105 protein-coding genes and 1 pseudogene (1 of these 106 only partly in view) are annotated in these 115,343 nt (G+C 66.5%); 62 read left to right on the top strand and 44 right to left on the bottom strand.

The genetic code is table 11. The annotated features are described in order from the left end of the window. Both AAFP30_RS11225 and AAFP30_RS11220 read left to right on the top strand, forming a co-directional pair. Window positions 1-293, top strand: partial view of a hypothetical protein gene (locus AAFP30_RS11225; RefSeq protein WP_419229979.1) — the end only. The gene continues 451 nt to the left of window position 1, outside the view; 293 of the gene's 744 nt are visible here — the last part of the coding sequence; its start codon lies beyond the left edge, outside the window; its stop codon occupies window positions 291-293. 1 nt (window position 294) lies between these two features. Beyond that, window positions 295-1,146 carry a hypothetical protein gene (locus AAFP30_RS11220; RefSeq protein ID WP_419229978.1) on the top strand — a complete coding sequence of 284 codons (852 nt, stop codon included), beginning with the start codon at window positions 295-297 and terminating at the stop codon, window positions 1,144-1,146. Window positions 1,147-1,155: 9 nt separating this feature from the next. Here the strand turns inward: AAFP30_RS11220 and AAFP30_RS11215 are convergent, their stop codons facing one another. After that, window positions 1,156-2,034: a LysR family transcriptional regulator gene (locus tag AAFP30_RS11215; RefSeq protein ID WP_419229977.1), complete on the bottom strand. Its 879-nt coding sequence runs from the start codon at window positions 2,032-2,034 to the stop codon at window positions 1,156-1,158. Window positions 2,035-2,131: 97 nt separating this feature from the next. Between AAFP30_RS11215 and AAFP30_RS11210 the strand changes: the two genes are divergently transcribed. From AAFP30_RS11210 to AAFP30_RS11195, 4 genes are all read left to right on the top strand, one after another. Beyond that, window positions 2,132-2,500, top strand: a complete 369-nt coding sequence (locus AAFP30_RS11210) for a YybH family protein (protein WP_419229976.1) — start codon at window positions 2,132-2,134, stop codon at window positions 2,498-2,500. A gap of 93 nt (window positions 2,501-2,593) precedes the next feature. Continuing rightward, window positions 2,594-3,061: a MarR family winged helix-turn-helix transcriptional regulator gene (locus AAFP30_RS11205; RefSeq protein WP_419229975.1), complete on the top strand. Its 468-nt coding sequence runs from the start codon at window positions 2,594-2,596 to the stop codon at window positions 3,059-3,061. Window positions 3,062-3,078: 17 nt separating this feature from the next. Beyond that, on the top strand, window positions 3,079-3,564 hold the full coding sequence (locus AAFP30_RS11200) for a hypothetical protein (protein WP_419229974.1): 486 nt from the start codon (window positions 3,079-3,081) through the stop codon (window positions 3,562-3,564). Between the two features lie 65 nt (window positions 3,565-3,629). Next, window positions 3,630-4,967, top strand: coding sequence for a ClC family H(+)/Cl(-) exchange transporter (locus AAFP30_RS11195; RefSeq protein ID WP_419229973.1), 1,338 nt, complete (start codon window positions 3,630-3,632; stop codon window positions 4,965-4,967). Window positions 4,968-4,983: 16 nt separating this feature from the next. Here the strand turns inward: AAFP30_RS11195 and AAFP30_RS11190 are convergent, their stop codons facing one another. Further along, window positions 4,984-5,514 (bottom strand): DUF1697 domain-containing protein, encoded by a 531-nt coding sequence (locus AAFP30_RS11190; protein ID WP_419229972.1) that lies wholly within the window; start codon window positions 5,512-5,514, stop codon window positions 4,984-4,986. 6 nt (window positions 5,515-5,520) lie between these two features. Between AAFP30_RS11190 and AAFP30_RS11185 the strand changes: the two genes are divergently transcribed. Further along, window positions 5,521-5,682 carry a hypothetical protein gene (locus tag AAFP30_RS11185; RefSeq protein ID WP_419229971.1) on the top strand — a complete coding sequence of 54 codons (162 nt, stop codon included), beginning with the start codon at window positions 5,521-5,523 and terminating at the stop codon, window positions 5,680-5,682. Between the two features lie 159 nt (window positions 5,683-5,841). Here AAFP30_RS11185 and AAFP30_RS11180 read toward each other — a convergent pair whose 3' ends face one another. Next, a complete protein-coding gene (locus AAFP30_RS11180) occupies window positions 5,842-7,107 on the bottom strand; it encodes a DUF4185 domain-containing protein (protein ID WP_419229970.1) in 1,266 nt (421 codons plus the stop codon). A 102-nt stretch (window positions 7,108-7,209) separates the two neighbouring features. After that, the gene (locus tag AAFP30_RS11175) at window positions 7,210-8,376 is read right to left on the bottom strand and encodes a citrate/2-methylcitrate synthase (protein ID WP_419229969.1); all 1,167 of its coding nucleotides are present in this window, start codon (window positions 8,374-8,376) and stop codon (window positions 7,210-7,212) included. A gap of 55 nt (window positions 8,377-8,431) precedes the next feature. On the opposite strand from AAFP30_RS11175, the gene AAFP30_RS11170 reads away from it, so the two are divergent. Continuing rightward, window positions 8,432-9,667 carry a citrate synthase gene (locus AAFP30_RS11170; protein WP_419229968.1) on the top strand — a complete coding sequence of 412 codons (1,236 nt, stop codon included), beginning with the start codon at window positions 8,432-8,434 and terminating at the stop codon, window positions 9,665-9,667. On the opposite strand, the gene AAFP30_RS11165 is transcribed toward AAFP30_RS11170, so the two are convergent. Further along, window positions 9,661-10,443 (bottom strand): methyltransferase domain-containing protein, encoded by a 783-nt coding sequence (locus AAFP30_RS11165; RefSeq protein WP_419229967.1) that lies wholly within the window; start codon window positions 10,441-10,443, stop codon window positions 9,661-9,663. The two genes, AAFP30_RS11170 and AAFP30_RS11165, sit on opposite strands and share 7 nt — an antisense overlap. Window positions 10,444-10,488: 45 nt before the next feature. Between AAFP30_RS11165 and rnhA the strand changes: the two genes are divergently transcribed. The 3 genes from rnhA to AAFP30_RS11150 are packed head-to-tail and all read left to right on the top strand — an operon-like array spanning window position 10,489 to window position 12,719. Further along, window positions 10,489-10,953, top strand: a complete 465-nt coding sequence (gene rnhA / locus AAFP30_RS11160; RefSeq protein WP_419229966.1) for a ribonuclease HI — start codon at window positions 10,489-10,491, stop codon at window positions 10,951-10,953. Continuing rightward, window positions 10,950-11,867, top strand: coding sequence for a D-isomer specific 2-hydroxyacid dehydrogenase family protein (locus AAFP30_RS11155; RefSeq protein WP_419229965.1), 918 nt, complete (start codon window positions 10,950-10,952; stop codon window positions 11,865-11,867). Before rnhA ends, AAFP30_RS11155 begins: the two co-directional genes overlap by 4 nt. Before the next feature lie 60 nt (window positions 11,868-11,927). Continuing rightward, complete coding sequence (locus tag AAFP30_RS11150; RefSeq protein WP_419229964.1) at window positions 11,928-12,719, top strand: SDR family oxidoreductase; 792 nt, start codon at window positions 11,928-11,930, stop codon at window positions 12,717-12,719. A gap of 5 nt (window positions 12,720-12,724) precedes the next feature. Here the strand turns inward: AAFP30_RS11150 and AAFP30_RS11145 are convergent, their stop codons facing one another. Then, complete coding sequence (locus AAFP30_RS11145) at window positions 12,725-13,294, bottom strand: YdeI/OmpD-associated family protein (protein ID WP_419229963.1); 570 nt, start codon at window positions 13,292-13,294, stop codon at window positions 12,725-12,727. A 45-nt stretch (window positions 13,295-13,339) separates the two neighbouring features. Between AAFP30_RS11145 and AAFP30_RS11140 the strand changes: the two genes are divergently transcribed. From AAFP30_RS11140 to AAFP30_RS11130, 3 genes are all read left to right on the top strand, one after another. After that, window positions 13,340-14,026, top strand: coding sequence for a hypothetical protein (locus tag AAFP30_RS11140; RefSeq protein ID WP_419229962.1), 687 nt, complete (start codon window positions 13,340-13,342; stop codon window positions 14,024-14,026). A gap of 126 nt (window positions 14,027-14,152) precedes the next feature. Next, a complete protein-coding gene (locus AAFP30_RS11135; RefSeq protein ID WP_419229961.1) occupies window positions 14,153-14,977 on the top strand; it encodes an IclR family transcriptional regulator in 825 nt (274 codons plus the stop codon). Window positions 14,978-14,980: 3 nt separating this feature from the next. Beyond that, a complete protein-coding gene (locus AAFP30_RS11130) occupies window positions 14,981-15,598 on the top strand; it encodes a TetR family transcriptional regulator (protein ID WP_419229960.1) in 618 nt (205 codons plus the stop codon). A 6-nt stretch (window positions 15,599-15,604) separates the two neighbouring features. Here the strand turns inward: AAFP30_RS11130 and AAFP30_RS11125 are convergent, their stop codons facing one another. From AAFP30_RS11125 to pnuC, 14 genes are all read right to left on the bottom strand, one after another. Next, the gene (locus tag AAFP30_RS11125; protein ID WP_419229959.1) at window positions 15,605-17,254 is read right to left on the bottom strand and encodes a class I adenylate-forming enzyme family protein; all 1,650 of its coding nucleotides are present in this window, start codon (window positions 17,252-17,254) and stop codon (window positions 15,605-15,607) included. A gap of 180 nt (window positions 17,255-17,434) precedes the next feature. After that, window positions 17,435-19,402, bottom strand: coding sequence for an ABC transporter ATP-binding protein (locus AAFP30_RS11120; RefSeq protein ID WP_419229958.1), 1,968 nt, complete (start codon window positions 19,400-19,402; stop codon window positions 17,435-17,437). After that, a complete protein-coding gene (locus AAFP30_RS11115; protein WP_419229957.1) occupies window positions 19,399-21,132 on the bottom strand; it encodes an ABC transporter ATP-binding protein in 1,734 nt (577 codons plus the stop codon). The genes AAFP30_RS11120 and AAFP30_RS11115 overlap by 4 nt, the downstream gene beginning before the upstream one ends. Window positions 21,133-21,307: 175 nt before the next feature. Beyond that, window positions 21,308-22,117, bottom strand: a complete 810-nt coding sequence (locus AAFP30_RS11110) for a family 1 encapsulin nanocompartment shell protein (protein WP_419229956.1) — start codon at window positions 22,115-22,117, stop codon at window positions 21,308-21,310. A gap of 38 nt (window positions 22,118-22,155) precedes the next feature. Further along, window positions 22,156-23,214 (bottom strand): Dyp-type peroxidase, encoded by a 1,059-nt coding sequence (locus AAFP30_RS11105; RefSeq protein WP_419229955.1) that lies wholly within the window; start codon window positions 23,212-23,214, stop codon window positions 22,156-22,158. Between the two features lie 9 nt (window positions 23,215-23,223). Further along, window positions 23,224-24,882: an FAD-binding dehydrogenase gene (locus tag AAFP30_RS11100; protein ID WP_419229954.1), complete on the bottom strand. Its 1,659-nt coding sequence runs from the start codon at window positions 24,880-24,882 to the stop codon at window positions 23,224-23,226. A 54-nt stretch (window positions 24,883-24,936) separates the two neighbouring features. Continuing rightward, window positions 24,937-26,418, bottom strand: a complete 1,482-nt coding sequence (locus AAFP30_RS11095; RefSeq protein WP_419229953.1) for an amidase — start codon at window positions 26,416-26,418, stop codon at window positions 24,937-24,939. 4 nt (window positions 26,419-26,422) lie between these two features. Further along, window positions 26,423-27,829 carry a CoF synthetase gene (locus tag AAFP30_RS11090; protein ID WP_419229952.1) on the bottom strand — a complete coding sequence of 469 codons (1,407 nt, stop codon included), beginning with the start codon at window positions 27,827-27,829 and terminating at the stop codon, window positions 26,423-26,425. A 3-nt stretch (window positions 27,830-27,832) separates the two neighbouring features. Continuing rightward, window positions 27,833-28,525, bottom strand: a complete 693-nt coding sequence (locus AAFP30_RS11085) for a hypothetical protein (RefSeq protein ID WP_419229951.1) — start codon at window positions 28,523-28,525, stop codon at window positions 27,833-27,835. Continuing rightward, entirely contained in the window at window positions 28,518-30,302 is a 1,785-nt protein-coding gene (locus AAFP30_RS11080) for a hypothetical protein (protein ID WP_419229950.1), read from the bottom strand. The genes AAFP30_RS11085 and AAFP30_RS11080 overlap by 8 nt, the downstream gene beginning before the upstream one ends. Next, window positions 30,302-30,973 (bottom strand): hypothetical protein, encoded by a 672-nt coding sequence (locus tag AAFP30_RS11075; protein ID WP_419229949.1) that lies wholly within the window; start codon window positions 30,971-30,973, stop codon window positions 30,302-30,304. The genes AAFP30_RS11080 and AAFP30_RS11075 overlap by 1 nt, the downstream gene beginning before the upstream one ends. Further along, window positions 30,970-32,571: an ATPase gene (locus tag AAFP30_RS11070; RefSeq protein ID WP_419229948.1), complete on the bottom strand. Its 1,602-nt coding sequence runs from the start codon at window positions 32,569-32,571 to the stop codon at window positions 30,970-30,972. The genes AAFP30_RS11075 and AAFP30_RS11070 overlap by 4 nt, the downstream gene beginning before the upstream one ends. Beyond that, complete coding sequence (locus tag AAFP30_RS11065) at window positions 32,546-33,625, bottom strand: AAA family ATPase (protein ID WP_419229947.1); 1,080 nt, start codon at window positions 33,623-33,625, stop codon at window positions 32,546-32,548. The genes AAFP30_RS11070 and AAFP30_RS11065 overlap by 26 nt, the downstream gene beginning before the upstream one ends. Continuing rightward, complete coding sequence (pnuC, locus tag AAFP30_RS11060; RefSeq protein WP_419229946.1) at window positions 33,622-34,212, bottom strand: nicotinamide riboside transporter PnuC; 591 nt, start codon at window positions 34,210-34,212, stop codon at window positions 33,622-33,624. The genes AAFP30_RS11065 and pnuC overlap by 4 nt, the downstream gene beginning before the upstream one ends. Window positions 34,213-34,531: 319 nt before the next feature. Here pnuC and AAFP30_RS11055 point away from each other — a divergent pair, with 319 nt between their 5' ends. Continuing rightward, window positions 34,532-35,488, top strand: a complete 957-nt coding sequence (locus tag AAFP30_RS11055; protein ID WP_419229945.1) for an alpha/beta hydrolase — start codon at window positions 34,532-34,534, stop codon at window positions 35,486-35,488. Window positions 35,489-35,997: 509 nt separating this feature from the next. Beyond that, entirely contained in the window at window positions 35,998-36,432 is a 435-nt protein-coding gene (locus AAFP30_RS11050) for a hypothetical protein (protein ID WP_419229944.1), read from the top strand. Between the two features lie 70 nt (window positions 36,433-36,502). Here the strand turns inward: AAFP30_RS11050 and AAFP30_RS11045 are convergent, their stop codons facing one another. Continuing rightward, window positions 36,503-37,936, bottom strand: a complete 1,434-nt coding sequence (locus AAFP30_RS11045; protein WP_419229943.1) for a porin PorA family protein — start codon at window positions 37,934-37,936, stop codon at window positions 36,503-36,505. Window positions 37,937-38,073: 137 nt separating this feature from the next. Beyond that, window positions 38,074-39,447 (bottom strand): ABC1 kinase family protein, encoded by a 1,374-nt coding sequence (locus AAFP30_RS11040; protein ID WP_419229942.1) that lies wholly within the window; start codon window positions 39,445-39,447, stop codon window positions 38,074-38,076. A gap of 203 nt (window positions 39,448-39,650) precedes the next feature. Between AAFP30_RS11040 and AAFP30_RS11035 the strand changes: the two genes are divergently transcribed. From AAFP30_RS11035 to AAFP30_RS10985, 11 genes are all read left to right on the top strand, one after another. Further along, entirely contained in the window at window positions 39,651-40,658 is a 1,008-nt protein-coding gene (locus AAFP30_RS11035; RefSeq protein WP_419229941.1) for a hypothetical protein, read from the top strand. 67 nt (window positions 40,659-40,725) lie between these two features. Next, window positions 40,726-41,769, top strand: a complete 1,044-nt coding sequence (locus tag AAFP30_RS11030; protein ID WP_419229940.1) for an NAD(P)-dependent alcohol dehydrogenase — start codon at window positions 40,726-40,728, stop codon at window positions 41,767-41,769. Further along, the gene (locus AAFP30_RS11025; protein WP_419229939.1) at window positions 41,769-42,572 is read left to right on the top strand and encodes an alpha/beta fold hydrolase; all 804 of its coding nucleotides are present in this window, start codon (window positions 41,769-41,771) and stop codon (window positions 42,570-42,572) included. Before AAFP30_RS11030 ends, AAFP30_RS11025 begins: the two co-directional genes overlap by 1 nt. Before the next feature lie 81 nt (window positions 42,573-42,653). After that, complete coding sequence (gene nadB, locus AAFP30_RS11020) at window positions 42,654-44,303, top strand: L-aspartate oxidase (RefSeq protein WP_419229938.1); 1,650 nt, start codon at window positions 42,654-42,656, stop codon at window positions 44,301-44,303. Window positions 44,304-44,493: 190 nt separating this feature from the next. Beyond that, window positions 44,494-45,285 carry a hypothetical protein gene (locus tag AAFP30_RS11015; protein WP_419229937.1) on the top strand — a complete coding sequence of 264 codons (792 nt, stop codon included), beginning with the start codon at window positions 44,494-44,496 and terminating at the stop codon, window positions 45,283-45,285. Between the two features lie 140 nt (window positions 45,286-45,425). Beyond that, on the top strand, window positions 45,426-45,719 hold the full coding sequence (locus tag AAFP30_RS11010) for a metal-sensitive transcriptional regulator (protein ID WP_419229936.1): 294 nt from the start codon (window positions 45,426-45,428) through the stop codon (window positions 45,717-45,719). Between the two features lie 66 nt (window positions 45,720-45,785). Next, a complete protein-coding gene (locus tag AAFP30_RS11005; protein WP_419229935.1) occupies window positions 45,786-45,989 on the top strand; it encodes a heavy-metal-associated domain-containing protein in 204 nt (67 codons plus the stop codon). After that, window positions 45,986-46,138: a hypothetical protein gene (locus AAFP30_RS11000; RefSeq protein ID WP_419229934.1), complete on the top strand. Its 153-nt coding sequence runs from the start codon at window positions 45,986-45,988 to the stop codon at window positions 46,136-46,138. Before AAFP30_RS11005 ends, AAFP30_RS11000 begins: the two co-directional genes overlap by 4 nt. 4 nt (window positions 46,139-46,142) lie before the next feature. Next, window positions 46,143-48,383, top strand: coding sequence for a heavy metal translocating P-type ATPase (locus AAFP30_RS10995; RefSeq protein WP_419229933.1), 2,241 nt, complete (start codon window positions 46,143-46,145; stop codon window positions 48,381-48,383). A gap of 60 nt (window positions 48,384-48,443) precedes the next feature. Beyond that, the gene (locus tag AAFP30_RS10990; RefSeq protein WP_419229932.1) at window positions 48,444-49,904 is read left to right on the top strand and encodes an FAD-binding protein; all 1,461 of its coding nucleotides are present in this window, start codon (window positions 48,444-48,446) and stop codon (window positions 49,902-49,904) included. Between the two features lie 13 nt (window positions 49,905-49,917). After that, window positions 49,918-51,468 carry a molybdopterin-dependent oxidoreductase gene (locus AAFP30_RS10985; RefSeq protein ID WP_419229931.1) on the top strand — a complete coding sequence of 517 codons (1,551 nt, stop codon included), beginning with the start codon at window positions 49,918-49,920 and terminating at the stop codon, window positions 51,466-51,468. Window positions 51,469-51,520: 52 nt separating this feature from the next. Here AAFP30_RS10985 and AAFP30_RS10980 read toward each other — a convergent pair whose 3' ends face one another. After that, window positions 51,521-52,498 carry an IS481 family transposase gene (locus AAFP30_RS10980; RefSeq protein ID WP_419229930.1) on the bottom strand — a complete coding sequence of 326 codons (978 nt, stop codon included), beginning with the start codon at window positions 52,496-52,498 and terminating at the stop codon, window positions 51,521-51,523. Between the two features lie 378 nt (window positions 52,499-52,876). On the opposite strand from AAFP30_RS10980, the gene AAFP30_RS10975 reads away from it, so the two are divergent. From AAFP30_RS10975 to AAFP30_RS10950, 6 genes are all read left to right on the top strand, one after another. Continuing rightward, entirely contained in the window at window positions 52,877-53,965 is a 1,089-nt protein-coding gene (locus AAFP30_RS10975) for a Re/Si-specific NAD(P)(+) transhydrogenase subunit alpha (RefSeq protein WP_419229929.1), read from the top strand. Next, entirely contained in the window at window positions 53,965-54,285 is a 321-nt protein-coding gene (locus AAFP30_RS10970; RefSeq protein ID WP_419229928.1) for an NAD(P) transhydrogenase subunit alpha, read from the top strand. Before AAFP30_RS10975 ends, AAFP30_RS10970 begins: the two co-directional genes overlap by 1 nt. Next, window positions 54,282-55,793, top strand: coding sequence for an NAD(P)(+) transhydrogenase (Re/Si-specific) subunit beta (locus AAFP30_RS10965; RefSeq protein WP_419229927.1), 1,512 nt, complete (start codon window positions 54,282-54,284; stop codon window positions 55,791-55,793). Before AAFP30_RS10970 ends, AAFP30_RS10965 begins: the two co-directional genes overlap by 4 nt. A 99-nt stretch (window positions 55,794-55,892) precedes the next feature. Continuing rightward, window positions 55,893-57,989: a hypothetical protein gene (locus AAFP30_RS10960; protein WP_419229925.1), complete on the top strand. Its 2,097-nt coding sequence runs from the start codon at window positions 55,893-55,895 to the stop codon at window positions 57,987-57,989. A gap of 78 nt (window positions 57,990-58,067) precedes the next feature. Continuing rightward, window positions 58,068-58,493, top strand: a complete 426-nt coding sequence (locus AAFP30_RS10955; protein ID WP_419230160.1) for a DoxX family protein — start codon at window positions 58,068-58,070, stop codon at window positions 58,491-58,493. Between the two features lie 126 nt (window positions 58,494-58,619). Next, window positions 58,620-59,657 (top strand): YdcF family protein, encoded by a 1,038-nt coding sequence (locus AAFP30_RS10950; RefSeq protein ID WP_419229924.1) that lies wholly within the window; start codon window positions 58,620-58,622, stop codon window positions 59,655-59,657. On the opposite strand, the gene AAFP30_RS10945 is transcribed toward AAFP30_RS10950, so the two are convergent. Then, on the bottom strand, window positions 59,638-60,840 hold the full coding sequence (locus tag AAFP30_RS10945) for a DUF418 domain-containing protein (protein WP_419229923.1): 1,203 nt from the start codon (window positions 60,838-60,840) through the stop codon (window positions 59,638-59,640). The genes AAFP30_RS10950 and AAFP30_RS10945 overlap by 20 nt on opposite strands. A gap of 106 nt (window positions 60,841-60,946) precedes the next feature. Here AAFP30_RS10945 and AAFP30_RS10940 point away from each other — a divergent pair, with 106 nt between their 5' ends. Next, window positions 60,947-61,531, top strand: a complete 585-nt coding sequence (locus AAFP30_RS10940) for a TetR/AcrR family transcriptional regulator (protein ID WP_419229922.1) — start codon at window positions 60,947-60,949, stop codon at window positions 61,529-61,531. A gap of 12 nt (window positions 61,532-61,543) precedes the next feature. Here AAFP30_RS10940 and AAFP30_RS10935 read toward each other — a convergent pair whose 3' ends face one another. From AAFP30_RS10935 to AAFP30_RS10925, 3 genes are all read right to left on the bottom strand, one after another. After that, entirely contained in the window at window positions 61,544-62,497 is a 954-nt protein-coding gene (locus tag AAFP30_RS10935) for an NAD(P)H-dependent flavin oxidoreductase (protein WP_419229921.1), read from the bottom strand. 43 nt (window positions 62,498-62,540) lie between these two features. Further along, window positions 62,541-64,253: a class I adenylate-forming enzyme family protein gene (locus AAFP30_RS10930; RefSeq protein WP_419229920.1), complete on the bottom strand. Its 1,713-nt coding sequence runs from the start codon at window positions 64,251-64,253 to the stop codon at window positions 62,541-62,543. 106 nt (window positions 64,254-64,359) lie between these two features. Further along, a complete protein-coding gene (locus AAFP30_RS10925) occupies window positions 64,360-65,301 on the bottom strand; it encodes a winged helix-turn-helix transcriptional regulator (RefSeq protein ID WP_419229919.1) in 942 nt (313 codons plus the stop codon). 118 nt (window positions 65,302-65,419) lie between these two features. Here AAFP30_RS10925 and AAFP30_RS10920 point away from each other — a divergent pair, with 118 nt between their 5' ends. Both AAFP30_RS10920 and AAFP30_RS10915 read left to right on the top strand, forming a co-directional pair. After that, complete coding sequence (locus tag AAFP30_RS10920; RefSeq protein ID WP_419229918.1) at window positions 65,420-66,649, top strand: acetyl-CoA acetyltransferase; 1,230 nt, start codon at window positions 65,420-65,422, stop codon at window positions 66,647-66,649. A gap of 12 nt (window positions 66,650-66,661) precedes the next feature. Continuing rightward, on the top strand, window positions 66,662-68,179 hold the full coding sequence (locus AAFP30_RS10915) for a carotenoid oxygenase family protein (RefSeq protein WP_419229917.1): 1,518 nt from the start codon (window positions 66,662-66,664) through the stop codon (window positions 68,177-68,179). Window positions 68,180-68,266: 87 nt separating this feature from the next. On the opposite strand, the gene AAFP30_RS10910 is transcribed toward AAFP30_RS10915, so the two are convergent. Beyond that, window positions 68,267-69,025: a metallophosphoesterase gene (locus AAFP30_RS10910; RefSeq protein ID WP_419229916.1), complete on the bottom strand. Its 759-nt coding sequence runs from the start codon at window positions 69,023-69,025 to the stop codon at window positions 68,267-68,269. A 126-nt stretch (window positions 69,026-69,151) separates the two neighbouring features. Between AAFP30_RS10910 and AAFP30_RS10905 the strand changes: the two genes are divergently transcribed. Next, complete coding sequence (locus tag AAFP30_RS10905; protein WP_419229915.1) at window positions 69,152-70,000, top strand: SDR family NAD(P)-dependent oxidoreductase; 849 nt, start codon at window positions 69,152-69,154, stop codon at window positions 69,998-70,000. A 149-nt stretch (window positions 70,001-70,149) separates the two neighbouring features. Here AAFP30_RS10905 and AAFP30_RS10900 read toward each other — a convergent pair whose 3' ends face one another. Together AAFP30_RS10900 and AAFP30_RS10895 are read right to left on the bottom strand one after the other, a co-directional pair. Then, entirely contained in the window at window positions 70,150-70,905 is a 756-nt protein-coding gene (locus AAFP30_RS10900; protein ID WP_419229914.1) for a dienelactone hydrolase family protein, read from the bottom strand. A 17-nt stretch (window positions 70,906-70,922) separates the two neighbouring features. Further along, the gene (locus AAFP30_RS10895) at window positions 70,923-73,262 is read right to left on the bottom strand and encodes an ATP-dependent DNA ligase (protein ID WP_419229913.1); all 2,340 of its coding nucleotides are present in this window, start codon (window positions 73,260-73,262) and stop codon (window positions 70,923-70,925) included. 43 nt (window positions 73,263-73,305) lie between these two features. Between AAFP30_RS10895 and AAFP30_RS10890 the strand changes: the two genes are divergently transcribed. Further along, window positions 73,306-74,253 carry a Ku protein gene (locus AAFP30_RS10890; RefSeq protein WP_419229912.1) on the top strand — a complete coding sequence of 316 codons (948 nt, stop codon included), beginning with the start codon at window positions 73,306-73,308 and terminating at the stop codon, window positions 74,251-74,253. Between the two features lie 7 nt (window positions 74,254-74,260). Here the strand turns inward: AAFP30_RS10890 and AAFP30_RS10885 are convergent, their stop codons facing one another. Beyond that, window positions 74,261-74,950 (bottom strand): hypothetical protein, encoded by a 690-nt coding sequence (locus AAFP30_RS10885; protein ID WP_419229911.1) that lies wholly within the window; start codon window positions 74,948-74,950, stop codon window positions 74,261-74,263. A 136-nt stretch (window positions 74,951-75,086) separates the two neighbouring features. On the opposite strand from AAFP30_RS10885, the gene AAFP30_RS10880 reads away from it, so the two are divergent. After that, on the top strand, window positions 75,087-76,400 hold the full coding sequence (locus AAFP30_RS10880) for an MFS transporter (protein ID WP_419229910.1): 1,314 nt from the start codon (window positions 75,087-75,089) through the stop codon (window positions 76,398-76,400). 141 nt (window positions 76,401-76,541) lie between these two features. After that, window positions 76,542-76,841, top strand: coding sequence for a DUF1540 domain-containing protein (locus AAFP30_RS10875; protein WP_419229909.1), 300 nt, complete (start codon window positions 76,542-76,544; stop codon window positions 76,839-76,841). A 65-nt stretch (window positions 76,842-76,906) separates the two neighbouring features. Here AAFP30_RS10875 and AAFP30_RS10870 read toward each other — a convergent pair whose 3' ends face one another. Then, the gene (locus AAFP30_RS10870; RefSeq protein ID WP_419229908.1) at window positions 76,907-77,809 is read right to left on the bottom strand and encodes a LysR family transcriptional regulator ArgP; all 903 of its coding nucleotides are present in this window, start codon (window positions 77,807-77,809) and stop codon (window positions 76,907-76,909) included. Window positions 77,810-77,889: 80 nt separating this feature from the next. On the opposite strand from AAFP30_RS10870, the gene AAFP30_RS10865 reads away from it, so the two are divergent. After that, the gene (locus AAFP30_RS10865; RefSeq protein WP_419229907.1) at window positions 77,890-78,510 is read left to right on the top strand and encodes a LysE/ArgO family amino acid transporter; all 621 of its coding nucleotides are present in this window, start codon (window positions 77,890-77,892) and stop codon (window positions 78,508-78,510) included. Here AAFP30_RS10865 and AAFP30_RS10860 read toward each other — a convergent pair whose 3' ends face one another. Next, a complete protein-coding gene (locus AAFP30_RS10860; RefSeq protein WP_419229906.1) occupies window positions 78,511-80,754 on the bottom strand; it encodes an MMPL family transporter in 2,244 nt (747 codons plus the stop codon). Between the two features lie 133 nt (window positions 80,755-80,887). On the opposite strand from AAFP30_RS10860, the gene AAFP30_RS10855 reads away from it, so the two are divergent. Next, window positions 80,888-82,183, top strand: a complete 1,296-nt coding sequence (locus AAFP30_RS10855; RefSeq protein ID WP_419229905.1) for an alpha-hydroxy-acid oxidizing protein — start codon at window positions 80,888-80,890, stop codon at window positions 82,181-82,183. A 24-nt stretch (window positions 82,184-82,207) separates the two neighbouring features. On the opposite strand, the gene AAFP30_RS10850 is transcribed toward AAFP30_RS10855, so the two are convergent. Continuing rightward, on the bottom strand, window positions 82,208-83,116 hold the full coding sequence (locus AAFP30_RS10850; protein WP_419229904.1) for an oxygenase MpaB family protein: 909 nt from the start codon (window positions 83,114-83,116) through the stop codon (window positions 82,208-82,210). Window positions 83,117-83,220: 104 nt separating this feature from the next. Between AAFP30_RS10850 and AAFP30_RS10845 the strand changes: the two genes are divergently transcribed. From AAFP30_RS10845 to AAFP30_RS10825, 5 genes are all read left to right on the top strand, one after another. After that, entirely contained in the window at window positions 83,221-83,895 is a 675-nt protein-coding gene (locus tag AAFP30_RS10845; RefSeq protein WP_419229903.1) for a TetR/AcrR family transcriptional regulator, read from the top strand. A gap of 16 nt (window positions 83,896-83,911) precedes the next feature. Beyond that, on the top strand, window positions 83,912-84,568 hold the full coding sequence (locus tag AAFP30_RS10840; RefSeq protein ID WP_419229902.1) for a TetR/AcrR family transcriptional regulator: 657 nt from the start codon (window positions 83,912-83,914) through the stop codon (window positions 84,566-84,568). A 99-nt stretch (window positions 84,569-84,667) separates the two neighbouring features. Next, entirely contained in the window at window positions 84,668-85,882 is a 1,215-nt protein-coding gene (locus AAFP30_RS10835) for an acyl-CoA dehydrogenase family protein (RefSeq protein WP_419229901.1), read from the top strand. Further along, window positions 85,879-86,910, top strand: coding sequence for a phosphotransferase family protein (locus AAFP30_RS10830; RefSeq protein WP_419229900.1), 1,032 nt, complete (start codon window positions 85,879-85,881; stop codon window positions 86,908-86,910). The genes AAFP30_RS10835 and AAFP30_RS10830 overlap by 4 nt, the downstream gene beginning before the upstream one ends. Then, window positions 86,900-87,637, top strand: a complete 738-nt coding sequence (locus AAFP30_RS10825) for an SDR family NAD(P)-dependent oxidoreductase (protein ID WP_419229899.1) — start codon at window positions 86,900-86,902, stop codon at window positions 87,635-87,637. Before AAFP30_RS10830 ends, AAFP30_RS10825 begins: the two co-directional genes overlap by 11 nt. A gap of 138 nt (window positions 87,638-87,775) precedes the next feature. Here AAFP30_RS10825 and AAFP30_RS10820 read toward each other — a convergent pair whose 3' ends face one another. After that, window positions 87,776-88,468 (bottom strand): histidine phosphatase family protein, encoded by a 693-nt coding sequence (locus tag AAFP30_RS10820; protein ID WP_419229898.1) that lies wholly within the window; start codon window positions 88,466-88,468, stop codon window positions 87,776-87,778. Between the two features lie 111 nt (window positions 88,469-88,579). On the opposite strand from AAFP30_RS10820, the gene AAFP30_RS10815 reads away from it, so the two are divergent. Next, entirely contained in the window at window positions 88,580-88,981 is a 402-nt protein-coding gene (locus AAFP30_RS10815) for a VOC family protein (RefSeq protein WP_419230159.1), read from the top strand. Here AAFP30_RS10815 and AAFP30_RS10810 read toward each other — a convergent pair. Then, on the bottom strand, window positions 88,964-90,040 hold the full coding sequence (locus tag AAFP30_RS10810; RefSeq protein WP_419229897.1) for a sigma-70 family RNA polymerase sigma factor: 1,077 nt from the start codon (window positions 90,038-90,040) through the stop codon (window positions 88,964-88,966). The genes AAFP30_RS10815 and AAFP30_RS10810 overlap by 18 nt on opposite strands. A 719-nt stretch (window positions 90,041-90,759) precedes the next feature. On the opposite strand from AAFP30_RS10810, the gene AAFP30_RS10805 reads away from it, so the two are divergent. Next, window positions 90,760-92,061: an ROK family transcriptional regulator gene (locus AAFP30_RS10805; RefSeq protein ID WP_419229896.1), complete on the top strand. Its 1,302-nt coding sequence runs from the start codon at window positions 90,760-90,762 to the stop codon at window positions 92,059-92,061. 15 nt (window positions 92,062-92,076) lie between these two features. Here the strand turns inward: AAFP30_RS10805 and AAFP30_RS10800 are convergent, their stop codons facing one another. Both AAFP30_RS10800 and AAFP30_RS10795 read right to left on the bottom strand, forming a co-directional pair. Beyond that, window positions 92,077-92,925: an ABC transporter permease gene (locus AAFP30_RS10800; RefSeq protein WP_419229895.1), complete on the bottom strand. Its 849-nt coding sequence runs from the start codon at window positions 92,923-92,925 to the stop codon at window positions 92,077-92,079. Then, on the bottom strand, window positions 92,922-93,896 hold the full coding sequence (locus tag AAFP30_RS10795) for an ATP-binding cassette domain-containing protein (protein WP_419229894.1): 975 nt from the start codon (window positions 93,894-93,896) through the stop codon (window positions 92,922-92,924). Before AAFP30_RS10795 ends, AAFP30_RS10800 begins: the two co-directional genes overlap by 4 nt. 244 nt (window positions 93,897-94,140) lie before the next feature. Here AAFP30_RS10795 and AAFP30_RS10790 point away from each other — a divergent pair, with 244 nt between their 5' ends. Genes AAFP30_RS10790 through AAFP30_RS10775 form a run of 4 tightly spaced genes read left to right on the top strand, consistent with a single transcriptional unit; the run spans window position 94,141 to window position 97,173 of the window. Next, a complete protein-coding gene (locus AAFP30_RS10790) occupies window positions 94,141-94,548 on the top strand; it encodes a TOBE domain-containing protein (RefSeq protein WP_419229893.1) in 408 nt (135 codons plus the stop codon). After that, complete coding sequence (modA, locus tag AAFP30_RS10785) at window positions 94,545-95,315, top strand: molybdate ABC transporter substrate-binding protein (protein ID WP_419229892.1); 771 nt, start codon at window positions 94,545-94,547, stop codon at window positions 95,313-95,315. The genes AAFP30_RS10790 and modA overlap by 4 nt, the downstream gene beginning before the upstream one ends. Continuing rightward, complete coding sequence (locus tag AAFP30_RS10780) at window positions 95,312-96,124, top strand: ABC transporter permease (protein ID WP_419229891.1); 813 nt, start codon at window positions 95,312-95,314, stop codon at window positions 96,122-96,124. The genes modA and AAFP30_RS10780 overlap by 4 nt, the downstream gene beginning before the upstream one ends. Before the next feature lie 11 nt (window positions 96,125-96,135). Then, a complete protein-coding gene (locus AAFP30_RS10775; RefSeq protein ID WP_419229890.1) occupies window positions 96,136-97,173 on the top strand; it encodes a sulfate/molybdate ABC transporter ATP-binding protein in 1,038 nt (345 codons plus the stop codon). An 8-nt stretch (window positions 97,174-97,181) separates the two neighbouring features. On the opposite strand, the gene AAFP30_RS10770 is transcribed toward AAFP30_RS10775, so the two are convergent. Continuing rightward, entirely contained in the window at window positions 97,182-98,123 is a 942-nt protein-coding gene (locus AAFP30_RS10770) for an adenylate/guanylate cyclase domain-containing protein (protein WP_419229889.1), read from the bottom strand. Between the two features lie 91 nt (window positions 98,124-98,214). On the opposite strand from AAFP30_RS10770, the gene AAFP30_RS10765 reads away from it, so the two are divergent. Beyond that, a complete protein-coding gene (locus AAFP30_RS10765; RefSeq protein ID WP_419229888.1) occupies window positions 98,215-99,435 on the top strand; it encodes an alpha/beta hydrolase in 1,221 nt (406 codons plus the stop codon). Here AAFP30_RS10765 and AAFP30_RS10760 read toward each other — a convergent pair. Next, complete coding sequence (locus AAFP30_RS10760) at window positions 99,410-100,582, bottom strand: TetR/AcrR family transcriptional regulator (RefSeq protein ID WP_419229887.1); 1,173 nt, start codon at window positions 100,580-100,582, stop codon at window positions 99,410-99,412. The two genes, AAFP30_RS10765 and AAFP30_RS10760, sit on opposite strands and share 26 nt — an antisense overlap. A gap of 130 nt (window positions 100,583-100,712) precedes the next feature. Between AAFP30_RS10760 and AAFP30_RS10755 the strand changes: the two genes are divergently transcribed. The 4 genes from AAFP30_RS10755 to AAFP30_RS10740 all read left to right on the top strand — a co-directional run bounded on the left by AAFP30_RS10755 (window position 100,713) and on the right by AAFP30_RS10740 (window position 106,178). Beyond that, the gene (locus tag AAFP30_RS10755) at window positions 100,713-101,924 is read left to right on the top strand and encodes an acetyl-CoA C-acetyltransferase (RefSeq protein ID WP_419229886.1); all 1,212 of its coding nucleotides are present in this window, start codon (window positions 100,713-100,715) and stop codon (window positions 101,922-101,924) included. 33 nt (window positions 101,925-101,957) lie between these two features. Further along, a complete protein-coding gene (locus AAFP30_RS10750; protein ID WP_419229885.1) occupies window positions 101,958-104,132 on the top strand; it encodes a 3-hydroxyacyl-CoA dehydrogenase NAD-binding domain-containing protein in 2,175 nt (724 codons plus the stop codon). A gap of 476 nt (window positions 104,133-104,608) precedes the next feature. Then, the gene (locus AAFP30_RS10745) at window positions 104,609-105,088 is read left to right on the top strand and encodes a hypothetical protein (protein ID WP_419229884.1); all 480 of its coding nucleotides are present in this window, start codon (window positions 104,609-104,611) and stop codon (window positions 105,086-105,088) included. Between the two features lie 403 nt (window positions 105,089-105,491). Beyond that, window positions 105,492-106,178 carry a slipin family protein gene (locus AAFP30_RS10740; protein WP_419229883.1) on the top strand — a complete coding sequence of 229 codons (687 nt, stop codon included), beginning with the start codon at window positions 105,492-105,494 and terminating at the stop codon, window positions 106,176-106,178. A gap of 160 nt (window positions 106,179-106,338) precedes the next feature. Here AAFP30_RS10740 and AAFP30_RS10735 read toward each other — a convergent pair whose 3' ends face one another. From AAFP30_RS10735 to AAFP30_RS10725, 3 genes are all read right to left on the bottom strand, one after another. Further along, complete coding sequence (locus AAFP30_RS10735) at window positions 106,339-107,196, bottom strand: alpha/beta fold hydrolase (RefSeq protein ID WP_419229882.1); 858 nt, start codon at window positions 107,194-107,196, stop codon at window positions 106,339-106,341. A gap of 59 nt (window positions 107,197-107,255) precedes the next feature. After that, window positions 107,256-108,215, bottom strand: a complete 960-nt coding sequence (locus tag AAFP30_RS10730) for a R2-like ligand-binding oxidase (RefSeq protein ID WP_419229881.1) — start codon at window positions 108,213-108,215, stop codon at window positions 107,256-107,258. A 92-nt stretch (window positions 108,216-108,307) separates the two neighbouring features. Then, entirely contained in the window at window positions 108,308-110,467 is a 2,160-nt protein-coding gene (locus AAFP30_RS10725; RefSeq protein WP_419229880.1) for an MMPL family transporter, read from the bottom strand. 73 nt (window positions 110,468-110,540) lie between these two features. Between AAFP30_RS10725 and AAFP30_RS10720 the strand changes: the two genes are divergently transcribed. The 3 genes and pseudogenes from AAFP30_RS10720 (at window position 110,541) to AAFP30_RS10710 (ending at window position 113,852) form a co-directional block, all read left to right on the top strand. Next, the gene (locus AAFP30_RS10720; protein WP_419229879.1) at window positions 110,541-110,939 is read left to right on the top strand and encodes an SseB family protein; all 399 of its coding nucleotides are present in this window, start codon (window positions 110,541-110,543) and stop codon (window positions 110,937-110,939) included. Window positions 110,940-110,966: 27 nt separating this feature from the next. Further along, window positions 110,967-111,734, top strand: a pseudogene (locus AAFP30_RS10715) (DUF6531 domain-containing protein); the annotation flags it as partial. Window positions 111,735-111,785: 51 nt separating this feature from the next. Further along, window positions 111,786-113,852 carry a hypothetical protein gene (locus AAFP30_RS10710; protein WP_419229878.1) on the top strand — a complete coding sequence of 689 codons (2,067 nt, stop codon included), beginning with the start codon at window positions 111,786-111,788 and terminating at the stop codon, window positions 113,850-113,852. Window positions 113,853-113,908: 56 nt separating this feature from the next. Here the strand turns inward: AAFP30_RS10710 and AAFP30_RS10705 are convergent, their stop codons facing one another. Then, window positions 113,909-114,046, bottom strand: a complete 138-nt coding sequence (locus AAFP30_RS10705) for a hypothetical protein (RefSeq protein WP_419229877.1) — start codon at window positions 114,044-114,046, stop codon at window positions 113,909-113,911. 101 nt (window positions 114,047-114,147) lie between these two features. On the opposite strand from AAFP30_RS10705, the gene AAFP30_RS10700 reads away from it, so the two are divergent. Next, window positions 114,148-115,302 carry an AAA family ATPase gene (locus AAFP30_RS10700; RefSeq protein WP_419229876.1) on the top strand — a complete coding sequence of 385 codons (1,155 nt, stop codon included), beginning with the start codon at window positions 114,148-114,150 and terminating at the stop codon, window positions 115,300-115,302. Window positions 115,303-115,343 lie beyond the last annotated feature (41 nt).

Raw genomic sequence — 115,343 nt, 5'->3', positions numbered from 1 at the left:
CCGTCAATCTCCCCATCCACATCGTGTCGGTCCTCTGCTGTGTGGGCAAGGGCAAGTTCTCCACCGCCGCGGTCGGGGCGTTCATCCCGCCGGTCGCGTGGATCGGGGCCATTCGTCTCGCCCGCCCGGAGTCCCGGTGGGCGCGACGGCGCTATTCACCGCAGAAACTCGAGCGCGCCACCGCTCGGGCCAAGGCATTCGACGCGCGGTTCGGCAACTGGGGTCTCGACGTGGAGGATCTGGTCGCCGGCAAGCCGACAGATCACACCCCGGCAGCGGCATCGAGGTCGTGAGATGCCGCACCTGCGTCGACTGGCGATCGTCGCGGTGGTGGTTGCGATGACCCTGATCGGTGCGTGTGGGCAGGACGAGCCGTCGTCGCAGGACTCCGCGCCGCAGCGGATCCTCGTCTCCGGGGCAGTGGCGGGACTGGTCGACGCCGGTCTGCCGCAGTCGCTGCTCGACGCGGCCGATCATCCGTCGACGCTGCTGCTGATGCAGGAGGTCGGCACCAACACGCAGCTGCCCGACGCCAGTCCGACCCTGACCTACCACAGTGTGAAGGACTTGACGAAAGCGTTGGAGAACAACGAGATTCCCGACTCCATGGATTGGTTGCTGCTGGATCTCGAGGGATGGGCGCAGACGCCGAGACACGAGCAGAGCGACCCGATCGGTGCGCTGCAGGAGGCGCTGGATGCGGCGCACGAGCACGGTAAGCGGGTGATCTTCGCGCCGGCCATCACGTTGATGGATACGCTCGCCCCCGGGCTGACCGGCGATGCGCTTTACCAGGCGTTCATCGACCAATTGGTCACACCCGGCGCCGCGATCGCCGACGGGTTCGAGATCCAGTCGCAACGCACGCAGGCGACCGACCACGCGACCACCTTCGTCCGCGACGCGGTGCAGGCTGCCATCGCGGTCAACCCCGACGGCGCTCCGGTGTTCGCCGGCGTGAGCACCAACCCGAACGGCCGAGAGATGACCGTCGACGACTTGGTGGAGGTCTACGACGCGGCGATGGCCGCAGGTGCCACCGGCTACTGGCTCAATGTGCCCAGCGGCGGCAAGGAATGCCCGAAATGCGGTAAGCCCCGATACGACCTGGGAGTGGAGTTCCTGACGGAGATCTCGTCGAATTGACGGATTGGTTCACGCGACCGGTCGCTGGAGTCCGAACTGATCACGGGCATGAGCGAAGAAGACGCGGACCGCGGCCGTCGCGGGCGAACGCCACACGAAACCGAGTGACGCGAGATCGTCGACGCCGCGGATGGGACGTCCGGTCACCCGATCCGTGCGGTCGGCAACGATCGATTCGCTGAGTACGCCGATCCCCAGACCGGCGGTGACCAGTTCGACGACAGCGTCGGGAGAAGACGCCTCCATGGTGGTGGCCACGCCGGTGGCCGCCCGATCGAAGACGGTACGGATGCCCGCCCCGCGAGGTAGTCCGATCACCGAATGGCGACTCAAGTCTCGTTGCGTGACAGACTTTTTCGCAGTCAACGGATGGTGATGCGGAAGGGCGGCGACGACCCGCTCGCGGATCACCGGCAACTCCTCGAGTCCGACGGGCAGGTCGCCGTAGCCGGCCAAGGCGATGTCGAGATCACCGCGGCACACGCGGTCGACGAGCCGATCCGAGGCGTCTTCGGTGAGGCTCAAGGCGACGCCCGGATGGTCGGTGCCGAATGCGCCCAGCGCGGCGAAGAGTGGCCGCACCGTGCACCCGTCGACCATGCCGACCCGCAACGCGCCCCGCACCACCTGGTTGACGTCGGCGACCGCCTGACGCACCGATTCCGCCGCGGCGAGCACCTCGCGCGCAGCGGGCAACGCGGCGTCGCCGGCGCTGGTCAGCGACACCTGCCGGCCGGTCCGGTCGAACAGCGGCGCACCGAGTTCGGATTCGAGCGACCGGATCTGTGCGCTGATGTTGGGCTGCGTGGTGTGCACGCGTGCGGCGGCCGCGGTGAAGTTGGCGGTGTCGGCGACCGCGGTGAAGTACTCGAGCTGCCGAAGGTCCATAACTGTCAATGATAGAACTCATCAAATCAATCAGTTGGACTTCTGCTCTGATGTGCGTGACTGTGGAATCACGACATCCACTCACGAGGAGGACGACATGACCACCACTCCGACCGCGCAGACCCCCGAGGACATCACCCGACTGTTCGTCGAGTTCTCCAACGCCGGCGACGCCGACGCCGTCGCGACGCTCTATCACGAGGATGCGGTGATGGCCTATCCGCCCGGTGAGGTCACCCGCGGCCGTGCTGCGATCCGCGACCTGTGGGCCTCGGTGCTCGCCCACAATCCCACGTTCACCCCCGAGACCCCGCTGCCGACACTCTATTTCGGCGACGACCTGGCACTCACGTCGACGCCGCCGCGCGACGGTGCGGGCGCGCGGGCCCAAGTGGTCTCGCGGCAGGCCGATGGGTCGTGGGTGCGGATCATCGACCAGCCGGAGTTCCAGACGCCTGCAGGGTAAGGGAGCGGAACGTGAGTGGGTTATTCAATCGCGCGCTACCGAATGGCTAGACTGGTCGACGCAGACACGGTCAGGATGGGAAGGGCGGATGCGATGAGCAGCGCGGTCGAGATCGAGGGCAACCCGTTGTTGCTGGAACGCCAGGTGTGTTTCGCGCTTGCGGTTGCGAACCGGTCGGTGCTCCGCATCTATCGGCGACTGCTGGACCCGCTCGGTCTCACCCATCCGCAGTATCTGGTGATGCTGGCGCTGTGGGAGACCTCGCCGCGGGCGGTCAAGGACCTCGGGCAGGCGCTGCAACTCGATTCCGCGACGCTCTCGCCGCTGCTGAAACGGCTGGAAACCAATGGTTTGGTGGCCCGTCAGCGCCGGGGTGACGACGAGCGCAACGTCGATATCGCCCTCACCGACAGTGGGGCCGCGCTGCGGGAGCAGGCGCTGGCCATCCCCGGGGCGGTGGTTGCGGCGCTCGGCGTCGAACTCGCCGATCTGGAGGAACTGCACGGTGTGCTGACGAAGATCAACGCGGCCGCGTTGCGGGCGGAGGCTGCCGCCGTGTGAAGCGATAGGGTCATGGGATGAGCGGAATCGCCATCACAGTCATCGTGATCACCGTCATCGTCGCCCTGTTCATTCTGGTCGGCGCGATCTGGTTCGCCTGGGATTCCGACAAACGGGTACGCGCGTTCGCTCACTCCACCGATCTGGTGCCTGGCAAGCCCGGTCGCGCCCCGGAATCGTGGACCACCGACAACTCGCCAGAAGCATTGCTCCACCGACGAATTCGGTATGCGATCAACGACGTCCACCAGAACCCGGCGATCGGCCACGACACCGAACTCGTCGCGGCTCGGGACCGGCTCGACGACGCCGTGTTCAGCCTCGACGACAAACTGATCGCGGCCGCCGACATCGCGGACGAGGACGAGAAGCGTACTCAGATCGATTCCGCGGAATCGGCGGTGCGTGTCCTCGAAGCGCTCCCGAAGAAACTCTGGGAAGCACCCAAGCAAACTCAGCTGGACGATCTCGGAAAGGTCACCGCCACGCTGGGCCGCGCATGACGGGCGGACCACAGTCCGATCCCACCGGGCCTGATTCGACAGGGCCCGACCCGGCCGACCCTGACGTGCATGACGCGGGGGTCGACGATGACCTGCTGGTCGGCCGGACCCTGTGGATCATGCTCGGCCTCGCGGTGATCGCCGGGGCGGTCGCCGGGTTCGTCGGTGGTGCGTTCCGCTGGGTCCTCGAACACAGCGAACGATGGCGCACCGAACTACTCGACTGGTCCCACGCCCATCACGGGTGGGGCTGGCTGATTCCGATCGTCATCTCCGCGGTCGCGGCCGCCGCCGCAGCGGCCATCGCACGGTGGCAGCCGTTATCCGCAGGCAGCGGCATCCAGCACGTCGAGGCCGTCGACCGCGGAGAGGCCGACCCGCCGCCATTGTCGGTGGTGCCGGCCCGATTCGTCGGCGGCATCCTCTCGGTCGGCATCGCCGGCCTGGTGCTGGGACGGGAGGGGCCCACGGTGCATATGGCCGCCGCCATCGGTGCCGCCGCGGGGCGCATCGCCCGGATGGCCGACGCCGAGATCCGGCTGCTGCAGACCGTGCTCTCTGGCACCGGCCTCGCCGTCGCCTTCAACGCGCCGATCAGTGCCGTGTTCTTCATCTTCGAGGAGGTGACCAAGACCTTCCGGCTGCGCGAGGCGGTCGTGACGATGGTCGCGGTGGCGATCGGTGTCGGGGCGAGTCGTCTGGTCCTCGGGAACGAGCCGGATTTTACGCACGTCGCCGACGTCGCCACCCCGCCGTTGACAACGGTGCCCATCTTCGCGGTGTTCGGTGTGGTCGTCGGGATCATCGGGGTGGCCTACAACCGGGCAATTTTGGTGGGCCTCAACATCTTCGGTAGCATCCGACGGGTTCCCGCAGTGATCAAGGCGGCGATCATCGGCGCACTGGTCGGCGGAGTCCTGCTCGCGAACCCGTTCCTGGCCGGCGGCGGCGACTCGGTCGCCCAACTGGTCTTATCGGGAGCGCACCTGGCTCTCCCGCTCGCAATGCTCTATGTCGCAGTCCGATTCGTGGCCGGCCCCATCTCCTATGCGATCGGCACACCGGGCGGCATCTTCGCCCCCATCCTGGCGTTGGGGGCGCTGACCGGACTCATCGGCGGGCGGATCACCGACATCCTGGTGCCTGGCCTGAACATGGACCTCACTGTCGCAATGGCATTGGTCGGCATGTCGACACTGTTCGCGGCGATTGTGCGGGCGCCGTTCACCGGTCTCGTCCTGGTGATCGAGATGACCGCGGTGACCACCGTGACGATCCCGATGCTCACCGCGGGCGCGATGGCGGTCGTCGTCGCATCGTTGTTGCGGTCGCCGCCGATCTACGACGCCCTGCGCGTGCGCATGCTTCGCCTGCAGTCCGTCGACGAGTTCCCGTCGCGGTGAGCAGACCCGATCACGGTCACTCGGAAGCGAGTTCGATCAGTTTGCGAACCGTCTTCAGGTTGCGCCCGGTCCCTTGCACGCCGAGTCCCTTGGCGATGACCGGAGCCGTGAGCTTCGACTGACCTGCTCCCTCGTGGTAGCGGATGTGGAGGTCGTTGCCGATGACTTCCCGGTCGGTGTCCGCGAATTCGCGTTCGGCGAACGCGACAACCTTGTCCGCCTTGGGCTTTCCGGTCAGGAAATAGACGTAGGAGTACTTGTCCTCGACGACGTCGAAGGGGTGGGCGTCGAGTGCGGCCTGTACCTCGTCGACCGATCTGCTGATCACCTCGCGCTCGAATCCGAATCGTTCGGTGATCGCCGCCTCGAGGGCCTTGTCGAACTTCGCTGCGCCTCCAGATGGGATGTCGCAGAACAGATTCCCCGACGCGATATAGGTCGAGACATTCGTCGCACCCAGCTCTTCGGCCATCTCGCGCAGGTCGGCCATCGGCAGCTTGGCCCCGCCGACATTGATCGCGCGAATGAGCACGATACGTCGCGGCATCCTCAGATGACTGTCGGTCGCGGCAGTGGATCCGGTTGGGGTGGGCTGGGGTTCGGTGGCGGGGGATCGGGCGTGGGCACTGGGATCGGCGGTTCCGGTGGCGGCTCGGGAATCGGTTCGGGCGCCGGCATCGGTTCCGGCGGCGGTGGTGGCGGCGGGACGGGCTGACTCATGATCACTCCCTCGCGTCGGCGATTCGGGTTGTGCGCCTGTGATCGACCGTACGCCGACCAAGTCGATTCGGCACGCCGCCCTTCGACACGCCGCCCTTCGACACGCCAACTCGGCTAGCGCCTCGTTGGCTGCTCAGGGAGCGGGTTGGCGTGCTCAGCGAACCTTCGACAGGTCCGTCTTGATGAGCATCACGTTGTAGTCATCCCAGCGAGAGGCGTTGAAGTACAAGAACTGTCCCGACGCACCGCGCGGATTGATGTATGGGGCGTACAGGCCGGCGGACTGCTTGGCCGACACGATTGTCCGCGGACCGCTCCACGGTCCGGCCGGGGTGGGGGAGGTGCGCAGCACGACGTTGCCTGCCGTCTCGGTCAACATGACGTAGCGGCCGAGGTAGTTGTTGTAGGCCACCGACATCTCACCGACGGGCTGGCGCACGATGGCCACGGCGTCGACCGGACGCGGCGACCATCCGTCACCCCCGCGGTAGTACTCGTAGCGGTCCAGATTCAGGATGTCGGCGGGCTTGACCCGCGACAGGAAGGCGGCACCGAAGCGACCGTTCGGGGTGCCGTACTGGTAGACGTAATCACCCGAGCGCAGGAAGGCGCCGACCTGGAACCGGCCGTGCCCCTGCTCGACCTGACTCACACCCGGCACGGTGAGTTCCAGATTCATCCGGATGGTGCGGTTGTCGGTGTTCCAGTTCTGCCCGTTGTCGCGGGACACGGCGATCGCCGAGTAGTTGGTCTCCCACCTGGCGGGTCCGCCCCAGCGGTGGATCGACATGTAGCTCATGTACTGGACGCCGTTGATGGCGATGCCGCCGGTCGGGATCTTGCCCACCTCGACGTTGCGCACCCCGGACGCGTTGAGCATCGGCTGCGCGAACGTCGGATGCTGCGGGGTGACCGACGCGCCCGACCGGATCGAGCCGGGGATGGCGTTGGGGAAGGTGATGCCCTTGTCCAGATTGGAGTTGCCGTCGGCGCGCAGCATCGTGTTGTGCCGCCACACCATCTGACCGGCACACATGCCCCAGGTGTCACCGAAGGCCATCAGCACCTGACCCGAGCCGTTGTCCCAGGACACGCCGACGTCGGTGGCGCTGATGGAGAAGCGCTGGTCGGTGCGGGCGAGACTGCGAGGGCCGGTCACCCACGAGACGGCTTTGCTCATCCCGGTCAGCTTCGGTAGCGGCCCCTGCGGCTTCTTGCCGCCCGCCCGGTAGCTGCCGTAGTCGGCGCTGCCGAATCCGATGTCGCTGGACCCGGAGCTGCCGGTGGAGCCGACGTCACCGCCGGTGAATCCGAGATTGCTGCAGATGGAGGCATGCGCCGGGGCGTTCACGACGGCCGTGCCGGTGGCAGCGAGCGTGGCTACGGCCACACCCGCGACGAGCAGACGCCATCTGGACATGGGCTCCCCCTGCGGACCGGTGCTGGTGTGGCCAGTGTTGCAGAAGTTGCGTCTCGTCTACAGGTCGTGGTCCGAACCGAGATGCAGGCGTTATCGCTCGCGTCAGGCTACTCCACGCGCGTGGTCTCCTCGACCGGACGACGCAAGTCGCGGTTCGGGCCCGACATATCGGGCACGGGGACGGATGATCTTGCGCGAATGGGACTGTTCGACGATGTTCGCGCACCATCCGACGACCCGGCTGACCGCGAAGGTCGGGGTGAACATCGACCGCGGGATACAGCACGCCTCCATCACGACCCCCGCATAGAACTCGACGTTGGCGTAGCGGGGTTGGTCGGGATGTGCCTCTCGCAGGGCGTCGACAATCGCGCGTTCCGCGTCGACGGCCCGCTCGACGGTGGGTCCGCCGAGGTCGAGGGCGATGGATCGCAGCAGTTCCGAACGCGGATCCACGGTGCGGTAGACGGCATGCCCGAACCCCATGATGCGTCGACGCGCGGCGATCTGTTCGCGCGCCCAGACGGCGGCGTCACCGTGCTCGGCGATCTCGTCGAGGGCATCGAGGGCGCGGTCCGGGGCGCCGCCGTGCAGCGGGCCGGAGAAGGCGCCGAGTGCCCCGCAGATCGCGGCATACATATCGGCGCCGGTCGAGGCGATCACCCGGGCGGTGAACGTCGAGGCGTTGAAACCGTGATCGATGGTCGCGATCAGGTACTGCTCGACCGCCCGGGCGTGCCGGGGATCGGGGATCCGGCCGGTGAGCTGATAGAGCCAATTCGCGGCAATCGACAGATCCGCGCGCGGGTGCAGCGGGTCCGCACCGGCACGCAGACGGTGGATCGCGGCCAAGATCGTCGGCGTCATCGCGGCAGCGCGCAGTCCGTCGTGCCGGACCGACGCGGGGTCGTTGTCCCACAACGGTTGTGCGCCCAGCGCGGGTCCGGCGGCTGACAACACCGTGCGCAGACCGGCCAGCGCACTGCGATCCGGTCCGAGGGGTGCGGCCGCGCCCAACACCGCTCGGAGTTCCCCGGGCAGGTCACGTACAGCCGTTGTCGCGCGCGTGAACTCGGCGAGCTGGACCGGATCGGGCAGGCTGCCGTGCACGAACAGATACCAGACCTCCTCGAAGCTGCGCTCCCGAGCGAGCTCGACGGCCGAGTGTTCGCGGTAGTGATAGAACCCCGCGTCACCGCGTACGTCACCGATCTCGGTATCGGCGACAACGACATTGGCGAGTCCCTCGGGGACGGTCAACATGCTCATGCGCACCACGATGCGCCGTGTTGAACGATTTGGTCAATGTTGATTTGATCAACACATGGCGCGCACGCATACCCGACGATTTCCCACTCCGATCCAGCACGACGGACGCGCGTACCTGACCACCGCACAGGTCGCGAAACTGCTGGGGGTCAAACCCGCGACGGTCTACGCCTACGTCAGTCGCGGGCGGATGAGCAGTGCACGGATCGACGGCATCGACGGCAGCGTGTTCCCCGTCGACGAGATCGAGGCGCTCGTCGACGGACGGCCCCGACGCACTCCGGCCGGCGTCGTCGAACGTATCCAGACCGAGCTGACCCTGTTGGCCGACGACCGGCTCTACTACCGCGGGCGCGACGCCGTGACACTCGCCGAGACCGCCTCATTCGAGGAGGTCGCCGCGCTGCTGTGGAACGTCGAGACCGACTGGCCGGCAGCGGCCTTGGATGATGACGCGATTGAGGCGATTCGGGCCGCAGCGGGAGGGCGGGCGCGCGGCGTCGACCTGGTCCGGATGACCGTGGACGTGCTCGGTGCGCGAGATGCGTTGCGCTATCAGGTCGATCCTGCTGCGGTGGCGGTCAAGGTCGCGGCTCTGATCGGCGGATGCCTTCAGGTGTTGGCGGCTGGCGAACCGGGTTCGGGGGCGGTGGCCGACCGACTCTGGCCGTGCCTCACCGAGGAGTCCCCGGCGCCACGAAAGATCAAGGTGCTCAACGCTGCTCTGGTCCTGCTCGCCGATCATGACCTATCGGTGGGCACCGTCGCCGCGCGTGTCGCCGCCAGCTCGCGGGGGAGCGTGTACGCGGTGATCGGGGCCGGTCTCGGTGCCTTCGACGGCCCGACACACGGTGGTGCGACGACGCTCGCGTACCGGTTCCTGCGCGACGCGATCGACGATCCCGACGTGGCGGTCGCGGCAGTCCTGCACGCAGGCAATCGAATTCCGGGTACTGGTCACGTGGTCTACCGCGACCGCGATCCGCGCGCCGAGTACCTACTGGGCATCATCGCCGGTTCGGGCGGCGATCCGCGAGTGGGCCAGGCACTCGACCGTATCCGGCAGCACCTACCCGAATCATCGTTTCTGAACTCGGATTTCGCGCTCGCCGCGCTCGCGTTGCAGCACAGTATGCGGGCGGATGCGGCCGAAACCGTCTTCGCGCTCGCGCGCATCGTCGGCTGGACCGCCCATGCCCTCGAGGAGTACGGCGCGCGCGCACTGCGTTTCCGGCCCGAGGGTGTCTACACCGGGGTGCGGCCGGGAAGTTCGGCGAGTGCCGCTCAGTGATGCTCGGTGGTGGGTGACGCGACCGCGAAGGTTCGACGGAAGGGCAACACCGTGCCCCACGGTCCCGGCGGATAGGCGTCCTTGAGGCGCTTCTTCAGCTCGTCCGCGAACTGTTCGCGGAGGTCGTCGTCGGTGAAGGCCTCCAGATAGGGGCGAACACCGCTGCCGGCGAGCCATTCGTACACCGGGTCCTCGCCGTCGAGCACGTGCAGATACGTCGTCGACCAGGCGTTGGTGGCGAAACCGCGCTTGGCGAAGAACTCCAGGTAATCGGCGGCCTCCAGACGGGGGAAGCGGCGGACCTCGCGTAGTTGCTCGGTGAACCGGGGGTCGTCGGCGACGGCAAAGATGTTCTTGTGGGTGCCCGAGGTGCTGTTGTTGGGCACCTGCAGGGCGAAGACGCCGCCGTCATTGAGATAGCCGAGCAACCGTTCGATGACATCGAGTTGGTCGGGTACCCACTGGAACAGCGCGTTGGAGATGATCAGGTCGGCGGGAGCGTCCGGCGTCCAGGTGGCGACATCGGCGATGTCGTAGTTGGCCAGACCGTCGGTGTTCTCCCGGAACGCTTGTTCGATCATCTCCGCCGACGAATCGATGCCCAGGACCTGTGCCTCGGGCCAGCGCGCCCGGAGATGTCGGGTGAGGTGGCCGGGACCGCAGCCGAGGTCGACGATCTTGGTCGGGGCGATGGGAACTTGCGCAATGAGGTCGAGGTACGGGCGGGCTCGGTCGTCGGCGAATTGGAGGTAGCGTTCGGGATCCCACGTCGGCATGACTCCACCCTAGTCGCGAACGGCCCGGCGGGTACCCTTCGACGAGTGACAGACGCGGAATCCGACAACGTGGTGGAGATCTCGACCGACGGCGCCTGCCTGGGCAATCCGGGGCCCGGCGGATGGGGCGCGGTCCTCCGGTACGGGCAGCACGAGAAGCGGATCTCCGGCTCCGACCCGGACACCACCAACAACAAGATGGAACTCACCGGGGCCATCGAAGGTCTTGCGGCGCTGACCAAACCGTCGACCGTCGTGCTCTACACCGACTCGAGCTACGTGCGCAACGGCATCACCAAATGGGTCAACGGCTGGCTGAAGAACGGCTGGCGCACCGCCGACAAGAAGCCGGTCAAGAACGCCGACCTGTGGCAGCGGCTGATCGACGAGGAAAAGCGGCATCAGGTCACCTGGAAATGGGTCAAGGGTCACGCCGGCGATCACTACAACGAGATCGCCGACGAACTCGCCACCACCGCGGCACGACAGATCTCGGAGGCACGACGATGAGCGATGCACGGCTGGCCGTGGCGATCGAGCCGGAACGCGACGAACACCTCGTCGCCGCCGTGGAGGAAGCCGGGGGCCGGATCGTCGGACTCGAGGAGGCGCGGGTCCTGGTGTGGATCGGCATGCCGACCGGGTTCCCCGAGCTACCGGACACGATCGAGTGGGTGGCCCTGAAAACCGCGGGCATCGAGGGGTTCGTCGACGCCGGTGTCATCGACGACAAGCGCGTGTGGACCAATGCGTCGGGTTTCTACGCGGAGAACGTCGCCGAACACGCGCTCGCGCTGCTGCTGGCGGGGCTGCGGCAGATCAACACCTCGGTCGTGCGGCACTGGGACAAGGAGCCGATCGACACCGCGGTGCGGTCGCTGCACGGTTCGACCGTCGCCATCATCGGTGCCGGTGGGATCGCGGCGTCGCTGATCCCGCGGCTGAATGCGTCGGGCGCGCGGGTGATCGCGGTCAATCGGTCGGGTCGCCCGGTCGACGGAGCTGCGGTGACCCTGCCGTCGTCGCAGACCGATGAGGTGTGGGCGCAGACCGATCACGTGGTGCTCGCCGCGCCGGCAACCGCCGAGACGCAGCATCTGATCAACGAGCGCACGCTCGCGGCCCTGCCGTCGCATGCGTGGGTGGTCAACGTCGCGCGCGGACCGCTGGTCGACCAGTCTGCGCTGGTCGCGGCGTTGCACTCCGGCCAGATCGCCGGTGCCGCACTGGACGTGACCGACCCCGAGCCGCCGGCCCACGACGATCCGCTGTGGTCGCTTCCGAACGTCATCATCACGCCGCACATCGCGAACCCGTCGTCGGGGCTGACCCGCACCATGGCTCCGTTCCTGGCCGAGAACGTACGCCGGTACCTCGCCGGCGACGAGATGTTGTCGGTGGTGACGCCGGGCAGCGCTTACTGATCACTCCCGCTCAGTAGAACGTGTTCCTATTCTGCCGGGTTTGATGGCATCCTCTTTCTCGTGATCCTCGACAGATTCCGCATCGACGACAGAGTTGCCATCATCACCGGAGCGGGCCGCGGCCTGGGCGCGGCCATCGCGGTTGCGCTCGCCGAGGCGGGCGCCGACGTGGTGATCTCGGCGCGCAGCGAACCCGAACTCGACAAGGTGGCCAGTCAGGTGGCCGAAGCCGGACGGCGCGCGCACATCGTGGTGGCCGACCTCTCCGACACCGACGCGATCACCGGGCTGGCCGAGGCCGCGGTCGCCGAGTTCGGTCGCCTCGACATCGTCGTCAACAACGTCGGCGGCGCGATGCCGCGACCACTGCTCGACACCAAACCCAAACACCTGACGCAGGCATTCGACTTCAACGTCAGTACTGCGCATGCGCTCGTCCTCGCGGCCGTGCCGCACATGCTGAACAATGCCGACGGCGGCTCGATCATCAACGTCACCTCTGCGGTCGGTCGGGTGCCGGGCCGTGCGTACGCCGCCTACGGCACCGCCAAGGCCGCGTTGGCTCATTACACGAAACTTGCTGCGATGGACCTGAATCCACGGATTCGGGTGAACGGTATCGCGCCGGGCGCGATCCTCACCTCGGCGCTCGACGTGGTGGCCGGCGACGATGGCATGCGGTCGGCGGTGGAGACCTCCACACCGCTGCACCGACTCGGCGACCCCGAGGACATCGCGGCGGCCGCGCTGTATCTGGCGTCGCCGGCCGGGTCGTATCTGACCGGCAAGATCCTCGAGGTCGACGGCGGCATCATCGCGCCCAACCTCGATCTACCGATCCCGGACCTGTAAGGCGCTCAGGGCCTCTCGTTGCGTGCCGCCTTCTCCACGAGGAGGGCGATGCGCTTGGTTTTGGTGGCGGCCTGTTTGGCGAAGGCGATCTGAGTGAGTCCGGCCTTGCGGGCGCTCGGCGGGAAGGCGTCCCAGTTCGTACGGGCGGTGGGATTCGCATCGAGTGCCGCCGTGAGTTCGGGTGCCTCGATCCCGGCTTCGGCGTCGTCGAGCAGCGTCCACAGTCCGCGGGCCTGGGCGTCGTCGATGACCGCCTGACCGGCGGGCTGCATGCGGCCCTGCTCGAGGAGTTCGGCGACGCGTGCCTTGTTCGACGCCGCCCACGCGCTGCTGCGGCCACGGCGGGTGAACCACATGCCGCGGCGATGCTCGTCGATGGTGCGGGTGTGGCCGTCGACCCAACCCCAGCACAGGGCTTCCCGGACCGCGCCGTCATAGTCGAGTGGCGTGTTGCCGGATTCCTTGCGCCAGAACACAAACCACACACCAGTCGAGGTCGCGTGGTGCTCGCGCAGCCAGTGGTGCCAGTCGTCGAGGGACTCCGGATGGAGGTGTTCGGCGTTCGGGTCGGCCACGGTTGGAGCCTAACCCGACGCGGGCGACGTCGGTAGAGTTGAGACGTGCAGGACTGGCTGCAGTACGTCGGCGATTATTGGTGGCTCATCTTCCCCATCGGAGGTGTCACCGGGGGATGGGCCGCGCGAGTGGCCCGATACAACGAGAAGCGACGGCGCGACAAGATCGAACTCGCCCGGATCAAGGCCACTGCCCACACCGAGCAACTGCGCATCACGCAGACCAGCAAATCCGCGATCGCCAAGGTGACCGCCCGGCACGACGACATCAATGCGCGATGGTTCGCCTACGAGGTCGACCTGGCGACGCTCATCGAATTCCCGATGATGACCGACCTCCGCGAGCCGTTGACCTTGGCATTCCATCGGGCGAAGGTGCGCGCCGACGACCTCCGCCCGGCAGACCTCGACGAGCTGCTCGATCCAGCGGTGTTCGCCGAATACCGGGACGCGGTCGGCGAGTACGCGACGTCCTTCGACGCCGCAGAGCGGGAGGCCCGACGCCGTCGCCAGGGCGATTTCTCGCCGGTCGAGCGGGAGCGGTTGGAGCGGGCCCGACGACTGGTGGCGATCGCCGGCGACGACGCCGCCACCCCGGCCGAACGTCAGGCGGCCTACCGCAAGGCCCGCTCCGAACTCGACGGGCTGATCTCGGTGCCGCCGCCGGCCGCCGCGCAACTTGAGCGTCGGGTGGCGGGGGAGTTGGGGCCGGGGGCGGCTTCGGCTCCCTGAGTTTCATCAGCGGACTCGGAATCGGCGGGTGCATGGCACTGCGAGGGTGTGATCGGCGCTACAGTTCTGCTACGATTCGAGAATCAATTTCAGAAATGGATGATATTCCCTGTTCAGGAGGCTTCGATGACTGTCGTGGACTGCGCCGACACCCAGACTGTGCCGCCCTCGATGGTGGCGCGGATGACCCTCATCCTGGATGCCTTCGACTCCCCATCGGCTCGGCTGAACCTCGAGGAGATCGCGCGACGCACCCATTTGCCACGGTCGACCACGCACCGGATCCTCGACCAACTCGTCGGGCTCGAGTGGCTCGACCACCGACCGCCGGGGTATGTGCTCGGCCGGCGAGCGCTCGGGGTCGGGGGTGGCGGAGAAGCCGCCCACGCCGAGCTGCGCCAGGCCGCGGCCGAGGGTCTGCTCGATCTGCATCTGCGTACTGGGATGGTGGTGCACCTGGCCGCCTGGGATGGACGCGACGAGGTCTATCTCGACAAGGTCGGTGGCCGGCTCGCGATGTCGCTGCGGTCGCGGATCGGTGCGCGTCGCCCCGCGCACACCACCACCGGCGGACGCGCGATGCTGGCCTGCCACAAGCCGGAAGATGTCGACATGCTGCTGCGGGGCCGGGTGGGCGACGAGATCGGTGCGGATGGCTGGGATCTGGTGAGTTTGCATCGGGAGCTGCACCGGGTGCGTCGTCAGCGAGGACTGTCGTTCGATCGGGGCGAGTACACGCGTGCGATGACCGGTCGTACCCTGCCGAATGTTGCGGTTGCCATCGCGGGTCCGACGGGTCCGGTGGGGGCGATCAGTCTGTGCGGCGACGAGCGGTCGCCGGCGCTGGAACGGGTTGCTCCACTACTGGTTGAGGTTGCCCGCCGAATCTCGGCCGGTATTTTTCCCGGCGATGTGGCAGCGGCCCGCGACGGCGTCCTCGTCGCGGGCTGATCCGTGGCCAGGGTTGCGGAGAATCGGGCTGCAGCGCAACCGAGTTCACGGCTCCAGCGGGAGAAGTACGCGCGGATGCTCGACGCGGCAACGAAACTCGGTTCGGCTCAGCAGTTCGATCAGGTACAGATGATGGACGTGGCCGAGGCTGCGGGCGTTGCGATTGCGACGCTCTACCGGTACTTCCCGTCCAAGCGGCACCTGTTCGTCGGTGTGATGTCGCAGCAGATCGCGGGTATGGGCATGCTCGTCGAGCGGACCGGTGACACGGCGACGTCGCGTTCCGACGCGGCGGCCGGGGCGCTGGTCACGGCGATGCAGTCATTCATGCGTCGACCGGTCCTGGGTACTTCGATGATCCGGGCGATCAACTCCGGGTACGGTCCGGACGCCGTCGAGGCCGCGCGGATCGAGCAGGAGTTTGCGGCGGTATTGCTGCGGGCCATGGCAATTGAGGTGCCGAGCGATCTCGAACGTACGCTGATCCGGCTGCTGATCCAGCAGTGGTTCGGGATCGCGCAGTCGTGCGTGAACGACCACATCGATCGAGAGCAGGCCGAATCGGATATCCGGTTGGCATGTGAGTTGTTGTTGGCGCCGATGGCCGCTGGTCGAGGGTGAGGGCACTCAGTTCGAGAATGCGACGTGCTTGCGCATGATCTTGCCGGTCGCGTTGCGCGGCAGAGGTTCTCCGGTGATCTGCCAGACGGTGGGCTGCTTGAATCGGGCCAGCCGATCAGCGATGAAGTCGCGCAGAATATCTTCGGTGATCGCATGGGCGGGATCGGCGACGACCACGGCGCCGACGATCTGCCCGTAGTCGTCGTCGGGGATCGCAAGCACGACCGACTCGAGCACGCCGGGGCATTCGTCGAGGCACTGCTCCACCTCGGTCGGATAGATGTTCTCGCCGCCGCGGATGATGAGATCCGAACGGCGCGTGGACAACCGCACCATCCCGTGCTCGAGCACCCCGAGATCGCCGGTGCGCAACCAGCGGTCGTCGTCGATCGCAGCGGACGTCGCGGCTGGGTCATTCCAGTAACCGAGCATCACGTACGGGCTGCGGACACAGATCTCGCCTTCGACGCTGTCGGGCACCCGATCCCCGAGCGGATCTCGAATCTCCAACGCGCACACCAGGATAGGGCGTCCAAGGGTGCCCGGGGTCGCTTCGAGATCAGCGCTGGTCGCCACCGCGATGGCGGTGCACGTCTCGGTCATGCCATAACTGTCCGCGAGAGCCACACGCGCCACCGGCAACCGTTCGCGGAGCCGTTCCTGGAACTCTATCGACGAGGGTGCCGACGCCAATGCGAAACCGGTCAGCGAAGAGAGGTCGTACCTCTCGATATCGGTGTCCAGCAGGCGTTTTGCCATGGTCGGCACCGGACCCCAGTTGGTGACGCGTTCGCGCTCGATCAGCGCCAGCACGCGGTCGGCGTCGAAGGAACCCTGATGGATGACGACAGCGCTGCCGGTGGCCAGACGCGGCACTGCGAGGTTGTGCAGGCTCGCGATGTGAAACAGCGGTGATGTCAACAGGTATCGACGGGGTGGGTCGAGTTCGGCGCCGGTGAATGCCGCGAGGAGCGCGTCGTTGAAGCGGTGGTAGTCGATGACGGCGATCAGGTTGCGGTGGGTGGCGACCGCCCCTTTCGGTCGGCCGCTCGTTCCGCTGGTGTAGAGGATGACGGCGGGATCGTCCTCGGCCAGTTCGACATCCGGAGTTGTGGCGTCGGGGTGAGCGGTGGCCATTGCGACGATGTCGTCGTCCAGACTGATGGTGGGAGTATCGATCTCACCGAGAACGGTGCGGCGTTTGGCGTCGGCGACGACCAGCTTCGGGGTGGAATGATTGAGGGCGTACTCGATCTCCGATCGTGTCCACCACGCGTTGAAGCCGACGGTGATCGCGCCGAGTAGTTCAGTGGCCCAGAATGTTTCGATCCACTCCGGACTGTTGGCGGCCAGGATGGCAACGCGGTCGCCCTTGCGGATGCCGTAGTCGTCGCGCAGGGACTGCGCCAGCGAGCGCACGCGTTGGGCATGCTCGGCGAAGGAGATGCGCTGCGTCTCGGTGACCAGGTAGTCGCGGTCGGCGAAGCGTTCGGCGTCGTCGAAGATCTCGGTGAGGGACCTCTTGCGGTGCCTGATGACCGGCATGCGGGCGCCGAGCACGTCCTGCTCGGCCAGCTCGAACGGGCCGCCCGGTCCGGTCAGTCCGCCGATCACCGCGGCGGCATGGGCTTGCGGATCAATGTTCGTCGTCGTCATCGAGAATCCCCTCCGGCCAGGCCGGCATCGTGGTCGCGGCTGGTGTCGAGGATCTCACGGGCGGTGTGATGGGAAGCAAGGAATTCCGGTGACCGGGACTGCCCTTCGTGGCTCGTCGCTTGCGCTCCTCGCACCTCAGGGATCGAGGGGGCTCGGCCGGCGCCTCAATAATCGAGGGGCTCAGGGGGTGGGGGTGGCTTGGGGGTCGAGATCGGCGTCGATGGGGCCGGCGAATTGGGAGTTGTAGAGGCGGCAGTAGGCACCCTGGGCGGCGAGGAGTTGGTCGTGGTTGCCCTGCTCGACGATGTGCCCGTCTTCCATGACGACGATGACGTCGGCGTCGCGGACGGTCGACAGGCGGTGGGCGATCACGAAACTCGTGCGGTCGGTGCGCAGGTTGGCCATGGCCTGCTGGATCAGTAGTTCGGTGCGGGTGTCCACCGAGCTGGTCGCCTCGTCGAGGATCAGGATCGTCGGTTTGGCGAGGAAGGCGCGGGCGATCGTGATGAGCTGTCGCTCACCGGCACTCACGCCGCCGCCTTCGTCGTCGAGCACGGTGTCGTAGCCGTGCGGCAGGGCGCGGACGAAGTGGTCGACGTGGCTGAGTTCGGCCGCCTCCATCACTTCGTCGGCCGACGCGGTCGGATCGCCGTAGGCGATGTTGTCGTAGATGGTGCCGCCGAACAGCCATGAATCCTGCAGCACCATGCCGGTGCGCTCGCGCAGGTCGTCGCGGGTCATGCGGCGCGACTCGACGCCGTCGACGCGGATGGTGCCGGAATCGACGTCGTAGAAACGCATGATCAGGTTGACCAGCGTGGTCTTGCCGGCGCCGGTGGGCCCGACGATGGCGACCATGTGGCCGGGTTCGGCCACCAGCGAGAGGTTTTCGATGAGCGGCTTGTCGTCGACGTAGCGGAAGGAGACGTCGTCGAACTCGATCAGTCCGTGATCGGCCGTCGGCCTCTCCGGCGCGACGGGGTCGGGGGTCTCCTCGTCGGCGTCGAGGATGTCGAAGATCCGCTCGGCCGAGGCGACACCACTCTGCATCAGATTGAACATCGAGCCGATCTGCGTGAGCGGCTGGGTGAACTGCCGTGAGTACTGGATGAACGCCTGCACCTCACCGAGACTCAGCGAACCCGAGGCGACCCGCAGGCCGCCGACGACGGCGACCGCCACGTAGTTCAGGTTCCCGAGGAACATGATCGTCGGCATGATGACGCCGGAGATGAACTGGGCACGCCAACTCGACTCGTAGAGCTTTCCGTTGCGTTCGTCGAACTCGTCCTCGACCTGGCGCTGACGACCGAATGCCTTCACCAACTCGTGGCCGGTGAACGCCTCCTCCACCTGTGCGTTCAGCTTGCCGGTGGAGGCCCACTGATTGAGGAAGTGCGGCTTGGATTGTCGCGCGATCATCGCGGTCGCGACACCGGCCAGTGGAATGGTCACGATCGCGATGATGGCGAGTAGCGGCGAGATCCAGATCATCATGATCAGCAGCGCGATCACGGTGAGTACCGAGTTGAGGAACTGCGAGATGGTCTGCTGCAGGCTCTGCGACAGGTTGTCGAGGTCGTTGGTGACGCGGCTGAGCAGTTCACCGCGCGGGATGGTGTCGTAGTAGCGCAACGGGAGTCGGTGCACCTTGGCCTCGACGTCGGCGCGCAGTCGGCGGATGGTCCCGACGACCACGATGTTGAGCAGGTACGCGCCGATCCACGACAACAGCGACGAACACACGTAGAGCGCCAGCACGATCAGCAGGACTCGGCCGACCTCGCTGAAGTCGATGCCGACGCCCGGCGTCAGATCCATGGAATTCACCATGTCGGCCAACGTGTCCTGGCCCTGGGCGCGCAGACCGTCGACGGCTTGCTGCTTGGTGATGCCCGCAGGCAACTCGCGGCCGACGACACCGTTGAAGATGAGGTCGGTGGCGTGCCCGAGCACCCGCGGTGCGATCGCGGTCAGGATCACCGACGCCACGGTGGACGTCAGGATGACCGCCATGAAGCCGCGGTAGGAGAGCAGCAGGTGCATCAGGCGTTTCAGCGACGGCCCGAACGAGCGCGCCTTCTCCACCGGGCCGCCGCCCATCGGTCCGCCCGGTCGGGGTGCGCCGGGTCCGCCTGGCCGTGTCATGCCCGCTCCTGAATGGACATCTGGGATTCGGCGATCTCCGCGTAGGTCGGGCACGTGGCGAGCAGGTCGTCGTGCCGGCCGAGACCGACGATGCGTCCGCGGTCGAGGACCACGATCTGGTCGGCGTCGAGGATCGTCGAGATGCGTTGCGCCACGATGATCACCGACGACGACGCGGTGGCAGGTTTGAGCGCGGCCCGCAGTCGGGCGTCGGTGGTGAGGTCGAGCGCGGAGAACGCGTCGTCGAACAGGTAGACGGCCGGTCGACGGATGAGGGCTCGGGCGATCGCGAGACGCTGCCGCTGGCCACCGGAGACCGTGGTGCCGCCCTGGGCGATCGGGGTGTCGAGTCCCTCGGGCATGGCCTGCACGAAATCGGCGGCCTGCGCGATACGCAACGCCTCCCAGATCTCGTCGTCGGTGGCATCGGGTTTGCCGTGCCGCAGATTGGAGGCGATGGTGCCGGAGAACAGGTAGGGGCGTTGCGGGACAAGGCCGATCACCGACCGCAGCCGCTCCGGATCGACCCGGCGGACGTCGGTGCCGCCGACCAGGACTTCCCCGGCGGTGGTGTCGATCAGCCGGGGGACGAGACCGACCAGCGTGGTCTTGCCCGAGCCGGTCGAGCCGACGATCGCGGTGGTGGTGCCGGGCTGTACGGCGAAGGTGATGTCGCACAACACCGGACTGTCGGCGCCGGGGTAGCGGAACTCCGCGTCCCGGAACTCGACGGTGGCCGGATCCCCGGCGAACCCGACGGGTTCGGCGGGTGGCCGGACCGACGTCTCGGTGTCGAGGACCTCGCTGATCCGCTCCGCGCACACCGCGGCGCGCGGCGCCATCATCGCCAGGAACGACGCCATCATCACCGACATCATGATCTGCATGACGTAGGTGATCATCGCGGTCAGCGCACCGATCTCGATGGAACCGTCGGAGACCTTGTGGCCGCCGAACCAGATGATCGCGACGATGGTGACGTTGGTGATGAGCATGACCACGGGGAACATCAGGGCCATCATCCGGCCGACGCGCAGGCTGGCGTCGGCGAGCTGGTCGTTGCCGACCGCGAATCGCTGTGTCTCGTAGCGTTCGCGGACGAAGGCGCGCACCACGCGGATACCGGTGATCTGTTCGCGCAGAATCCGGTTCACGGTGTCCAGGCGTTCCTGCATGGCCCGGAAACCGGGGATCATGCGCCGGATGATCAGCGCCATGGTGATCCCGAGGACTGGCACCGCGACCACGAGCACCCATGCCAGCCCGGGTGCCACATGGACGCCCATGATGACACCGCCGACGCACATGATCGGCGCCATCACCAGGATCGCGGTGCTCATCACGATCAACAGCTGCACCTGCTGCACGTCGTTGGTGGTGCGGGTGATCAGCGACGGCGCACCGAACGTGCCGATCTCCCGGGCGGAGAACGAGTTGACGCGATGCAGCAGGTCGTGCCGGATGTCGCGGCCGGCGCCGAGCGCCGCACGCGAACCGAACCACTGACCGCTGACGGTGCAGATGACCTGAACGAAGGCGACCAGCAGCATCCAGCCGCCGATCCGCAGGATGTAGTCGGTGTCGCCGCGGGACACGCCGTTGTCGATGATGTCGGCGTTGAGCGTCGGCAGATACAGCATCGCGCCCGTCGCCACGAGTTGCAGCGCGACGACCGCCACCATGTTCGAGCGGTAGCGGGACAGGTAGCTGCGGATCAATCGGGTCAGCATGGGGTGCTCACTCGGTTGACGCTAGCAACAGTTGCCGACAGACCGCGACAGGGTTTCCCGATCGGGTGCGGGGGTCCTTTCGACACGCTCGCTCGCTGGCGCTCGCGGGCTGCTCAAGGAGCGGTTGGGTGAACGCTCGCTGCGCTCGCTCGTCGCGCTCAACCGGCGGGGTCGGTCAGCCGGCGAAGGTGAACGGAACCACGGCCTCCGGGGTGTAGGTCAGGTACGTGAAGCTTTCCTGGAAGTAGAGCGTCACCGTCTCGGCGTCGTGCGAGTCGTAGCCGATGGCGACGTCCTGGCCGATGGTCATCTCGAAGTCGCCACCACGGGTGCTGAGCAGGAACGCGCCGGAGATCGCGGGCGCCCACACCACCTTGCCCCCGTCGACCAGCAGCCGCTGCAGGTGGTCGCGGATCGGGACACCGTGATTCGACGTCTCGTTGATCAGCCGGTAGACGTCGGCGGACACGGCGAGCGAGTACGGGCCGTCGACCGATTCCAGGCGCAGCGCGGTGGTCGCCTGCGTGATGGCCTCGGGGTAGTCGCGGACGTCGGCGGGTAGCGCGAGCGGGGTTGTCGAGGCCTGGGCGCGGATGCCCGGGATGCCGCCGGCGGGGTAGCCCTCGAAGATGGCTTTGTCCTCGGCGAGTGCCAGTTCGGCGGCAGCATCGCGGACGGGATCCCAGTCGGAGTCCTTGGCGCCGCGGTCGACGTCGTCGATGGCCTCACGGCTGAGCGTGAACGGGATCTTGAAGTCGATCAGCGGCTGCGCGAGGCGGGTGTGCGCGACGATGCCGTTGTCCGGCGCATCGATCTTCGCGCGGTGCCCGGTCGCCACGGTCGCGACATCGGAGCCCAGCGGGCCCTCCACGTCGACGAGGCGTCGGGCAGCGCTGTTGCGTTTGAACGAGCGCGTGGCCTCCTCCTCGATCTCCGCCCAGGCGGCGTCGGAGATGGGGGCGAGTTCGCGGTGCAGGTTGTTCATTGGCTCCTCCTCGGGGCGGGCCGATACGGGATGGACATTCAGTGCAGCGATCCGATGCCCAGAGAGCCGTCGGATGAATGGGTGGTCGGTGCGGGCGGGTCCGCCTCGTCGACGGGTTCCGCGGTGGATTCGACGTCGGGTTCGGCCGCGTCGTCGTCGTCGGATTCCGGTGCCGGGGGCAGATCGTCGAGGAAATCGACGGTCGGGGTGAAGAACTGGGCGCCACTGACCGCGGTGGTGAAGTCCAGCAGCCGGTCGTAGTTGCCGGGCGGATCACCGATGAACATCTTGCGCAGCATCTCCTCGGTGACGTCCGGGCCCGCCGAGTACGCGATGTAGAAGGTGCCGCGATCGCCGGAACCGGACACGTCGCCGTAGGGCATGTTGTCGCGGACGACGTCGATCTCGTTGCCGTCGGCATCCTCGACGACGTTGAGCGCGATGTGCGAGTTCGTCGGTTTGATGTCGTCGGACATCTCCACGTTGTCGGTCTTGGTGCGGCCGATCGCCGCTTCCTGGTCCTGCACGGTCAACGAGTTCCAGGCGTCGAAGTCGGTGACGTAGCGCTGGATGGCGACGTAACTGCCGCCGGCGAACGCCGGGTCCTCGGGGCCGACGGTGATGGCGTCGATGGCGGCCTGGCCGACGGGATTCTCGGTGCCGTCGACGAAGCCGATGAGGTCGCGCAGGTCGAAGTACCGGAAGCCGTGGACCTCGTCGACGACGGTGACCGCGTCGCCGAGGGCCGTCATCGCCAGGCGGCCCACTTCGTAACACAAGTCGAGCTGGTCGGCCTTGATGTGCAGCAGCAGGTCGCCGGGGGTGGCAGGGGCGATGTGCACGTCACCGGCGTACTCCACGAACGGCCGCAAGGACCGTGGGCGGGGACCGTCGAACAGCCGATCCCATGCCTGCGAACCGATGGACACAATGCCGGCCAACGCCGCCTCGGGGGCGCGGGAGCCGACCGCGCGGGTCAGTGACGGGAGGTCGGCGAGCAGGTCGCGGACGGTGTTCTCGCCGCCATCGTTCATGGTGAGGACAAGGAAAATGGCCGTCTTCGTCTTGCGCGTGAGGATTGTCTGCGGCACCGGCACCCCATCACCCTAGCGGGCCACCGCCCGGCCCGCGGCACGCCCGGAGAAGATGCACCCACCGAGGAACGTGCCCTCCAGTGCGTTGTAGCCGTGCACCCCGCCGCCGCCGAAACCGGCCACCTCACCCGCGGCGAACAGCCCGTCGAAGGCGGTGCCGTCGGGCCGCATGACCTGAGAGTCCAGGTTGGTCTCCAACCCGCCCAACGTCTTTCGGGTCAGGATGTTGAGCCGGACGGCGATGAGTGGGCCGTACTCCGGGTCGAGGAGGCGGTGCGGTTTGGCGACGCGAGCCACCTTGTCGCCCAGATATTGTCGGGCGTTGCTGATGGCCATCAGTTGCGCGTCCTTGGAGAACTTGTTGTCGATCTGGGCGTCACGCGCGGAGATCACCCGCTCGATGTGCTGCAGATCGAGCTTCGGGCCGCGCGCGATCTCGTTCATGCCGGCCACCAACTCGGGCAGATTGTCGCGGACGACGAAGTCCACCCCATGCTCGGTGAACGCCTTCACCGGTCCGGGGATGCCTTTGGCCAGGCGGCTCTTGGCCGCGAACCTCAGGTCCTTGTTGGTGATGTCGGGATTCTGCTCCGATCCTGACAGTGCGAACTCCTTCTCGATGATCGACTGCGTCAGGATGAACCACGAATAGTCGTAGCCGGTCGACAGGATCTCTCGCATGGTCGAGTTCGTGTCGAAGCCCGGAAAATTCGGCGGGGCCAAACGGTTTCCGTTGGCATCGAGCCACAACGACGACGGGCCGGGGATGATCCGGATGGCGTGGTCGGACCAGATCGGATCCCAATTGTGGATGCCTTCGGTGTAGTGCCACATACGATCTCGGTTGACCAAGCTGGCACCGGCGTCCTCCGCGATCCCCAGCATCCGGCCGTCGACGTAGTCGGGGACACCCGAGATCATCGTCGTGGGTGCGGCGCCGAGGCGTTCGGTGGGCCAGTTCGCTCGGATGAGGTCGTGGTTGTGGCCGATACCGCCGGTGGTGACCACGACCGCACCCGCCCGGATCTCGAAGTCGCCCACAATATCTCGCGACGACGCCAGTCCACGATCGAGGTCGGTGGCGGCCAACGTTGCGCCGCGCACACCGACGGCGGCGCCGTCCTCGACGAGGATCTCGTCGACCCGATGCCGGAAGCGGAACTCGACGAGGCCACGTTTCTCCGCCTCGAGCACAGGTTCGGCGAAGACGCGTACCACCTCGGGCCCGGTACCCCAGGTGAGGTGGAAGCGGGGCACCGAATTGCCGTGGCCGTCGGCGAATCCGCCGCCGCGTTCGGCCCATCCGACGATCGGGGTGATGCGCAGACCGAGGTCGTGCAGGTACTCGCGCTTGATCGTCGAGGCGAAGTCGACGTAGGCGCGCGCCCACTGCCTAGGCCAGAAGTCCTCGTCGTCGCGATCGAACCCGGCCGAACCCATCCAGTCCTGCAGGGCGAGTTCGGCGGAGTCCTTGATGCCCAGACGGCGTTGCTCAGGAGTGTCGACCAGGAAGAGCCCGCCGAGCGACCAGAATGCCTGCCCGCCGAGGTTGTTGCGGTTCTCTTGATCGACGACGATGACCTTGCGTCCGGCGCGGGTCAATTCGTAGGTGGCGACCAGTCCGGCCAGTCCCGATCCGACGACCACCGCGTCGGCCTGCTGCTGACTCATGAGCCCCTCCTCGTGGGTCGGTTGACGTTGAGACTAGTCGGTCTCAGTTGGGAGTCAGAGCGATATGTCGGCGTAGCGCTGCACCCACGGGGCGGCCTGCTCGAGTTGGGCGGCAAGCGCGAGCAGATCCCCGTCGGAGCCCAGGCGGCCGACGAACTGCACACCCAACGGCAGACCGGTGGCGGTCCAATGCAGCGGCACGCTGATCGCCGGGCGTCCGGTGAGGTTCGCGAGTTGGGTGTAGGGCACCCAGCCCAGACTCTGCTCGATCAGGTCGTCGAGGATTCCGGTGCGGGCCAGCAGGTTTCCGGCATGCGCCTTCGCGATCACTCGGGAGGCGCGTTGCAGCAGCGGCGAAGTGGTGGTGGCGCCGATGCGTAGCGGCGGCGTCGCGAGGGTCGGCGTGAGGAAATAGTCGTGGTCCCGATGGAAGGATTCCAGCGACAACACGTAGTCGTTGACGTGGCTCAGGGCGCGGAAGGCGGGCACGACGCCGGCGGACCGGCCGAGTTCACCCATGGCCAGGGTGTCGGCCTCGAAGTCGGAGTCACTGGCGCCGAGGGCTTTCGCGTCGTCGATCTCGTGGGCGACCCATGCGAACCAGACGGTGAGGAAATCCTTGGCCAGCGCGGCGTCGTCGTAGGGCGGGGTGACCTCCTCGACGTGATGACCGAGTTCGGTGAGCAGTTGTGCCGCATGCTCGACCGCCGCGATCGCCTCGCGATCCGGGGACGGGTTGATCGCCGACGCCGTGGAGTAGCCGATCCGCAGTTTGGTGGGCGGCGTCGTGATCTGCTCGGTGAACGGCGTCGTGGCGCTCGGTGTCGGGTAGACCGACGACGCCGTCGGACCGTAGATCGCGTCGTAGACGGCGGCGGCGTCGCGCACGGTGCGGGTCACCGCGCCCTGCACGGCCATCCCGAACATGACCTCGCCGAGTGCCGAGCCGAACGGGGACAGTCCGCGCGAGGGTTTGAGGCCGACCAAACCGTTGCAGGCGGCCGGAATCCGGATCGATCCGCCGCCGTCGTTGGCGCCGGCCACCGGCACGATCCCCGCGGCGACCGCGGCACCCGACCCACCCGACGAGCCGCCCGGGGTGTGGTCGGTGTGCCAGGGGTTGTGCGCCGGACCCCAATACTCGGACTCGGTCACGCCTTTCGCGCCGAACTCCGGGGTGTTGGTCTTGCCGAAGATCACCAGGCCGGCGTCGAGGAAACGTTGCACGACGTTCGAGTGCTGCTTGGCGACGTCGCGGGCGAGCGCCTTCGATCCGGACGACGTCGGATAGCCCTGGTACTCCTGTGCCAGATCCTTGATCAGGAACGGCACCCCCGCCAGCGGTCCGTCGACGCCGCGCGCGACCTGATCGATGGCCGCGCCGTCGAGGCGCATCACGATGGCATTGAGGGCAGGATTGACGGCGTCGGCGCGCTGTCGGGCCAAGTCCAACAGCTCCTCGGGGGTCACCTCGCGGGCGGCGACCAGTGCGGCCAGGGCGGTGGCATCGAGTGTGCGGTACTCGTCGAGGTTCATCCGGTCAGCGTAGTGGTCGGTAAGGGTCTTGGGAGGCGTCGCTGCGATAACGGCGCGGTTTGCCCGGCCCGAGGTCGGTGATCGAGTCAACCAGGCTGACCTGCACCGATTGTCTCAGCAGCGCGCTCAGCGCCCGCTCGGCAAGGAGACGATCACCGCCGGCGAGAACTGCGGTCACCGACCCGTCGGGGTGCTGGTGCACCGTCCAGCCGCGGGCGCCGCAACGTTGTAGTTGCTGGGTGAGGTCGACGCACGGCACCTCGGTGCCGGTGGCCGAGCGGAACCGGACATCGGCGCGTCCGTGGAGGTCGGTGAGGGCGGGTCGGCCGTCGACCTCGATGAGTCGGCCGAAGTCGCCGGTGCGGTAGCGGGCCAGCGGCAGCAGCGGGTTCTCCCCGGCGGTCACCACGATCTCGCCGACGGCGCCGGGTGTGGTGGTCAACTGACCGTCGTCGGTGCGGATCTCCACCAGTACCCGCCGGTCGACCACGCGGAACGGGCCATCGTCGGCGCGGAAGGCGATCGGTCGGGTCTCGTGCAGCGAGTAGATGTCGATCACCGGGACGCGGTAGGTGGTCTCGAGGTCGCGGCGCAACGCAGGTGCGAGATCGGTGGCGGAGGAGAAGAGCGCGAGTGGCTGCAGAACCGCGCGTAACCGCGGTGCCAGCAGCGTTTCGAGTGCGGCCGGGGTACCGCTGAACACCTGGGGTTGCTGGTCGAGCAGGAAGGAGTCACGCTCCGGCCAGGAGCGCGGGTCGAGGTTCAGGCGCGCCATGGTCATCTGGTCGAAGGCGCTGAGAATCGAGGCGTAGGTGAAGGCCTGCCGCTGGGCGACGATGTGCGCGAGGGCCATCCGGGTCGGATCGGGTCGCCAGTCCACGCCGAGGTTGCGCGCCAGGCGCACCATGAACCAGAACGTGCGGGCGGTGTCCTCGATGTCGTCGGGGATGGCCAGGGCGTGGCCGGTGGAACCGGAACTGGTGCCGTGCAGAAGCTGGGTCAGGTCCGCGTCGTAGGGCACGTAGGCGGCGATGTCGGCGAGTAGGTTGTCGCGGGTGAGGGTCGGGAAATCCGCGAGCCGATACAGTCGGTCCCGTCGGCCACGGTAGGCGGGCAGGAGCCGGGCGGTGTTCAGGTGCGCATCGAGCCAATCTGTCTGTGGCGGAATGGATTCGGCGACGACGCGCGCGACGGCGTCGGCGGTGAGCCGGTCTCCGGTCTCGTGCGACCACCGCGGGGCATGCGGATGGGTGCGGAGTGCCTGCAGGCGCGCCCGACCGTCGGCGGTGAGTGTGGGCCACCGTTCGGCGTCGGTGAGTACCGCCGCCGAGCCGGGCCGATACTCGCCGATGGCCAGGACTCCGTCCAGGTCATCGGGTGCCGGGTGGGTGGTCGGGGTGGTGTGCGGCATCGTCTATTCCGGTCCCGGGCGAGCGGCGGCCTCACGGGCGCGCGCGGCCTCGAGTTCCCGCGCGACGGCCAGCCGGTGCTCGTGGTCGGCCAGTGCCGCGGACAATTGGGCGTTGCGGGTCAATGAGTCCCGTGCGTCGAGCAGTGAGCGTGCGGTGTCTGTGGATTCGCCGGCCGGTCGCTGCCCGGACCACAGCAGCAGGGTGCGTGCTGCCTCCTCCCGGCGCTCGGCGATGCCGATGAGGTCGAGCGGTGTGACGGTCGCGGCGAGTCGAAAAGCGAACGCGGCCAACGCCGGTGCGCAGCGGTCCCGGCGCAACGGCCGATGGTAGGGGCCCACCACATCTTCCGATGCCCACAGCCAGAGGGCCAGACCGGCGACGGTGCGGGCGCGCTCGGTGCCCCGGATGTCGATGGTGCGGGCGACGTCCACGGTTGCGCGATGGACGGCGGTGTCGCCCAGGACATCTCCGGCGAGCGCGGTGACCGAGATCGGATCGGTGAGAAACCAGCCGGGCACCGTGGACAGGCGGGCGGTCAGTTCGTCGGCGCTCGGTCCAATGATGTGGGCGTCGTCGCGGGCGGCCTCGGCCCACGCCGCCTCCGTGTCGTATCGTCCGGCGGCCCAGAGTGCGAGCAGGGATTCGGCGTCCGGGTCATTCGGAGTCTGCGTCGTGGCGTCGGGTTCGTCAGTCATGGCGGTCATCTCGTGCTGGGCCATTGGTGATCGTCTGGGCGATACCGGCGCAGACGTCCGGTACCTCGTCGACGGTCGGGACGTGGGCGACGTCGTAGCCGGCCTGTCGTGCTGCCGCGTCGACGCCACCCGGCGTCGCGATCAGGATCAGGGCAGCCGACGCCAGCAGCGGCCGAATGCGAGCCGCCACAACGGCGTACACGTCTTGGCCGGCGCCGAACATCGACGCCAGACCGTCGTCGGACAGCACGATGAGATGAGTGCTGCCGCGCGTCAGAGCCCGCGGTCGGTATCGTTGGTCGAGGAGATCGAGCGGGAAGGTGGTGCCCCCACCGAAAAAGGTGAGCAGGGCGGCCATCACCTCCGCGCGGTTGCGGGTGAAATCGGTTGTCCCGCCGACCTGCCGCGGTCCGGCGAAGGACGTGACACGCACATGTCCACCGGCGGCGAGGACCGACAGCGCGAGGATGGTGCCCGCCAGGATCGGTGGCGATTCCTGCTCCGGATGCGGCATCGACCCCGACGAGTCCACGTAGAGGTCGAGTTCCACCTCGTGGTACTCGCGGTCCGGGTCGTCGGGTAACTCCGCGCGGCGACGGGTGGTCACGCCCGGGATCATCGACGGCGCAAGGCCCAGTGACGCGGGCCAGTCGAGTTCGGCGAGGTCATCGCCGACCTCCCACAGTTCGGTCGGACCCGGAATGGACTGGGCGCGTTCGGTTGTCGGGGTCGACTCACACAGTGGGCGGACCCATGGCCGGGCCCGGCTCTGATACCAGGCGGACAAGACCGCGTCGCGGGGAGCGCCGGCATACAGCGCCAAGGTGTCGGCGAGACCGTAGGACTGCCCGCCGGTCCGACCGGACGATGTGGTCGCCTTCGAGCCGTTCACCCCGGGGTGCACCGGCGGAGCTGACAGTCGCCGATCGCCCATGATCTCGTCCAATTCGCTTGCGGTCGGGACGATGTCGGGAGTGCCGTCGCAGAACCCACCGCCCGGGCCGGCCGGGTCAACGGAAGGGTCGTCGATGAGGTAGGGACTCAGCAGCATCGCGCACGGGAGGGCGCCCCCGATCGGATCGGTCGCGTAGGAGCGGGCCAGTGCGGCCAGGAGTTGGGCGTCGGCAACCGGGTGCCGGACGGTGAGTCGGGCCAACTGGGCAGTTAACTGGGCCGCGGTGCGTGGTGCATCCGACGGTGCGTCCGGTTCCCCGGAGTCGGACTGTGCCCCGGCCGATTCCGGCGGCGCAACCGGGCAGAGGTCGCCGGCCGGCAGTGACCACAGGATCTCGTAGGCGCGCAGGATCACCCAGAACAGCGGGTCCGGTGTGCGGGGGCCGTCCGGGCGATACAGGATGCGCCACATTGCGATCATGCCCGGATTCTCCGAATCACGTTGGAGTGACACGATTCTGTTGTTGATGAGGATGTCGCACCAGAGGTTGGCGGTGAGGGCGGCAGTGGCCGGCAGGCGGGCCGGCGCCAGACCCGACGCGCTCAGTCCCCGCCCCATGAGATGGGTGATCTTCAACGACGCGATGCGGGTGCTCGGTGCCAGGACGTGATGGCCGATCTCGTGGGCGAAGACGGTGTCGAGGTGATCGGCCAGCCCCTCGGCGTGCAGGTCGTCGAAGTCGATGTGGACCGTCGGCGGGAAAGAGAACCAGGCGAAGCTGCCGATGCGGGCGGCCGAGCCATTGCGGATCTCGGGTGGATGCAATGCCACGTTCCACAGGCGCAGGGCTTTTCGCCAGGGATCGGCGACGGCATCAGTCATCACGAGGCACCGCCGGGCACGGTGCGCAGCCAGATCAGATAGGACGTGCCGAAGACCTGGGCCGTCGCGGTGGGGCCGAGGGTGCACGACGACGACCAGTTCGCGGCCCCTGGCTCGGCGCACCGGGCCAGGGTGGCGCCGAAGATGTCGGCCCGGATCTGCCAGTATTCGTCGCCGGTGCGTGCGCACAGCGACTCTCCATCGACGGTGAGCGCGGTTGGCGGAGCGGCGAATCGACCGCCGACGCCACGGAATCCGCCGATCGCGGCGATCACCGGGAGCGATTCGATCCAGCCGAAGCGATCCGTCTGCTGCTTGTTCAGGAACGTCGGCAGGGCGGTGGCCGGTATGTCCAGCGCGGCCGCGAACACGGGGGCGCACTGCGGATTGTCGGTGTAGCAGCGGTGGATTCGCGGTAGCGCGTCCTCGCGGATCTGCGGCACCCCGGATCGCCATGCGGCGACAGCGGCGAGGTCGGGGAGATCAACCGGCGTCCGGTGGAGGTCGGCGGCGCGCATCCCGGTCGTGAGACTGGCCCGATAGCGGGCGGTGTCGCCGCCCCAGGCCGCGATATTCCGCACCGATCTGTGAATCGTGTCGGTCGCCGGCAGGTCGATGGGCGCGAGCGGGTCGACCGCCGGCCGGGTGGTGAAAAACGCGGTGCGGGTCACGGATTCGATCCGACATCGGTGAGCCACTGCAGATAGTTGGTGTAGCGCTGGTGCAGATACTTCAGTGTGAGCAGGTCGTCGAAGTTGCGGCCGTAGGCCTTCTGGGTGCGGGAGATGTCGTTGATCTGCACCTGGATCTCGGTGATTCGGCGGGTGACCTCGAGTGCGGTGAGGCCGTCGAGCCCGGTGTCGAGTCGGTCGATGAGCTCGGCCACCGGATCCCCGTCGCCGAGTCCGAGTGTGTCGAACTCGCGATTCGACGTGGCGAAAAGGTCGGCGAGCCAACTGGTGTGGTCGACGGTCAGCTCGATGTCGCCGGCCCGGTCGAAGCGTGGGTGGCGGTGATTGGGCATCAGCTTGCCGCGCAATACGAACGGGAGGATCGCCGAGAGGTCGGCAAGAGTGACCGAGGTGCCGCCCCGGAAGTGGGCGATCGCCTTGGCGTAGGTGATCAGGGACGTGAGGGCACGCACCGACAGGCCGTTGAGAGTCTGTGCGCCGAGGTCACTTTCGAGGTCCGCGCCGGTGTTGGCGTCGATGATCTCCGATACCCGACCGCCGCCGGTGGCGACGGTGTCTTTGGTGCGGTACTCGAAGCGCCGTCCGCCGTGCTGCACGAATTCGAAATGGCTGACAAAGAATTCGAGCCGGCGCCGGACGTCGTCGGGGAACGGCACGGCCAGGATCGTGGCGCGCAGACGCTGCTGCTCGTCGGATGTGAACACGAGTTGAGGTGGCACATGCTGTTCGGGTGTCTCGGCGGCTTCGACCCGCGCGATGAGTTCACCGAGGAATCGACTGTTGAACGGTAACGCCCCGACGGTGACATCCATCCGGTCGCGCAGCGCCGCGATCACCGGAAAGGTGCCGCCGCCGGCGTCGTCGTTGGCGGTGAAGAACCAGCTCTCCACTCCGGAACTTGGTGCGGTATAGAGCATTTGGTCGTGTGATTCGACATATCCCTCGGCCACCATGGTGAGCAGCGCGGACTGGGTCTTGGTGGGGATGCGGTTGTACTCGTCGACGATCTTGACCGGCCGGGTGAGCCAGCCGCGCCAGGCGATGCTGATCTCGGCGAGACTCGACGCGTTCACCAGATCCCGCGGCAGGGGGAGACCGACGAGATCGCTGATGGTCAGTTGCGGTTGGCCCTGCTGCACGCCGCGGCGCACATCCTCGGCGGAGCCGCCGGCCAGCACGCCCATCAGCACCGCGACCGTGGTCTTGCCGCGCCCGGGTCCGCCGATCAGCAGGCACGTGCCGCCGACCGCGAACGTCAGCAGCGGCAGCAGGACGGCCGACGAATACGACTGTGCGGTGGGCAGAGTGAGCTGTGCGCCGGCGTCGCCGATCGGGAAGGTGGTGGCCGCCGTGCCCTCGGCGTCGAATTCGATGTCGTAGTACGGCGAGATCACCGCACGGTTGACCAGCCAGAAATAGGTGCGCCGCAGCTTCTCGTCGAGATCGTCGGGCTGAGGCACGGGTTCGGCGAACAGGTCGTCGGCGGTCAACCGGTCGGTGGGACCGATATGGCGGGGGACCGTGGGCGAGGCGGAGATCTCCTGCCAGCGGTCAGCGGCGCCGCGCTCGTGTGCCATGCCGCATTCCCCCGCTCCTCGATTCTCGTTGTTCCAACGGTAATTCGAAACGCAGTGCGTCCTCAAGCACCACGTCGATCATTCGGTCGGCCGCGGCGACGCGCTCGGCGACGCTGCCGCGTACCTCGAGCCACGGCGTGGTGCCGGCGGCCAGGAACTCGCGGAACCGTTGCTGCATGTCGTGTTGGATGTGCTCGCCGTCGCGCAGGCCGTCCTGGACGAACGCGATCTCGTCGCCGGTGAGGAGGTAGAGCGCCGGCCGGTGCGCGGCGGCGGCCGCTTCGACCGTGGGCGAACGGGTTCCGACGTACCGCTCGTGCCAGAGGGCGGTTGCGGCGACGTCGGTGTCGCAGATGACCAAGGGGATGGGTGCGCGGTGGGCGGCTTCGTGTTCGGCGTGCAGCTGTCGGTCGACGATCAGGTCGAACTCGTCGGAGCGCCAGGGCGCGGTGGGACCGCCCGGTCGGATGATGGTGTACTCGCGCCCGTATTCGGGCACCCACACGGTGCCGCGCCGCTCGGCCATCGCCTGAGCGAGGGTGGTGGTGCCGGTGGATTCGGCGCCGACGACCACCACCCGCGGGGCCAGCGTGGCGCGGACGGGAGCGGCGAGCTCCGCCCAGTGACCGGCCAGGTCGGCACGCACCGCGGTGCCGGAGACCGGGTTGACGCGGCGGCCGGGATCGATCTGCACCCAGGTCGCGTCGAGTCGTCGGGCGAGTTCGGCGCCGTACTCGTCGCTGCTGAACACCGCGTCCACGGGCGCGTCGAGCAACCCCGTGATGGTGCGCATGTGTGCGTCCCACAGGATCGGTGAATCGAAGTCGACCGGAGTGTCGTCGACGGCGCTCGCCACCCGGACCGTCGGATGCACCGCGCGCACCCAGTCGGCGCGGGTCGCCACCGGAATCGACTCCACCGACGACCCGATGACCTCGACGGTCACGGAGTCGGCAGCGCGGACCGCCGATCGGATCAGGTGATCATGGCCGCTGTGCAGGGGATAGAACTTGCCGAGGACCAGAGCGTGGCGGAACTGCCGAGGTGCGGTCACGATGCCCCGACCTCGGACGTGCGGGGAAGGTCGGCTCGCCACCCGCGGAAGCCCTGCACGCACAGACCGATGAACACGACGTAGAGCAACGCGACGATCGGCAGGCCGGTCGCCAGGTACAGGCCGATGTAGGCGATGTCGACGCCGATCCACACCAGCCAGTTCTCGAGCCAGCGGCGATTGAGCATGTACTGCGCGGTGAGGCTGACGGCGGTGGTGGTGGCGTCGGCCAGCGGCTGCACCGAGCCGCCCTGCCAGCGCAGCAATGCGTAGATGATGGCGGCGATGGCGACCGCTGCCACCACCAAGGGGACAACCGCGCGCCGCGGGGTGCGTAGCGTGAACGTCGGAGCGAGCCGTGCGGCATGCCAGTTCAGCCAGCCGTGAACACCGATGACCAGGAACACCGCCTGGAGCGTGGCATTGGCGTAGAGGCCCGTCGAGACGAACAACACAATGAAGACGATGTTGTTGGCGATGCCGATCGGGAAGTTGAGGATGTTGCGCCGAGCGGCGAGCAGCACGCAGGCGAAACCGGTGACGAACCCGACGACCTCACCCCAGTGATCGGCCCACCACGACAGCACAGCGGGAGTCTACGGCGATCGGTGGTCGCGGTTCGGTGAGCAATCCGATAACGGTCCGGTAGCGGCAGATGTCCGTCCATTGAATGGGTGGGGTTGCGTCACCGTGGATAGTGCGGAACGCGCAGTTCAATGCAGAGCTGATCCGGCGAACCCGACATCGTTGCCGGTCACCGGCAACGCCGTCGGCTTTGCCGCAGCGTTATCGTGCCGTTACACTGCCTCACGACGGCAACCCACGGGACGTTTGACCCATAGACTCCCGTAAGTGCCCAGTGACCGTGGCCCAACTCCGGGTCAAGATCGTGAAGGACTGAAACGAATGCTGACTCGCGCCCGTAAGCGCTTGGTCGCCGGACTGGTGGCCATCATGGCCGTCTCGGGCGTGACCATGCTTGCTGCCCCCTCCGCCCACGCGGCCGGTTCGACGGAATACGTCTACTCGGCCGCCATGCACCGGAACATTCCGGTCCGCATCATCGATGGCGGTGGCCGTGGTCCCAAGCCCACGCTGTACATGCTCGACGGGCTGCTCGCCCCGAACAACACCAGCGGCTGGCTGCAGAACACCAACGTCGACCGCTACATGGTCGGCAAGGGTGCCAACGTCGCCATCCCGTTCGGCGGCGCCGGCAGCTTCTACACCGACTGGGAGCGCCCCGACCCCAAGCTGGGCGTGAACAAGTGGGAGACCTTCCTCACCCGCGAGCTCCCCGCCTACATGGCGCGTAAGCACAACAGCGACAACCGTCGCAACGGCATCGCCGGCCTGTCCATGTCGGGCACCTCGGCGCTGAACCTGGCCTCGCGCCACCCCGGCTTCTACAAGGCCGTCGCCTCCTACAGCGGCTACCCGACCGTCACCTTCCCGGGCTTCACCCAGGGCATCCAGGTCTCGGTGGCCCGCGTCGGCGGCAACCCGATCAACATGTGGGGCTTCTACCCGGCCGGTCAGTGGTTCCAGAACGATCCGTTCCTGAGCGCGGGTAACCTCGCCAACCACTACGTCTACGTCTCGGCCGGCAGCGGCCTGGGCAGCAAGTTCGATTCGTCGGTGAACCCGAACAGCGCCAACTTCGATCCGGTGAAGTTCTCGCAGATGGTGCCGCTGGAGGTCGCTGCGTCGGTCTCGAGCCAGATGTACATCGGCCGCGTCGCCCTGGTGCCGGGCGTCAAGCTGACCACCCGCGTCACCCCGGACGGTGTGCACTGGTGGGACTACTGGCAGCGCGACTTCGAGCAGTCGTGGAACACCACGTTCCGCCCGGCGTTCTTCTGAGCGTCTGACATCTGAACGACCACCGCGGCCGGGGGACCTCCCGCGAGGGGCCGCCATCCGGGGTGTTTGTGTCTGCTCGGGTTCCTACCGTCTGCTCACCGTGTAGCCGTAGTGTTCGGTGGCTGCCTGAGCGTCGTCGGGCAATTGGCGTCGACGTGGCACCGAATGGCCGCTGATGCGTCCAATCGGTATGCGTCATTTTCCGCGAGACCGATATGGCCTCATCCATCGACATGCGGCGATCTCCGTCGGATACACCGACAACGAGTTGAGCCGGGCATGTGCGCGCGGCGAACTCGTCAAAGTGGTTCGGGGCGTGTTTGCCGACCGAAAGCAACGCACCGTCCGCGAACTGCACCGTCTCCGCGCGCAGGCCGTCTATCGGACCGCCAGCGATGGTGCGGTCATCAGCCACGAGACGGCCGGCGAACTCCACGGGCTGTCGATGCTGAAACCCGCGTACGGCCGTGTCCATCTGATCGGAGGTGGATGCGCCAACGGCCGCCGGGATGAGCATCGACACGTTCATGCGGGCCAGATCGCGTCGGAGGGTCGCCAGTGCGCGACGTGCCCTCGACTATGCAGATGCCGACTCGGAGACCGCGGGTGAGTCATGGGGCCGCGCTCAGATGATCGAAGCCGGACTGCCCATTCCACGTCTACAGCACACGTTCTTCGACCAGGACGGAACCTTCGTCGCGCGGACCGACTACGACTGGCAGGGTCGCCTGGCGGGCGAGTTCGACGGGATGGAGAAGTACCAGAAGCACTTACGTGACGGTGAGTCTCCGTTTGACGCGATGAAACGCGAGAAGGAACGCGAGGACGATCTTCGACGGATGGGTGTGATGGTGGTCCGCTGGACGTGGGCCGACCTGGAGGCCGGTCGCGTCGTCGGAATGATTCTCGAGTGGTTGGACCTGCTGGGACTGGCCGCCGCGTAGCCGACGCTCAGGCTCCTACCGTTCGCTACGGATCTAAGCTGAGCGAACGGTAGAAACCTGAGCCGATGCCTTACTGCTCCGGGCGATCGGGACGATCGGGGCGTGGGGTCACGTTGGGATCGTGGGGCTCGTCCTGCACCACCGGGATCTGCTCGGTCGGGCGGTCCCACGGATCGACCGTGGTCGAGTGTCCGGTCGCGTCCGCTTTGGGTTCGACGTTGTGCCGGCCGGACTGCTGGACGAGGTCCTCGGTGTCGGCGTCCCCGCGCTTCTCGAGATCGACCCGGGTGTCGGGTTCGTCCCGCGTACCGAGCCAGGTGGTCTCCGCCGCGGCGTCGTCGTCGATCCGGTTGCGCTCGGCGGCGTCCCGACGACGGCCCCGCAGCATCAGGAACGCCCAGAGTGCCAGCAGGATGACGCCGATGATGCCCAGGATCAGCGGCAGCCAGAATCCGCCGAGCTTCAGCTGATCCTTGTAGCCCTGCGCCTTGGACGTCTGGTGGGCGACGGTCTCGTCGGCCCACTTGAACCGGCCCTTGAGTACGTCCATGCGGAAGTCGCGGACCGGCGCCGGAGTGTCGGTGCTCTGATCCGGCGACCGGAAGTACTGATGCTGGTCCTCGAGGCCGTCGACGATGGTGCCGGTTTCCGGCTCGACATATACGTGCTTCATCGCGGTGGCGTAGCGGTGCATGGTGATCTTGTCGTTGGGCTGCACGCCGCGGCCGCTGATGCCCCACCACTTGGCCGGCATGGTCAGCATGGTGCCCAGCGCGGCCTCGCCCTGCGCGTTCGGCAGGCTCGACACATCGGTCTCGGGAACCTCGCCGACGAACTCGTAGGTCGTCAGACCGTTGATCGTCTTCTCGCCGGCGAACTTCACCTCGATGTCCTGCCGGGTGTTGGTGTCGTAGTAGAGGTAGGAACGCTTCTTGACGTCGAACCCGAACTTGTACTGGAAGCCCTTGCGGTTGGGCAGGTCGACCGAGACGTCCTTGACGTTGACGCCCTCAGGTGCGGCCTCGAGTTGCAGCGAGCTCACCGTTCCGTTGGGCACCGACGACTTGCGATTCACCGACACCCGGTCGATGTTCGCGGTCAGCAAGCCGTCGTCGCACTTCCGTTCGGCGTCGGCCGCAGCCATCGTGGGCTCGACTTCCTTGCCGCTCGCGTCGCGGGTGCGATCGATCTGCACCGTCTGGGCCGACTGCAGCGTGGCCTGACGACGATCCGACGGGTCGACGATCACCGACCGGCGCTGCTGCGTCAGATGCGCGTCGAGGTCGCGGGCCTTCGCGGCGCTGACCGAGCAGCGGTCGAAGATGACCGCCGGGAACCGCTCACCCGACGACCCTTCCTCGGGCACCGTCGTCGCGACCGAGGTGATGTCGAGATCGAGGGGAACCACGCGCAGCATCGGCACGAGGAACAGCGGGATGGCAATGGCGGCGGTGACGCACGCGGCACCGAGGAACGCCAGCAACGCCAGCCAAAAACGTCTCATTCATCCACTCCTGGTCGAGGGCACGACGTCACAACAGTAACGGCGTCACGCCGTGACCCGTCGGAGGTCACGACTTTTGTCGGTGGTGGTCGTCGGATCGGGGCCTGACCGCCGGCGGATACCTGCGGTGCGATGGTTCATCGGGGAGTCGTCGCGTCGGTTCTCCGATCGCGCTCGGCCTCTTTCATGATTCCGGCCATGTAGCCGTAGATCTCCTTGTCCGACATGGCCTTCCAGCGCGGCGCGAGCAGTTTCATGTACTTCTCGACATAGAGCAACTGCTTGCCGACCAGGACGAGTTCACGGGGAAGTCGGGCGTCGTGGGCCTTGGCGACCGCTCCGAGTTGCCGACCGAGATCGGTGTAGGACATCGAGCCGAGGTCGGTCGTCGACAGCGGCATGGTCACCTGCTTGATGTCCTCGGCGCCCTTGGCCGTCGTCCCGGGTTTGTGGACGGCACCGAGCAGGAAGATGGCGCGTCCGGCGGACTCGTAGTCGCCGCGGACCAACAGGTCGACGACGAGTTGCCGCAGGATGCGGCGGGTGCGTTTGGTGAACCGGCCGACGATGCCGAAGTCGAGCAGGACGAGTTTGCCCTCGGCATCGACGAGGACGTTGCCGGCATGCAGGTCGCCGTGGAACAGGCCGCCGTGGAACGCCGACTCCAGCAGCGACAGCAGCAGATTCCGGCAGAGCGCGACCCCGTCGTGGCCGGCGGCGCGGACCGCGGCGGCGTCGTCGATGCGGATCGCATAGATGCGCTCCATGGTCAGCACGCGTGAGGTGGTGAACTCGTCGTAGACGGCGGGCACCCGGACGCGGTCGCCGAATGGGCTGGGCCGGATGCACTCATACCACTCGCGCATCGTCGCGGCCTCATTGCGGAAGTCGAGTTCGGCGTCGAGTCCGTCGGCGAAATCCTCGACGACGTGCCGTGCGCTGAGCATCCGGCCGTACTCGGAGATCTCCGCGAGGCCGGCGACCCGTTCGAGTAGAGCGACGTCGGGCGCGAGTCGTTGGGGGATGCCCGGCCGCTGGATCTTGACGACGACTTCTTCGCCGGTGTGCAGGGTCGCGGTGTGGACCTGGGCGATGGATGCCGAGGCGATGGGCTCGGTGTCGAAAGTGGCGAAGACCTCCTCCGGACCTCGGCCGAGTTCGGCGATGAAGAGCTTGCGGACCTCGGCCGGGGGAGCGGGCGGCACCCGATCGAGCAGTGTCTCGAACTCCGTCGACAGCGTCTCGGTGAATACTCCCGGACTCGACGCAATGAGTTGCCCGAGCTTCACGTAGGTCGGGCCGAGGTGCTCGAACGTCGTGCGGATCTCATGCGCGGCGCGCTGGGTGCTCGGCGTTTTGCCGTGCAGCGCGTCGGTGAGGGTGTGCAGCACAAAGCGCCCGACCCCGGCTGCCGCATGTGCACTCGCCGTGCCGAAACGAGTCAGCTCGGCCAGGGGAGTCACTTCGGGCAGCTGGGCGCGGAGTGCGTCGTCGTCAGGTTTCTGCGTCATCACCACCGGCAAGTGTAACGACCGATGGTGTGACGGTCCTGATGCGCCGAGCGCGAAGCTGATCATCTACTGAGTAAATATATGTGACATGTGATAGTAATGAGACGATTTGCGGATTTCGTTTCAACCGGGAGGTTGTGGCGACGTGCGGAGTCATTGCTCACTTCGGGAAGAACAGAGTCGGGGAAGAACAGAGGAGTCACATGGTGATCAGACGGATGCTGCACGGGCTGGTGGCCACGGCCGCTGTGGTCACGTTGGCGTCGGCCGGGATGGGCAGCGCGCTGGCCGACCCGAACATCCAAATCCCCGGCGTCGACGACGGCGTGCCCAACTGCGCGGTGCTGCAACCGCGGGCGTTCGCCGGTTACATCGGCACGAACGATCCGAAGCCGGCCCGCAAGATGGACGAGAAGTTCGCGACCGTCCCCGCCGACTGGTGCAACACCTCGGTCGGCCACAGCAGGCTCTCCTTCGACGAGACCCACGGCGTGACCTTCGGCATCCCCGACACTCTGCACGCGCTGTTCCCGTACAACAACGCCGAGATGCTCGCGAAGCCGACATTCAAACCGGGCTGGACGATGACCATGCGAGTGGGCGGCACCGAGCAGATCCCGAGTTGGGCCGGGACGACGGGCTGGGGCGTGTCCAACCGGTCGATCGATCCGCTCGGTCTGGAGATCGCGTGGTTCATGTACAACGGCGCGAACAAGCCGGTGGGTGATGCGAGCACGCTGGCCAAACCGATCATCAACGCGCTCGGCATGGATTTCCCGCGCGGCTTCTTCTTGATGACCAAACGAGCCGGCGAGATCGTGCCGCAGATTCGTCTGCTGCCGGTGAACATCCTGAACACCGAACACGACTACTCGGTGGTGCTGGGCAACAAGACCGTGAAGTTCTACATCGACGGCAAGGAAGCCGGCACCGACATCGCGCCGTTCTCTGCGGACGGCAAGCAGCGCAAGGTGGGCGGACCCGGATCGCACTACGGCACGTTCGACAACCCGCCCATCGGCACCTGGACCGATATCTCGCGCCAACCCGTTCCGCTGCTCGGGCAGATGTGGTTGGACAGCGGCTACTGGTTCCCGCTGCCACTCCCGGAGTGGAACAACCGCTGGCAGACCGCCTACATGAAGCGGTACGTGCAGGGTCCGTCCGACCAGACGCCGCTCACGCTCGACACATTCTCGGGCTGGAAATAGCCGTCGGTCGGCGGCGGTGACCTCGTCGTGTGGCGAGATCGGTCGGGACGGTTGCAGACTGGAACCCATGCCCACGACCGTGAACGCCTACAGTGCCACCGCAGCCGACCAACCTCTACGACCCACCACGATCGACCGCCGCGACCCCGGACCGCACGATGTCGTCATCGACATCGCCTACGCCGGGATCTGTCACTCCGACATCCACACCGCCCGCGCCGAATGGGGACAACCGAACTATCCGGTGGTGCCCGGCCACGAGATCGCGGGCACGGTGGCAGTGGTCGGCGACGAGGTGAGCCGCTATCAGGTGGGGGATCGCGTCGGGGTCGGCTGCTTCGTCGACTCCTGCCGCGAGTGCGACGCCTGCCGCGCCGGTGACGAGCAGTACTGCGAAAGGGGCATGACCGGCACCTACAACGCCGTCGGCCGCGACGGTCAACCCACTCACGGCGGATACAGCACGGCCATCGTCGTCGACGAGAACTATGTGTGCCGCATTCCCGAGGGACTCGACCTCGACGTCGCAGCGCCGCTGCTGTGTGCCGGCATCACTCTGTATTCCCCTCTGCGTCACTGGAATGCGGGACCCGGCAAGAAGGTCGCGATCATCGGACTCGGCGGGCTCGGACACGTCGGCGTCAAGATCGCACACGCGATGGGTGCGGAGGTCACCGTGCTGTCGCAGTCGCTGAAGAAGATGGAGGACGGGCTCCGGCTCGGTGCCGACCACTACTACGCGACGAGCGACCCCGACACATTCCGCTTGCTGCGCAACGAGTTCGACCTCATCGTCAACACCGTGTCGGCCAACCTCGACATGTCGAAGTTCCTCGGCATGCTCGCCATCAACGGCACCCTGGTGGAACTCGGCCTGCCCGAACACCCCATCGAGATCCCGGCGGGAGCGGTGACCCGTAATCGCCGTAGCTTCGCCGGATCCATGATCGGCGGAATTGCGGAAACCCAAGAGATGCTGGACTTCTGCGCCGAACACGGTATCGGTGCGGAGATCGAGGTGATCGACGCCGAGGCGATCAACGAAGCCTACGACCGCGTCGTCGCCAGCGACGTCCGCTACCGATTCGTCATCGACACCGCAACCCTGTAGTGCCACCGGGCTTTAGGTACGCGGAGATCCGCGACGCCCGGATCGCCTGGAATCAGACCGGACGCGGGTCGACGGTGATCTGGGCGCACGGCATGAGTTCGCGCGCCTACGGCCAGGAATCATCGGGTCAATTCGATTGGCGGGCAGTCAGTTCCACTCATCGACTGATCCGATACGACGCGCGTGGACATGGTCGGTCGACGGGAGGCGCGACACCCGAGGAATACACGTGGCCGGAGCTGGGTGCAGACCTGCTCGCGTTACTCGACGTCGTCGCGCCCGACGAACCGGTGAGCGCGATCGGGTCGTCGATGGGCACCGCGACTCTGTTGTATGCCGCGCTGGCGCAACCAGATCGGTTCACCCGCCTGGTCCTGACCACCCCGCCGACGTTCTGGGAGACGCGTCGCGCGCAGATCCCCATCCGTCTCTCCTCGGCCGAACTGGTGGAGCGGTCGGGACTCGCCGCGTTGGAGCGGCTCGCGATCGACGCACCGGCGTCGCCTGCGCTGGCGGAGGCGCGGCGGTTCGTCAGTCCGGTTGCGGTTGCGCCGGCGCTCTTCCCGCCGGTCCTCCGCGGGTCCGCGGTCTCGGATCTGCCGGACGCCGAGGTGCTCGGCGCGATCCGGCAGCCCACTCGCGTGCTCTGCTGGACCGGCGACGATGTCCATCCGGTCCGCAGCGGGGAACTGTTGGCCGCGGCGCTGCCCAACGCTTCGCTGGAGGTTGCGGGGACACCGGCCGAACTCCGCCGGTGGCCGGGACTCGTGGCCGATTTCCTCGCGCCCTTGATCGAGCGGTGACCTGCGGTAGAGTTTTCGACTGGGAATCGAAAACATGGCCGGGGTGTTGGTCCGGGCAGGCACTCCCGAGAGGTGGCGCACATGGACACACGCGCAACGACCCGCGACGAGACGCGGGCAGACTTTGTCGTGATCGGTGCCGGTATCGCCGGACTCACCGCGGCGTTGTCGGCGGCGCACGCCGGTCTGCGGGTGGTCGTCCTCAACAAGGGACCGCACTGGCGGGCCGACCGCAGCGAGCAGGCCACCTCGACCTTCTACGCGCAGGGCGGGATCGCCGTCGTCGAGCCCGATAATCCGGAAGACTCCGTTGACCTGCACCTATCCGACACGCTCGCAGCGGGTGCCGGCCTCACCGACCCGCAGACCACGCGACCCATCCTGGCCGACGGATGGTCCGCCGTCGCCGGCTTGATCGAGTGGGGAGCCGAGTTCGACCGCGGACCCGACGGCCGGATGCTGCGCACCCGGGAGGGTGGTCACTCGGTGCGTCGCATCTTGCACGCCGGCGGCGACGCGACCGGCGCCCAGGTCCAACGCGCACTCAACGACCAGCTACGCGAGACCGCCGACCGTCTGCCGATCGAGTGCCACGACGAGTCGATCGCCACCGCGATCCTGCGCGCCGACGGTCAAACCGCCGGCGTCGCCTACCGCACCCGCGGGCGCGACCGGGTCGTCTATGCACCCACCGTGTTGCTGGCCACCGGCGGTGCCGGTCACCTCTATGCCGCCACCACCAACCCGGCCGGCGCCACCGCCGACGGCATCGCCCTGGCGCTGCGGGCCGGCGCGGTGGTCACCGACCTGGAGTTCATCCAGTTCCACCCGACGATGCTCTACGTACCCGGCGCCCGCGGACGTCGCACCCTCGTCAGTGAAGCGGTGCGCGGGGAGGGTGGTCGGCTCGTGGACGTCGACGGCCGATCGGTGACCGCCGGAGTACACCCGATGGGCGACCTCGCCCCGCGCGACGTCGTCGCCAACGCCGTTGAAGCGGCGATCGCCACCACTGCGCATCCGTGCGTCTACCTCGACGTTCGGGGCATTACCGACTTCGTGACCCGCTTCCCGACGGTGACCGCCGGGGTTACCGCCGCGAGACTCGACATCGCCGACGGGCTCATCCCCGTCGTGCCCGGTGCCCACTACCTGTGCGGTGGCGTACTCACCGATGTCGACGGCCGGACCGCCGTGCCGGGGCTGCTGGCCGCCGGTGAGGTCGCCCGCACCGGGCTGCACGGGGCCAATCGGTTGGCGTCCAACAGTCTGCTCGAGGGCCTGGTGATGGGTCGTCGGACGGCGGCGGTCGCGGTCGGGCGCAGGGGTCGCACGGTTGCCGACGTGACTCTGCCCGACCCTGTCTCGGTCCCGGTGATGGAACGGAAAGTTTTGCAGGACATGATGTCCGGGTCGGTGGCGTTGCGTCGGGAGGCCGACGGGCTGGCTGCGGTCGCGACGACGCTGCAGGCCGCTACGGTGCGCCCGCCGGCGACCGAGGAGACCCTCGAGGACGCCGCGCTGACGATGACCGCACGGGTCGTCGTCGCCGCAGCGGCTGCGCGCACCGAATCGCGCGGCTGCCACACCCGTATCGACCACCCGGAGACGGAGTCGGTCGCGCGGTCGCGATGTTTCGGGTGGCTCGACGACGGACCGGTCGAGTTGGGTGGCACCGAGGCGCTGGGCGTGAGGTCCGAGGCGCTCGCCTTCGCGCACCACACTGCTTAGGTCGCCAGACCAGTTAGGCTCAACCCGTGCCGGGGTCTGGCGGCAGGGGCCATGACGTTCGTAGACTAACCGCCGGGGGACAGTGGCATCGTCGACGTCGTGTGCCGGGGTACACGCGGTCGTCTCGTGCTGCCAGGGCGCGTCGGGATAGCGGGCTCGATCATGTCTGCGTGTTGCGAAGGAGACGCCGATGAACGGCGAGGGTTGCTGGTCGACGGTCGTGTGTACGTCTGCGGAGCGCACCGCGCTTGGTCTGACCGGGCGGTCGGACTGGTTGTTGAACTGCCGCCTGAGTTCGGGGCACGGTGGGAACCACGCCACCGATGCGGGCACCCGCCCGCGGCATGATCGGCGACTCTGGTTGGAATGGAACGATTTCGCCGACCACGCCCAGTCGCTGATCGAGCGGAATCCCTGCACGGTGCGCTCGCAGTTCGGTGCGCACTGCCAGTTCTTCGAAGGCCACGGTGGGGCGCACTATTTTGCGACCTCGAACGGCCACCCGACCGCGGGCCATCGTGGAGCGCAGACCGGTCAAGCTCGGGCCGCGGCCGGACCGTCGACCGGCTCGCGACCGACGGTGCGTCGCGACCCCGTCGGGCCGCCCGGACATGCCGACCGGGTGCGCACCACCACAGACTCCGACATCCCCGCGGTGCGGCCGAGCGCGACAGCTCCGGGTACGCCCGCAATCGCCGCCGCATCCGAGTCCGACGGCAAGTACGCCTACCGGGGTGGCCGTCGGTCGACCAACGCCGAACCGCCGGCGGATAGTGCACCCCGCGTCAGCCGGCACCTGCTGCCGGATCGCGCCGTCGCCGAGCATGGGGAGGCGACCGTGTCCACTGACGAGCGTGCAGAGGCGACCGTGTCCACTGACGAGACGGAGACCGCGGGGGACGGTCGACTGGCGGTCGCGGATGCGTTGTCGGAGGTCGCCACCGCGTTGGAGAAGCTGGCTGTCGCGTTGCGACGTCGCTGACCGGCCGTCGATGAGGACTCTTCCGGGCTCGGATGTGGCTGTCCTCATACCCTAGGGGGGTATGGTTTCTTGGCCGACGGTGGTATACCTGGTAGGGGTATCCACGGTGGGTACCGCCGAACGTGTCAGGGGACGACGCCATGGAACATGCGCAGCACGGATACATCGGGCGCAAGGACGACTACCTGCGCCGGTTGCGTCGCATCGAAGGCCAGGCGCGCGGGTTGCAGCGGATGGTCGAGGACGAGTCCTACTGCATCGACATCCTGACTCAGGTGTCGGCGATGACCAAGGCGTTGCAGGCGGTGAGTCTCGGGTTGCTCGAGGAGCACATGAACCACTGCGTCGTGCACGCCGCGCAGGAAAGCGATGCCGCCGGCCAGGAGAAGGTCGATGAGGCGATGGCTGCCATCGCCCGGCTCGTCAAGTCCTGATTCGCCTGATCGTTTGTACTGCCCTGATTGCTTGTACTGCACAGCTATTCACCCAGGAGGGATGAGATGACCACCACGAACTACATCGTCACCGGAATGACCTGCGCCCACTGCGTGGCCTCGGTGAGCGAGGAGATCGGCGAGATCTCCGGTGTCCGAGGAGTCGACGTCACGCTCGACTCCGGCGCCGTCGAGGTCACCAGCGACCGCGAACTCGATCGCGACGAAGTCGCCGCCGCGGTCGCCGAGGCGGGTTATCAACTCGCATGACCGCGACCCAACGTATCGCCGGATTCGCGGTCGGTCTGGCTGCGGTGTTCGGCATCGCCTTCGGCATCGGGCACGCCGTCGGACCATGGGACCACGCTCCGTGGGCTCCGACGACCGAAACCGTTGTCCACCAGCAACATATGGAGTGAAGTAATGGCCACGGCCCTCGAACGCATCGATCTCGACATCGACGGGATGACCTGCGCGTCGTGTGCGAACCGGATCGAACGCAAACTCAACAAGCTCGACGGCGTTACCGCGTCGGTCAACTATGCGACCGAGCAGGCGCACGTCGAGTATCCACCGACCCTCGGCTCCGGTGACCTGATCACGGTGGTCCGCGACGCCGGCTACGACGCGTCGCCGGTGATGGCTCCCGGTGTCGACGAAGACGATCACGTCGAGAATGCCGCGGATCGCGAACTCGACGCGCTGCGGCAGCGGCTGATCGTCTCGGCGGTCTTGACCATCCCGGTGGTCGCGCTGGCGATGGTGCCCGCCTGGCAGTTCACCAACTGGCAGTGGTTGTCGCTGACTCTCGCGGCGCCGGTCGTCGTGTGGGGTGCCTACCCCTTCCACCGCGCGGCGTGGATCAACCTGCGACACGGCTCGACCACTATGGACACCCTCGTGTCGATGGGCACTCTCGCCGCCTTCGGGTGGTCGATCTACGCGCTGTTCTGGGGTACCGCCGGAATACCTGGCATGCATCACGGTTTCGAGTTCGTCGCCTCGGGCGGCGACGGTGCGTCGAACATCTATCTGGAAGCCGCCGCCGGCGTGACGACCTTCCTGTTGGCGGGGCGGTATTTCGAGAAACGGTCGAAGCGCCGCGCCGGGGATGCGTTGCGCGCCTTGCTCGATCTGGGCGCCAAGGATGTCGCGGTGCTGGTCGACGGCGTAGAGCGACGAGTTCCCGTGCAGGACTTGACTGTCGGCGACGAGTTCGTGGTGCGCCCGGGCGAGAAGATCGCCACCGACGGAGTGGTCGTCGCGGGTTCCTCGGCGGTCGATGCGTCGATGATCACCGGTGAGTCCGTCCCCGCGGAGGTGGGTGAGGGCGACGCCGTGGTCGGCGCGACCGTCAACGCCAGTGGTCGACTCGTGGTGCGCGCCACGAAGGTCGGTGCCGACACCGCGCTGGCGCAGATGGCGAAGATGGTCACCGACGCGCAGGCGGGTAAGGCCGACGCGCAGCGATTGGCCGACCGGATCTCGGGAGTCTTCGTCCCGGTGGTCATTGCCATCGCTGTTGCGACTCTGGGCTTTTGGCTCGGTTCCGGAGTGGGTGCAACCTACGCGCTCACTGCGGCGGTCGCGGTGCTGATCATCGCCTGCCCGTGTGCGCTCGGGCTGGCCACGCCGACCGCACTCATGGTGGGCACCGGGCGCGGTGCGCAACTCGGGATCTTGCTGAAGGGACCCGAGGTGCTCGAGACCACCCGGGCGGTGGACACGATCGTGCTCGACAAGACCGGCACCGTCACCACTGGCGAGATGACCTTGACGTCGATCACCGTCGATGCCCCGACGCTCGACGAGCGGACTGTGCTCGGCTACGCGGCGGCCGTCGAAGCGGCCTCCGAGCACCCCATCGGCGCCGCGATCGTGGCCGGTGCGCGCCGCGATCACGGCATCGAACCGTCGGCCGTGACCGAGTTCCGGGCGGTCGAGGCGTCCGGTGTCACCGGTGTCGTCGACGGCGTGCGGGTCACGGTGGAGAACCCGTCACGCATGGACGGCGTTCTGTCCGAACGGCTTTCCCGCGCGATCGCGGAGGCCCACGACGTCGGCGCGACCGCGGTGGTCGTGTCGGTGGATGGCCGGGCGGTCGGTGTGCTCGTCGTCGGCGACGAGGTCAAGGCGACGTCGGCTGCAGCCATCGCCGAGCTGCGGGCGATGGGGCTGACGCCGGTTCTTCTCACCGGGGACAACCAAGGCGCCGCAGATCACGTGGCCCGCGCGGTCGGCATCGACCGCGTCATCGCCGGGATCACCCCGGGTGGCAAGGTTGATGCGATCAAAGAGCTTCAGGCGCAGGGGCATTCGGTGGCCATGACCGGCGATGGCATCAACGATGCGGGTGCACTCGCCCAGGCCGACCTCGGCCTCGCGATGGGCACCGGCACCGATGTCGCCATCCAGGCCAGCGACCTCACCCTGGTCAGCGGCGACCTGTGGGCCGTCGTCGATGCGATCCGGCTTGCGCGGCGCACCCTCGGCACCATCAAGGGCAACCTGTTCTGGGCGTTCGCCTACAACGTCGCAGCGATCCCGATCGCCGCCGCCGGACTGCTCAACCCGATGCTCGCCGGCGCCGCGATGGCGTTCTCGTCGGTGTTCGTCGTCGCGAACAGTCTCCGGCTGCGTCGGTTCCGGCCGCATCCACGCTGATCCGCGCCCACTCGACGGGAGAACTAGAACATGTTCTAGTTGATCGTCTACCCTGTCGACATGGCAGGTTCTGAGATTCCGGCGACCGTGGCGTTGAGTTCGGTCGAGGGCTTCAGCGATGAGGTCGATGTGCTGGTCATCGGGTGTGGGGTGGCCGGCGGTAGTGCGGCGGTGGAGGCGGCGGCTGCGGGCGCGAAGGTGCTGGTGCTGGAACGGTCGGCCGCTGCCGGCGGCACGAGTTGCATGGCCGGTGGGCATTTCTATCTCGGTGGCGGTACGGCGGTGCAGCAGGCGACCGGGCACGAGGACAGTCCGGAGGAGATGGAGAAGTACCTCACTGCGGTGTCGCGGGAGCCGGAGCCGGACAAGATCCACGCCTACTGCGTGGACAGCGTCGAGCACTTCAATTGGCTCGAGGGCCTCGGTTTCAGTTTCGAGCGCAGCTTTTATCCGGAGAAGGCGGTCATCCAGCCGCAGACCCAGGGCTTGATGTTCACTGGCAACGAGAAGGTGTGGCCGTTCAAGAACATCGCGAAGCCCGCGCCGCGGGGCCACAAGGTGCCGGTCCCCGGCGATACCGGTGGTGCGTCAATGGTCGTGGACCTGCTGGTCAAACGGCTCACCGAACTCGGCGCGGAGATCCGCTACGAGACCGGTGCCCGGCAGTTGGTCGTCAACGACGACGGTGCCGTGGTCGGGGCGGTGTGGAAGCGACCCGGCGAAGAGGGCGTCATCAGGGCGCGATCGGTGATCATCGCGGCCGGTGGGTTCGTGATGAACGAGGAGATGGTGGCGCGGTATGTGCCGCATGTGGCGGAGAAGCCGTTCACTCTCGGCAGCACCTACGACGACGGACTCGGCATCCGGCTCGGCGAGTCGGTGGGCGCCGCGCTCAAACACATGGATCATGCGTTCGTCACCGCACCGATCTATCCGCCGAGCATCCTGCTGACCGGGATCGTGGTCAACAAGAACGGGGAACGGTTCGTCGCTGAGGACTCGTATCATTCGCGGACATCGGGATTCGTGATGGATCAACCGGATTCGGCGGCATTCCTGATCGTCGACGAAGCTCATATGGAGCGGCCGGAGGTGCCGCTGATCTCGCTGATCGACGGGTGGGAGACGGTCGCGGAGATGGAGTCCGACCTCGGTATCCCTGAGGGCAAGCTGCAGCAGACGCTGTCCGACTACAACGAGCACGCCGCGAACGGCGAGGACCCGGAGTTCCACAAGGCGGCTGAGTTCCTCGCGCCGCAGGACCAGGGACCGTGGGCGGCGTTCGATCTGTCGCTGGGCAAGGCGTTCTACTCGTGCTTCACCATCGGCGGCATGGCCACCTCACTCGACGCCCAGGTCCTGCACCCCGACGGCAGCCCGATCACCGGACTCTATGCGGCCGGGGCGTGCGCGGCGAACCTCGCGCAAGACGGCAAGGGTTACGCGAGCGGAACGCAGCTCGGTGAGGGTTCCTACTTCGGACGGCGGGCGGGACGGCACGCCGCCGGACGACGATCCTGAGGTATCAAGGAGTGTGACCTCCACTCGCACCGAATCCGACCGCCTCGGCGCGGCCGCGATCGCCGGTGTGGTCGCCGTCGGTGCGGGACTGGCCATCGGGGAGCTTGTCGCGGTCGCGGTCTCTCCGGATGCCTCGCCGTATTTCGCGGTCGGCTCCGCGGTCGTCGACCACACGCCCACCTCGGTGCGGGAATGGGTGATCGGCACCTTCGGCACCTCCGACAAATTGGTGTTGTTCGTCCTCATGGGCGTGCTCATGGCGATCATCGCCGCGGGATGCGGTGTCGCCGAACGACTTCGCCCACCCACGGGTTCCGTGATCGTCGGACTGTTCGGGGTGGTCGGCGTGCTCGCCGCAGTAACTCGCCCGAATGCGAGCTGGACCTACGCGATTCCATCGGTGATCGCGGGTGTCGTCGCGGTCGTTGTGTTGCGCATCTTGATCGGAATGCTGCGACCCGCGGGCAGTGCTCGCGATCCCGACGCCGCGACACCTGGCGTCAGCCGGCGGTTCGTGCTCACCGCGGTGGGTATCGGTGTTGCGGCACTCGCCGTCGGCGCGATCGGCCGACGCATGCTCGCCGACACGGCACACACCATCGCCGACCGCGCGGGGGTGAAGCTGCCGGTCCCGCGGACGCCTGCGCCGCCCATCCCGCCCGGGGTGAATCTCGACGTCCCGGGCGCCACGTCCTATGTCACCGACAACGCCGACTTCTACCGCATCGACACCGCGCTGCAGGTGCCGTCGATGACCACCGACCAGTGGTCGTTGCGGATCCACGGCATGGTCGACAACGAGATCCACCTCGGGTGGGACGAACTGCTCGCGATGCCGATGACCGAACGCGTCGTCACCCTCACGTGCGTCTCCAACGAGGTCGGTGGCGACCTCATCGGCAACGCACGCTGGCTCGGGGTTCCGATGAAGACGCTCCTCGACCGCGCCGGGGTGCGTCCGGGCGCCGACATGTTGCTCTCCACCAGCGTCGATGGGTGGACCTGCGGTACCCCGGTCTCGGCGATCACCGATGGACGCGACGCGCTGCTCGCCGTCGGGATGAACGGCGACGCCCTACCGGTCGAGCACGGCTACCCCGTGCGACAGGTGATCCCCGGACTGTACGGATACGTCTCGGCAACCAAATGGGTCGTCGACTGGGAGATCACCAAGTTCAGCGATGCGGACGCCTACTGGACGACGCGGGGGTGGTCGGCGCTCGGACCCATCAAACTGGCCTCGCGCATCGACCGGCCGGCCTCGGGGTCGAGTCACCAGCGCGGCGAGGTGGTGATCGCGGGCACCGCCTGGGCGCAGCACACCGGTGTACGGGCAGTCGAGGTACAGATCGACGACGGCGTCTGGGAACCGGCCGAACTCGCCACCGAATACTCGATCGACACGTGGCGGCAGTGGCGATTCACCTGGGTCGCGACGCCGGGCGAACACACGGTGCGGTGTCGTGCGATCGACAAGGACGGTCGCCGGCAGGTGGAGAGTATTGCGTCGCCGATCCCCGACGGTGCCACCGGGTTCGACGCACGGACTTACACGATCACCTGAACCTGGGGGCGGTGCGGGGCGTCGGGGTGTGGTCTCGATACGCCCGGGCTCGCTAGCTGTAAGACCCGGTGAGGTTGTGAACGCGTAGGCGTTCGATCGGGGTGAGTCCTGCGATGCCGGTGTGGGCTCGGTGGTGATTGTAGTCATGGAGCCAGGTGGGGTAGGTGGCTGCGCGGGCGGCCTCGGAGGTGTAGGCCTCGGCGTAGGCCCACTCTGATGCCAGGGTGCGGTTGAAGCGCTCGACTTTGCCGTTGGTCTGCGGACGGTAGGGGCGGGTCTTCTTGTGCGTGATGTCGGCGCCTAGGGCGGCAGCGAAAACCTTTGAGCGATAACAGGCTCCGTTGTCGGTCAATACCCGTTTCACGGTGATTCCGTGCTCGGTGAAGAAGGTGTTGGCGCGTGTCCAGAATCCCGCGGCGGTCTCCTTGCGCTCATCGGTGAGGATCTCTGAATAGGCCAGCCGTGAGTGGTCATCGACCGCATGATGCAAGAACGCGTACCCGGGGCGCTGTTTCTTGTTGTGGCGGTTGCCGATCGTGCGCCCGAGTGTGCGGTGGCCACCACCATCAGGGATGCGACCGAGCTTTTTGATGTCGACGTGGATCATGTCGCCGGGAGCCTCGTGTTCGTAGCGGCGGGGCGCTTCCCGGCGCACGGGTAAGCCGGTGGCCTGGTCGAGGTGGCGCAGCAACGGCATCCCGTAGCGGCGTAACACCGCCTCGACGGTGGACTGGGCGATCTTGAGGTGCGCGGCGATCCGTGCGGCACCCCAGCGACGCACGAAGCGCAGCTTGATGATTCGCCGTTCCCGCCGTTGCGGGAGCTGGTTGGGTGAGTGATGAGGCCGGCTGGACAGATCCACCATTCCGGCTTCCCCGTGTTCGCGGTAACGGTCGGTCCATTTCTTGGCTGTGGCTGGTGAGCAGTTGAAGCGTTCGGCAGCGCGTCGCAGCGGCCAGCTGTCCTCGACGACGCACTGGGCCAGGGCCAGACGGCCACGTTCGGTCAGGAAAGCATTACGGTGGGTCATGAGGGCCTCTCGGTACTCGGCGTGTGTTGTGGTAACCACACCGATACCGGAGGCCCTCACCTGTTACGAGCAGCCACGCCGTTCACAACCTCCCTGGGTGTTACAGCTAGCGCTCGCTCGGGCTACTCGACCAGCGTGGGGGTGCAGCGCTCGCTCGGGCTACTCGACCAGCGAGGGGGACAAAATGCTGGTGGAACGTGTTCCGTCAAGGGGAAAGTGACCTATCTGACTGCAACCGGCTACATACCTGAGGGCATGCTATGTTCGTCGCACGTTTGTGAGCCGGGCAATAGTCCGAAGTTCGCAATACAGGCATTGACCGCGGGGTGCCGGTCTGTCCGAGACCACCGGCTGTGACCAGATCTAAGGGTGAGAACTATGAGTGTGGGTGTCGTGCGCGAATCTGCCGCGGACGAACGTCGGGTGGCGTTGGTTCCGAAGGTGGTGTCGACGCTGGTCGGTAAGGGTGTCCCGGTGATCGTTGAATCGGGTGCCGGTCTGGGAGCGTTGATCCCGGACGAACTGTACGCCGAGGCCGGCGCGACGATCGGTGATCCGTATTCGGCGGACGTCGTCTTGCGGGTGTCTCCGCCGACCGATGCCGAGATCGGCCGGTTGCGTAGTGGGCAGAAGCTGATTGGGTTCTTGGCTCCGCGCAACGCCGACAATCAGATCGGCGCGTTGAAGTCTGCGGGTGTGGAAGCCTATGCGGTGGAAGCGATTCCGCGTATCTCCCGCGCGCAGGTGATGGATGCGCTGTCCTCGCAGGCCAACGTGTCGGGCTACAAGTCGGTGATCGTGGCCGCGGATCTCTCGACCCGGTTCTTCCCGATGCTGACCACCGCGGCGGGCACGGTGAAACCGGCGACGGTGCTGGTGCTCGGGGTGGGTGTGGCCGGGCTGCAGGCGCTGGCCACGGCCAAACGCCTCGGTGGCCGCACCACCGGCTACGACGTACGTCCGGAGGTGGCCGAACAGGTCCGCTCGGTGGGTGCCCAATGGCTCGACCTGGGGATCGACGCCGCCGGTGAAGGCGGCTACGCCCGCGAACTCACCGACGCCGAGCGTGCGCAGCAGCAGCAGGCACTCGAGGACGCGATCAAGGGTTTCGACATCGTGATCACCACCGCCCTGGTGCCGGGTCGTCCGGCGCCGCGGTTGGTGACCGCGGCGGCGGTCGAGGGCATGAAAGCCGGTTCGGTGGTCGTCGACCTCGCCGGTGAGACCGGCGGTAACTGCGAGTTGACCGAACCCGGCCAGACCGTGGTCAAGCATGACGTGACGATCACCTCGCCGCTGAACCTGCCGGCCACCATGCCCGAGCATGCCAGCGAACTGTATTCGAAGAACGTCCTCGCGCTGCTGGAGTTGATGCTCGACGACAACGGTGCGATCGCACCGGATTTCGACGATGAAGTGATCGCAGCTGCCTGCGTCACTCGGGACAAAGAGGCGGTGTCGGCCTGATGTACAACGAACTGCTCGCGAATATCGCGCTCCTGGTGTTGGCCGGGTTCGTCGGGTTCGCCGTCATCTCCAAGGTGCCCAACACCCTGCACACCCCGCTGATGTCGGGTACCAACGCCATCCACGGTGTCGTGGTGCTCGGTGCGTTGGTGGTGCTCGGTAGCCTGCCCGCCGATGCCGGGTGGGGTGTGCGCCTCATCGGATTCGTCGCATTGATCTTCGGAACGCTCAACGTCGTCGGTGGCTTCCTGGTCACCGACCGCATGCTGGGCATGTTCAAGGGCAAGAAAGAGACCGTGAGCAAGGAGACCGTCCAGTGAGCGCCCATGTCGTGAACCTCGCTCTCGAGGAGAGTGGGCAGGTGTCGGCGGGCCTCGGGTACGGGGTCACCGTCCTCTACATCATCTCGTTCTCCCTGTTCATCTACGGTCTGATGGGGTTGACCGGCCCGAAGACCGCGGTCCGGGGCAACTGGATCGCCGCGACCGGTATGGGTATCGCGGTGATCGCCACCCTGCTCGGGGTGTACAACAATGCCGGCGATGTCGGGGTGCCCGGCATCAACTGGGTGTTGATCGTGCTCGGGTTGGCGGTTGGTGTGGTGTTGGGTATCCCGCCGGCGTTGAAGACGAAGATGACCGCGATGCCGCAGCTGGTGGCGTTGTTCAACGGTGTCGGTGGTGGCACCGTCGCGTTGATCGCGTGGTCGGAGTTCATCGAGTCCGACGGCTTCACCACCGTCCACGAAACCCCGGATGTGCATGTGATCGTCGGGTCGCTGTTCGCGGCGATCATCGGGTCGGTGTCGTTCTGGGGTTCGCTGGTCGCCTTCGCCAAGCTGCAGGAGATCATGCCCAAGGGCCTGGAGAAGACGTTCGTCCGCAACGCCAAGCTGTTCCAGGCCGCCAACATCGTCCTCGCGATCGCCGCGCTGGGCATCGCCATCTACATCGGGGTGCACTCGAGTGCGGATTCGGCGACGTCCTGGTTCTGGATCGTCGCGCTGTTGGTGATCGCCGGGGTGATGGGTCTGTTCGTGGTGTTCCCCATCGGTGGCGCCGATATGCCGGTGGTGATCTCGCTGCTCAACGCGTTGACCGGCCTGTCGGCCGCCGCGGCGGGTCTGGCGTTGAACAATCAGGCGATGATCGTGGCCGGCATGATCGTCGGCGCCTCGGGCAGCATCTTGACCAACCTGATGGCCAAGGCGATGAACCGGTCGATCCCGGCGATCGTGTTCGGCTCCTTCGGTGCCGGCGGCGACGCCGGTGGTGGGCCGGCCGGTGGTGCCGGCGGCACCGTGAAGGCCACCTCGAACGCCGATGCCGCAATCCAGATGGCCTATGCGAATCAGGTGATCGTGGTGCCCGGCTACGGCCTCGCCGTCGCCCAAGCCCAGCACGCGGTCAAGGAACTGGCATCGCTGTTGCAGGAGAAGGGTGTCGAGGTCAAATACGCCATCCACCCCGTCGCCGGACGGATGCCCGGACATATGAATGTGCTGCTCGCCGAGGCCGACGTCCCGTATGACGCGATGAAGGAGATGGACGACATCAACGGTGAGTTCAACCGCACCGATGTCGCGATCGTCATCGGCGCCAACGACGTCACCAACCCCGCCGCACGCAACGACCCGGGATCCCCGATCCACGGCATGCCGATCCTCAACGTCGACGAAGCCCGCTCCACCATCGTCCTCAAACGATCGATGAGCTCCGGCTACGCCGGCATCGAGAACCCACTGTTCTACGCCGACGGCACCTCCATGCTCTTCGGCGACGCCAAAAAGAGCGTCGAAGGCGTCATCGAAGAACTCAAAGCGCTGTAACGCAGACAACAACACCCCGGGACCACGTGCGGTCCCGGGGTGTTGTTGTATCTGCAGAAGTCATCGGTACGAGGCGGATGCTTCGGCGATACTGACTCGATGAGGCAGGTCGCTGCGCGGGTGCTGTTCGTCGTCGGCGTCTGCTCTCTGGTCCTCGGGCTGTTCGCCGGGTTGGCCAACCGGGAGGTCGTCAACTCGCAGAACTTCGCCGCGCACGTCGACTCCATCCGGCAGGACCCCGACGTCGCGCGGCAACTCGGGCTCATCGTCTCGGACCGGATCATCGACGCCTCGCCCGAACTGGTCGCGCTGCGACCGTTGCTGGAGTCGGTGTCGATCGCGACGGTCGCGAGCCCTGCGTTGAGCCCGGTGGTACGCCGGGCGACCGTCCCGATCCACAATGCGTTGGCCACCGGCGAGGGTGAAGTGCTGGTCCTGCGTCTGGTAGATGTGGCCGCGGTGACCATCGCTGGATTGAAAACCGTTGCGCCGCAGGTGGTTGCGAATATTCCTGACGACATGTCGGTGCGGCTGGCCGACATCGGCGCCACCCCCGTGGACCGCCAGCTGGCGAAGTACTTCCACTGGGTGCGCGTCCTGTCGTGGCTGCTCCCACTCCTCGGGCTGATCGCGCTCATCGCGTCGGCACTGCTCGGGCGACGATCCTGGGCGCAGCTCGCGTTCACCTTCGGCCGCGCTCTGCTGTGGTTGGCGGGTGCGGTCATCACCGTGATCCTGGTGATGACCATCCTGGCTGCGCTCGTGCCCACCGACACTCTCAATGGGGCGATCGCGGTCGCGTCGTGGCACGAGATCGACGGCCGACTGTGGATCATCGCGCTGGTCTGTCTGATCGTCGGATTGCTGCTGCGCGCACTGGGTAGCGTCGATCCGCTGGCCGATCTCGACGACATGGTTGCGTCGGTGCGACGCTTCGCGGTCGATCGTCCGCGCCGGGTGGGCGCACTGGCCGGGCGCGGCGGAGCGCTGGTGCTGATCGGGGTTTTCGCGGTGCTGCGGCCGACGTACGCGCTGACCGTGCTGGCGATCGTGGTCGGGGTGCTCGCCCTGTTCCTGGGGGCGCGGGATCTCATCGACGCCGTGCAGCGCTGGGCGAGTGCGGCATTCGACCGTCGCGGGGGAGCGCTGCGGGCCCTGCGACCGCTGGCGTCGGTCGTGCTCGCCGCCGCGGTGATCGCCGCTGCCATCTTCTACATCCTGCCGCAGGACAACGGAACCGCGGGACTCACGGCGTTACGCACCGACCCCAACGGCTGCAACGGGCATGTCGAACTGTGCGACCGCAAGTACACCGACGTCGCCTTCCCGGCCACCCACAATTCGATGTCGGCGCAGGACGAACCGGGATGGTTCATCGCCGAGCAACCCACCGGGGTGATGGGGCAACTCAACGACGGCATCCGGGTCTTTCTCATCGACAGCTGGTACGGGCAGATGTCGGACCGCCCGCCCACCATCGCCAACACCCCCGAGACCCGCGCGGAGGCCATGGCCCAAGCCCAGGAGACCTACGGCGCCGACGTGGTCAACAGTGCACTGCGCGTGCGCAATTCGTTGAACCTCACGCCGGTCGGCCCGGTGCACCCCTACCTGTGTCATGAGCTCTGCGAACTCGGCTCCACCGAATGGCTACCGCTGATGAAGCAGGTCAACCAGTGGCTCGACGACCATCCCCGCGAGGTGGTGACCTTCTTCGTCCAGGACATCGTGCGGCCGCCCGACGTCGACAAGCTTCTCCACGACGCCGGCATGTACGACAAGATCTACACGCCGCAACTCGCGCACCCGTGGCCGACGTTGCAGCAGATGATCGATTCCAATCGCCGCGTCGTATGGTTGCATGAAAACATCGGTGGCGGAACACAATACCCGTGGCTACTGGATGGGCACATCTGGGTGCAGGACACGCCCTACACATTCCGTTCGGCCGCCGACTTCAGTTGCGCACACTTGCGCGGTGTCTCGACCGCGCCGATCTTCCTGGTGAACCACTGGCTCAGCAACTTCACCGCTCGCATCCACGACGCCAAAATCGTCAACCAAGAGGATGTGTTGCTGCCGCGCCTCGAACAGTGCCGCAGCGAACGTGGCATGATCCCGAACTTCGTCGCGGTCGACAACTACGGAATCGGCGACCTCTTTGCTGCGGTGGACCAGATCAACGGAGTGTCCTGAACTCTCACCGATGAGTTTTCCGGTGATGCGGTGTCTCTATTCACAGAAACCACCCGCACCGCAACCCCGGAGGACATCATGGTCACCGACTTCATCCCTACCGTCGACGACGACACCCGCACCACCCGATCCCGTTGGCACATTGCCGGAGTCGTCATCAGCGTGCTGGTCGCCGCCTTCCTCGCCGTCGACATCGTCGGCAAACTCACCCGACCCGAAGCGGTCATCGAGGGCACCGCGAAACTCGGCTTCCCGACGGAACAGACCTACATCATGGGCATCGTGCTCCTGGTCTGCCTTGTGGTGTACGCCATTCCGCGCACCGCCGTGCTGGGGGCGGTCGGTATCACCGCCTACCTCGGTGGCGCGGTCACCGCGAACCTGCGCATCGAGTCGCCGCTGATCAGCACCACCCTGTTCGCCGTCTACCTCGGTGTACTGATGTGGATCGGACTGGTGCTCAGACGGCCAGAGCTGTTGAAGATCGCCGGTATTCGACGCTGATCCTCCGGTCTATGCCCGCTCACCCACGTGGTGAGCGGGCATTGACCGTTATCGACTTGATACGGGCCGGGTGCTTCGTTGTTGCGGCTAGTCCCTACTGTTACGCAAGTGACTGGTGTGGCAAGAGTGAAACGTGTCCGCAGGGCGATCGTGGTGGTGGCCGCGACTGCGCTCGTCGGGGGAGCGGTGGGCACGCTGCCGGTGGTGGAGCATTCGGCCGGCGGGATTCGACCGGTCGTCACCGTGGCGGATGCGCCGGGCCTGTACAACTCTGCGCAACAGAAGTTCGGGTCGGGTGACGTGCCAGGCGGGCTCGATGCGGTCAAGCAGCTTCTCGCGCTCACCCCGACCGATGCCAATGCACTTGCTCTTCAGTCGATCTGGGCCGACCAGGCGGACGATGCGGTCACCAGTAAGGCGGCGCTGTCCAGGCTCGGCAGCGTCAACGCCTCCCTGGCGACCACGGCCCGCAACATCATCACCGGAGTCACCACGGCCGCGCAGATCGTGCCGGACACCACCCCCAAGACCGTTTCCGGGCGTGCGGCCATCGTCGTTCTCGGTTTCGGCCTGAACAAGAACGGTTCCATGGCACCCGAACTCGTCCGGCGCGTGACCGCCGGCAAGAGTCAAGCCGAAACCACCACCACCGCACCGATTGTCGTGACCGGCGGTGCGCCCAAGGCCGGTGTGACAGAAGCGTCGGCGATGAAGAAGTGGCTCGTCACCAACGGTGTCGATGCCGCGCGGATCACCGAGGAAGGGGCGTCCGGGTCGACGGTCGCGAACGCGCAGAACACCGCGGCGTTGCTGAAACAGCAAGGCGTCAGCGACATCATCCTGATCACCTCACCCAACCACATCCGGCGTGCCGCAGCCGATTTCGCAGCAGTCGGGCTGCGTACCGTGGCCACGGTCACCACCGCGACCGACCTCGCCAAGTATGCGACGCCACTGCGGCGGGATCAGCAGAAGGGCATCCGACTCGAGGCCACCCGCGTCGCCAAGATCCCGGTGACCTACACAGCGGGGCTGTCGATCCCGCAGAACCTGCCGGATACCGGACCCGGATTGATCATCGAGTACGGCACCAAGCTGTTGCAGCAGTTGCTGGGGGCTGGGTCGTCGTCGGCCGAGACACGCACTAGGACATCTGCCGGGTGAGCTCACGCCGATTGGTGCGATTCAGGCGCGAATAGCTGCTGTGCCAGAGCCATTCGAGTGGACCGCGGGGAAAGCGTTGTAGCCACAACCTGGAGCCCATCGCCATCGCCGCGGTGATGGCGATGAACAACGCGACCGTCGTGGGGACCACTGTGGTCGGATCGAGGCGCGCGGCCAGGCCCAGACCCCACCCGTAGCAGACGGCGCCGGCGAGAGCATTCTGAAACACGTAGCAACTCAATGCCATCCGACCGATGGGTGACAGAGTCCGGCCGATTCTCCCGGGTGTGCGGCCGCCCGCATAGAACGATGCGATCGCGGCCAGGATACCCAGCGCGACGATCGGGGCAATGACGTAACGGCCGACGATCAGACCGGCGGTGCCGCCGGCCATTCCGATTGCGAGATCGAGGGGGAGCGCGATGCCGAAACCGACGAGCATCAACCTCGAGCGCAGGCGGCCGGCGGATGGGTTGCGACTCGAGGGCTCGAGTACTCCGGCACGCAGCAGGGCAGCTCCGATGAGAAACAACGCAATCGACATCGGCAGGATGAGGATGACCTCGGCGCGGAACAGGAGCATGTTGTCAGCACGGAACGCAACGAGATCCAGGAACGACCCGTCGGCATAGGGGTTGGGCGACAGCGATGCGGAGGTCCCGGCGGGCGGCGGCGCGGCCGCGATCGCCGCGACGATGAGCGTCACGAGGATGACGTGCACGGCCGCGGCGACGGCCACCGCGACACGTTGACGCCGAATGCTCATCGACAACAGAAAGGCCACGATCAGGCCGGTGACCGCATAGCCCATCAGCACGTCGAACTCGGTGAACAGGAAGTAGTTGACGGTTCCGTCGACAAACAAAAGCGCAGCGCGCCACGGGTAGCCGCCGGGCCAGGGTTCGCCGCGTCGTCGTGCGCTGCGTTGTTGAATGGCCAGACCCATGCCGAACATGATGGTGAGTAGACCGAGGAACTTGCCCTGGGCGAGTTGCTGCAGGACATCCTGCACTGTGGCCCACCCTCCGGTCGCCGAATGGGTGTCGTTGAGGTAGCCGACGAAGCCATCGACATTGGTGAAGATCCAGATATTGGTGGCGAGGGTCCCGAGGATGGCGACGCCGCGCAGGACGTCGAGTGCAGCAGATCTCGTCGGTGTTGTTGGAGTGCGCGGTTCCGTCATGATGGTCCTCTGCGGTTGGCGGACGCGGTGGGGTCAGTAGATCAATTGTGGTGACACGTCTGTGCTAACACAGATTAAGCTAGCACGGGTGGGCTACCATGCAACAGTGCCCAAGTTGATTGATCACGATGCGCGCCGAGCCGAGATCGCCGAGGCGCTGTGGCGAGTGGTGGTGCGCGACGGGGTATCCGGCGTCTCGATACGGGACGTCGCCGCCGAGGCCGGGATATCGGCCGGATCGTTGCGACACGTCTTCACCGACAAGGAGGATATGCTCGCGTTCTCGATGCGGTTGATCTACATCCGCGTTGGGGAACGGGTGAACGGGCACACGTCGATCAGCGACCCGATGCGACGGGCCGAGGCGATTCTGTCGGAGGTTCTGCCGTTCGACGACAACCGGCGCGCCGAGATGCACGTGAACCTCGCGCTGGTCACCGATGCGGTGACACATCCGGGCCTGGCGGCGGCGGGTCTCGAAGCGCATGACGGTCTGCGCTCGTTGAGTCGGCACGTCCTGGTGGATCTCCGAGACCACGGACTCGTTGATCCCGGTCGAGACCTGGAGGCCGAAGCGATGCGCCTACACGCGCTCATCGACGGGTTGGCGGTTCATTTGCTGTTGGGCCACAACGACGCTCCCAGGCGGGTGCGAATGCTCGTCCGAGATCATCTCGCCTCGTTGCGGTGAGAACCCGGGTGGTCACCCGGCGGCGGAAGGGAGTCGAGCCTGGACGGACGCGATCGACATGTCGTACTCGGCGGCCATGGTGTCGACCACGTCAGCGACACTCTGCACCGCGTCGACGGCACCGAGTCCCTGTCCTGCCGCCCACAGATCCCGCCACCGCGTGGCAGCGGAATCGCTTGCGGCGTCGTAGTTCTTGACTGTCTGTTCGGCGTCGAGGTGGTTGGGGTCGTAACCGTTGGCGGCGAGGCTGGGGCGGAGCCAGGAGGCGGGGGCTCCGGTGATCGCAGAGCTGATGACCAGGTCGTCGGGTCCGTGCTCGACGACCATCCGCTTGTAGTCGTCGACGGCCATGCTCTCGCGGGTGGCGAGAAACCGGGTGCCGACGTAGACGAGATCGGCGCCGGCGACGACAGCCCCGGCGACTCCGTGGCCGTCGGCGATACCGCCGCCGACGATGACCAAACCGTCGAACATCTTTCGCACCGCGGAGATGAAAGCGAACGGGGAGAGGTATCCGGTGTGCCCACCCGCGCCGGCCGCGATACACGCCATGCCGTCGACGCCCGTCGCGGCGGCCTTGTGTGCCAGCGAAAGATTCACCACGTCGGCGATGACGATGCCGCCGTAGGCGTGCACCGTCTCGATCGCCGGGCGCGGTGAGCCGAGCGCGGTGATGACGACCGGCGGGCGGTACTCGGCGATGAGCTTCAGATCGTCGGCGAGTCGGGTATTGGTGGAGTGGGTGACGAGGTTGGCTGCCCACGGTGCGCTGCCGTCCGATTGTGTTGCATCGGTGATGGTGCCCATCCACTCGTCGAGATCGGCTGCGGTGCGCGCATTCTGGGTGGGGAACGAGCCGACGATACCGGCGCGGCACGCCGCGATGACCAGATCAGGTCCGGAGACGAGGAACATCGGGGCGGCCACCACGGGGATGCGGAGGTCGGCGACGACGGGATGCGCCATCGGGCAGGTCCTTTCGGGGCTGATCGACTCGGGGCCGATCGATTCAGTCGAGTGTGGAACGGAGTTGGCGGCGCAGGATCTTGCCGACGGGATTGCGGGGGATGGCCTCGACGATCTCGAGGCGTTCGGGGATCTTGAAGTCGGCCACTCCGCGCTCGTGGAGGAAGATCGCCAGGTCATCCAGCGTCGGTGGTGTCTCGCCTGCGGGAACGACCACTGCGCAACATTTTTCACCCATGACGGGATCGTCGTAGCCGACCACCGCGACGTCGGCGATCGCGGGGTGGTCGATGAGCAGTCCCTCCACCTCGGCCGGCGCGATGTTCATGCCGCCCCGGATGATGATCTCCTTGGTGCGGTCGACGAAACGGAAATATTCGCCACTCTCGCCGCACAATTCGAAGACGTCGCCGGTACGGAGTGCGCCCTGCTCGTCGAACGGGTCGGTGGTGGCGGTCCCCTCGAGGTAGCCGGCGAACACTGTGGGGCCGGCGATGTGCAGTTCGCCGACTCCGCCGATCTCGGTGACCTCCCCGCCGGTGACGACGTCGACCAGCCGTACCCGGGTGTGCGCGGCGAGGCGTGCAGTCCAGTCGCGGTCACGGTAGGCATAGTTCGGCAGGTGTTGGGCGCGGATGAACGGATCGGGAGTATCGGCGAAAGTGCCCATGAGACAGACGCCTTCATTGGAGCCGAAGAAGTTGGTGACCTCGACGCCGAGGTCGTTCTGCCACGCCGCCACCACGCCTGGCGGCAGGGGAGCGCCACCGGAGCCGACGCATTTCAATGAGCTCAGATCGACGGTTTGGCGTAGTTCCTCGCGCTGCAGCAGCAAGGTGAGCACGGCTGGCGGCATGATTGTGTGGGTGACCGCGTGCTGCTGGATCTGACTGAGGAACACCGGTAGATCGAGTGGCTGATGCTGGACGAGGTGGGCCCGGCCGATGAGCCACGGCATCAGGGACCCGGCGAAACCGGCCATGTTGACCAGCGGAAAAGGGTTGAGCACCACGGAGTCTGGGCCGACCGAGATCCCGTCCTGGACACCATGACCGACGGCCAGCCAGTCACCGTGACAGCGGGGTACTCCCTTCGGCGCGGCCTCGGTGCCGCTCGTCCAGCAGATGGTGATGCGGTCGTTGAGGGAATGCTCCAGCCCGGCAACATATTCGCGGGCGTCCGCTGTCGACGTCGACGTGGATGCGTCGATCGCTCCGTCCGGTGTGTCGGGGCCGAACGTCAGGACGGTGATCGGGTCGGCGATGGCGAGGGCCGTGGCCGCAGGCGATGTCTCACCGAACCGGGTGACGGTCATGAGGGCATGGGCTCGCGTGGCGCGGAGTACCCCGGTCACCTCGTGCGACCCGTAGGACATCGGCATCGGTGTCGCGGTGGCACCCTGACGCCAGATCGCGAGATAGGTGGCGATGAGGTCGACGGTGTTCGGCAGCCACACGGCGACCACGTCGCCCGCGCGAATCCCGTTGGTGTACAGCGTGGCCGACACCTGGTCCACCACGTCGTCGAGTTGGGTCCAGCTCACACTGCGGGGCGGTACCCCGGTGATGGCGGCGAGATTCGCCGGGTCGGTCACCGCCGCCGCATCGCCGCGCGCGGACACCGCGGCGTCGAACAACTCCAAGAACGTTTCGGGGTGCCACGCACCCGTGGATGCGAAATCTGTTGCGCGATCGGCTGGGTGACAATGCGGGATGGTTGCCGTGGAAGTGTCCGTGGCGGGTGTCGACGCGGTCATCGGTCGAGTCCTTTCGGTGAACGTCGTCGTCAGTAACTCTGTTAACTGAACTACGGCAGTCCAGACACTACACGAGTGGTTCGGGTCACAACAGTGGTCGAGCGGATCACTCGGGGCGTCGCTCGACCACCGATGCCGCGGATACCGGATGCGTGCAGTTGTCGCAGCGCCACTCGGGTTCGGGGGCATGGCCGTCGTCGCCGTGGTGGAAGATCAGGGCAGGCCCGTCTGGTGCCTGAAACCAGCGTTGTCCCCAGATGATCATCTCGAGGACGACCGGAAAGAAGGCGCGGCCCTTGTCGCTGAGGTGGTAGGTCACCCAGTCGGCGCGGGTCGGGTTGGGGGCGGCGTCGACGACCCCGGCTGCAACGAACGTGCCGAGTCGTTCGGTGATGATCGCGGGGCTGGCGCCGGTGCGTTCGGTCAGGTCCCGAAACCGGTTGGCGCCCAGCATCAGTGCGCCGAGTAGTGCGGTCGACCAGCGATTGCCGATCAGGGTGAGGGTGTCGGGGACGGCGGGCTCGGGTCCGGGTGTGGCTGTGGACCGTCGGCGTCCGCGGGCGGCCGGCACGCTGCGTGACCAATGTCCGCTGGGGCCCGCCGACGCGGTCACGGTGGTCAGGTCGAGGTCGTCGTCGCAGTGCCGGCACACCAGTTGCGGGGTGAACTCGGCGCCGCATTCGGCGTGCACCATTCTCGGTAGCTGGTCTGGCGCTCGCGTCGACCAGCGTGCTTCCCACGCCCACATGCCCAACAGGATCGGCCACACCCCGCGCCCGCGTTCGGTGAGGAGATACTCGTGTCGCACCGGTCGCTGCTGGTAGGCGGATCGGGTGAACAGTCCGGCGTCGGTGAGCAGGCCGAGGCGAGCCGTGAGAACCGCGTTGGAGATCTGGCCCCGCCCCATCCAGTCCTGGTAGCGGCGACTACCGGCGAGGGCCCGGCGCAGAATCCACAGGTTCCACTCGTCCCCGAGCAGACCGAAGGCGATCGCCACGGCGTTCGCGCCATCGGTCTCGAGCGCGGTGAACGACGGTGTCGGAGCCATGGTGTGTGCGATCTTATCCCGTCGGCGAGGGTTTACTCGGACCAGTAACTCTGCTAATTGTAGTAAAAGCGTCGTGCGGGTCGTTGTGTGCGGCGTACCGATCGACGGAGGTGTCCCGGTGACCGACTCGAATGTCTGGATCGTCGGCGGAGTGCAGACCGACTTCGCGCGCAACGCCGTTCGTGCGGGGCTCGATTACGGTGGGCTGACCGCGGAGGTGGTCGAGGGCACGCTTGCCGCAGCCGGGATTCCGGCCGGCGAGATCGGTGTCGTTCACGTCGGCAATGCGTTCGGCGAGATCTTCGCCGGACAAGGGCATCTCGGCGCGATGCCGGCGGCCGTTGCGCCGGAGTTGTGGGAGGTGCCCGCGATCCGGCACGAGGCCGCCTGCGCGTCCGGCTCCACCGCCATCCTTGCGGCCGTCGCCGATCTGCGTTCGGGTGCTTACGATTCCGCACTCGTTGTCGGGGTGGAGTTGGAGAAGACGGTGCCCGGCGACGATGCCTCCCGTAACCTCGGCGCCGCAGCCTGGATCGGCCACGAGGGACAGGACGCAAAGTTCATGTGGCCATACATGTTTGCGGCCATCGCCGATGAATACGACCGTCGCTACGGACTCGACGACACGCACCTGCACCGGATCGCTGAGATCAACTTCGAGAACGCCAGCGGTAATCCGCTGGCGCAGACCCGCGATTGGGAGATCCCGAAGCTGAGTGTCGACGGCGGGGACGACACCGTGAACCCGATCGTCGAAGGGCGGTTGCGCCGCTACGATTGCAGCCAGATCACCGACGGCGGAGCGGGACTTGTGCTCGTCAACGATGCCTATCTCCGTGAGCATCCGTCGGTGTCGCCCATCGCCCGACTCGCCGGATGGGGCCACCGCACCGTCGGACTCGGCCTCGCCGACAAGTTCGCGCGCTCGGCTGACGATCCGTACGTGTTCCCGCACGTCCGCAACACCGTGCTCGACGCGTTCCGTCGGGCGCAGGTGGAGATCGACGATGTCGACGGACTCGAAACCCACGATTGTTTCACCATCAGTGAGTATTTCGCGATCGACCATTTCGGTCTCACCCCGCCGGGGGAGTCGTGGAAGGCCATCGATGGCGGCTTCATCGAGATCGACGGCGCCTTTCCGATCAACCCCAGTGGCGGCCTGATCGGGGGCGGCCACCCCGTCGGCGCCACCGGCGTACGGATGGTGCTCGACGCGGCACGGCAGGTCAGTGACACGGCCGGGGACTGTCAGGTCGACGGAGCGCGGACCTTCGCCACCCTCAACATCGGCGGCAGCACCTCGACGACCGTCAGCTTTGTCGTCACCGAGGCCGAAATCGACTGAGAGGGAATCGATATGGACATGGAGATCCTCGGGCGGTATCTGTCGACGCTCCCCGACGACGATGACCACCCCTATCGCACCGGACCCTGGCGACCGCAGACCACCGAATGGTGCGCCGACGACCTCGATGTGGTCGCCGGCGAGATTCCCGCCGACCTCGACGGAATCTATCTGCGCAACACCGAGAATCCGCTGCATCCCTCGATCAAGCACTACCATCCGTTCGACGGGGACGGCATGGTGCACGTCGTCGGGTTCCGTGATGGGAAGGCGTTCTACCGCAACCGGTTTGTGCGCACCGATGGGCTCGCAGCGGAAACCGAAGAACAACAATCGCTCTGGGCCGGTATCGCAGAGATGCCCTACGTTGCCAAGCGGGAGGACGGTTGGGGTGCGCGGCAACAGATGAAGGATGCGTCGAGCACCGATGTCATCGTGCATCGCGGCGTTGCGCTCACCAGCTTCTACCAGTGTGGTGACCTCTACCGGCTGGATCCGTATTCGGCGATGACGCTCGGGAAGGAGTCGTGGCACGGGGCGTTTCCCGCGCGGTGGGGAGTGTCGGCGCACCCCAAGGTCGACGACGCCACCGGGGAGATGCTGTTCTTCAACTACGCCAAAGACGCCCCGTACATGCACTACGGCGTCGTCGACGAGCACAACGACCTCGTGCACTACATCGATGTGCCGTTGCCCGGCCCGCGCCTGCCGCATGACATGGCGTTCACCGAGAACTACGCCATCCTCAACGATCTGCCGCTGTTCTGGGATGCGACCGCGCTGGAACAGGGTGCGCACGTCACCCGGTTCCACCGGGACCTGCCGTCGCGATTCGCGGTGATCCCGCGGCGCGGTCAACCCGAGGACATCCGCTGGTTCGAGGCCGACCCGACCTACGTGCTGCACTTCGTGAACGCCTTCGAGGACGGCGACGAGGTAGTGCTCGACGGCTTCTTCCAGGGCGAACCCGAACCAGCCGACAACGGCGTCGGCGACAAATGGCAGCGCGCGTTCCGATTCCTCGCGCTCGATCAGATGCAGGCGCGGCTGCACCGGTGGCGGTTCAACCTGCGCACCGGGCACGTCAAGGAAGAACCACTATCGGAACGCATCACCGAGTTCGGCATGATGAACGCCACCCGCGCCGGCCGCGACTACCGCTACGTCTACGCCGCCACCGGCAAACCCGGCTGGTTCCTGTTCGACGGCCTCGTCCGGCACGACCTGCACACCGGCGTCGAGGATCATTTCGGGTTCGGCGACGGCGTCTACGGCAGCGAGACCGCGATGGCCCCGCGAGTCGGCAGCACCGGCGAGGACGACGGCTACCTGGTGACGCTGACGACCGACATGAACGACGACGCCTCGTACTGCCTGGTCTTCGACGCCGCGCGTGTCGGCGACGGCCCTGTCTGCAAGCTGCGCCTGCCCGAAAGGATCTCCAGCGGAACGCATTCCACCTGGGCCGACGGTGCCGAACTGAGGCGATGGCACACCGCCGAGTCAGCGGCGGAGGCGGTGGGGTTGTGAGAGCAGCCCGTCGACAGCGCCCAGATCATCCGCGACAGCGCCCTGGGCGGGCGCCGTCAATGCGATCCAGGGCGCTGTCGACGTAGTTCAGAACATGACCGAACGGAAATGGGTGATCAGCCGCCATCCGCTCGCAGTGGTGGGGTCGTCGGACACCATGTGGAAGGCGATGCCCGGCGGTTGACCGCGGTTGATGATGTCGGTGCCCTCGAACGGCAGGTTCAGCGTCGACGCTACGCCCGGCGCCACCGCGAGCGGCCGGCCGGCGAAGGTGGTGACGGCCGGCGTGTGCGCGTGCCCGCAGACGAAGCCGACAATGTTGGGGTGCTCATCGACGAGGGCGACGAGACGCTCCTCACCGGTCTGCCGGATCGAGTCCATGAACGGCATCTCGAGGGTGACCGGCGGGTGATGAAAGGCCACCAGCACCGGCGTCGACGGGCCCGCTTCGGTGATCTGCGCAGCCATCCACGTGAGCGTGTCGTCGGTGAGGAGGCCGTCGTTGCGGCCGGGCCGGGAGCTGTCGCAGACGAGGTAGAGCATGCCGTTGATCAGCTCGGCACGGTTCACGGGCTCGGCTGATTCTTCGCCGATGAGGGTGGCGGTGAATCGTTCGCGAACGTCGTGGTTACCGGCGGTGATCAGCATCGGGAGCGGGCTCTCGAGCACCAGGCCGGCCTCGCGGTACTCGGCGTCGCTGCCCTCGTCGGTGATGTCGCCGGTGACAAGCAGCGCGTCGATGCCGTCGGCGCGGGCACGGATGTAGTTCAGCGTCGACTCGATCCGGCTGCGGTTGTACCGCGTGCCGTTGAAATGCAGGTCGCTGATGTGGGCGACGACGAACACACTCGCTCCCTTGTCTCGTGACTCACCTGAGGCTAGGGCATGTCCCGCCATTCCTCTCCCGCGAGGTGCAGCTGGTGTCGCCGCACAGTCGTTGACAAGTGTCTGAACAGGTGTCAAGGTCAGCGCATGTGGAGACAGCGGGAGCCGGATCCGCGGCGGTTCGCCGGCCGCACCGCGATCGTCACCGGCGGGGGATCGGGGATCGGAGCGGCGCTGACGCGGGCCTTGGCTCACGCTGGTGCAAACGTGGTGTGCACCGACGTCGACGAGGCCGCCGCCAAGGAGGTGGCCGAGGGATTGGTCAGCGCGCGCGGGCGTGTCCGGGCGGTGGCGCTGGACGTGACCGATCGTGATGCGGTGGCGACGGTCGTCGACGAGGTGGTCACCGACGCCGGACGGATCGACTTCATGTTCAACAATGCCGGCATCGCACTCGGCGGCAACACCGAACTACTCGGCGCCGAGCAGTGGGACTCGATCATCGACATCAACATCCGTGGCGTCGTGCACGGGGTGTCCGCCGCGTATCCGCACATGATCCGGCAGCGCTCCGGGCACATCGTGAACACTGCGTCGATGGGCGGTCTCACCGCGGCCGGTCTGCTGACGAGTTATGTGATGACCAAGCACGCCATCGTCGGATTGTCGCTGGCGTTGCGATCCGAGGCCGCCGCCCACGGTGTTGATGTGCTCGCGCTGTGTCCGGCCGCGGTCGAGACTCCGCTGCTCGACGCCGGCGGGGTCGGCGGATTCACCGGCCGCACGTATTACCTGTCGGGGCAAGGAGTTCGGACGCCGTACTCGGCCGACCGGCTCGCCGCCGAGGCGCTGGTCGCCATCGAACGCGGTCAGCCACTGCTCGTCGTGCCCTGGCAGGCGCGGATGGCGTGGCGGTTCGCGCGGTTCGCGCCCGGGCTCATGCAGAAGGCATCGACGAGTTTCGTTGCGCAGCAGCGGGAGCGGCAGCACCTCTGAACAACCGTCGACAGCGCCCGCAGCCGCGTTGACAGCGCCCGAGATTTCATCGACGGCGCCCAGATCGCTTTCTAGCAAGGTGATCTGGGCGCCGTCGACGGGATCTGGGGCGCTGTCGACGGGATCCTGGGCGCTGTCAACGGGGCGGGTCAGTGGAGGGTGCGGGCGAAAAGCTTCTGGAGTTCGTCGAAGTGACGTTCGGCGGCCTCGTGGTGATACATCGACGTGTCGGCCATCGTGTAGCCATGTGCCGCATCGGGATAGACCTCGACGCTGTGCGAGACGCCGGCGGTGGTCAGGGCGCGTTCGAAGGTGGCGACGGCTTCGGGCGGCAGGGAGTGGTCGTTGTCGGCGTGGATGGCGATGATGTCGGCGCGCACCTCGGCAACCCGCAGGTGTGGGCTGGAGGAACTGTCGGTGACGAGGCCGCCGGTGTGGAACATGCCCAGTGCCGCAACGTCATCGGGGCGGGTGGTGGCGGCGAGCAGGCCGAGTCGGCCGCCCATGCAGTAGCCGGTGATCCCGATGGGGTGGGTGTTGACGCCGCCGAGCGCGTGCAGGGCATCGATGTAGGCGGACAGGTCGCCGGCGGCGACATCGTCGGTCAACTCCGCCATCAGCGGGCGGACCCGGCCGATGACCGCAGCCCGGTTCTCCGGGTCGGTGAGATCGGCCGTCGGCTCGAGTTCTGCTGCGGTGCCGCCGCGATAGAACATGTTGGGCGCCAACACCACATAGCCCCACGAGGCGATCCGGTCGGCCATCTTCTTGGTCTGTGGGCGCAGGCCGATGGCGTCCATGATGAACAGCACGCCGGGCAGTGACCCGGTCGCGTCGTCGGGGCGCGTGACGTAGGCATCGGCGGTGCCGTCGGGGGCGTCGATGGTGATCATCTCGGAGGTCATGTGCGTTCTTCCTTTCCTCACAGGTCGCCGGGCAGCTTATCGCGGCGGATACCGCGCCAACTCGGGTGACGGAGATGCCCGGTGGTGGTCCAGTCCATGAAGCGGACCTCGCCGACAATCTTCGGTAGGACCCACACCGCACTCGAGGCCACCGGGCGGTCCAGTTTGTCCACGAAGGGGCAGGTGCGGATCTCCAGTGGCGTGAGTTCGTCGGCCAGGGAACGTAATTGGGCGTCGGTAAAGCCGGTGCCGACGCGGCCGACGTAGCGCAAGCCGGTTTCCTCCGGCAGCCCGAGCAGCAGTGATCCGATGGTGTCCGAGCGATTTCCGCGGCCCGGTCGGTAGCCCCCGACGACCACCTCGATGTCGCTCCAGTTCTTGTGTTTGAGCCACGTGGCGCTGCGTCGACCCTGCTGATAGGTCGACGAACGACGTTTGGCCACAACGCCTTCGTACCCACGCTCGGTGCTCTCTGCTACCGCCGCGCGGCCCGGGCCGGGGAGCAGCGGGGGGACCTCCGCGTAGTCGGAGTGGCGGAATGTCGGTGCCAGCCCCTCGAGGAGTTCTCGTCGTTGCGACCATGGTTTACGTAGCAACGAGGTGCCGTTGAGGTACAGGATGTCGAACAGGTAGAGCTTGAGTTGGTAATCCTCGGTGGTGGCATTGCGGGCCGACAGCAGCGTGAAGTTGGTACGGCCGGTGGAATCGAGGGCGACGACCTCGCCGTCGAGGACGACATCGATGAGTCCGAGATCATCGGCGACGGAACGGAGTTCGGGGAAATCGCGGGTCATGTCGACACCGGAACGCGAGGTCAGCCGGAAGTCGCCGCCGATGTAGCGCAACAGCAGTCGATAGCCGTCCCATTTCCCTTCGAACGCCCAGTCCCGTCCGTCGAGGTTCTCGATGTTCTCGTCGGTGGCGAGCATCGGCCGTGGATCACGCAGACTATCCGGCATGATGGGGCGCGGTTCGTCGGACATCAGGTGGGCCAGCCAGTTCTTGTCGCCGGTCTTGATCAGCGCGTAGCGGCCCTGAATTCGGTTGCCGTGCAGGCGGACGATGACCTCGTTGTCGCGCCACTTCTCCGTCTCGTAGGTGCCCCGGTCCCAGATCTCGACATGTCCGCCGCCGTATTCGCCGGAGGGAATGTCGCCTTCGAACCCGGCGTAGTCCATCGGGTGGTCTTCGGTGTGTACGGCGAGACGGTTCTGGTCGGAATCGGTGGGCAGGTTCTTCGGCACCGCCCAGGACACCAGGACGCCGTCGCGTTCGAGGCGGAAGTCGTAGTGCAGCCGCCGTGCGTGATGTTCTTGGATGACGAAGATGGGATCTCCGGAAGTGTCTGTCGCCGAGTTAGTTTCGCGGTGGTCGTCGTCGCCGAATGGTTCGGGGGTCTTGGCGGCGTCGCGTTTGGCGCGGTACTCACCGAGGCTCACGACCGGTGGCGATGCCGGGGCGGTCGCCGGCTTCTGTTGGGGCTCATCGAGGTCGGACAGCAGGTCGCCGTCGGCGGCGACCCGTTCGAGCACCTCGGCGTAGAGCAACTGTGCGATATCGGGATCGGTGAGTTCGTCCCAGGATCGGGGTGCGGCGACCCATGGCTGTTCGCGCCCGCGCATGGAGTACGGCGCGAGGGTCGTCTTGGAGCCACTGTTCTGGCTCCAGTCGATGAACACGCGCTTGTCCCGCACGGTCTTGGCCATGGATGCGGTGATGTCGTCGGGGTGCTCGGCGGCGAGGCTGGTGGCGATCTGTTTGGCGACGGTGCGTGCGGCATCGGGCGACACCGGGCGGTCGAAGCGCGCGTACATGTGCAGCCCTTTGCCGCCGCTGGTGACCGGGTAGGCGGTCAGGCCGGCGGCGGCCAGCATGTTCCGGATCATGATCGCGACCTGTGCGCACTGCGAAAGTGGGACGTCGGGTCCGGGATCGAGGTCGAGCACCAAGCGGTCGGCCTTCGGCGGAGTGCCGTCGGTGGGCACCCGCCACTGCGGGGTGTGCAGTTCCAGTGCTGCCATCTGCGCGAACCACACCAGATCGGCGGTCGACGTCGCCAGTGGATAGGTGATCACCCGCTTGCTGTGCGGTTCGTCGAAGCGGTGCAGCCAGTCGGGTGCGGACTCGGGTAGTGCCTTCTCGAAGAACGGCATCGAGTCGACGCCGTTGGGCCAACGTTTGCGGGTGATCGGCCGGCCCGCCAGATGCGGCAGCATGACCTCGGCGATCCGGGTGTAGTAGTCGATCACCTCGAACTTTCGGGTGCCGGTCTCTGGGTAGAGCACCTTGCCGAGGTTGGTCACCGAGATGCGGTGGCCATCGACCTCGAGGTTGTCTCCGCCACCCTTGCTGACCATTGGCACCACTGTATGCCGATTGATTCGGCTGCGGGATGGCACAATGGGCGACATGCGCTCGATCTGGAAGGGCGATCTCAGCTTTGGCCTGGTGAATGTGCCCGTCAAGGTGTACTCGGCCACGGAAAGCCACGACCGCAAATCGTTTCAGGTCGACTCCAAGGACGGCACCCGTATCCGGTATCGCCGCGTCCGCGAGGGCACCGACACCGAGGTCGAGTACTCCGACATCGCGAATGCCTACGAAACCGATTCCGGCGACACGGTGATCCTCACCAAAGAGGATCTCGCGACGCTGCCGATACAGAAGAGCCCGGAGATCTCCATCCTCGAGTTCGTGCCGACCGAGCAGGTCGACCCGATCTACTTCGACAAGCCCTACTACCTCGAGCCTGCGTCGAAGTCGCCGAAGGCATACGCGTTACTGGCGCAGGCGCTGGAGAAGACCGATCGCCTCGCCATCGCCGAGTTCACGCTGCGCAACCGGACACGGTTGGCGGCTCTGCGCATCGTCGACGGCGTGATGACCCTGCAGACCCTTTTGTGGCCGGACGAGGTGCGTAAGCCGGAGTTCGGCTTCCTCGACGACGAACCAGAGATCCGTCCGCAGGAACTGGACATGGCCGCCTCCCTCATCGAGACGATGGCCAAGGATTTCGATCCGACGGAGTACTCGGACAAGTATCAGGCCGAGCTGAGCAAACTGGTCGAGGCGAAAGCCGATGGGTCCGAGGCCTTCCCGGAGCCCGAATCCGACGACGAGGGTGACGACGATTCGGAGGTCGCGGATCTGCTTGCCGCGCTGCGTGCCTCGGTGAAGGACCGGCCGTCGTCGTCGGATGACGAGAAGCAGTCGCCGGCGAACCCTTCGACGAGCTCAGGACAGCGGAAGGCCGCAGCCAAGAAGGCTCCGGCGAAGAAGGCGGCCGCGAAAAAGACTGCGGCCAAGAAGGCTCCGGCAAAGAAGGCGGCCGCCAAGAAGTCGGCGTAGATCTGGCTCAGATCAGCTTGGGGAACGCCGCGAGGAAGGCGATCCCGACGATCAGCAGCACGATGGCGCCGCCCAGCATGGCCCAGCTCAGCCGGTAATCGGTGAAGCGATTCGAAAACGCGGCGAAAAACAGCACCAGTGCGAACAACACGGTGAGAATTGTGTAATTGTCGCCGCGCTGGTTGTTGGCGAGTGCCGTCTGGAACAACCGGTCGGCACGGGCGTCGGCCACCGCCGCCTCGCGCTGACCGGGCGGCACATAGGAAGCCAGTTCGAACGGAGTCTTCGGCGCATTCGGATTCAGCAGCGGTTTCGACGCCAGCCATTCGTCGAAGGCCGGGCGGAAACGTTCGGGAAAGCGGTCCTCGGTGAACTTGATCAGCGCCTCGTCCTTCTCGGCATATGCCTGTACCCACACGGCGAACGTGGACAGGTCGATCTGCTTGGCCGCGTTGGCCTCATTGGCGTCGCGGGATGCCTCGATACGCGCCGACGATGCCTGGGAGAAGGCGATCGACATCGCTCCTCCCCACTTGCTTGCCTCGAACCCGCTCCACGCCGTCAAGATCGCGGTCACCGACAGCACCACCACCGCCACCGTCTCACGCCACCGGGTGGCACGTTGCGTTTCCGACCCCGCCTCGGTGCCGGGCGTATTCGGATCGCGTGTCTCCGGCGCCTCCTGCGAATCTTCCACGAACACGAGACTATTGGCGGCTCGCGGTGGCGCGGTGGCAACACGCCGTTCCCCGATGAACGTTGGTGCTGGTCGCGAGGCGGTGCCGGTGAAAAATGAGTGGCAGCCCCGGCCATGGGTCCGGCACACTCGTTCGATGAGCACGACGGCCGACACCCGCCTGCCCGTGGCGTTGAAACCGTTTGCGCTACGGCAGTATCGCCTGCTCATCGTGGGTCTGGTGCTGGCCATGTTCGCCGACGGTGTGTGGACGGTCGGTGTGGTGTGGCAGGTCATCGCCCTGGGCGGTGGACCCGGCCAAGTCGCGATGGTGACCGGTGCGGCAGGTGTCGGCATGGTCGCGTCGACGCTCGCGGGTGGTGTGCTTGCCGACCGAATGTCCCAGCGACACATCATGATCTCCCTCGAGCTGACGAAGCTCGCCGCGTTCGCCGCGGTCGGTGCCGCGTCGATGCTCGGCGCTCTCGGGCAGACCGGGCTGGTGCTCGCGTCGATCTGCGGCGGGATCACCATCGGCATGTACTACCCGGCGTATTCGGCGTTGCTCCCCAAGGTCGTCGAAGCCGCCCAGCTGCAGGCCGCCAACGGCGTCGAGGGATTCCTCCGGCCCGTGGTGATGCAGGCGTTCGGTCCGATGGTCGCCGGCGGGGTCATCTCCATTGCCGCGCCCGGGCCGGCGATTCTGCTGGCCGGAGTCGCAAGCGCGCTGTCAGCGGTGACGTATCTGCGGATGACGCCGATCGAGGTCCGACGCGAACCGCATCCGTCGGCCGTCCGATCGGTGGTGACCGACATCAGCGAGGGTTTCGGATATCTGTGGCGCACACCGTGGTTGTGGGCCACCCTGTTCTTCGCTTGCATCCTGGTGCTCGCGATCATGGGACCGATCGAGGTGTTGGTCCCCTTCGCCCTGCGGGAACGGGTCAACGGCGGTGCGGCCGACCACTCCTTGGTGCTCGCCGCCTTCGGTGTCGGCGCGGCAGGTTCGTCGCTGGCATTTGCGTCGATCCCGATGCCGCGTCGCTACATCTCGGTCATCTTTGGCGTGTTCGGCTGTTCCAGTCTGCCGTTGGTGATCATGGGCGTCGCGCAACACACTTGGTTGTTCGTGGTCGCCGGCTTCCTGTCAGGTGTCTTGTTCGACGGCCCGACGGTGTTGTGGGGCACCATGTTGCAGCGTCGAGTGCCGCCGCACCTCCTCGGCCGGGTGGCGAGCCTGGACTTCTTCGTCTCGGTGTCGTTGATGCCGGTGTCGATGGCGATCGCGGCCCCGGTGAGTCACTGGCTGGGGCTGACCATGACGTTCGTGCTCGCCGGACTTCTGCCGGTGCCGTGTGCGCTCGCCTTCTATCTCGCGGCCCGGCTATGGCGTGATGAGATCGAGCATCCGTTGGCCGACAGCGAGGGGCCGGATCCGGTGTCCCCTGATTCGGTTGCCATTCGTGTGTAAAGGGTTGCCTAACAGTGCTGTTCGCGAGTGGGTAGGGCCGGTCAGGCAAGCCTTTGCTTGCTGGCGCAGGTAGGTGGCGCCGTCCTAGAGTCGAGTCATGCGCCCAGCCGGCGCTGACAACTTTGAGCAAGGAGTACTTCGATGGCCACTCTGGAAATGCCGCACGTGAGCGAATGTACGATGAGCAGCTGCTCGTACAACCACGACGGATGCCACGCGTTCGCAATCAGCGTTGGCGGACACAACGGCACCGCCGACTGCGCGACCTTCATCCCGCTGACCACCCGCGGCGGCCTCGACGTCGTCGACCCGCAGGTGGGGGCATGCCAGCGCGCGGACTGCACGCACAACAAGAACCTCGAGTGCACCGCCACCGCGGTGCGGATCGGCGCCGGCGAGAGCTCCGACACCGCGAACTGCCTCACCTACAGCAAGCGCTGAATCTTTCTCTGCAGCCCAGAGAACGCCGCCGCCCGTCGCTTCGATGGGCGGCGGCGTCACGTTCGCTACCCGGGTGCGACGAGGTTTCGTTCGGCGGCAGCGACGGTCAGCTCGGTGAGCGCGTCGAGGATCGGTGAACTCAACTTCCAGTACTGCCAGAACAGTGGGACGTCGACGTGGTGGTCGACGATGCGTGTCACCCGGCCGGACGTCAACGAGTCGGCGATCTGTACCTGCGGTACCGCACCCCAGCCGATGCCGAGTTCGATGGCCCGATAGAACTCGGTGGAGGCCGGGATGTAGGTGATCGGCGGTGAAACCGGTTGCGCGGCAAGCTCGGATAGTACATTGCGCTGGATGTAGTCGTTGCGGTCGAACAGCACCATCGGTGCGTGAGCGAAAGCGTCGGCGCTGGGTCCGTCCGGCATCCAGCGTTCGACGAATTCCGGTGTGGCAACGGGCAGATAGCGCATGGAGCCGAGCCTGCGCACGGTGCATCCGCGGATGCCGAGCGGATCGGAGGTGATGGCCCCCAACACTTCTCCGGAACGCAGGAAGCGCGCGTTCTGACTCTCGTCGTCGCGGATCACCTCGATCGCGACCGGATAGGCACGGTGCATATCGGCGATCACCGGCAGGAACCAGGTGGCCAGCGAGTCGGCGTTGACGGCGATCGGCAGGTGGATGCGGGATTCGTCGGTGCCCGTCGAATCGCCGAGGAGCTCGGTGCGCGCTTCGTCGCGCAGCAGTTCCCACTGCTTGGCCATCCGCACGAGCACTTCACCGTCGGGGGTTGCGGTGACGGGTTTGGTGCGGCGGAGCACGATGCGGCCCACCGAGGTCTCGAGCGCCTTGATGCGTTGGCTCACTGCCGACGGAGTGATGTGCAGCGCGGCCGCGGCGGCGTCGAAGGTGCCCTCGCGCAACACCGCGGTCAGTGTTTGTAGGCCTTCCTGACTGATCTCCACCCGATCATCTTAAGTTGTGCTGATGATTCGTAAAAAACATTCGCTGGACTGTTCGTGAGTGGGTTCCTACCGTCGTAGACATGTCCACGTATCTGCTCGCGGCCGTCGCCGGCCTGCTCACCGGCGCCGGTCTCATCGTCGCCATCGGCCCACAGAACATCTATGTACTGCGGCAGGGCGTCGCGCGAGCGCATGTCACCCCGATCATCGCGGTCTGTGCGATCTCCGACGTGGTGCTGATCCTGGCCGGCGTCGCCGGACTCGGCGCTCTGGTGTCTGCGCATCCGGCGGTGATCACGTTCGCCAAACTGCTCGGTGGCGGGTACATCGTCGTGCTCGGGCTGCTGGCCGCGCGGCGGTGTCTACGTAGCGACGAGGCGATCCTGGTGAACGCCGGCGAGGCCAAGAATGTCACGCGCTGGGCGGCCGTCGGCGCCGCGCTCGCCCTGACCTGGCTCAACCCACACGTGTACCTCGACACCGTGCTCACCATGGGCGCAGTGGCCAACAGTCACGGAAACGCCAAGTGGGCCTTCGCCATCGGCTGCTGCCTCGCGAGCGTCACCTGGTTCACGCTGCTCGGCCGCGGAGCCGGACGGCTGGCGCCGCTCTTCGCCACCCCGCGCGCCTGGAAGCTGCTCGACGCGGTCGTCGCGGTGGTGATGGTCGCGATGGGGGTGGGGTTGCTGATTTCGGTGTGATCAGGCCTTGGTGGGTTCGGGAGTCTTGAACAGCGCCGGATCGATGGTCTTCTCGATCGGGATCTCGCGGATCGCGGTGCCCTCGATGTCGATGTTCGGCATCAGGCGGTCGATCCAGCGGGGCAGCTTCCATGCGGTGTCGCCGAGCATGGTGATGATCGCGGGGATCACCGCCATGCGAATGATGAAGGCGTCGAAGAACACCGCGGCGGCCATCGCGAAGCCCATCATCTTGGCCGTCGAATCCGGCGCCAGCATGAAGGCGGCGAACACCGAGATCATGATCAGTGCGGCCGAGGCCACGACGCGTGCACCGTGCTGATAGCCGACGACCACCGAGTCCTTCGCGGACTCCCCGTGCACGTACTCCTCGCGCATTCGGGTGGTCAGGAACACTTGATAGTCCATGGCCAAACCGAAGACCACGCCGACCAGGAAGATCGGCAGGAACGCAATGAGCGGCTTGGGATGCGAGATCAGGCCGAAGTGACCTTCCTGGAAGATCCATACCGTGGCGCCGAACGTGGCGCACACCGAGAACACGAACCCCAGGGTGGCGATCAGCGGTACCAGCAGCGACCGGAACACCAGCGCCAGGATGAGGAACGCCAGGCCCACGACGACGACCAGGAACGGGATCAGCGCCGAGGTCAGCTTGGCGGAGATGTCCGACATGATCGCGGTCTGCCCGCCGACGTTGATCGTCGCGCCGTCCGGTGACGACGCGGCGTAGTCGCGGATCTGTTCCATCAGCGCGTGGGTCTCCGGGCCGCTCGGCGACAGTTCCGGGGTCACCGCGATCAGTGCCGAGGTGGCGCCGGCCTGCGGATTCTGGGGATCGGAGCCGTTGCCGATCCACATGATGGTGGCCGGATTGGCGACGTTGTCCAGCGTCTTGACGTGGGCGACCACGTCGTTGGCGGCGGCCGTGACGTCGCCGCTCTTGGCGTCGCTCACCACCACGAGCAGTTCGCCGTTGACGCCTTCGCCGAAGCCGCGCTTGAGCAGCTGGGTGGCGGCGTATTCGCTGTCGGTGGTCGACGGCATGCCGAGTTCCATCTTGGCCATCGGCAGGGCGGCGACGACGAGCAACGCCAGGCCGACGATGGCGATAGGGAGCGGATAGCGAGTGAGGAAGCGGGCGAACCGCAGTCCGTTGGACGGCTCGGAGTCGGGTTCGTCGCCATGGCGCAGGCCCGGAACCTGTGGCTTGAACGCGAACCGTCCGAACGCACCGAGCAGTGCCGGGATCAGGGTGATGGCACCGAGGACCGCGATCACCACGGCCAGTGCCGCGGCGATACCCATCTGGGTGATGAACGGAATGCCGACGACCGCGAGTGCGGCCACCGCGATGACCACCGTCAGACCGGCGAAACAGACCGCGGTGCCGGCGGTACCGACGGCTCGTCCGACTGCGGCCTCGCGGGTACCGCCGAGATTCAGCTCGGACCGGTAGCGAGACACGATGAACAGCGCGTAGTCGATCGACACCGCGATGCCGAGCATGGTGATGATGGTTGTCGCGCTCTGCTGGACGTCGACGATCTTGGCGCTCAGCGTGACCAGGAGCATTGTGATGCCGACGCCGAGGATGCCGGTGATGATCGGGATGAACGCCGCGATCAACGCGCCGAACGCGACGATCATGATGATGAAGGCGACGGCGAAGCCGAGGAGCTCGGCCGTGCCGCCGGCCTGGAACACCTGCATGAGGGCACCGGTGCCCTCGACCTGGAGGCCGTTGCCGCGGAACTCGGCGAGCAGATCCTCGAACTGCTTCATGTCGGCGTCTTTGAGGTCCTGACGCGGGATGTCCTGCTGGATCTGGATCAGGCCGACCTTGCCGTCGTCGCCGAGAACGCGCGCGGAGACCGCGGGGTTGGCCTGGGCCACCGTCACCGGATTCGCAATCGTCTGCGGTTCGACGACCTTGGGCAGTGTCTTGGCCTTCTCGATGAGCGCGTCGATCTGCTGGGTGTGGTTGGCCAGGCCGTCGTCGGCGGCGACCAGGATGCTCGTCGACGACTTGAGCAACTGGTCGTTCTGCGCGGGAAAGTTGGTCTTCATCACGGCCATCGCCCGGTCGGAGTCCGTGCCCGGCAGCGCGAAGTCGGTGGCGAACTTCGGCGAAAGCGCGTTCACCAGGACACCCAACGCCACCAATGCAGCGAGCCACACCCCGATGAACCACCACTTGTGGCGGAACGCGAAACGTCCGAGCCGATAGAGCGACAGCGCCACGACGAAACCTCCCGAATAACGTGTGCCTGTCAGCGTACTGCCGGGCCACCTGCCGGGTGCGGCCCAGCCTCACAAGCAGCCGATGACGACCCGACAAGCCGCCGTGGTCGCGCAGGGTTGGCAGGATGGACCCATGACGACGCCTGGATTCGGCCGCATTCGCCAGAACGAGATCTACACCGCGGGCATTCACGGACGAAAGCCACGCGTACCGACCGATCACGCCGAACTGGAACGGGCCGCGCGGCGGGTCATGTCCGACCGGGCGTGGGCGTACATCGCCGGAGGCGCGGGCGAAGGGTCGACGATGTCGGCGAACCGCCGCGCGCTGGATCGGTGGGCGATCGTGCCGCGGGTGCTGCGGGACGTGTCGTCGCGGTCGATGGAGATCGAACTCTTCGGGCAACGGCTGCCGGCGCCGGTGCTGTTCTCGCCGGTCGGCGCGGGTGCGCTCGCCGCCCGCGACGCCGATGTCCATATCGGGCATGCGGCCGCCGAACTCGGTGTGCCCTACATCTTCTCCAATCAGGGCAGCGCCCCGATGGAATCGGTGGCCGCGGAGATGGACCGGGTCCGCGCCGGCGCACCGCGCTGGTTCCAGCTGTACTGGTCCACCGACGACGACCTCGTCGACAGCCTCCTCGAACGTGCGGAGAAGATGGGTGCGAACGCCGTCGCCGTCACCCTGGATACGACGATGTTGGGTTGGCGCCCACAGGATCTCAATCTCGGGTCGCTGCCCTTCGCGCGCGGTGAGGGTATCGATCAGTACACCTCGGACCCACGGTTCACCGAGATCGTCGCCGAGCGGGTGCGCGCGGTGGCCGGTAGCGGAGAACGTCCGGAGCTCTCACTGGGGGCGCTCAAGACGCTGTTCTCCATTGCCCGCAACACGCCCGGTGCGTGGCTGAAGAACCTGACCTCACCCGAACCTCGCACCGCGGTGCAGACGTTCCTGGAGATCTACTCGCGGCCGTCGCTCAACTGGGATGACATCGCCGGACTCCGTGACCGCACCTCGCTCCCGATCGTGCTCAAGGGTGTGCTGCACCCCGACGATGCCCGTCGCGCAGTCGATCTCGGCGTCGACGGGATCATCGTGTCCAACCACGGTGGCCGTCAGGTCGACGGTGCGATCGGGTCGATCGACGCGCTGGCGACCATCGCACCCGTCGTCGACGGTGCGATCAAGGTGCTCGTCGACTCCGGAATCCACACCGGTGCCGATGTTTTCAAGGCCTTGGCGCTCGGGGCGGATGCCGCGTGTATCGGGCGGCCGCACATGTACGGACTCGCGTTGGCCGGGTCCGACGGGGCGCGAGATGTGGTGGCCAACATCATCGCCGAGCTGGATCTCACGTTGGGGTTGGCCGGGTACACCTCGGTCGACGATGTGGATTCGGAAGCGGTGCAGCGGGTTTCCGGATAGCGGAAGAGTGTGCGGCGGGTGGCCTCACACCAACGGCCGCTTGGTGCGCAACCGCCAGCGGACGTCGGCGAGTAGCAGGTTGAACGGGAACTCGCGCAACGGTTTCGGGAGCCGATTGATGATCGCACGCGCAATCCTGTTGTGCGCATTGAATACCACGCGCTGCCAGGGGCGGAATCGCAGTCCCATCTTGTCGCGGAAGTTCTCCGGGAGGAAGCCGATGGTCAGCAGTTCGAACCACCAGCCGAAGATGATGCTGAACCAGCGCGGCATGAACTCCGCGTGGACGATGCTCATCAGGTGCTCGCGGATGACCGGATCGATGTCGAGAGTCTCGACGGTCTCGTTCCAATACTGGTCGAAGTCGGCCCGCGTGGCCGGCCACATCTCGCGTGGCACCTGCAGTGTCGTGCCCATCACGGCGCCGTTCTGGTAGGCCTCTTCGGTGATGTCGGCGGGATCGCCGTAGATCCGCTGCATGTCCTCCCATCCCTTGTAGAGGCAGGCGGCCACCCATAGCTGCAGCTTCGGGTCGAACGCGTTGTAGGCGACCGGGCTGTCGGGATTCGAGCGCACCCGGGCGTGGGCCTGGCCGATCGCGCGGCGATACGCCTTGCGATCGGCGGGGCTGCCCTTCGCGGCCACGGCGAGGTAGCTGAGTGTGGTGCGGGTCCGTTTGATCGGATGCTTGAACAGATTGCCGCTGTCGACGGTGCTCTCGTAGACGCCGTAACCGACGGCCGGCAGAGCGAGCTGCATGATGACGTTCGCCGGTCCGGCGAGCGCCGAGATGCCCTTCATCTCCAACTGGGAGTTGGGGAGCGCGTCGAGTTCACCGCGTGTCATGCGGGTCGCGGGTGGCAGGTATTCGGTGTCCGGCGACTCCCGCTCGTACGGCAGGATGACATCGTCGATGATCGGTTCGGTGGTCAAGGCTCCCCCAGCGGTACCCGGTCGTATCTGACAACGACCGTTTTCGATTACATTGAACGATGTCACAGTAGGGATGTCAAGGATCGCGATGCCAAGATGGACGGGTGGTAGGTGATTCGGCTGAGGTGATCGGCAACTCCGCAGGTGGCGAGACGCTCCGCGCTTACGGGGGTGAGGACGGGGACAGTCGTGTCGCGCGTCGTCGAGCGACCCTGATCGATGCGGCGCTCGAATTGCTCGGCGCATCCGACGGCGGGTCGATCACCGTCCGCGGCGTGTGCCGTGAGGCAGGGCTCACCACGCGGTACTTCTACGAGAGCTTCGGCTCCATCGAGGAGCTCGTGGGCGCGACCTTCGACGAGGTCATCGGCGAGATCTCGGAGCGCGGTCTCGCAGGTTTCGCGGGCGGCGCGGACATGACCGGCATGGTGACCGGCGCGGTGGGCGCGATCATCGACGTCGTCGCCGAGGATCGTCGGAAGGGCCGATTGCTGTTCTCCCAGTCCCTGCAGAGCCCGACCATCGCCGCCAAGCGGATGGAGTCGACCGATATTTTCGCCGGACTCACGCTGCAGTCGGCCTCCGGCATTCTCGATGTCGAGCTGGGGCCCGAGGCGCTTGCGGCGGCAAACTTCCAGGTCGGAGGCTTTGCGCGGGTGATCGCCGCATGGCTTGACGGGCACCTCGACCTCGACCGGGACGGCCTCGTGGAGATCAGTGTGCGGCTGATGACCGCCCTGGCCGACGGTGTGGGTCACGCCGGGCCGACTTCGGCATGACGCTATGTTGGTACCCATGAGCAGCGGGGCAGGAGAGACGGAGGTGCGTCCAGACACCCCGGGGCAATGGCGGGATTACGGCGCAGCGGAACTTCCGGTTCCTCTTGCTGCGGCGCTCGCCGCGTTCGCCGAACAGGGATATCACGGAACGTCGGTGCGCGAGATCGCCGCGCGGGCAAACCTGTCGGTCCCTGGCCTCTATCACCACTACCCGTCGAAGCAGTCGCTGCTGCAGGGTCTGCTCGAACGCACCATGACCGACCTGCTGCACCGGTCGGAACGAGCGATCATCGAGGCCGGCGACAAGCCGGTCGACCAATTCGACGCAGTCGTCGAATCGCTGCTGCGCTTCCATATGTATCGCCGTGAGCAGGCCTTTGTCGGGTCCACTGAGATCCGCAGCCTCGACGACGGCTACCGGCAGACCTACATCGGGCACCGCGACCGGCAGCAGCAGATGGTCGACGAGATCGTTTTCGCCGGGGTCGAGGCGGGGGATTTCACCACTCGCTATCCCAAGGACGCCAGTCGCGCGGTTGCCACCATGTGCGTCGGCGTGTCGACCTGGTTCAAGCTCGATGGTGAACTCGGCGCCGACGAGTTGATCTCCCGAAACCTGCAACTCGCGCGCGCCCTGGTCGGGTATCGCAGCGGAGGCGCGTCGGCGGTCTGATCTTCCCGACCGGGCTCGGGCTTGACCCCGCGCCCGCGAGATGGCATCGTGACGCCTGCCGAACGATCGCTCGGTCGGCGAATCTGACAAGGAGATGCGATGCCCGTGGACCTGCGATACGCCCCCGAGGTCGAAGAACTCGTCGAGAAGACCCGGCGGTTCATCGGCGACCAGGTGCTGCCGGTGGAGAATGAGTTCGCCGGCGATGTCACCGCGGCCGGCGGCGACGAGCTGCGTCGCGAGCTCAATGCGAAGGCCAAGGCCGAGGGGATCTTCGCGCCGCACGCACCGGTCGAGTTCGGTGGGCTGGGTCTGAACATGTCGGACCGTACTCCGGTGTTCGCGGCCGCCGGGTATTCCACCTTCGGGCCGGTCGCCCTGCACATCGGCGCGCCCGACGAGGGCAACGTCCACATGCTCGCGCACATCGCCAGCGACGAGCAGAAGCACAAATACCTCGCCCCGCTCGCCGCCGGTGACCTGCGTTCCGCCTTCGCGATGACCGAGCCGTCGCCCGGCGCCGGCTCCGACCCGAATGCGTTGAACACCATGGCCACCAAAGTTGATGGTGGATGGAAGATCAACGGGCAGAAGCGATTCATCACCGGCGCCGACGGCGCGGGCTTTTTCATCATCATGGCCCGCACTGCGGGTGCGGCGGGAGATCGGGGCGGCGCCACCATGTTCCTCGCGCCTGCGGATACCCGCGGCATCTCCGTGGACCGGCACATCGTGACCACCGACCGCTCGATGATCGGCGGTCACTGCGAGGTCAGCTTCACCGATGTCTTTGTGCCCGACGAGGATATCCTCGGCGAGGTCGATCAGGGCTACCGCTACGCCCAGGTCCGACTCGGGCCGGCCCGGATGACCCACGTGATGCGGTGGTTCGGCTCCGCGCAGCGCTGCCACGACGTCGCCGTCGACTATGTCGCCCAGCGAGAAGGCTTCGGCGGCAAGCTCGGAGACCTCGGCATGATCCAGCAGATGGTTGCCGACAACGAGATCGACCTCGCAGCCAGCATGGCACTGCTGGTCAAGGCATGCCACGAACTGGACCAGGGTAACCACGCGTCCAACGAGACCTCCATCGCCAAAACCTTTGCCGCGGAGGCCTACACGCGCATCGCCGACCGCAGCATCCAGATGTGCGGCGGCATGGGCGTGTCCGACGACCTACCGCTGGCCCGGCTACAGCGCGAACTGCGCCCGTTCCGGATCTACGACGGCCCTTCCGAGGTGCACCGCTGGGCCATCGCCCGACGCGCCATCGGTCGTGCCACCAAGGCGCTGGCGGCAAAGGCCAACGGATGAGCGGGCATCCGGCGCTGCCCGCCGACGATCTGCGAAAGTTCCTGGCCGACAACGGTGTGGACGTCGCCGGTGATCTCCGTATCGACCTGATCAGCGGCGGCAAGTCCAACCTGACGTTCAGCGTGCGGGATGATCGTTCGCACTGGGTCGTTCGTCGACCGCCGACGAGCGGATTGACGCCGTCGGCGCATGACATGAACCGTGAATGGGCGGTCACCAGTGCCCTGCAGTCGACCGATGTGCCGGTGGCGAGGACCGTGGCGATCGACTCCGATGGCGAGGTACTCGGTGCCCCGTTCACCGTCGTGGAGTTCGTCGACGGCCGGGTCATCCGCACCGACGACGATCTGAAAGACCTGTCGGACAACGAGATCGAACGTAACCTTGACGGTCTGATCGACACCCTCGCCCGGCTGCATGCGGTGGATTACGGTGCGGTCGGCCTCGGTGAGTTCGGTCGACCCGACGGCTTTGCGGCGCGACAGGTGAAGCTCTGGGCGCGGCAGTGGGGGCACGTGAAGTCGCGGGAACTCGACGACGTCGAGCGGCTCGTCGAGCAGCTGAGTGACCGGATTCCGACGCAGTCGCGAAACACGATCGTGCACGGCGACTACCGTGTCGACAACACCATCACCTCTGCCGACGACGCCGGAGTTGTTCGGGCCGTGGTGGATTGGGAGCTGTCCACACTGGGTGATCCGTTGACCGACGTGGCGCTGATGTGTGTGTACCGTCGTCCGGGATTCGACACCGTTGTCGGCTTCGACGCCGCCTGGACCAGCGACCGGTATCCGTCGGCCGACGAAATCGCCCAGCGCTATGCGGCTCGTACGGGCGCGGACCTGGGTGACTGGGACTTCTACCTTGCACTCGCCAACCTGAAACTCGGTGTGATCGCCGAAGGTATCGCTCATCGCGCGCGTTCCGGCGCGACGTCGGACGGTTCCGAACGGGCGTCCGAGGCGACCGCGGAGTTCATCGCTGGCGGACTGGCGCAGCTCGGAGGGGACAAACACCGTGTCGGATAACAAGGTTGCGCTCGTCACCGGTGCATCACGGGGGATCGGTGCCGCCATCGCTGCGCGTTTCGCGCGGGAGGGCTGGGATCTGACCCTGAGTTCTCGTGGTCGTGACGCACTGGAACAGAAGGCATCCGAGCTGCGTGAGCTCGGTGCCGGGCGGGTGGAGGTGATTCCCGCCGATATGACCGATCAGGACGCGGTGGCGACACTCGGCACCGCGCACGCCGAGGCGTTCGGTCGGTGTGACGCGTTGGTGATCAACGCCGGGATGGGGCAGAAGGGGCCGATCGCTGATCTGCCGGTGCGCCGGTTCGATCGGCTCTACGAGGTCAATGTCCGTGCCCCGTATGTGCTGTTGCAGTCGTTGCTGCCGGTGCTGCGGTCGACCGCGTCGACCGCGGGCGCCGCCAAGGTGATCGCCATCGCGTCGATCACCGGGGTGTACCCGGAGCCAGAGTTGTCGGCCTACGGTGCGACGAAGGCGGCACTGATCTCGCTGTGCGAGACCTTCAACCTCGAGGAGTCCGACGGTGGGGTCAGCGCGACGACCATCGCACCCGGCTACGTCGACACCGACATGTCCGAGTGGACCAAGGACGCCATCCCCGGTGACCAGATGATCACGGTCGACGACGTGGCGACGGTCGCGCACACCGTGACCGAACTGTCGCGGTATGCGGTGCTGCCCAACGTCGTACTGACCCGGCCGGGGGCGAATCTGCATCGGGCGTGAGCGGTTGCCGGTTGAGCGTGTAGGCACCGGCGGGTGCTGGTTTCGACGGACGTCTCCTCGGCTGGCGCCTCGTCGACTGCTCAACCAGCGGGCGGGTGGTCGCGCTCAACGAGCGTGGGGTGTTGAGCTCGTCTGAATTCAGCGGTAGGTGGCCAGGCCGCCGTCTCGGTCGGCGAGGTGGGCGTGCTCGTTGAAGGACACGACCGAGACCCCGCTGCGGCCGACGACCAGCTTCGACACCGACGCGTTGACCATGGTCCGGGACAGGGCCGGCCACCGGTCGGCCGGGATGCCCCACAGTTCGGCGAGCCACCGGGTGATGCTGCCGGCCGAGGACACCGCGATCACCGTCTGGCCGGACCCCGCCAACTCCTGGGCGCGCTGTGCGGCGGCGGAGACACGGTCGGTGAAGGCGCCGAAGGTTTCGCCGCCGGCCTCGTGATGTTCGGCCGTGTCGGCGATCCATTCGGCGATTCCGGCGTCGAGTCGCTGCTGATAGTTCCGGCCGTCGCGGTATTCGTCGACGGTGGCGTTGCCCACCAGCGCGGGCAGCTCGTACTCGTTCCACCCCGGATCGACCTGCGGCGTGGGAGCGTCGGCGATCTGGCCGAGCACCGCAGCCAGGGTTTGCGACTGACGCGGCAGGTCGCCACTCACCGCGGCAGTGACGGTGGAGGTGAGGCTGGAGATCAACGCACCGGTCAGCTTGGCCTGCATGACCCCGCTGTCGGTGAGCCCGCCCGGACCGTTCGGCGCGGTGGCCGTCGGATCGGAGATGCCGTACGCGTTGGGATCGGCCTGGCCGTGCCGGACAAGATAGATGACACCCATACCCCGAGCCTATGGTGCGGCTCACCCACCGATGAGTTCGGGCCGTCCGCCGGGTCGGTATCTGTGCGGCAGTCGTGCGGACTGCGCGGTGAAGGGGCGGTGGCGTCGATGATGATGTTCGTGAACCTGCCGGTCGCCGACGTCGGCAGGTCCAGGAGCTTCTTCACCCGACTCGGCTTCGTCTTCGATCCACTGTTCTGCGATTCGGGCACGGTGTGCATGCCGATCAACGCGCAGTGCCGGGTGATGCTGCACCGCGCCAGCCGCTTCGCCGGCTATGCGGCCAGTGCGGTCGCCGACCCGACGCGGGGACGCGAGACGGTGGTCGCGCTCGCAGCGTCGTCGCGCGGGGCGGTCGACTCACTCGCCGACGCGGCCCTCGGGAGCGGTGGGACACCGCTACGCGACCCCGAGGACCTGGGATTTCTGTATTGCCGGACGTTCTGCGACCTCGATGGCCACGCCTGGGAAGTGGTGTGGATGGACCCTGCGCACCTATCCCGTCCGACGTGAGTCGCCGACCCGGTGGAACGCGCTGGGTGCGGTGCGTTCCGGGGCGTCGTATGGGGTGGCAGGCAGTCCGAAGCGGGCGAAGTCGGCCTCCATGGTGTCGCTGAAGAACGCGACGACGTGCGCGACCTTGCCGCCGGCGTCGAGGTCGAGCACGTGCAGCTGGAAGGGGCGGTGCACGCCGTCGGCGGGCTCGCGCATGTAGAGGCCGAACGCGGGCTGTCCGTTGGCGACGGTGGGCAGCAGGATCTGATCGCCATCCTTCTCCGCGGGGCAGTTGCCGCGGATGAGGGTACCGATGGATTCGGGGCCCTGGTACCAACCGGTGAACGGCGGCATCTCCCAGATGGCCTTGTCGGTGAACAGGTCGACGATGGCATTCACGTCGTAGCGTTCGAACGCCGACACATACTTCGCCAGGAGCTCCCGCTGACTCTCGTCGTCCAGTTCCGTCGACGAATTCTCCTGGGGGGAAGCATTCTTCAGCTGCTCTCGCGCGCGCTGCAGGAGGCTGTTCACCGTGGCGGTGGTGACGCCGAGAGTGTCAGCGACCTCGGCGGCCTTCCACTGCAGCACATCACGCAGGATCAGCACCGCGCGCTGCCGTTCGGGCAGATACTGCAGGGCGGCGATGAACGCGAGCCGGATCGACTCGCGGGCGCCGACGACGTAGGCGGGGTCGGCGTCGTCGCCCGGTGACACCTCGTCGACGGTGCCGGCGAACGGTTCGAGCCACGGCACTTCGTGATTCTGCAGCAGGTCATCGGTCGGATCGAACGCATCTCCGCCGAGGCCCGACGGCAGCGGTCGGCGTTGGCGGCTGCCCAGCGCGGTGAGACAGGTGTTGGTCGCGATCTTGTGTAGCCAGGTGCGGACCGACGCGCGCTGATCGAAGCCCTCGTATCCACGCCAGGCCCGCAAGAACGTCTCCTGCATGAGGTCCTCGGCGTCGTGATGCGACCCCATCATGCGATAACAGTGCGCCAGGATCTCCCGCCGGAATGGCTCGGTGACCTCGAGGAACTCGGCGTCGGAGGTATCAGAGGCGGAGGTGGCGGTCATGTGGTCCAGATTACGGGAGCCCACCGACACAATCAGCCCCCACGAACAGCCGGATCACCCCGGGGGTTCCTTCGGGATGGTCGGTGTCCGTCGACTGAATGAGTCGCGTCACAACGTGGGAAATAAGTGGAACCGGACAGTGGGCCGCTGCGTCTGATCAGTATCCGACCACGAACGCCGTGCGGTCGATCCCGCGAGTCGAGGGGTATCGCAGGAGAGACCGAGTCTCGTGGAGACCGATGGTCGGGGAGACGGGGGCGAACCGAGTGGTTCCGGAGTGGGGGTTCCGGGCCACTCGGTTCGTTGTCTGCACAGCGCTTGCCAGGAGCTGCACCCGGGTCTGGCGGGAGTTGAAGTCAGGCTGAGCGCAATTGGTCCCTCCGGGCCGCGGCGGACCTATCATCGCCGGTGAACGCCCATATTTGGCTGTTGGACGACGATGTGATCCCGGTATCTCCGGGGTTGCGGTACCCGGTTGCGCGTTGCTAGCTTGATCGCCATGACGAGTCCGCAGTCCTACGTCCCAGAGGTCACCTATGTGACGACCGCTCTGGGCTGTCGGCTGCCGTTCGCTCGTGTCCTCTGTTGTCGCCGAATGCGCTGATCCGCCATTCGCCCGGGGCCGTGTAGGCCCGATCTCTGCCACTTTCTGCGCGTGACGCCGCTCGTTGGAGCCGCGTGATCGCTGCGGCTGTGGCACATTCAAAGAGGACACACAGATGACCGCCACGCTCGACCACCAGATCTCCACCACCCAGCTCGCGACAGCACCCGTTCGACCGCAGACACGCCGCCCCTCAGGTTCGCGTGCACCCCGCCCACTCGCCTACGGCACGCCGCGGAAGGGAGCATCCAAGATTCACGTCGCCACTCCGCAGCTGCAACTGTCGGCCAAGCCTGCCGCTCTCGTCCTGCGCACCGCCCGGCTGTCCGGGCCGGTGTTCCGCGACGCGGCCGCCGATCAGACCGGACTGAGCATCTCCACCGTCAACCGACAGGTCGGTGCACTGCTCAAGTCGGGCCTGATCCGGGAACGCGCCGACCTGGCACCCGCCGGAGCCATCGGCCGACCCCGCTTGCCGTTCGAACTGAACGTCACCGACTTCATCACCCTCGGCATCCACATCGGCTACAAGGTCACCTCTATCACCACCCACGACCTGCTGCACCGGGTCGTCGGCGCCATCCAGATCCCGACTCCGGAAGGTGAGAGCCCCGAACAGATCCTGACGGCGATCGGGGTCAGCGCCCGCCGCTTCGCCGGTCGCTGGGCCGGGCGACGGGTGCTGTGGGCGGGTGTCGCGATCGGTGGCCGCGTTGCGCCCGGCGGGCTCGTCGACCATCCGCGGCTGGGCTGGGAAGCCGCACCGGTGGGTCGCGTCATCGCCGAGGCGGTCGGGCTGCCCGTGTCGGTGGCCTCGCACGTGGAGGCGATGGCCGCTGCCGAACTCGTCGTCAATCCGGATCAGAAGAAGTCGAGCTTCCTGTACTTCTACGCTCGCGAAATGGTCGGCATCGCCTTCAGTGTCGACGGCACGGTGCACACGCCCAGCGCGGGGCCGCCGGTGATCGGGCACTTCCCGACCGGTGCGACGACGCTGCTCGACCCGGAGAAGACCGGCCGCCTCGAACCGACGGCCAGTGACACCGGTGTGGTGGAAGCGGCGCGGACCCTCGGGCTGTCCGCCGCGGACATCGAAGGCGTGCACGAGCTGGCCCGGTCCGGGGACGCGACCGCCCGCGCGTTGCTCGAGGAACGCGCCGAGGTGCTCGGCCGGACCGTCGGCCTCATCGCGGACATCTTCAACCCCGATCACATCGTGCTCGGCGGCCAGGCGTTCACCGACTTCCCGGCCACGCTGCCGACCGTCGCGAAAGCGGTCAAGACCACCTCGGTGGTGGCCAATCGGGATGTGCGCGTGTCACATTCGGGCACCACTGTGCAGCAGCAGGCGGCCGGCGCGGTGTCGCTGGACGCAATCTACGCCGACCCGCTGGAAGCGTTGTCGTTCACTGCGTGAGCTTGGGAGACACTCCTAATCGGAGGTGCGCTTGGTGTAGGCGCGCAACGCGAACGGCGCGAACACCGCGGTGAGCACGACCGACCAGATGAGGGTCGCGAGCACCGGATGCACCAGTGGCCAGGGCGAGCCGGGGCCGGCGGCCGGGCCGTTGCCCCAGAGCACACGCATCGCCTGAACGAGGGCAGAGACCGGATTCCATTCGGCGATCGTGCGCAGCCAGGTGGGCATCGGGGCGGTCGGCACGAACGCGTTCGACAGGAAGGTGATCGGGAACAGGGTGCTGAACATGAACCCGTTCACCGCTTCCACCGAGCGCAGCCACGAGCCGATCAGGATGCCGAACCAGATCATGCCGAAACCGAACAGCAGCACCAGCGCGAAGGCCAGCACCGCTTCGGCGAACCCGTTGTGGATGCGCCAACCGATCGCCAGACCCGTGATCGCCATCACCACGATGCCGATCGAGGAGTGCAGCAAGCTCGCGATGCTACGACCGATCAGCACCGATGACCGCGAGATCGGCAGCGACCGGAAGCGGTCGATGATGCCCTTCTCCAGGTCGGCGGTGATGCCGGTGGCCACGATGAACGCGGTGAACACGATCGTCTGCCCCATGATGCCGGGCAGCAGGAACTCCTTGTACGAGACGTCGCCGGTGTTGGTGATCGACGCGCCGAACACGTAGGCGAACAGCAGCACGAACATGATCGGCTGGATCGTCACGTCCGAGAGCATCTCGGGCATGCGCTTGGTGTGGATCATGTTGCGTTTCACCATGATCCAGGACTGCTGCAGGACCGAGGTCTGGTGAATGGAGGGACGATGCGACACCGTGTCGTCGCTGCGGACGGTGGTGGTCATGCGGACTTCTCCTCATCGATGATGGTGGTGTCCTCGGCGCGGTGGCCGGTCAGGGACAGGAAGACGTCGTCGAGGCTGGGTCGGGCCAACCCGAGGTCGTCGATGGCGATGCCGCTCTCGTCGAACCAGGCGGCCACGCGATTCAGGTCGTGCAGACCGTTGGCCTGCGAGGTCAGTCGCCGGGCACCGTGGTCGACGAACACCTCGGTGCCGGTCTTACGCAGCAGCGCCTCGGCCTCGGGGATGTCGTCGGCGTCGGAGACGGTCAGCACCAGGCTCGCCGCGCCGGCCTGCTCCTTCAACTGCAGTGGCGTGCCGTGCGCGATGATCGTGCCGCGGTCGATGACGACGATGTCGTCGGCGAGTTGATCGGCCTCCTCGAGATACTGCGTGGTCAGCAACAGCGTGGTGCCGTCGGCGACGAGGCTGCGCAGCACCTCCCACAACTCCGACCGGCTGCGTGGGTCGAGTCCGGTGGTCGGTTCGTCGAGGAACAGCACCGGTGGGGCGGCGAGCAGGCTGACCGCGAGGTCGAGGCGCCGTCGCATACCGCCCGAGTAGGACTTCACCTGTTTGTTGCCGGCCTCGGTCAGCGAGAACTGTTCAAGCAGACGGTCGCCGCGCTGCGCGAGTTCCTTACGGCCGATCCCGTAGAGCCCGCCGATCATCCGGAGGTTCTCGCGGCCGGTGAGGATCTCGTCGACGGTCGCCGCCTGGCCGGTGAGGCCCATGTTGCGGCGCACCATCTCGGGGTTCTTTCCGACGTCGTATCCGGCGATCCGGGCGGTGCCACTGGTCGGCGGCGACAGGGTCGTCATCATCCGGACGATGGTCGTCTTGCCGGCACCGTTGGGGCCGAGCAGTCCGAGGACCGAACCCTCGGGCACGGTGAAACTCACACCGTCGACGGCGGTGAAATCACCGAACTTCTTGACGAGGTCGATGGCCTCGATTGCCACATCTGAGCTCATGTTTCTCCACGCTATCGATGGGGTACGACACTTGGCGAACGATTTTCCCGACCGCGCGATTCGGCCGATGTACCGACAGACCGCGTCCGCCGGGAAAACTCATCGTCCACCGGCTGGGCGAAATGTCCGAATTACGTGCTCCACGGTAGAAGTTCAACTGCGGTTGATGTCAATCATCGGAGATTTCTCCGCAAATGCGGACCTAGTAGGGCTAATGAGCCGAAGACACGGATATTCTGGATCTGTGGAAGCGATCCGGATACGAGACGCGGCAGCTTTGCTCGGCGTCAGCGACGATACGATCCGTCGCTGGGTGGCGTCCGGGGTGCTCGATGCCACCACCAGTGACAGCGGGGTCATGACCGTCGACGGCGCTCAGTTGGCGACCGTGGCCCGCGATCGTGCCGGCGACCAACCCGACGACGGCTCGGGTGTGCTGCGCTCGGCCCGCAACAACTTTCCCGGATTGGTCACCGAGGTCATCATCGACGGCGTCATGGCCCAGGTGAGTATGCAGTGCGGCCCATTCGAGGTCACCTCGCTGATGAGTGCCCAATCGGCGCGCGAGCTCGGCCTGCAGCCAGGTTCGGTCGCCACCGCGGTGGTGAAGGCCACCACCGTGATCGTCGAGACGAAACGAGAGAGATCGTGAAGAAACTGCTGATCGGGATCGGGGTCTCCGCGCTGGTGGTGGCGGCCGCAGGGTGTTCGTCGTCGGACGACACCGCGACGACGTCGTCGTCGGCCGCGCCGGCCACCACGCTCAACGTGTACGCGGCGGCGTCGTTGAAGAAGACCTTCACGGCCATTGCCGAGGAGTTCGAGAAGAGTCACCCGGGGGTGACGGTGAAGCCGTCGTTCGACGGGTCGTCGACGCTGGTGACGCAGATCAAGCAGGGCGCACCCGCCGACGTGTTCGCCAGCGCCGACGAGAACAACATGACCAAGCTCGGCGACCAGGCGGTCGACCCGAAGATCTTCGCCACCAACACCCTGGTCATCGTCACCGCTCCCGGAAACCCCAAGGGCGTCAATTCGTTTGCCGACCTGAACAAGCCGGGCGTCACCACCGTGGTGTGTGCGGAACCGCAACCGTGTGGCGCGGCCACCGCAACCGTCGAGAAGAACACCGGGATCACTCTCAATCCCGCATCGGAGGAGCAGTCGGTGACCGCGGTGCTCACCAAAGTGACCGCGGGACAGGCGGATGCGGGCGTCGTGTATGTGACCGACGCCAAGGGAGCCGGTGACAAGGTCGACACGGTCACCGACCCGGCCTTCGCCGCGGTGGTCAACAAGTATCCGATTGCGACCGTGCAGGGCGCGGCGAACGAAGCGGTGGCCAAGGAGTTCGTCGACGAAGTGCTGAGTCCGGCCGGGCAGCAGGTTCTTGCGAACGCCGGTTTCGGGAAGCCTTGATCGCCAGGCGAATCGGTGCTGCCGGGGTACCGGCCTGGCTGTATCTGCCGGCCGCGCTCGGTATCGCACTGATCGTCTTGCCGCCGATCGCGCTGCTGGCCAAGACCCCGTGGGACACATTTCTCGAGCAGGTGACCTCGGAATCGTCGAGGCAGGCATTGCTGTTGTCGCTCAAGACCGCGGGTATCAGCACAGTGGCATGTATCGCGCTGGGGGTGCCGATGGCGGTGGTATTTGCCCGCCACCACGGACTTCTCACCCGAATCCTGCGCTCCCTCGTGTTGTTGCCGTTGGTGCTGCCGCCGGTGGTCGGCGGAATCGCACTGCTCTACACCTTTGGGCGGCTCGGCCTGGTCGGTGCGCATCTGCGGGCAATCGGCATCGACATCGCCTTCACCTCGACAGCCGTGGTGCTCGCGCAAACCTTTGTCGCACTGCCGTTTCTGGTCATCAGTGTGGAAGGTGCACTGCGGGTCGCGGGTACGCGCTACGAGGAGGTGGCCGCCACGCTCGGCGCGAGTCCTTCGCGGACGCTGTGGCGGGTGACCATTCCGCTCATCGTGCCGTCGTTGCTTGCGGGTGTGGTGCTCGCCTTCGCCCGGGCGATGGGTGAGTTCGGTGCCACGATCACATTCGCGGGCAATGCTCCCGGTGTGACACAGACGGCGCCGCTGGCCATCTACATGGCCGAGATCGACGACCCGACTGCAGCGATCCCACTCTCACTGGTCCTGGTTATGGTGTCCCTCATCGTGGTCGTCGGGGTGCACGCCCGCCGCGGCAACGGTCAACGGCAGGCGGCGTTGTGAGCCTGCATGTGGTGGCCGACAGCCGAATCCCGTTTCTGGCCATGGACGAATCGTTTGACCCTGGAACCACCACCGCGGTGCTCGGACCCAACGGCGCGGGTAAGACCACCCTGCTTCGGGTGATCGCCGGGCTGCTCGACGCCGGCGGTGGCACCCGCGTACTGGTTGGTTCCGACGTGCTGTGCGACAGGCATGTTCGTGTTCCGGTCCATCGTCGCGGGGTGGCGCTCCTGTCGCAGGAAGCACGACTCTTTCCGCATCTGTCGGTCCGCGCCAACGTGGCATTCGCGCCTGCGGCGCAGCATCTTTCCCGATCCGACGTGGCAGAGCGGGTCGACCGCTGGCTGGCCGTGACCGAGGTATCGGAGCTGGCCGACCGCAAGCCCGCCGAGTTGTCCGGTGGTCAGGCGCAACGGGTGGCCATCGCCCGCGCGCTGGCGGCCGAGCCGCGAATACTGCTGCTGGACGAGCCTTTTCGTGCCCTCGACGTCGATGTGGCGGGACGGCTGCGGGCGCTGCTGCGGGACGTGCTCGCCGACCACGCACGCACCACGATCATGGTTACCCACGACGTCGTCGACGTGGTCACGCTCGCCGATCGTGCGCTCGTCATCGAGGATGGTCGCGCGGTGGATCGAGGGCCGGTGGCGCAGGTACTGGGTGCTCCCGCCAACGCATTCGTGGCGCGGCTCGCCGGCCTCAATCTCGTTGCCGGCGTGTGGGATGGGTCTGTCGTTGACGGTGATGGCGTGCGGATCGCCGGGGTGATCGCCGAACCGGTGGCCGTCGGCGGGCATGCGACGGCGGTGTTCGCGCCCGACGCGGTCGCGGTGTTCACCGCGCCACCCACCGATGCCAGTTTCCGCAACGTGTTGGGCTGTCGGATCACCCAGATCGTCCCGCACGGTGATCGATTGCTGCTACGGGCCGAGGTGGCCGGGAACACGATGAGCGCCGAGGTCACGGCCGCCGCGGTGGCCGATCTCGGACTGGTGGTGGGCAGCACGGTCTACTTTGCGGTCAAGGCGACTGCGGTGCGCGTGTACTGAGCTCTGCATCAGCCCTCGGCGTGCCGATTGACCTCCAAGGCCTTGGCCTTGAGTCGTTTGTAGCCGCGGACGCTCAGTGTCGGTACCGATTTGAGGTAGAAGCGGTCGTCGTCGGCGAGGATGGTTGCCAGGTCGTCGTCGACGAGAACTGTTCCGGGATAGGAAGATCCGGTCAGGCGGGCGGCAATGTTGACCGGCTCGCCGAAGACGTCGCCGAGGCGGCGTAGCACGCGACCCCGCGCAAGACCGACGCGGAGCGGGGGGATCTGTTCGTCGTCGGTGAGGGTCTGGATCTCGAGGGCGGTGGCCGCCGCGTCGCCCGGGGTGATGAAGGTGAACATCACTGCATCGCCGAGGGTTTTCACCACGTAACCGGCGTGTGCGTGGACAATCTCGAACACCCGTTCCTCGAAGGACTCCAATAGTCGCTCCAAGTCGTCGAGCGCGATCCGCCGCGACAGGCTTGTGTAGCCGACGATGTCGACGAATCCCACCACCAGATCGAGGCGCTCATCGGTTTCTCGCTCGACATGTTGGTCGAGTTCGGCCGCGAGGTGTCGTCGCCAGATCAATGACTGCACCTGTCCGAGTGCTTTGCTCATCTGCTCGATCGACCAGGGGACGTCGGGATGCTGGTCGAACTCGCGGATCTGGTCGGCCTGCCAATCGGCGAGGCGCGCCATTGTCTGGCCGATCGCGCGGGCGGTCGCGACCTGCGCCTCTTCCGGCATGGTGCCCTCGGACCCCGCGAACAGTCGTAGCGCGTCGAGTTCGGTCTGCGAGAACACCTTGTCCGAGCCGGTCATGCGAGCGAAACCGAAAGCATTCCAGATCTTTTCCGCGTACTCCTCAGAGACACCCAGCTCGGCGATGAGTTCGTCGCGGGAGTATCTCGGTTCGTCGACATCTGATTCGGCCACGGAGCCATTGTCACCGAAGTGTCGTGGCATAGGGGGATATTGCGTTTGCCCGACCTGCGCAGACGGGCAGAGTAACCTACGTCACAGTGTCGTTGCGCGTGTCGGTGGGAAGGTGCGGCGAATGCGTATCTGGTTGCTGTGCGTCGGCATGGTGGTATCGCTGGCGATGATGCTGGGCCCCGCGCCCACCGCACACGCGAGCCGACTCACCGAGATCACCATTCCGCCCGCGCCCGGCCAGATTCCCGACCTGTGGCTCGGATCGGTGCTCAATGCCAAACATGCTGCGCCGTACCCGGGCCCGCCGCGAGCGAAGGTGTTGCTCCCCACCGGTTACGACCCGTCGAAGAAGTATCCGCTGTTGATCCTGCTTGCCGGTGCGAGTAGCGACTACCGGACATGGTCGGACGACGTGCTCGGCCGGATTCAGGTTACCGCCGCCGGATTCCCCGGGATCATCGTCATGCCGGAAGGTGCGACCGGGTTCTACACCGACTGGTGGCGCGGCGGCCCACGCTGGGAAAGCTACTACCTCGACGTCGTGATTCCGGAGATCCTGCGGCGCTATCCGATCCGTCCGGAGCGTCGCTGGCACGCGATCGCCGGGATGTCGATGGGCGGTCTCGGCGCTGCCTACCTCGGCGGCCGGTTGCCGCAGTTCTTCGGTTCGATCGCCGTCATCTCCGGGGTCGTCGACATGAACCTGTTCCCGGGTATGCCGAACGTTGCCGCGTTGGTGCCCGAGATCAACGCGAAGCAACCGCCGGACCTGAACGCGGTCTACGGACCCGTGGGCGGGTTCTATGCGGCCGGCCACAACCCGACCCGGCTCGCGGCCAACCTCTCGGACACGCGTGTGTTCGTCGCCAGCGGAGACGGTGTACCGACCAGCGACGGGTACGCCACCGACAACAATCTGCTCACCGACATCCCCACCGAGGGGGCACTGATCCGTCCCGCGTCGGACTCCTATGTCCGTGCGCTGCGGGCGGCACGCGTCGATGTCACCTATCAGCCGCATGCCGGGATCCACGACTTCGCCAATTTCCGGCGAGAACTCCGCGACGCGATCGCCTGGAATCTGTTCGCGCCGGTGCCTGACGACCCGAGCCGGTGGGTGAACGACACCGTCGCCGCCCGGGGCGCGCTCTGGGGTGTCGGGTATCGCTTCGACCGAGCACCCGACCGCGTCGTCCGGATCGCGCGTGACGGGTCCTCGTTGCGGGTGGGTGCGGCCGGGTCTCCAGTGACCCTGACCCTCGGCCGGGGGTGCGCGGTACATGTGCCGACACCCGCATCGGTCGACCTCCACGGCGTCAGATGCCCAGCACGCCCTTCATGAGATACGCCATCCGGCCGGCGAAGTCGGGCCGAGATATGCCGCGGCGCATGCGAATCGCATCGTTGACGATGGACAGGGAGGCGTGCACCGCCACACCGGCCCGGGCGCGGGTGGCTTCGGGATCGGCGGCCATGAGCAGGTCCATCCATCGTCCGACGTAGCGGCGTTGCACGTCGAGCAGGTCCGACGCGGTCGCCTGTCCGGCCAGGGCGTAGGCGTTGTTGAAGCCCACCGACAGGTCCGGCGTGGAGGTGATCACGCTTACGTACGAATCAACCAGCAGGTCAAGAAGTTTCGCCGGATCAGAGGTGGTCGCGTATGCGGCCATCACGCCGGCCTCCAGGCGCGCACCGCTGCGCTGGCCGATGCCGAGGAGGATGGACAGCTTGGAACTGAAGTGCTTGTACACGCTCGGCCCGGTGATGCCGACGGCCGCGCCGATCTCGTCGACGCCGACCCCGGAGTATCCCCGAGCGGCGAACAATTGCGCTGCGGCGTCCAGGATTTCGTCGCGACGGGTGGGTATGCCCCCACCCGCTGGTGGGATGGGTGGCAGCGGCGGCGCCGAATCTGGTTGCAGTGCAATGACTCGACGGACCAGCGCGTCGATTTCGTCGAACGCCCGGGACGTCGGGATGCGTGTGTTGTGCACCGAGAGGCTGCCGGCGACACTGAGGACCGCCCAGGCCAGTTCCACGGCCTCGCGCTCGGAGATGTCGGCATCGTCGGACAGGGCGGTCGCCCACCGATGCAGGATCTCCCGGACCCGTAGAACCACCTCGCGGTTCTGCTCCTCGGTCAGGTGTTGACTGGCGAGTCGCCACAGCGACGTCGACTGCGGTCGCTGCACCCCGAGCTTGCACACCGCGGCAATCAGGTCGGCCGACGGTGCGGTCCCGTTCGCGAGTGCACGGTCGGTGCACGTCTCGAGATCGTCGACGCCGGCCATCACCGCCGCCATCAGCAGGGCCTGCTTGTCGGCGAAGTGTCGGTACACCGACGGGGCGGTCACCCCGGCCGCGCGCGCCACATCTGCCACTGACACCTGCGGGTAGCCACGCTGGGCGAACAGCGCGGCCGCGTGGTCGGCGAGCTGGCGTTTGCGGTCGGCGGGACGCGCCCGGCGAGTCGGTTTCGAGCTTGGCATGGTTAATCGACCATAGCGCATATTTCGCAGTTGAAAAGACGGTTTGATCACCCGGTATAGCCAAATAAGTTATTCCGCGTTAGCCTGGATGCGTAACCACAGATGGTTCATGCGAAAGGAAGCACTCAACGTGGCTGATCAAGCATTCATCTACGAGGCGATCCGTACGCCCCGTGGCAAGCAGCGCGGCGGCTCGCTGCACAGCATCAAGCCGGTCGACCTGGTTTCCGGGCTGATCAACGAGGTTCTCGCCCGTCACGGCGGCCTCGATCCGGCCGAGGTCAATGACGTCGTGCTCGGCGTCGTCTCGCCGGTCGGCGAGCAGGGAGCGGTCATCGCCCGCACCGCGGCACTCGTGAGTGGTCTGCCGGAGAGCGTTCCCGGTACCCAGATCAATCGTTTCTGCGCCTCGGGTCTGGAGGCCACCAACCTCGCCGCGGCCAAGGTCGCCTCCGGCTTCGATGATCTGGTGCTCGCCGGTGGCGTCGAGTCGATGTCGCGCGTCCCGATGGGCAGCGACGGTGGTGCGCTGTTCACCGACCCGGCCACCGCGTACGACAACTACATCGTCCCGCAGGGCATCGGTGCCGACCTGATCGCCACCATCGAGGGCTTCAGTCGTGAGGACGTCGACGCGTTCGCTGCCGAGTCGCAGGAGCGTGCCGAGAAGGCATGGAGCGCAGGCTACTTCGCCAAGTCTGTGGTCCCGGTCCGGGACATCAACGGCGTCATCGTGCTCGACCGCGACGAGCATCGTCGTCCGGGTTCGACCGTCGAGTCGCTCGGCAAGCTCAAGCCTGCCTTCCAGGCGCTCGCCGACATGGCCGGCTTCGACGACGTGGCACTGCAGAAGTACCACTCGGTGGAGAAGATCAACCACGTCCACACCGGCGGCAACAGCTCCGGCATCGTCGACGGCTCCGGCCTGGTCCTGCTCGGCAGCGAGGAGGCAGGCAAGCGTAACGGTCTGACCCCGCGCGGCCGCATCGTCACCTTCGCCGAGATCGGTTCCGAGCCGACCATCATGCTCACCGGCCCCACCCCGGCCACCGAGCTGGCACTGAAGAAGGCCGGACTCACCGTCGATGACATCGACGTCTTCGAGCTCAACGAGGCCTTCGCGTCGGTGGTCATGAAGTGGATGAAGGATCTGAAGATCCCGCACGAGAAGGTCAACGTGAATGGCGGCGCCATCGCGATGGGTCACCCGCTCGGCGCGACCGGCGCGATGATCTTCGGCACCTGCCTCGACGAGCTCGAGCGCACCGGCGGCCGCTACGGCCTGGTCACCCTGTGCATCGGCGGCGGCATGGGCGTCGCGACCATCATCGAGCGTCTCTGATCCGGACTTAACCGAAGGAATCTCACAAATACCATGAGTGACAACATGATTACCTGGGAGAAGGACGCCGACGGCGTCGTCGTCCTGACCATGGACGACCCCAACCAGGGCGCCAACACGATGAACGACCTCTACCGGTCGTCGATGGCTGCGACGGTCGACCGCCTGGAGGCGGAGAAGGACGACATCACCGGTGTCGTGCTCACCTCGGCGAAGAAGACCTTCTTCGCCGGCGGCGATCTCAAGGACATGACCAGCGGCAACGGTGGCAAGTCCAAGCAAGAGGTCGCGACCGAGATCACCCACAGCGCCAACGAGATGAAGCGAGTGCTGCGTCGTCTCGAGACCCTGGGCAAGCCCGTCGTCGCCGCCATCAACGGCGCCGCCCTCGGCGGTGGCCTGGAGATCGCGCTGCACACGCACTACCGCGTGGCCGCCGACGTCAAGGGCGTGCAGATCGGTCTGCCCGAGGCAACCCTCGGCCTGCTGCCCGGTGGCGGCGGCGTGGTCCGCACCGTGCGCCTGCTCGGCATCCAGAACGCACTGATGGGTGTCCTGCTGCAGGGCACCCGCTTCAACCCGTCCAAGGCCAAGGACACCGGACTGGTCGACGAGGTCGTCGGATCGATCGAGGAGCTGGTGCCCGCCGCCAAGGCCTGGATCGCCGCGAATCCCGACGCCGCACAGCCGTGGGACAAGAAGGGCTACAAGATCCCGGGTGGTGCTCCCACCAACCCGGCCTTCGCCGCCAACCTCCCGGCCCTTCCGGCGTTGCTGCGCAAGCAGATCAAGGGCGCCAACATGCCGGCCCCGCGTGCCATCCTGGCCGCCGCCGTCGAGGGTGCCTACGTCGACGTCGACACCGCCGACATCATCGAGACCCGCTACTTCGTCTCGCTGGTCACCGGCCAGGTCGCGCAGAACATGATCAAGGCGTTCTTCTTCGACCTGCAGCACATCAATAACGGTGGATCGCGTCCGGAGGGCATCCCGAAGTACACCGCCAAGAAGGTCGGCGTCATCGGTGCCGGCATGATGGGCGCAGCGATCGCGTATGTGTCGGCCAAGGCCGGTATCGAGGTCGTACTGAAGGACATCGATCTCGATGCGGCCAAGCGTGGCAAGGCTTACTCGGAGAAGCTCGAGGAGAAGGCGCTCGCCAAGGGCAAGACCTCCAAGGAAAAGTCCGACGCGTTGCTCGCCCGGATCACCCCGACCGTCGACGCCGCCGACTTCAAGGGTGTCGACCTCGTCATCGAGGCCGCGTTCGAGTCGGTTGAGGTGAAGCACAAGGTATTCCAGGAGATCGAGGACATCGTCGAACCCGACGCCGTGCTCGGCTCCAATACCTCGACGCTGCCGATCACCATCCTCGCCGAAGGTGTGCAGCGCCAGGAAGACTTCATCGGCATCCACTTCTTCTCGCCGGTCGACAAGATGCCGCTGGTGGAGATCATCCGCGGCCAGAAGACCTCGGATGCGGTGCTGGCCAAGGTCATCGACTACACGCTGCAGATCCGCAAGACCCCGATCGTCGTCAACGACAGCCGTGGGTTCTTCACCAGCCGCGTCATCGGCACCTTCGTCAACGAGGCCATCGCGGCCGTCGGCGAGGGTGTGGAGCCGGCGTTCATCGAGCATGCGGGCACCCAGGCCGGTTACCCGGCCGCGCCGCTGCAGCTGATGGACGAGCTGACCCTGACCCTGCCGCAGAAGATCCGCAAGGAGTCCGAAGCGGCGGCCAAGGCGGCCGGGCAGTCGTTCCCGGAGCATCCGTCGTCGGCGGTCGTCGACTGGATGGTGGAGAACGGCCGCACCGCCAAGAAGGACGGCAAGGGCTTCTACGACTACGACGAGAACGGCAAGCGCGCCGGACTCTGGCCAGGGCTGCGTGAGCACTTCAAGTCCGGCACCACCGAGATCCCGTTCGAGGACATGCAGGAGCGCATGCTCTTCGCCGAGGCCCTCGAGACCGTGAAGTGCTTCGACGAGGGTGTGCTCACCTCCGTCGAGGACGCCAACATCGGTTCGATCTTCGGTATCGGCTTCCCGGCCTGGACCGGCGGTGTCATCCAGTACATCAACCAGTACGAGGGTGGACTGCAGGGCTTCGTCGACCGCGCACGCGACCTGGCGTCGAAGTACGGCAAGCACTTCGAGCCGCCGCAGAGCCTCGTCGACAAGGCTGCGAAGGGCGAAAAGTTCTGATCGCCTGAGCTGTAGCTCTCTCACAGGAGGCCCCGGCCGGATTCGTTCCGGTCGGGGCTTTTCGCTCCCTCATTGTGGATCCGCGCCTTGGATCGAGGGAGCGGATTCGGATTGGGGGAGCGAGAAGGTGGCAGCGGAACCGACTCCTGGTTCGCCGCGTCCAATTCGCATGACCGGATATCCCACTGACCAATTCGGACTGATTCGTCGAGAAGCGGCACTCGCCCGACACGTCACCGACGATCAGCTGCGTGGAGCGGTACGCGCACGCGATCTGCGACGGCTGGTCCCTGGTGTCTTCGTTGAGAACAGCGATGCATTCGCCGGCCCGGAGGGCGCCGACGCGCTGTATCGCCTGCGATCGATCGCCGTTGCCACGTCGGGACTCGTCGGCGAGCGCGGACCGACGCTGAGCCATGCGTCGGCCGCAGCGATGCACGGCCTGCCGTTGCTGAAACCGAATCGCGCTCGAGTGCATGTCACCAACGGCCGGCCAGCCGGCGGATCAATCCGACGATACCGACCCGACGGTGATGGCCACGATGCTGACGTCGCATCGGCGTGGCGTCCACTCCGCGCGCCACGCACTCGAATTGGCCGACCCGCTCTCGGAGAGTGTGGGCGAGTCGTGGAGCCGGGCTCAGATGATCGAAGATGGACTGCCGATCCCACGTCTGCAGTGCGAATACCAGTGCGGTACCAAGAAATACCGTGCCGATGCCGGATGGGCTGACCGACTCGTCGGCGAGTTCGACGGAAAGAGTAAGTACGGTCGGCTCCGAAAACCGGGAGAGAGCATCGAGGATGCGGTGATTCGGGAGAAGCTTCGCGAGGATGAACTCCGAGCCCTCGGGCTTATGGTGTTGCGCTGGACGTGGGCGGTGCTGGAGCGACGAGGTCTGGCTGACCTGTTGCGGCCGTGGCTCGTCCGATTCGGACTGATGCTCGCCGCCTGAAACTGCGTTCGCTCCCTCATTGTGAATCCGCTCCTTCGATCGAAGGAGCGGATTCGGATTGGGGGAGCGAATGCGACGACGCGAATAATAGGTTGCGGCGATCGGTGGGTGGTGGCAAGGTTTCCGTTCGGCGGCGGAGAGCAGACGAGATCGGGGTACCGTGATCGTTTCTGCGCGTTCGACTTTCGCTGCTGCTGCCAAGGCAAGGAATTCAGGTTCCGGGGTTCGACTCCTCTTACGACGGCGCCCCCGGGGGTCCGGGTGGTCTCGGTCCAGCGGTCACCGTCATGAGCACGACGACGGATGACCCCGCCGATACGCCCGCCCGCGGGCGTCGTCTCTCATTGTCTTGTCGCAGAAAGTCCAGTCAAATAGCTTGTGCCGCAGAGGGAAGGAGTTCGTCATGTCATTGTTCAACCGGTTCACGGTGGAACCAGGTCAGGTTGTCTTGGAGTACCGCAACGGAAAACTGGCGCGAGAACTCCGTTCCGGCAAGCACATTGCGCGCTCCGATGCACGGTACGTCAGCGTGGAGATGCGTGAGCGACTGGTGCCGGTGTCGTTGCAGGAAGTACTCACCGCCGACGCGATGGCGATCCGCGTGTCGATGACCCTGCGGGCGATCGTCGTCGACGCCGTGACGTTCACCGAACGTGCGGTGGATCCTGTTGCGGCGGTGTACCTCACAGCGCAGATCGCACTGCGTGAGGTGTGCGCGCGGATCGGCTCCGACGAGCTGATCCGACGCGGCGATGCCGTGGACACCGATACCATCCGATCCGCTGCCGCGCAGGCGGCGAGCGCTGTCGGTATGGAGGTGTACGACGTCGTCGTCAAGGACATCGTGGTGCCGAACGAGGTCCGGGCGGCGTCGCTCGAGGTGATCACCGCCAAGGCTCGTGGCCAGGCGCAGCTGGAGGCGGCGCGCGCGGAGACCGCGTCGTTGCGGGCGTTGGCCAACGCCGGTCGCCTGTTGGATGCGCACCCCGCGCTGGCGCAGCTCCGATTGGTGCAGGCGGCGCCGTATGGCGCGCGGGTGGTGCTCGCGGTTGGTGGTGCGGAGGTGCCGGCTCAGCCGGTGGGCGAGTAGTGCGGAGCGTATCGAGGCTGCCTTGCGAGGGTGGTCTCGATACGCCGCTCGCCCTATGGGGCTCGCGGCTACTCGACCAGCGATGGGGAAGGGCTCGCGGCTACTCGACCAGCGATGGGGAAGGGCTCGCGGCTACTCGACCAGCGGTTAGGGACGCGGATCAGCGGGCGAGGAACGCCGCTACCGTCGCCTCGAACGCTTCCTTGGCCTCGATCATCACCCAGTGCCCGCACTTGGGGAACACGTGCAGTTCGGCGTCCGGGATCAGTCGCATCGGCACCATCGCCATGTCCGGTGGGCTGACCCGGTCGTCGCGGCCCCAGGTGAGCAGGGTGGGGCAGGCGACCTTGTGCATCATCGCCCAGTACGGCGGATTGTCGGAGGCGGCCAGGAACTGTTGCTGCATCTCGAAGGCGGCCGAGCCGTACATCATCGCGGCCGTCTTCTGGGCGTCTGGATTGATCGCGGCCTCCCACCGCTCCTCGATGAGTTCGTCGGTGACCAGATTCCGGTCGTAGACCATCGAATTGAGCCAGCGGACGAGCTTGTCGCGATCGGGTGCGTCGGTGAACTCCTGCAACAGACGCAGTCCCTCGGATGGGCTGGGGCTGAACACATTCGGGCCCACGCCGCCGATGGTGACCAGCTTCTCGACGCGGTCCGCCTTCTTGATGGCGAGGTTGATGCCGACGACCCCGCCCATCGAGTTACCGATCATCGGCGCCTTCTCGATCCCGAGGGCGTCCATGAAGCGGATCACCGACGACCCGGCGGTCAGCACCGGATGGCCCTCGACGGCGTCGCTGACGCCGAAGCCGGGGAACTCGAGCACGTAGCAGTGGTGGGTCTGGGCGAAGAAGCCCAGGTTCCCTCGATAGTTGCGCCAACCGGTCACCCCCGGACCCGAACCGTGCAGCAGGATCAGCGGCGGAGCGTCGGCGTCGCCGGCCTCGTGGTAGCGCAGGGTGCCCTGGTCGGTGGTCAGTTCGCGTCTGGTCGCGTCGTAGGTGACATCCACAGATACAGATTAGAACGTGTTCTAGTTAGGTGTCACGGGGGCTTCGAGACCCGCCGGACTCACGCGGGAGAGTGGCCGCCTGCGTCTTCTTCGCCGAACTGTTCTTCAAGGACTTCGGGGGAGTAGTCGAAGTCGATTTCGGCGACGGGCCGGCCGCGCGCGGATTCGATGGCTGCGAGTCGGCGTTGTGCGCGGTCGGCGGCGTAGGTGATGAACTCGTTGTTGTCGAGGCCGAAGGGCTGTTCCTCGAACTGCTCGTTGACCCAGTTGATCATGCCGAGCGCGAGCGGCATGAGTTCATTCATGCGCTCGGTGACCGCGTCCCACAGCGAGTCGTCGGCGGCGACGTGGCGGCGGCAGGTGAACGTACCCCACGCCATATGCCTGCGTTCGTCGGTGGCGATGAACTTGATCAGGGTCTGCATACCGGGGAAGATCCCGTGCCGCGAACACACTGTCTGCCAGGCGTGATAGCCGGTCAACGCGAGGCTGCCCTCGACGACGTGGTTGTAGGTGACGCTGGCCCGGATCTGATTGAGTGGCGACGGGTCGTCGGAGAGTCGGCGCAGCGAATCCGGCAACTCCTCGTAGAACAACTGACGGTAGTAGGGGTTCTCGGCGACGAACGGTTGCAGGTCGCCGGTCAACCCGACCGCGTCCATCCACATCCGGAACACCTGGGTGTGTTTGGCCTCCTCGAAGCAGAACTGCGTCAGGTACATCTCATCGCCGAACCGGCCCTCGGCGGCCATCGCCCTCATGAACGGCTGGATGTCCTCGGTGACCGCCTCCTCGCCGGCGACGAACTGGCTGACCAGGTAGGTGCTGCTGCGGCGTTGTTCATCGGTGAGGTCGGACCAGTCCAGGGCGTCGCGGCTGAAATCGATGGCGGCGGGATCCCAGAACCGCGCATTGCCCTTGATGAACAATCGCAGCGGAAACGAATCCCAGTGCAGTCCACCGGAGCGCAACGAGGCAAAGTCCTCCCGTCCGGGTGCCTTGTGCTCGGCCAGGGTCATCGTGGATCACCAGCTAACGGTCAAGAGGGGTGCGACACCCTGACGCTATCGCGCGTAACGACCGTTCGGATTGATTTTCGTATCTCTAACGATCACGATTTGTGCGCCTCCCCGACGGCATCTCGGGTGTCCGCGTCGGCGTCGTCGGCGTCGGTCCGCGACAACGAACTCGGCCACCAGATGCGCTTGCCGATGTCCAGCGTCAGTGCCGGTACCAGCAGTGTCCGCACGATCAAAGTGTCGACGAGGACACCGAAGGCGACCAGGAACGCCACCTGCACAAGGAACAGCAGCGGGATCACCGCGAGCGCGGCGAACGTCGCGGCGAGTACGACTCCGGCCGACGTGATCACGCCACCGGTCGCGGTCAGACCACGGATCATGCCTTCCCGGGTGCCGAGTACCTTCGCCTCCTCACGCACCCGCGTCATCAAGAAGATGTTGTAGTCGATGCCGAGCGCCACGAGGAACACGAACGCGAACAGCGGCACCACCGGATCGGCGCCGGGGAAACCGAACGGGCCGTTGAACAATAGTGCCGCAACGCCGAGGGTGGTGGCGAAGGACAGCACTGTCGTCGCCAGCAGGATGACCGGCGCGACGATGCTGCGCAGCAGGAGCATCAGCACCAGCAGCACGACCAGCAGGACGATCGGGATGATCAGGTTGCGATCGTGGATGGCCGTGGTCCGGGTGTCCAGATCGATGGCGGTGGTCCCGCCCACCTGGGCGTCCGCACCCTCGATGGCGTGGACCTCGTCGCGGATGCGCCCGACAGTGTCCTGGGCGGCGAGCGAGTCGGCGTTGTCGGTCAGCGTGGCCTGCACCGCGACCTCGCCGTCGACGACCTTGGGCGCACCGGCGTCCTCGACGAGTTCGGCCGAGGCCACCCCGTCGACGCCGCGGACGGTGTCGAGCACCGCCGTGCCCTGCGCCTCGTTGGCGATGATCCAGGTCGGTGAGCCACTGCCGGCGTCGAAGTGGGCGGCCTGGATGTCGGCACCCTCGACCGAGTCGACGGTGTTCACGAAGTAATCGGTCTGCGCGATGCCGTCGGACTTGAACGTCGGCGCGAATGCGGCGCCGATCAGCAGCACGATCAGCGTGACGATCCAGATGACCCGCGGGCGGGCGGCGACCCGTTGGGCGATTGCGCTCCAGAAGCGATGCGTCGTTCCGGGGTCGGTGGAGTTTTCGTCGTCGTGCTTCGGGCGCAGCGGCCAGAATGCGGTCCCGCCGAGGAGGGCCAGCGCCGCCGGCAGGAAGGTCATCGACGCGAGGAACGACGCGACGATGCCGATTGCGGCGACCGGGCCAAGGCTGCGGTTGGAGTTCAGATCCGAGAACAGCAGGCACAGCACACCGAGGATGACGGTGCCCGCCGACGCGGCGACCGGTTCGATCGTCGCTCGCCACGCACTACGGATCGCCCCGTATTTGTCGGGTGCCTTCGTCAATTCCTCCCGGAATCGGGACACCAGGAGCAGCGCGTAGTCGGTCGCAGCGCCGAACACCAGGATGAACAGGATGCCCTGGCTCTGCCCGTTGAGTTCCAGGATGTCGTTCTTGGCCAAGAGGTAGACCGCGCCGGATGCCAGGCCGAGCGCGAAGACCGCGGAGATGATCACCACGAACGGCAGGATCGGACTGCGGTAGACGACGATGAGGATCAGGATGACCACGGACCCCGCGACGAGCAGGAGGAGGCCGTCGATACCGGCGAAAGCTTCACCGAGGTCGGCGATTTGTCCGGCCGGGCCGGTGACCTTCACCGTCAGGCCGTCCGGTGGGGAGGCCAGTGCGTCCCTGAGTTTCTCGACGGTGTCGGCGGGTTCGGGTTGGCCTTCGGCGTCGATGGGGATGAACATCTCGGCGGCCTGCCCGTCCTTCGACGGGATGGGCGGGGAGAACGCGGGTCCGAAGCCCTCCGTGCCCTGCAGTGGACGAGTGCTGGTGGACAGGAAGTCGAGATCTGCCGGGGTGATCCCCGAGGTCCGTTCGGCGACAACGATGGCGGGCACGGTGTCGGTGTCGGAGAATCCGCCGAGCTTGTCGTTGACCTGGGTGGATTCCGCCGACGAGGGGAGGAATGCGCTCGCCTCGTTGGTCGAGACGCTCGCGAGCTTGCCGGCGAACGGCCCGGTGAGCCCGCCGATCACGATCCAGGCGAGCAGCAGCAACGCCGGGATCAGCCAACGCAAGCGTGTGCGGGAAGTGGTGGAGCTCGAATCGGAGGTTTCGGGCGGCGCCATGAGTTCATCGTGCCACGCGCCGACGGATCGTTCGCAGACGGCAAAGTCTGTCGCTGAACTGGCTGGGGGACAGATGGTGACGTACACCGAGGAAGTCAGCGCCTTTTTCGCCGGCTACGGTCGGCCAGGCAGCCTGCTCGATGCGCTGCGCGGCGTCGACCTCTGCGTTCCGCTGGACGAGCACGGTCGGTACTTCACCTACGTCGTCGACGGACTGCCCTGGATGCTGGCGTTCACGACGCCCGAACGCTTGCGCGACTACGCCGAGCTTGCCGGGCGCGACGTCGACGCGCTCACCTTCGTCGACACCGTCGGCGCCCTCCTGATCGACACCGTGCTCGACGTCGCACCCGAACCGACGGGTCTGCTCGTCGATGCGGAGACTGATCGTGCGATGACGTTTCCACCCGTGCGAGCCTTCACGCCGCACTGCTACATCGATGACGACGGGGAGGTCGTGCGATGGAACTGAACACCGACCCAGGACGGTGAGCCGGTCAACGTCGCCACCGGCGAGTACTTCCTGCCGATGACCGACGTCGAGTTGCCCGGTGTGCTGCCGTTGCGACTCACCCATCAGCATCGTTCGCAGTATCGCTGGGGAATGTGGTTCGGCCCCACTGCTGTCGGTACCTTTGACGCGCGGATCATCCTCGACGAGGACGGGGTGACCTCCGTCGACGCCGACGGGACAATGCTGAGATTCCCGCACCCGACACCGGATTCACCGGTGCGGCCGGTGCGGGGGCGCGATTGGGAGTTGTCCCTGACCGGCACCGGGGGCTACCGCCTTCGGCGGCTCGACGCCGAACTGAGCCACTACTTCGAACCGAAACCACAGCTCGGGGGCGCGGACATCCGTGGTGGCGCCATCATGATCTCGGCGATCATGGATCGCCATCTCAACCGAATCCTGTTCTCCTACGACGACAATGGTTGGCCGACGGCGGTGGAACACTCCGCTGGATACCGCGTCGAGGTGACTACCGACGGTGCTCGGGTGCTCGGATACCGGCTATCGGCCGGCGTCGATGGTGTGCTGGCCGATCAACACCTGCGGACGTTCCGGTACCACGACGGTCACCTCGCGGCGGTGCGCAATGCCGTTGGTGCGGTGACCTATTTCCGGCATGACGATGCCGGGCGCATGACGTCGTGGACGGATTCGCTGGGCCAGCAGTATTGGAACCGCTACGACAATTACGGGCGGGTGGTGCACCAGTCCGGTGTTGGGGGCGTGTGGGCCGGGACCTTCGCCTATCGCTAGTTTGCCGATGGCTCAGGCGGTCTCACCGTCTACACCGAGTCGACCGGTGGGGTGACCACATACGGTTACGATCGGGATGGACGTGTTCGGCGGCAGATCGATGCACTCGGCCGGGAGATCGGCACCGACTACAACACCAGTCGTGACCCGCTGCGCCGGGTGGATGCGGCCGGCGGTGTGACCACCTACCGCTACACCGAATCCGGGGACGTCGCCGAGATCACCGACCCGATGGGTGCGGTGACGCGCATCGACTACGCTGCGCCGCATCAGCCGAGCGTCGTGGTGCGGGCTGACGGTACCCGCACCTCCTACACCTACGACGAGCACGGAAACGTCGCGACCGTCATCGACAATGCCGGTGCCGTAACCGGATTGACACATGACGAGACCGGAGCAGTGGCCAGCGTCACCGACGCCGACGGCGTGGTCACCCGATACGAGACCAATGGCGCGGGACAGCCAACTCGCATCATCGACGCCTTCGGGAACGCCGCCGAGATCTCCTACGACCCGTACGGGCGAGCCATCGGCGTCGTCGACGAAGAAGGCCACACATCGTCGGCGACCTACGACGCGGAAGGACATCGCACATCGGTCACCGATCCCAGTGGCGCGACGCAGCGGTGGACCTACGACGGCGAAGGCAACTGTACCGGGCACACCGACGCGATGGGTGCGGTGACACGTTGGGAATACGGGTATTTCGACCTTCCGGTCGCGCGCGTCGATGCCGACGGAGCACGAACCGACTACTCCTACGACACGGCTCGACGACTCGTCGCCGTCACCAACGCGGCCGGACTACGGTGGCGGTACGAGTACGACCTCGACGGCACGCTGGCCACTGAGACCGACTTCAACGGCGCGGTGACCACCCACACCTACGACCAGGTCGGCCGACTGGCACAGCGGCGCAACGCATCCGGTCAGTCGGTTGCGTTCACCTACGACGCCTGTGGCCGCGTCGTGCGCGAGTCATCAGGCGCCGCCGATGATTCGACGATGTACGCCGAGGAAGCCGTCGACTACGATTACGACATGTTGGGCCGATTGTTGCGCAGCCGTGGGGTTTTCGGTGAGTGGCAGGCCGAGTATGGTGCGAATGGTCTACCGGTGGTGTACTCGATGGACAACGGGCGGGTCGATGTCGAGTGGACGTCGGCGGGACAGCTGTCTGCGGTGGTCACGCCGTCGGCCATGCGGACCGACTTCGAGTACGACGCGCGTGGCCTCCTCGAGTCGGTGACCGCAGCAGGTCGTGCGTGCCTGGTCTCGACCGACCGGGTCGGACGCGAGACCCGACGCCGATTCGACGGTACGGCCATCGATTCGGTGTGGGATCCGGTCGGACGCCTCGTTGGTCGGTCGGTGGTGTCGAATCCGGTTGACCCGTCGGCATTGTCGCTGGGCGGTGCGGTGACGGCCGCGTCTGGGTCTGCGGAGTCGGTGATCGAGTCGGCAGGGTTCGCGTATCGATCCGACGGAGCGCTCGTCGGATCGTCGGGGTCGGGTGGCGACGTTTCTCACCGTCTTGATGTCCTTGGGCGGGTTGCTGAGGGGGCGACTTCTACCGGCCGCGAGTCGTATCGGTTCGATCAGGTGGGCAATGTGTCGGCCGTCGACGGTGGTTCGGGTGCGGCGCCCACGGGGTGGGCGTTCAGCGGAACGCTGTTGACTGACGATGGTCGTAGTAGTTACCGCTATGACAAGTCGGGGCGTTTGGTGTCGAAGTTGAGCAAGCGGTTGTCGCGGCGGCCGGATGTGTGGCGGTATCGGTGGGATGCGTGGGATCGGTTGCGCGAGGTGACTGTGCCGGACGGCACGGTGTTCGAGTATGTCTACGATCACGCGGGTCGTCGGGTGGCGAAGGTGAATACGGCGACGGGTGAGACGACGCGGTTCAGCTGGTTGGGTGATGTGGGTGGCCCGCGCGACCGCACGAAGAAACTGAGACCACGTGGCCCCCTAGACCTTCAGCGAACGCACGCGGATCTTTGGTGTCATCGGGAAGGAGAAACGCCGGCACCCGGCCTACCGCGTACGCCTTATCTGCTGGTGCGCGCTCGATACGAGATCCGTCGTCGTACCACCCGACGGCCCCGTGCAGATGAATGACGGGTACTTCATTGGTATGTCCGTCTACTGCGATGAGTGATCCGAGAAGTTCCGGATCACTGGTGGGCTCGCTCGCCGAGTGCGCCGCACAATGACGACGACCACTCGCCCATCATCGGCATCGGCCGATCATCAGGACCGAGATTCGTGCTGGCACCGGCGCCGGTCACGATGAGTACTCGCCGTTCCTCCACGTATCAACCCTCCCCAGCGGCGGCGATGCCGCACTTCTACATTTCTGTAAGCAACTATAGCATATTCGCTATAGAGAACTAGGAAACGCTACAGTGATGGCGTGGATCCCGCCCTGAATCCCTACACCCCCGGTTCTGGCCGCAAACCGCCCTCGCTGCAAGGCCGCGATCGCGAGATCGACGCGTTCGGTCTGCTCGTCGCGCGCGCCAAAGCCCGCCACTATGACCGCGGCATCATCCTCAGCGGATTGCGCGGTGTCGGCAAGACGGCGCTTCTCAATCACCTCCGTGCGCACGCCGAACGCCATGGTTGGTACACCGTCCGGCTCGAAGCCCAGAACTCCAACGCCGGCTCTCGGCTCAACCACAAGCAACTCGCCCTCGGTCTGCGCAACGGGTTACGCAAGTTCAGTCGGACCCACGCCATCAAACAGGCCGGGGAACGGGCTATGGAGATCATCGAGGGCTCCTCGCTCTCGATCGCCGGAGTCACGATGTCGGCGCCGAATGCACGAGCCGCTGACGACACCCTGTTCGACGTCGAGGAAATCGTCGAGACCGTCAGCGACCTCGTCCGACCCAAGGGCGCTGCCTTGGCGGTCTTCGTCGACGAAATGCAGGACCTCGACGCCGATCTCACCGCCGCGTTGATCGTCGCCCAGCACCGGGCGAACCAGGAGGGCTGGCCGTTCTACGTCATCGGTGCCGGCCTGCCGAATCTACCCGCGGTCCTCGCCGAGTCCCGGTCGTACGCCGAGCGGCTGTTCCTGTACAGCTCGATCGGACCGCTGACCGCCGATGCCGCCCGCCACGCGCTCGCCGATCCAGCCGAGACTGTCGGCGGAAGCTACCTGTCCGATGCCCTCAACCGATTGGTCGTCGCCGCCGACGGCTACCCCTATTTCCTTCAGGAGTTCGGGTCGGCGGTCTGGGAACTCGCTGCCGCCCCACCATTCACTGTCGACGATGCGGTCGCCGCGATCGAAACCGGGACCGCACATCTCGATCAAGGGTTCTTCCCGTCTCGCTGGGACCGGGCAACCCCCGCCGAACGCCGCTATCTCCGAGCGATCGCCGAGACCGGTGAGACCGCACCCAAGACCTCCGCGCTATCGATCACCCAAAGTGCCGCCGGCCCATTCCGGGCCGCGCTCATCCGCAAAGGGATCGTCTACTCCCCTGAACACGGCCGTATCAGCTTCACCGTGCCCGGCATGGCCGCTTTCATTGCTCGCCAACCCATCCTCGACGAATGAGTACTTCGCCGACCTGTTGACATAACGCACATATATCGGGG

Origin of the sequence: Gordonia sp. CPCC 205515 (assembly GCF_048537925.1) — a bacterium.
GTDB lineage: Bacteria > Actinomycetota > Actinomycetes > Mycobacteriales > Mycobacteriaceae > Gordonia.
The sequence above is the reverse complement of the archived record's forward strand: the minus strand, read 5'-3'. Positions and strand labels throughout refer to the sequence as shown.

Bases quoted from the DNA above. Each gene is read 5' to 3' on its own strand.
- AAFP30_RS10925 (WP_419229919.1), bottom strand. From the start codon at position 65,301: ATGGCTCCGACACCGTCGTTCACCGCGCTCGAGACCGATGGCGCGAAC.
- AAFP30_RS10990 (WP_419229932.1), top strand. From the start codon at position 48,444: ATGGCAGGTTCTGAGATTCCGGCGACCGTGGCGTTGAGTTCGGTCGAG.
- AAFP30_RS10795 (WP_419229894.1), bottom strand. From the start codon at position 93,896: ATGAGCTCAGATGTGGCAATCGAGGCCATCGACCTCGTCAAGAAGTTC.
- AAFP30_RS10975 (WP_419229929.1), top strand. From the start codon at position 52,877: ATGAGTGTGGGTGTCGTGCGCGAATCTGCCGCGGACGAACGTCGGGTG.
- AAFP30_RS11170 (WP_419229968.1), top strand. From the start codon at position 8,432: ATGGCGCGCACGCATACCCGACGATTTCCCACTCCGATCCAGCACGAC.
- AAFP30_RS10855 (WP_419229905.1), top strand. From the start codon at position 80,888: ATGACGACGCCTGGATTCGGCCGCATTCGCCAGAACGAGATCTACACC.
- AAFP30_RS10740 (WP_419229883.1), top strand. From the start codon at position 105,492: ATGTCATTGTTCAACCGGTTCACGGTGGAACCAGGTCAGGTTGTCTTG.
- AAFP30_RS11175 (WP_419229969.1), bottom strand. From the start codon at position 8,376: ATGAGCATGTTGACCGTCCCCGAGGGACTCGCCAATGTCGTTGTCGCC.
- AAFP30_RS11045 (WP_419229943.1), bottom strand. From the start codon at position 37,936: ATGAGACGTTTTTGGCTGGCGTTGCTGGCGTTCCTCGGTGCCGCGTGC.
- AAFP30_RS10820 (WP_419229898.1), bottom strand. From the start codon at position 88,468: ATGGGTGTCATCTATCTTGTCCGGCACGGCCAGGCCGATCCCAACGCG.
- AAFP30_RS10995 (WP_419229933.1), top strand. From the start codon at position 46,143: ATGGCCACGGCCCTCGAACGCATCGATCTCGACATCGACGGGATGACC.
- AAFP30_RS11220 (WP_419229978.1), top strand. From the start codon at position 295: ATGCCGCACCTGCGTCGACTGGCGATCGTCGCGGTGGTGGTTGCGATG.
- AAFP30_RS10745 (WP_419229884.1), top strand. From the start codon at position 104,609: ATGTCACCAACGGCCGGCCAGCCGGCGGATCAATCCGACGATACCGAC.
- AAFP30_RS11215 (WP_419229977.1), bottom strand. From the start codon at position 2,034: ATGGACCTTCGGCAGCTCGAGTACTTCACCGCGGTCGCCGACACCGCC.
- AAFP30_RS10945 (WP_419229923.1), bottom strand. From the start codon at position 60,840: ATGACGGAACCGCGCACTCCAACAACACCGACGAGATCTGCTGCACTC.
- AAFP30_RS11125 (WP_419229959.1), bottom strand. From the start codon at position 17,254: ATGACGACGACGAACATTGATCCGCAAGCCCATGCCGCCGCGGTGATC.
- AAFP30_RS11155 (WP_419229965.1), top strand. From the start codon at position 10,950: ATGAGCGATGCACGGCTGGCCGTGGCGATCGAGCCGGAACGCGACGAA.
- AAFP30_RS10730 (WP_419229881.1), bottom strand. From the start codon at position 108,215: ATGACCCTGGCCGAGCACAAGGCACCCGGACGGGAGGACTTTGCCTCG.
- AAFP30_RS10750 (WP_419229885.1), top strand. From the start codon at position 101,958: ATGAGTGACAACATGATTACCTGGGAGAAGGACGCCGACGGCGTCGTC.
- AAFP30_RS10770 (WP_419229889.1), bottom strand. From the start codon at position 98,123: ATGCCACGACACTTCGGTGACAATGGCTCCGTGGCCGAATCAGATGTC.
- AAFP30_RS10930 (WP_419229920.1), bottom strand. From the start codon at position 64,253: ATGACCGCGTCGACACCCGCCACGGACACTTCCACGGCAACCATCCCG.
- AAFP30_RS10800 (WP_419229895.1), bottom strand. From the start codon at position 92,925: ATGACCACCACCGTCCGCAGCGACGACACGGTGTCGCATCGTCCCTCC.
- AAFP30_RS11055 (WP_419229945.1), top strand. From the start codon at position 34,532: ATGCTGACTCGCGCCCGTAAGCGCTTGGTCGCCGGACTGGTGGCCATC.
- AAFP30_RS10760 (WP_419229887.1), bottom strand. From the start codon at position 100,582: ATGCCAAGCTCGAAACCGACTCGCCGGGCGCGTCCCGCCGACCGCAAA.
- AAFP30_RS11040 (WP_419229942.1), bottom strand. From the start codon at position 39,447: ATGACGCAGAAACCTGACGACGACGCACTCCGCGCCCAGCTGCCCGAA.
- AAFP30_RS10815 (WP_419230159.1), top strand. From the start codon at position 88,580: ATGATGTTCGTGAACCTGCCGGTCGCCGACGTCGGCAGGTCCAGGAGC.
- AAFP30_RS11200 (WP_419229974.1), top strand. From the start codon at position 3,079: ATGAGCGGAATCGCCATCACAGTCATCGTGATCACCGTCATCGTCGCC.
- AAFP30_RS11070 (WP_419229948.1), bottom strand. From the start codon at position 32,571: ATGGCACACGAGCGCGGCGCCGCTGACCGCTGGCAGGAGATCTCCGCC.
- AAFP30_RS11205 (WP_419229975.1), top strand. From the start codon at position 2,594: ATGAGCAGCGCGGTCGAGATCGAGGGCAACCCGTTGTTGCTGGAACGC.
- AAFP30_RS10935 (WP_419229921.1), bottom strand. From the start codon at position 62,497: ATGGCGCATCCCGTCGTCGCCGACCTCCGCATCCCCGTGGTGGCCGCC.
- AAFP30_RS11095 (WP_419229953.1), bottom strand. From the start codon at position 26,418: ATGAACCTCGACGAGTACCGCACACTCGATGCCACCGCCCTGGCCGCA.
- AAFP30_RS10765 (WP_419229888.1), top strand. From the start codon at position 98,215: ATGCGTATCTGGTTGCTGTGCGTCGGCATGGTGGTATCGCTGGCGATG.
- AAFP30_RS10890 (WP_419229912.1), top strand. From the start codon at position 73,306: ATGGGCGACATGCGCTCGATCTGGAAGGGCGATCTCAGCTTTGGCCTG.
- AAFP30_RS10880 (WP_419229910.1), top strand. From the start codon at position 75,087: ATGAGCACGACGGCCGACACCCGCCTGCCCGTGGCGTTGAAACCGTTT.
- AAFP30_RS11210 (WP_419229976.1), top strand. From the start codon at position 2,132: ATGACCACCACTCCGACCGCGCAGACCCCCGAGGACATCACCCGACTG.
- AAFP30_RS11115 (WP_419229957.1), bottom strand. From the start codon at position 21,132: ATGCTGACCCGATTGATCCGCAGCTACCTGTCCCGCTACCGCTCGAAC.
- AAFP30_RS11190 (WP_419229972.1), bottom strand. From the start codon at position 5,514: ATGCCGCGACGTATCGTGCTCATTCGCGCGATCAATGTCGGCGGGGCC.
- AAFP30_RS10875 (WP_419229909.1), top strand. From the start codon at position 76,542: ATGGCCACTCTGGAAATGCCGCACGTGAGCGAATGTACGATGAGCAGC.
- AAFP30_RS10805 (WP_419229896.1), top strand. From the start codon at position 90,760: ATGACCGCCACGCTCGACCACCAGATCTCCACCACCCAGCTCGCGACA.
- AAFP30_RS10915 (WP_419229917.1), top strand. From the start codon at position 66,662: ATGGACATGGAGATCCTCGGGCGGTATCTGTCGACGCTCCCCGACGAC.
- AAFP30_RS10905 (WP_419229915.1), top strand. From the start codon at position 69,152: ATGTGGAGACAGCGGGAGCCGGATCCGCGGCGGTTCGCCGGCCGCACC.
- AAFP30_RS10720 (WP_419229879.1), top strand. From the start codon at position 110,541: ATGGTGACGTACACCGAGGAAGTCAGCGCCTTTTTCGCCGGCTACGGT.
- AAFP30_RS11010 (WP_419229936.1), top strand. From the start codon at position 45,426: ATGGAACATGCGCAGCACGGATACATCGGGCGCAAGGACGACTACCTG.
- AAFP30_RS11080 (WP_419229950.1), bottom strand. From the start codon at position 30,302: ATGACTGATGCCGTCGCCGATCCCTGGCGAAAAGCCCTGCGCCTGTGG.
- AAFP30_RS11185 (WP_419229971.1), top strand. From the start codon at position 5,521: ATGACTGTCGGTCGCGGCAGTGGATCCGGTTGGGGTGGGCTGGGGTTC.
- AAFP30_RS10810 (WP_419229897.1), bottom strand. From the start codon at position 90,040: ATGACCGCCACCTCCGCCTCTGATACCTCCGACGCCGAGTTCCTCGAG.
- AAFP30_RS10895 (WP_419229913.1), bottom strand. From the start codon at position 73,262: ATGGTCAGCAAGGGTGGCGGAGACAACCTCGAGGTCGATGGCCACCGC.
- AAFP30_RS10725 (WP_419229880.1), bottom strand. From the start codon at position 110,467: ATGGCGCCGCCCGAAACCTCCGATTCGAGCTCCACCACTTCCCGCACA.
- AAFP30_RS11015 (WP_419229937.1), top strand. From the start codon at position 44,494: ATGAACGGCGAGGGTTGCTGGTCGACGGTCGTGTGTACGTCTGCGGAG.
- AAFP30_RS10900 (WP_419229914.1), bottom strand. From the start codon at position 70,905: ATGACCTCCGAGATGATCACCATCGACGCCCCCGACGGCACCGCCGAT.
- AAFP30_RS10980 (WP_419229930.1), bottom strand. From the start codon at position 52,498: ATGACCCACCGTAATGCTTTCCTGACCGAACGTGGCCGTCTGGCCCTG.
- AAFP30_RS11165 (WP_419229967.1), bottom strand. From the start codon at position 10,443: ATGCCGACGTGGGATCCCGAACGCTACCTCCAATTCGCCGACGACCGA.
- AAFP30_RS10865 (WP_419229907.1), top strand. From the start codon at position 77,890: ATGTCCACGTATCTGCTCGCGGCCGTCGCCGGCCTGCTCACCGGCGCC.
- AAFP30_RS10835 (WP_419229901.1), top strand. From the start codon at position 84,668: ATGCCCGTGGACCTGCGATACGCCCCCGAGGTCGAAGAACTCGTCGAG.
- AAFP30_RS10970 (WP_419229928.1), top strand. From the start codon at position 53,965: ATGTACAACGAACTGCTCGCGAATATCGCGCTCCTGGTGTTGGCCGGG.
- AAFP30_RS11180 (WP_419229970.1), bottom strand. From the start codon at position 7,107: ATGTCCAGATGGCGTCTGCTCGTCGCGGGTGTGGCCGTAGCCACGCTC.
- AAFP30_RS11110 (WP_419229956.1), bottom strand. From the start codon at position 22,117: ATGAACAACCTGCACCGCGAACTCGCCCCCATCTCCGACGCCGCCTGG.
- nadB (WP_419229938.1), top strand. From the start codon at position 42,654: ATGGACACACGCGCAACGACCCGCGACGAGACGCGGGCAGACTTTGTC.
- AAFP30_RS11120 (WP_419229958.1), bottom strand. From the start codon at position 19,402: ATGACACGGCCAGGCGGACCCGGCGCACCCCGACCGGGCGGACCGATG.
- AAFP30_RS11005 (WP_419229935.1), top strand. From the start codon at position 45,786: ATGACCACCACGAACTACATCGTCACCGGAATGACCTGCGCCCACTGC.
- AAFP30_RS10955 (WP_419230160.1), top strand. From the start codon at position 58,068: ATGGTCACCGACTTCATCCCTACCGTCGACGACGACACCCGCACCACC.
- AAFP30_RS11135 (WP_419229961.1), top strand. From the start codon at position 14,153: ATGACTGTCGTGGACTGCGCCGACACCCAGACTGTGCCGCCCTCGATG.
- AAFP30_RS10830 (WP_419229900.1), top strand. From the start codon at position 85,879: ATGAGCGGGCATCCGGCGCTGCCCGCCGACGATCTGCGAAAGTTCCTG.
- AAFP30_RS11090 (WP_419229952.1), bottom strand. From the start codon at position 27,829: ATGCCGCACACCACCCCGACCACCCACCCGGCACCCGATGACCTGGAC.
- AAFP30_RS11050 (WP_419229944.1), top strand. From the start codon at position 35,998: ATGAGCATCGACACGTTCATGCGGGCCAGATCGCGTCGGAGGGTCGCC.
- AAFP30_RS11085 (WP_419229951.1), bottom strand. From the start codon at position 28,525: ATGACTGACGAACCCGACGCCACGACGCAGACTCCGAATGACCCGGAC.
- AAFP30_RS11000 (WP_419229934.1), top strand. From the start codon at position 45,986: ATGACCGCGACCCAACGTATCGCCGGATTCGCGGTCGGTCTGGCTGCG.
- AAFP30_RS11100 (WP_419229954.1), bottom strand. From the start codon at position 24,882: ATGAGTCAGCAGCAGGCCGACGCGGTGGTCGTCGGATCGGGACTGGCC.
- AAFP30_RS10840 (WP_419229902.1), top strand. From the start codon at position 83,912: ATGAGCAGCGGGGCAGGAGAGACGGAGGTGCGTCCAGACACCCCGGGG.
- AAFP30_RS11035 (WP_419229941.1), top strand. From the start codon at position 39,651: ATGGTGATCAGACGGATGCTGCACGGGCTGGTGGCCACGGCCGCTGTG.
- AAFP30_RS11030 (WP_419229940.1), top strand. From the start codon at position 40,726: ATGCCCACGACCGTGAACGCCTACAGTGCCACCGCAGCCGACCAACCT.
- AAFP30_RS10960 (WP_419229925.1), top strand. From the start codon at position 55,893: ATGAGGCAGGTCGCTGCGCGGGTGCTGTTCGTCGTCGGCGTCTGCTCT.